The organism is Pseudomonas sp. NY15372 (assembly GCF_048068215.1).
Taxonomy (GTDB): Bacteria; Pseudomonadota; Gammaproteobacteria; order Pseudomonadales; family Pseudomonadaceae; genus Aquipseudomonas; species Aquipseudomonas guariconensis_A.
On record NZ_JBLUPY010000018.1, the window covers coordinates 1 to 87352 of the forward strand.

An 87352-nucleotide genomic window follows, 5' to 3' on the forward strand; every position below is an offset into this window, starting at 1 on the left:
GGGCTTGCGCTTGTGCTGTGGTGTCGGCCCAGACGAACCGTTCGGTCACTCGCGCCTCGCTGTCGCCCACCTGTTCCGTCACGCTCAGCGGTCGGCCAGCCAGCGCCGGGGTCTCGTACTGCCAGGTACGGGTGACCGCCTGGCGCAGGTCGTCGTGGCCGTCTTCGTCGGTAGCAACCTGGGACACCGCCATGAACGGGCGGCCGGCGGCATCGTTGAGAATTATCGAGGTGCCAGCGTCGACGCTGCGGGTGTGCAAGGCCGTACCGGCAAGGTCCGACCGGTAGATGAAGTTTGCCCTGTCAGTCGCGGCCAAACGGGGGTCGGCACTGCATGCCAGGCTGCCCCGGGCATCGAACTGATAAAGGTTAATGCGTTCGTCAGTCACCTCGGGTCTATCTGGCTGACGATAATAGTCGATAGTGCGTACAGCCAGGCCGCGGTTATCGACAACCGTGACGGACGGGGTATTACGAAAAGACAACATGGAAATCAACTCCTGTTAATGACTATTTCCTCTGTCGTTAGTAATTCACAAACAACAAAGCCGGTGCAGCGGGTCAAAAACAGCGAGCCACGTAAGAAATAGGAAAATCGAACAGCGGTAATCACCGCCCTAAAACTTCTCACACCCCAAGTAAAAAGTTCTGCCACATACTTATCAACATGAAGTAATAAATCCCTAAAACCCTGACAATTAAGCCAATTACGCCCCTCATCCAAACGGACGAAGAACCCGAAATCCCAACCGACCACGATGCCTCGTTGAGCCGCACGGCTCCCCTGCGCCATGCCTCGGCGTGGGGCCATCCTACGAGGAGTCATCGATGACAACCGACAAGAACCTGGTTCGCTCCGTCACCGTGGACATCGCCGCCCCCGCCGAGCTGGTCTGGTCGACCCTGATCGACCTGCCCAGCTACCCGCAGTGGAACCCCTACACGGTCAAGGTCGAGTCCACCCTGCGCCTGGGCGATCCAGTGAACCTGTTCCTGCCCAACCCGGCCGCGCCTGGTGAGCTGCTGCATGTGGTCGAATACCTGGTGGACTTCGAGCCACACCACCTGCTCGCCTGGGAGATGCGCTCGAGCGCCAGCAACCCGGACGCCGCCCGCCGTGAACAGTTAATCGAGCGCACCGGCCCGGACAGCTGCCGCTACCACACCACCGACCAATTCCTTGGCCCCACTGCCGATGCCGTCATGGCCAAGCATGGTGCTTGGGTCAAGCAGGGCTTCGATGCCGTGGCCCTGGCCGTGAAGGCCCGCGCCGAGTCGCTGCACGCCGCGGCGGCCTGATGTTCGCGTCACCGGCCCACTTCGTCCGAGCAGACGAAGAGGCGCCGGTGGTGCATTGCCTACCTTGGCGTCAACCGGGCCCGTACCCGGAAGATCACGAGGAGGTATCCGATGTTGACTCATCTGCAATGGCTGGAGGCCGAGAGCATCCAGATCATCCGCGAAGTGGTGGCCGAGTGTGAAAACCCGGTGATGCTCTACTCCATCGGCAAGGACAGCGCGGTGATGCTGCACCTGGCGATGAAGGCCTTCGCTCCGGGCAAGCCGCCCTTCCCCCTGCTGCACGTGGACACCACTTGGAAATTCCGCGAGATGATCGCGTTCCGCGACCAGACCGCCGAGCGCCTGGGCCTGAAGCTGCTGGTCCACATCAACCCCGAAGGCGTGGAAAAAGCCATCGACCCTTTCACCCACAGCTCGGCCCTGCACACCGACGTGTGGAAGACCCAGGGCCTGAAGCAGGCACTGGACAAGTATGGCTTCGACGCCGCCTTCGGCGGTGCTCGCCGCGACGAGGAAAAATCCCGCGCCAAGGAGCGCGTGTTCTCCCTGCGCTCCGAGCAGCACCGCTGGGACCCCAAGCAGCAGCGCCCGGAGCTGTGGCGCCTGTACAACACGCGCAAGCGCAAAGGCGAAAGCCTGCGGGTGTTCCCGCTGTCGAACTGGACCGAGTTAGACATCTGGCAATACATCTACCTGGAGCAGATCCCCATCGTGCCCCTGTACTTCGCCAAGGAGCGCCCGGTGGTGGAGCGCGACGGCACCCTGATCATGGTCGACGACCAGCGCCTGCCGCTGTGTGACGGCGAAACCCCCGAGATGCGTAAGGTGCGCTTCCGTACGCTGGGCTGCTACCCGCTCACCGGCGCCATCGACAGCGACGCCGACGACCTGCCAGCGATCATCAGCGAGATGCTGGTCAGCCGCACCTCGGAACGCCAGGGCCGCCTGATCGACAGCGACTCGGCCGGCTCCATGGAGAAGAAAAAACAAGAGGGGTACTTCTGATGAACGCCATCACCCACGCCCAGCACGACGACCTCACCCCGTACCTGCAGGCACAACAGCACAAGCAACTGCTGCGCTTCATCACCTGCGGCAGCGTCGATGACGGCAAGAGCACCTTGATCGGGCGCCTGCTGTACGAGTCCAAGGTGCTGTTCGAAGACCAGCTCGGCCAGCTTGAAGCCGACTCGAAAAAGCTCGGCACCCAGGGCGAAGACCTGGACTTCGCCCTGCTGGTAGACGGCCTGGCCGCCGAGCGTGAGCAAGGCATCACCATCGATGTGGCGTACCGCTTCTTCGCCACGGAAAAACGCAAGTTCATCGTTGCCGACACCCCCGGCCACGAGCAGTACACCCGCAACATGGTCACCGGCGCCTCCACCGCCGACCTGGCCGTGATCCTGGTGGACGCCCGCCAGGGCCTGCTGACCCAGACCCGTCGCCATAGCTACCTGGTGTCGCTGCTGGGCATCCGCAAGATAGTGCTGGCGATCAACAAGCTCGACCTGATGGATTATTCCGAGGATGTCTTCCAGCGCATCGAGGCCGACTACCGCGCCTTCGCCGCGCAGATCGGCCTGGACGACATCCAGTGCATCCCGCTCTCGGCCCTGCGCGGCGACAACATGCTCACCGCCAGCCCCAACACCCCTTGGTACACAGGCCCAAGCCTGCTCGCCTACCTGGAGGACGTGCCGCTGGAACAGGCCCGCGCCAGCCAGGCCGCCTTCCGCCTGCCCGTGCAATGGGTCAACCGCCCGAACCTGGATTTTCGCGGTTTCTCGGGCAACATTGCCGCCGGCAGCATCAGTGTCGGTGAGCGCATCCGCGTGCTGCCCTCGGGCCAGCAGAGCGAGGTGACCGACATCCTCGGCGCCAGCGGCCCGCAACAGCACGCCGAGTGCGGCCAGGCCGTGACCCTGGTGCTCAAGGACGAGATCGACATCAGCCGCGGCGACCTGATCGCCCTGGCCGACGCCCCGCCTGCGGTGGCAGATCAGTTCGAAGCCACCCTGGTGTGGATGGACGAAGAGCCTATGCTGCCCGGGCGCCCCTACCTGATGAAGATCGGCTGCCGCACCGTGGGCATGAGCTGCGCGACCTTGAAGCACCGGGTGGACGTGAACAGCCTCGAGCAGCTCGCCGCCAAGACCCTCGAACTCAACGGCATCGGCGTGTGCAACCTGAACCTGGACCGCCCAATCGCCTTCGATGCCTATGCCGACAACCGCGACACCGGCGGTTTCATCGTCATCGACCGCCTGAGCAACCGCACCGTCGGTGCCGGCATGCTGCACTTCGCCCTGCGCCGGGCGCAGAACGTGCACTGGCAGGCCATCGACGTCAACCGCGAGGCCCACGCCGCACTCAAGGGCCAGGCGCCGCGCGTGCTGTGGTTCACCGGCCTCTCGGGCGCCGGCAAGTCGACCATCGCCAACCTGGTGGAGCGCAAGCTACATGCGCTGGGCAAGCACACCTACCTGCTCGACGGCGATAACGTGCGTCACGGCCTGAACCGTGACCTGGGCTTCACCGAGGCCGACCGGGTGGAGAACATCCGCCGCGTGGCCGAAGTGGCCAAGCTGATGCTCGATGCCGGCTTGATCACCCTGGTCTCGTTCATCTCGCCGTTCCGCGCCGAGCGCGACATGGCCCGTGGCCTGGCCGGGGAAGGCAACTTCCTGGAGATCTTCATCGACGCGCCGCTGGCCCTGGCCGAGCAGCGCGACCCCAAGGGGCTGTATCAAAAGGCCCGCCGGGGTGAGCTGAAGAACTTCACCGGGATCGATTCGCCGTACGAGCCACCGGTGAACCCGGAGCTGCATATCGATACCCGAACGGAGACGGCAGAGGCGGCGGCCGAGCGGATCGTCGAGGCGTTGCTGCGCCTCTGAGCAAGGCAGGATAGGCCCAATCGCCGGCAAGCCGGCTCCCACTCCAATCGTGCGCGCAGCATCTTGTGGGAGCCGGCTTGCCGGCGATTGGGCCAACGCAGGTTTCATTCTGCTCCGACAAGCTGTCCACTTCGGCTCTTGATAGTCCGAACAGACGATTTACCGCCCCTGCCTCACATCAATACTGCCTCTACCATCCTCCCATGAGGCGCAGCATGACCACCTACCACCTGGCCCCCATCACTACCGAAGCCCTCAGCGCCTTGCTTGCCCTGGTCTACCAGGGCCCGCTGGAACCCACACCCTGGGCCAGCTTCCTGGAACAGCTGCGCCAACGCCTGAACGCGAGCTTCATCACCCTGGTGCTGCGCAACCCCGAACACGAGCGCCCCGGCCTGATCGTCAACGCCTCGGTGCATGGCGCGCTGTTGCCCGGCGAGCCGTCCTACAGCGAGTACTACTACTCGATCTGCCCCTTCCTCGAATGGCCCGCCGACAAGGTGGCCACCGCCGACCAGATGCTCGGCACCGAGCCCTGGCTGGCCCATGACTTCTACCGCAACTACCTGCAACCGCTGGACCTGCGCCATGTGCTGGTGGCCAACATGGTCACCACCGCTGGCATGCACTGCGCCCTGTTCGCCAGCCGCAGCCACGCCAGCGATGACTTCGAAACCGACGAAATCGCCCTGGTCCGCCTGCTGCTGCCGCACCTGCAGCAGGCCGTGGACCTGCATTCGGCGGTCGACCAACTCGACTCCGAACGCCAGCTGTACGCCGCGACCATCGACCGGCTGATGGTCGGCACGGTGATCCTCGACGAGAACGGTCGCACCCTGCGCTGCAACAGCGCGGCAGAGCGTCTGTTCGCCAACGGCGATGGGTTGGTGTGCAAGCAGGAAAAGCTATGCGCCTTCGTCAACCATGAGAACCGCGCATTGCAGCAGGCCATCCAGGCCATCCTGAGGCACCGCCAGCGCGGGCTGGACGAGCTGGAAGTGCTCACCCTGTCCCGCCCGAGCGGGGAGATGCCGCTGAACCTGCTGCTACGCCCCATCCCCCTGAACTACCAGGCCCGCAAAGGCGCACGACGGCCAGCGGTGGCACTGTTCATCCGCGACCCGGCAGACTCGCCCCAGGCCTCGCGGCACCTGCTGCGCAGCCTATTCCAGCTGACCCCCACGGAGACGGAGGTGGCGATGCTGGTGATGGATGGACAAACCCTGGACGAGACGGCCGAAGCGCTGAACGTGTCGCGCAACACCGTGCGGGCGCACTTACGCGGGGTCTTCGCCAAGACCGGCGCGACGCGGCAGGCGCAGTTGGTGAAGACACTGCTCAACAGTGTGGCGTCGTTGGGTTGAGCCTTCTGCGAACAACGCTTCGGCGCTGTCATGCAGGAACAGGTGGATAACGCAGGGCTTGGCTTGTATGGGGGATGTCTAGGGGGCCTTGTGGGAGCGGGCTTGTCCCGCGATTGGGCCGGGCCCGATATCATCGTCGCCTGCCAAGGGCTTCGCCCTTGATCGCGGGACAAGTCGGACCGCCGCAGCGCTAGCCGCTTGTTTTCTGCGCAACAGCGCAGCCCGAGGGCTGGGTGATCTCCCACAGGTTTTCACTGCCAATCAGAGCGCTTTGTCAGACGCGTCCGAAATCCACCCACCTGGGGTGAATCCTTTCTACCTGCCGGGCACAATCAACCCCAACGGCAAATGAATGCCCCTGTTACAAGGTTCAAAAAAGGAAAGGCTATGTCCGAAATACTTCTACTTCTTTCAATGTTCGTGCTCATCCCCGCACTGAAAGGCTACGTGGCCAACGTCCGCCAATCCCCCCGCAAGCGCGTCTGGTACTACCGCAACTATCTGATCATCCTCGGCTGGACGCGCCTGCATTACTCGATGCTGCTGTTCTTCGTCTGCACGTTATTGTTGTACGCCGTCGCCGGACTGAAGATGAGCGGGCTGGCGATCGACCAACCCGTGGGCCTTACGCTGCTGCTGCTCACTGGTGTTTCCGGCTTGTGGTATCTGCGCTGCTATTTCGAACCCAGGATCAAGTGGATGCAGGAGAAGCTTCCGTGGAAGCCCGTGCTGGCGGTAGTCGCAGTGGCCGTGGCTACGCTCTCGAAAGTCTATACCGACCAGCTGATCGCCGAGCTGACCAACCTGCCCGCCCGTGACCTGCCCAACGCACAAGTATTGTTGAGCGCCGCCATGAACCCAGCCCTGTGGTTCGCGGGTCTGACGTTGCTGCTGACGTTCTCGGTGATGTTCCTGTCTGGCTTCCTGATGCTGCGCAGCATGGTGCGCGACTATTTCAGCATGAGGGAAAAACGCAAATACGATGTCAAGCCGGACATGACCGCCATCGTCGCCATGTTCATGTGCGTGTTCATCTTCGGCCCGATGATGGAAGAGCTGTTCACCCGCAAGAACTACGAAACCTGGGCGCGCCAGGCGATCGCTTTTGCCACATTCAACCTGCCGGCGTCCTATTGCGGTCTTTCGGACCTTGAAGACGTTACGGTGGCGCCGCTAGCCAACGACACGGCGGCCCTTGCCATTCCTGATGAGGTGTTAGGGTACCGTTTCGAGACCATTGCCTGTACGCCGCAGAAAAAAAGCCAGGCGGCGGTGATTGCGCAGTTGCGGGAATAATGAAGCGACCGGCCCATCACCGGCGCGTCCAGTCACAGATAATGGCATTAAGATATCACCCCTGATACGCTTTCCACCCACCGACACAAGCATTAAATTGGCAGGGAAACCACATGCGTAAGCTGTTCAGGGGGTTGAGGTCGTACCTCAGCACCTCCTCCGATGATGCTTATTGGAATGAAAAGGCAACCGAGGTCACCTACCTCAGGGCCCTGCAAACAGGCAAAGCCGCCCCGTCGCCTGCCCTTGAGCCACTGACGTTGTCCGAAAGAGCCATCACGGTGGTCAGCCCCATCACTTTCGATGGCCTGCTCGAGCAGCTCGAAATCGACGCTTCCTACCCTGCACTGACGAAAACGCAGATGGGGACCGCTGTTGGGATGGGCATCATCGGTGTCCTCCTCGCCCATGTCACCAACAGCAATAGCGAAGCGCTCGAGACATTCTTCAAGCAGTTGCATGAGCCCTACAAAGCGGGAAGTGGGCCTAGCCCCATCGACTACAGGACCGGTGCCAAGCATCGCTATATCTTCGGGCATGACTTCAACCTGTGGCAGAAGCTACCCGAGGACTACACAATCGGCGGCGCCTCGGTCGGCGGTAAAACGCTCTACAGTTTGATCCTCGAGCAGATGCAACTCGGCTTTCCCAATGCAGGTTTCATTGGCGGGCATGTCAAAGCCATCCTGCACATCCTCACCCATTACCTGAGTGATCTTCCCACCACCGATGGGCTTCCCCTGCCCTTCAGCTCGCTGTTCACCCAATGGGTGAAGGACGAAACCAAGGTTTCGGGCTATAGCGCTGAAAACCCATTGATGGACGCACTGGGTAAAGAGTACGGCACCATCAATGCCGCAGACATTGCCTCGTACGCCATCATCAAGATGCTGTTGAAAGGACATCATGGCATCGCCTTCTACAAGGTTTGCGCCAGTGATGACGAGAAGGCGCTGCACCTTGCACAGATGAGCACCATTGCCTATGGCACTGCCGTGGTCATCCAGATGATGCTGCTGGCTTCCGGCACCGCCGGGCGTACTGGAAAACTCAATTACCTGATTGCCGGCCCGTTTTTGTGGAATGCCGGCAAGGTCGTGTTGATCTGTAACCGCCAGCACCGCCAGGTCATCCAGGACTACGATCGCTCGCTCACGTTGCTTGAAAACGAATCCATTACCTTCGATGACTGGGTGAAATGCCAATGCGCCTGACCGACCATGCACTCGCCCCCGGCGATGAGTACCACTTCGAATCCTCCGACGAATATTGCGCCCCGCCGTTGGTCGAGCGAGCAGCAAAGTCCGTTTTCGCGACCATGAGCCTGGATGCAGCGGGCCAGGCCCAACTGCAGGCAATCGTCGACTTGGAAAAACTGCGCTACGCATTCGCCATGGGCGATGGCGACATTAAAACCCATGGCAAACAGATCCAGGACATCAGGAACACCCTGATCCAGGCACATGGCCGGGAGCCCTTCGATAACGGAGCGGTCGAAAAGGCCTTTTATAAAGCACTGAACCAGGCGTACGGCTATGTCGGCTGACAAGATCATCAAAGCCGTCGCAGTGGCGGCTGGCGCCATCGCCGTTTCACTGGGTGGCATATTCGCAGGCAAGTTCGCTTCCGATCATCAGGAGAAGAAGCGCAGGAAAAAGCTGGACGAGGAGCATGCAATGCTTGAGAAGAAATTGAAGGGGCGAAGTAAATAATGGCGATTCTGATTGGGTTGGTGGTCTTGGCGATTCTCTTTTTCGTGCTGTCGTTCAGCCTTTTTGAAACCCGGCGTGTCGCCAAGCATCGAAAGATGAAGCAAGCCAAGTCGAAGGTGTTCAAAAAAGGTACCTAAGGCACCAGCCGGTGCCGTTGGTGGTATTTGCCCATGTGCAGGGCGGGCGCGCAGGGATGGGCGTCTTTGTTGCGCCCATGCAGATGACTCGGGTTCAGTGCCCGCCAGCGACAGGCTGCACCGACACTGAACCTGGGCATTTACACCATCCCTGTCAGCTTCGCCAATACAGTGACCAGATAGGCAGAAAGAATACCGCACACCCATCTCAAGATGCGTTTCATCCGCGTGTCCGGCTGAACGTCAGGAAGCTGTTGGTTATAGACATTCATTTGGCCAATGTGAGTGGCATTGACCGTGGTGCTTGCACTGGGCTGTGCAGACGCTCTCCACCCGGCCTCCTCTAGCCGTTGAAGTTCCCGCTTGACCCTCAGCCGCAGCGCCCTGGCGGATTTGATCAGATAGCTGGCAAAAATAGCTACAGCCAAAAGGCCCACCAAGCCCAAATTGCCGTAGCTCAACGGGTCAGTGAGACTGACAGGCAACGCGCATTTCCAGATGAGGCCAATGTAGGGCACAGTGGCCCGATACAGCTCCAGGACGGCTTCGCTCAGCATCCAAAAAAGATGCCCTCCGATGGGAGCACCACTGAGCTCCCGCCCCTGCCAGTAAAAGAACGACAAGGCTGAAACCGCATAGAGAAGCAGCGTGCCTATTTTCAATGCATACCCAACGACGTAAAACGCTCGGTATTTAAGAATCGCCTCGTTCAACTTCATTCTCGCCCACCTTCTGGAACACCCCACCTCTCACCATGATGAGCCGGACCTAGTGGTTATTCTGTAGGAGCGGCCTTGTGCCGCGAAAGGGCCGCAAAGCGGCCCACGATGTATACCCACCACAGCCATCCAGCCTGTCTCCATACAAACACCTTCACCACAAAAACAAACGCCCCCAGCATCAGCCGGAGGCGCTTGAAAACCCAAGTGTTCGCCGCTCAACCCCAACCAGGGCAACCAAACCGACCTACGCAACCCTACGCAGATCTCTGCCCGTAGCCTGGCCAGCCCTCATCAGTGAAGAACGACGAACCAGATGGAGCCTAGAAGGCCACTCAGCCCACCTCAACACCCATTCGAGGGGAATGCCGCCTTTCGGAAGCGTCCTACACCATCAGAAGAAATGCCGCACACCACCGATCCCCCTCTTGTAAAGCAGACGGCTCATACAAACCATGGGCTTGACCGTGTCTGGTCTCAGAATGTGATCAATCAGCCTTCACCTGGCGGCGCTCGAGTGGCAGTCGCCACAGCTCAAAACGCTCCTCTCCTGCCCTGACATTGCCGGCGAAATGGTCATTCAGATGACTCGAGGTGAACACCAGATCGCCGTCTGGATGGATGGCTGGCGTGTCGGGCCAATGCACGCCCTCGTCGCTGGCCAATAGCAACATGGCGTTGGTGGCGGGGTCATACCTGACGATACCATTGCCGGTGACATCGGTGATGTAAAGGCGCCCCCTGGCGTCAGTTACCAGGCCGTCGGTGTTGCCTCCTACGGCACCGAGGTCTCGGATTGCCGCAGCGATCTGCGCCTCGCTGGCGCTGGTTTGACGCAGGATTGCAGTAGGCAGCGCATGCAGTCGCGTACCGGTGGTCACCGTCCAATACAGGGTTTCCCCGTTGGGCGACAGGGCGATACCGTTGATACCGATCCGCAGCGGCTTGCCCGGCCACACTTCGGCCCCATAGGCCATGACCGTGACGCTGGGTTCGACCTGCAAGCTCGGGTGCCGATCGAGCACGCGTCGCGCCGTGGCCATCACGAAGTCCACCACGATCAACCCTACTTTGTTGTTGGGCGCGCTGCGTGATCCGCTATCAGAGATGTAAGCGACACGACGCCCTATCCGACACTGCCGATGAAGTTGGCCAACTCGGGCGTTCTCGGCGCATCGAACAATACCTTCGGGTCGCCAACTTCATGCACCTTGCCCTGGTGCATGAACACCAGCTTATCGCCCACCTCACGAGCAAAGCGCATTTCATGGGTGACCATCACCAAGGTCATGCCCTCCTTGGCCAGTCCACGCACTACGCCAAGCACTTCGCTGACCAACTCCGGGTCGAGAGCGGAGGTGATCTCGTCGCATAACAGCACCTTGGGCGACATTGCCAGCGCCCGGGCAATCGCCACGCGCTGCTGCTGGCCACCGGACAACTGATCGGGGTAGGCATCGAACTTGGTCTCTAGCCCTACCCGCTCCAGCATCTTGCGCGCCAAATGTCGTGCCTCGGCCTTGGGAGTCTTCTTCACCAGTTGCGGCGCCAGCATCACGTTCTCGCCCACGCTCAGGTGCGGGAACAAGTTGAACTGCTGGAAGATCATCCCGACCTTCTGGCGCAATGTGCGCAGGTCGGCGCGAGCCGCATCCAGGTACTCGCCGTCGACCTCGATCACGCCGTCGTTGATCGACTCCAGCCCATTCAGTGTGCGCAGCAGCGTGCTCTTGCCCGAGCCGCTGCGGCCGATGATCGCGACCACTTCGCCTTCCTCGATGCTCAGGTCGACTCCCTTGAGCACATGGTTGTCCCCGTAGTACTTGTGCAACGCAGAAACGCTAACGAGCGGCATGCAACCTCCTCTCCAGGTGGCGGGCACCCAGCGACAATGGAAAACACAGGATGAAGTAGCCCAGCGACACCAGGCCGTAGATCAGGAAGGGTTCGAAGGTGGCGTTGGACAGCATGCCGCCGGTCTTGGTCAGCTCGGTGAAGCCGATGATCGAGGTTACCGCCGTACCCTTGACCACCTGCACCGAGAACCCCACGGTCGGCGCCACGGCCAGGCGCAAGGCCTGGGGCAGGACCACATGGCGCAGCTGCTCGCCCCGGGTGAGTGCCAGACTCGCGCTGGCCTCCCACTGCCCGCGCGGGATCGACTCCACGCAGCCACGCCAGATCTCGGCGAGAAAGGCGCTGGTGAACAGCGTCAGCGCCACCGCCGCTGCCGCCCAGGGCGACACATCGACGCCAAACATGGCGATGCCGAAGAACACGATGAACAGTTGCATCAGCAGCGGCGTGCCCTGGAATAGCTCGATATAGCCACGGGCCAACACCGACAAGAAACGGTTGTCGCTGATCCGCGCCAGCAGCATCAATACGCCCATCGCGCCGCCACAAACGAACGCCACGAGCGACAGCAGCACGGTCCATTGCAGCCCGGTCAACAGGTTGCGCACGATATCCCACAAGGTGAAATCCATCAGCGTCTCCCCACGATCACGCGCCGACCAAACAGGTTCAGCAACTGCCGCACGCCGATAGCCATGACCAGGTACAGCAAGGTGGTGAACAGGTAGGTTTCGAAGGCGCGGAAGTTACGCGACTGAATGAAGTTGGCCGCGAACGACAACTCTTCGGTGGCAATCTGCGAGCACACCGCCGAACCCAGCATGACAATGACGATCTGGCTCGACAACGCCGGCCATACCTTGGCCAGCGCCGGCCGCAGGATCACATGGCGAAACGTCTCGAAGCGCGTCATCGCCAGCGCCGAGGCGGCTTCCAGCTGCCCGCGCGGGATGGCCTGGATGCCGGCGCGGATGATCTCGGTGGAATAGGCGCCGAGGTTGATCACCATGGCCAGCACCGCAGCCTGCCATTCCGTCATGCGCACGCCGAGGGCCGGCAAGCCGAAAAAGATGAAGAACAGCTGGACGATGAAGGGAGTATTGCGGATCAGCTCCACATACGCCCCGAACAGCCAGTTGAATGGCCGCAGCCGCCAAGCCCGCACCACCGCGCCGACGATGCCCAAGGCCACGCCTGCCAGTGTGCCGACCAGGGTCAGTTCCAAGGTGAACAGTGCGCCCTTGAGCAGCAGATCACCCTGCTGCAACACAGCGGCGAAATCGAATTGATAGGCCATCGTTCAAGGTCACTCGAAATCGGCGGGCAACGGCTGTTTCAGCCACTTTTCGGCATTACGCCCGAGGCTGCCGTCTGCCTTGGCCTGGGTCAGAATCTCATTGACCTTCGCGCGCAGGGCCGGTTGTTCCTTGGCCATACCCACATACACCGGCGAGTCCTTCAGCTTGAGTTTGAGCACCGGTACCTTGGCCGGGTTCTTGCCCGAAATCGCCGCCATGACCACGCTGCCACTGGCGATCAAGTCGACTTGGCCAGACAGATAGGCCGCGATGGTCGAGTTGTTGTCTTCGAAGCGCTTGATGGTCGCGCCCTTCGGGGCCACCGCACTCAGTTCCATGTCTTCGATGGCACCGCGGGTGACGCTGATGATCTTGCCATTCAGTGCGTCCAGGGCGTCGATATTGCTGCCTTCGGGGCCGAACACGCCGAGGTAGAACGGTGCGTAGGCCTTGGAGAAATCCACCACCTTCTCGCGCTCCAGGTTCTTGCCCAGGCTCGAGATCACCAGGTCGACTTTGCCGGTGGTGAGGAACGGGATGCGGTTGGTGCTGTTGACCGGGGTCAGGGCCAGCTTCACACCGAGTTTGTCGGCCAGCAATTGCGCAGTGTCGATATCCAGACCGCGCGGCTTGAGATCGGGCCCGACCGAGCCGAAGGGCGGGAAGTCCTGGGGAACGGCGACCTTGAGCACGCCGCGCTGGCTGATGTCGCCGAGCGCATCAGCGTGGGCGGCTGGCTGCATCAGAGTACTGCCACACAGCAGTGTGGCCAGCAGGCATTTACGCAGGTTCATCATATTCAAGACCTCGGGTGGCGGTGAGCAAGTGTTGCTGAATCCTTGCAGCCGACGTGCCATGACGGGAACGAAAGCCAGAAAACAGCCTGCAGCCCTTGTGCATGGCGGTATTACTGGTCTGAACAGTTACGCGTTCCAAGGACCCTCGCTGCGCAGTGATTTCACGTTTAGATGGCAGCACTGAAGCCCTTGCACCAGCACAGGGCGAAACTTGCATGCACGGTAAAGAACGTCGTAAAACGGCAGCTTCTTTGACTGGATTGGTCTGCACCGATGCTCGACACTCCCCTTCGCGGCGCTGTTCCCGAACTCGCTTTGCAGACCATCCAGCGCCTGATTGACGAGGGCGAATACCAGCCGGGCGACGCCCTGCCCGCGCAACGCGAACTAGCGCAAAACCTGGGCGTCAGCCGCGCGTCACTGCGTGAGGCCTTGTCGTCGCTGAGTGCCATGGGCGTGGTCAGCGTACAACCGGGCAAAGGGGTATTCGTCAAAGCGCCGAAAGCTGGACAGCCCACCGCCGCCTCTGGGCTTGCCTGGCCGTTCGATGCCCAGGTTTCTGCCGCCGACACCTTCCAGTTGCGCTATGTACTCGAAGGCTTTGCTGCAGGCCAGGCTGCCAATGGCCTGACCACCGAGGCCATCGATGCACTGGCAGAGAATGTCGAAGCCCTGGGTAACGAGTTGAAGGCGCGCAACTTCGAAGCGGCAGCGCGTCTCGATTTCGAGTTTCATCGACGCATTCTCGAGGCCAGTGGAAACCTGGCGATGCTACAGATCGTCATGGCCAGCGAGGCCATATACATAGAAAGCCAGAAGTTGCCGTTCATTCGCCCGGAACGGGCCATGGAAACGTGGAAAGAGCACAAGAAAATCCTTAACGCGCTGGCCAGGCATTCGGCCCCAGCGGCACAGAAAGCGATGCAGGCACATATCCGCAGTGCCGCCTTGCGTACCGGGATCGTGTTTTCAATCTGAGCACCTGCCCTCCCTGTATTGGTTCAAAAACATCAGCCCCCCGTACCACGCTCCGTTTTGGCGCGGGCCTGCCTTGCCGGTTGCAGCCCTACAGAGACTCGCCGTCAGCCCACCCAAGCAAAAACCGTCGCCTTGTTGAATGAATAAAGCGCGTCGATGATTGTTTTTGACAATTATCAGCTTATTTAGGATTTATCTGAATTCCGGCACTTCCATTGCAGTGCTTTTCTCCATCCACGCAACGCATCGCCCATTCGACGCGCGGCCGGAAGTTGTCAACGCACACTGAGGTGCCGATAAAACCAGAATCCGATCATCGCTCGCAGGATCTCGCATCGTGAAATAGTTAAGTAGTAGGAAAATGCCGTCGGTTTGTGCGGCAAGGAGTGCGGTATGTCCCGAGCTTTTTTCAATGAAATGTATGACACCAACGGAGCCTGCCGTTCCCACTACCAGCCATTTGCACGCTGGCTGGCGGATACCCCGACTGAGCTGCTGGCGCAACGCCGGCGCGAAGCGGACCTCTTGTTTCACCGCGCCGGTATCACCTTCACCCTGTACGGCGACGAACAGGGCACCGAGCGCCTGATTCCCTTCGACATCATCCCTCGCACCATCAAGGCCAGTGAATGGCAAAAGATCGAGCGCGGCTGCATCCAGCGGGTGCAAGCGCTGAACCTGTTCCTGGCCGACGTCTACCACGACCAGCGCATTCTCAAGCAAGGCATCATCCCTGCCGAGCAAGTACTGGCCAACGAGGGCTACCAGATCGCCATGCAAGGCCTGGACTTGCACCGCGACCTCTACGCGCACATCGCCGGGGTCGACCTGGTGCGTGACAGCGATGGCAGCTACTACGTGCTCGAAGACAACCTGCGCACACCCAGCGGCGTGAGTTACATGCTCGAAGACCGCAAGATGATGATGCGCCTGTTCCCGGAGCTGTTCGCCAGCCAGCGGGTGGCACCCATCGACCACTACCCCAACCTGCTGCTCGACACCCTCAAGAGCGCCAGCCCGCTGGATAACCCCACCGCGGTCGTGCTAACCCCAGGCCGCTTCAACAGCGCCTACTTCGAACATGCGTTCCTGGCCCGTGAAATGGGGGTGGAGCTGGTGGAAGGCGCTGACCTGTTCGTGCGCGACGACCATGTGTTCATGCGCACCACTGCAGGCCCCAGGCAGGTCGACGTGATCTACCGGCGACTCGACGATGCCTACCTCGACCCGCTGTCGTTCCAGCCCGATTCGATGTTGGGGGTGCCCGGCCTGATCGCCGCCTACCGCTCGGGCAATGTGGTGCTAGCCAACGCCGTCGGCACCGGCCTTGCCGACGACAAGTCGATCTACCCCTATGTCGACAAGATGATCCGCTTCTACCTCGACGAGGAACCGATCCTCAACAACGTGCCCACCTGGCAGTGCCGAAACCCCAAGGAGCTGTCCCATGTGCTGGCCCACCTGCCGGAACTGGTGGTCAAGGAAACCCAGGGCTCCGGCGGCTACGGCATGCTGGTCGGGCCCGCGGCCACGGCGGCGGAAATCGAAGACTTTCGCGCCCGGCTCAAGGCCCGCCCCGAGGCGTACATCGCTCAGCCCACCCTGAGCCTGTCGACCTGCCCGACCTTTGTCGAGAACGGCATCGCCCCGCGTCATATCGACCTGCGGCCGTTCGTGCTATCGGGCAGCGAAACCCGCCTCGTGCCCGGCGGCCTGACCCGCGTGGCACTGCGCGAGGGCTCGCTGGTGGTGAACTCGTCTCAGGGCGGCGGCACCAAGGACACCTGGGTAGTGGAGGACTGACACATGCTTTCAAGAACCGCTTCGGACCTCTACTGGATGTCCCGATACCTGGAGCGCGCGGAGAACCTGGCGCGCATGCTCGAAGTCAGCTATTCGCTGTCGCTGATGCCCCAGGCCGGGCGCAGCGACGGCCGTGCCGAGCTGGCCATGTCGCTGCTGGCGGCCGGTACCCTGGATGACTACAACCAGCGCCACAATGAGCTCGACACCGCGCGCATGCTGCATTTTTTCGCCTTCGACGAGACCAACCCCGGCAGCATCTTCTGCTGCCTGCAGGCCGCGCGCACCAATGCCCACGCGGTACGCGGGCGGATTACCGCCGACATGTGGGAGAACATCAACGCCACCTGGCTGGAAATGCGCAACATCGCCAGCAATGGCCTGGCGCGCTATGGCATGAGCCAGTTCTGCGACTGGGTCAAGGAACGCTCGCACCTGTTCCGGGGTGCCACGGCAGGCACCATCATGCGCAACGACGCCTACTGCTTCATTCGCCTGGGCACGTTCCTCGAGCGGGCTGACAACACCTTGCGCCTGCTGGATGTGCGTTACGAGATGTTCGGCGAGGCGTCGGACGAGGTCAGCGACCACTCAGCCCGCGGCTACTACCAATGGAGCGCCCTGCTGCGTGCATTGTCGTCGTTCGAGGCGTTCAACGAGATCTACCGCAACGCGCCCAGCGCGCGCCAGGTGTCCGAGCTGCTGCTGTTGCGCGCCGATGTGCCACGCTCGCTACATGCTTGCATCGAGGAACTGGACCATATCCTGGCCGGCTTGCCCAGTAACAGTGGACGCGCCTCGCAGCGCATGGCCGCCGAGCTCAATGCTCGGTTGCGCTACACCGGCATCGACGAAATCCTTGAGGCCGGCCTGCACCCGTGGCTGACCGATTTCATCGAGCGTATTCGCCAGCTCAGCCAGACCGTTCACCACTCCTACCTGGAGGTCGTATGAAGCTCTCCATCCATCACGACACCTGCTACACCTACGCCAACCAGGTATGCGCCAGCATCCAGTTCCTGCGCTTGACGCCCCAGAGCAACGCCCGACAGCAGATCCGTGCGTGGCAGGTGCGGATGCCCAGGCAGGTGCGCAGCCAAATCGACCCCTACGGTAACGTACTGCACGTGTTGACCCTGGAAGAGCCACACAGCGCCCTGGCGCTGAGTGCCAGCGGCCAGGTCGAGATCGACCCGACGCAGGAGGTCGAGCACGACAGCCAATCGCCCCTACCCTTCTTGCGCACGAGCCGCCTAACACAGGCCGACGAAGCCCTCGTCGACTTTGCCAAGCATCACTGCGGCAGCCGTCGCGATCGCGCCGCGTTGATCGCACTGATGGACCAGTTGGCCGAGCGCATGCCGTACAGCCCGGGGGCAACCTCGGTCGACAGTACGGCGGCTGAAGCCTTCGCTGCGGGCGTGGGCGTATGCCAGGATCATACTCATGCGTTTCTCGCCTGCGCCCGAAGCCTGGGTATCCCGGCACGCTACGTGTCGGGATACCTGTGCACCGAGGATGCCAGCCACTTGGCCAGCCACGCCTGGGCCGAGGCTTGGCTCGGGGACGGCTGGTACAGCTTCGACGTAACCAACCGCCTGGCCCGGCCTGATCGACACCTGAAACTGGCAGTGGGCCTGGACTACCTGGATGCCTGCCCGGTACGCGGCATGCGCCGGGGTGGCGGGGCCGAGTCGATGCTCGCGCAGGTCCATGTCAGGTTGCTGCAAGGGCAGCAACAGTAAGGCAGCCCACTTCAACCCGCACCGACCTCGCCGTTGCCGGTGGGGTCGCTCAACGCACACAGGGAAACCCACATGACGTACTGCGTGGCCATGCACCTAGCCGATGGGCTGGTGTTTGTATCCGATTCACGCACCAATGCCGGGATCGACCAGATCTCGACGTTTCGCAAGCTGTTCATCTTCAGCACACCCGATGAGCGGCTGATCGTCCTGCAGAGCGCAGGCAATCTGGCCACTTCGCAATCGGTGATCAATCTGCTCAGGCAACGCTGCAACGGTACGGGCGACCACCTGCTGAACGTACGCACGCTTTATGACGCCACCGTGCTGGTGGCCGAAACCGTTCGCGAGGTGGTGACCCGGGATCGCAGCAAATTGGCGAGCAAGGTCGATTTGAGCTGCTCGTTCCTGGTGGGTGGGCAGATAATGGGCGGTCCCATGGGGGTCTACAGTGTCTACCCGCAAGGCAACTTCATCCAGGCCACCGAAGACACGCCGTTCCTGCAACTGGGCGAAAGCAAGTACGGCAAGCCGATCCTCGACCGCAACCTGACCTACCGCACCTCACTGGACGAGGCGCTGCGCTGCGGGCTGATCTCGTTCGACTCGACCATCCGCAGCAACCTGTCGGTGGGGATGCCACTGGATTTACTGGTGTATCGCAAGAATTCGTTCCAGCCGACGCAGAGCTATCGCATCACCCAGGACGACCCCTACTACAGCCAGATCCGCAGCCAGTGGTGCACGGGGCTCAGAGACCTACTGGCCGAACTCCCTGCCCCGCCTAAAGCCTACATGGAATAGAGAGCACATGAGGTCGTTCCGCTCTTTGCGAGCGGGTCGGCGCGGGCTAGGCTGCTTGCGAGCATCGCGCTCGGAGTCGAGCAGCTCGTTCGGCCGGTACATTGATTTACAGCCAGTAAAGTCGGACGCGACCCCGGCCGTCCTCGCCTGTTTTCACCTTGCCTGATCGCCGCTCGGCTACTTCTCGTACAAACCCTAGCCTCGCTCACTGGGAAATACGTCGACTGTGATGCCAGTATAGATAGGCCAAGCCGACTGGAGCGATAAAGATCGCAAATGCCCAGCAAAGCATCATCGTGAATGCCTTGACCCACAACATGAAAAACGCGTTCACGAAGAAGACATTATTGCCCATGATGAAGCCAACTACGCTTTCATAGACAAAGCGAGAGTACGGATACAGCAACGTGCAAGCGACCGTCATTAGCAGAAGGCCAGGCTTGCCTGTGAGGCCGCTGGTGCTATTAGCGGCGAACCATAGTACCAAGGCCGCAAAGAGGGATCCGAAGAAGAGCTGGCGGAGGTAATAGCTCGGTGTCAAACCGCCGAATGTCATTGCAATGATGCGCCGCATAAGATCCCTCTCAGGCTGGTAACAAAGTCGCAGAGTCTACCATTCCACCGGTAGCGGCAACTACAAGCGGCCAGCAGACACAGCCCATGCCATGAGCGTCTGCACCGCCTTCATCGAGCAAGCCAAGGCGGCTTCAACATCACGCCAGCCAGGGGATCAGCTTCGCACGCGCCTCACTGCTCCAGCAGCCATGAGGGCGGCCCGCCGGAATCCAGAGCCCCGGCAGTGAGGTGCTCAAGCCGACAGCAAGTAGAGCGATACCAACAGCAAACATTTCGAAACCAGCGCTGCGGCCAGGAAACCACAACCTGGCCAACATGGTGGCGACCTGCGTGCCCTGCAACGTGAGCAAGCACCGAATGCAGCTGGAAAACTGGCGACGCTGGTTGGCCGGCCACGTCAACAGCCTCAACCAGAAGAACGCCCATAAAAAAATCCAGTCACCGCTAAGTGACTGGATTTCTTGGAGTATTTTGGTCGGGACGGAGTGATTCGAACACTCGACCCCTTGCACCCCATGCAAGTGCGCTACCGGGCTGCGCTACGCCCCGACATCATTCTCGATGTTGCTGAGAACGGTGAAGAATCTACCCTAACCTTTTGAATAATGGAAGCTTTTTTTCAAAAAAATCCACTCATCAGGCTTCAGGTCACTTCTTCAACACCACCAACACATCTTCCAATTCCGCAATCATCTGCCGAATCAGCTGCTTGTACTGGGTGGTGTCATCCTTGGCCTCATCACTGGAGAGGCGCAAGCGCGCCCCGCCGATGGTGAAGCCTTGGTCATACAGCAGCGCGCGGATCTGGCGGATCATCAGCACGTCTTGGCGCTGATAATACCGTCGGTTGCCGCGGCGTTTGACCGGGTTGAGCTGCGGGAATTCCTGTTCCCAATAACGCAGCACGTGCGGTTTTACCGCACAGAGCTCACTGACCTCACCGATGGTGAAGTAGCGCTTGCCCGGAATGGGGGGCAGCTCGTCGTTATGGCTTGGTTCCAGCATAGGCCTCAACCCGGGCTTTCAGTTTCTGCCCTGGACGAAAGGTGACGACGCGGCGAGCAGTGATCGGGATCTCTTCCCCCGTTTTGGGGTTGCGGCCCGGCCGCTGGCGTTTGTCGCGAAGGTCGAAGTTACCGAAACCGGACAACTTGACCTGCTCGTTCTCTTCAAGTGCATGCCGAATTTCTTCGAAAAACAGCTCGACCAGCTCCTTGGCCTCTCGCTTGTTGAGCCCCAGCTCCTCGTACAGCCTTTCGGCCATCTCAGCTTTCGTCAGAGCACCCATACGCTATTTCCTTAACGTGGTGTTCAACCTTTGTTCGAGCGAGGTGAGGATGTTTTGCAGGGTAGTGTTCACCTCATCGTCGTTAAGAGTGCGCGATGGATGCTGCCAGGTCAAGCCGACAGCCAGGCTTTTTCTATCAGGATCAATACCTTTACCCTGGTAGACGTCAAACAGCCTGAGGTCTGTGAGCCATTCGCCCGCATTGTCACGAATTACTTCAAGCACGGAGCTAGAAGCTACATCACGTCCTGCGATCAAAGCCAGGTCACGCCTCACTTCAGGGAACTTGGACAGTTCGCTGAATTTCGGCAGGCGGCCTTCGACCACATCGCCCAGCACCAGCTCGAAGACGAATACCGGGCGCTCCAGGCCCAGAGTCTTGGCCAACTCTGGGTGGATGGCGCCGAGGTAGCCGACTTCCTTGCCGTCGCGCTCGATACGGGCGGTCTGGCCTGGGTGCAGGGCTGGGTGGTTGCCGGCGACGAAGGTGAAGTCACCCAGGGCGCCGGAGTAGCCCAGCAGGGCTTCGACGTCGGCCTTCACATCGAAGAAGTCGATGCTGTCACGGCCGTTGGCCCAGCCTTCCGGCAGGCGGCTGCCGGTGGCGACGCCGGCGATCATCGGCTGCTGCTTGAGGTCGCCCAACTGGCCGACGAAGCGCAGGCCGCTTTCGAACAGGCGTACACGGTCTTGCTGGCGGTTGAGGTTGTGCTGCAGCGCCTTGACCAGGCCCGGCCACAGGGACGCGCGCATGGCGGCCATGTCGCTGGAGATGGGGTTGGCCAGCAGCAGCGGCTCGACGCCAGGGGTGAACAGCTCGAACAGTTTCGGGTCGATGAAGCTGTAGGTGATGGCTTCCTGGTAGCCGCGGGCGACCAGCAGGCGACGCAGGGTCGGCAGCTCGCCACGGGCTTCCGGGCGGGCCTGGGGGGCCAGGCGGGCCTGCGGGTAGCGTACCGGCAGGTTGTTGTAGCCATACAGGCGGGCCAGCTCTTCGATCAGGTCGACTTCGAGGCTGATGTCGAAGCGGTGGCTGGGGACTTCGACGGTCCACTGCGCCGCACCATCAGCCCCCCCACTAGCGCTGGTTTTCAGCTCCAGGGCGTTGAGCAATTGCTCGACCTGGGCGGCGTCCATATCCATGCCGAGCATCTGGTTGATGCGTTCGGCGCGCAGGGTGACCGGCGCGACCTTCGGCAGGTGCTGTTCGCTCACGGCCTCGACGATGGGGCCGGCTTCGCCGCCGACGATCTCCAGTACCAGCGCGGTGGCACGCTCCATGGCTTCACGGGCCAGCTGCGAGTCGACGCCACGCTCGTAGCGGTGCGAGGCATCGGTGTGCAGGCCGTAGGAACGGGCCTTGCCGGCAACGGAAATCGGCTCGAAGAAGGCGCTTTCCAGGAACAGGTCGCGGGTCTTCTCGGTGTTCACGCCGCTGTGCTCGCCACCCATGACGCCGGCGATGGCCAAGGCGCGGGTGTGGTCGGCGATGACCAGGGTGTCGGCACGCAGGGCGACTTCCTGGCCGTCCAGCAGGACGAGCTTCTCGCCCTCCTCGGCCATGCGCACGCGGATGCCGCCGTTGATTTCGGCGAGGTCGAAGGCGTGCATCGGCTGGCCGAGCTCGAGCATCACGTAGTTGGTGATGTCGACGGCGGCGTCGATGCTGCGCACGTCGCTACGGCGCAGGCGTTCGACCATCCACAGCGGGGTCGGCTTGCTCAGGTCGACGTTGCGGATTACGCGGCCCAGGTAGCGCGGGCAGGCAGCCGGAGCCGAGACTTCGACCGGGCGTACTTCGTCGTGGGCCGGGGCGACCGCAGGCACTTCGGGACGGGTGACCGGAACGTCGTACAGGGCGCCGACGTCACGGGCAAGGCCTGCGATGGACAGGCAGTCGCCGCGGTTCGGGGTCAGGCCGATCTCGATGCTGGCGTCGTCCAGGTTCAGGTACACGCGAATGTCTTCGCCGACCGGGGCGTCAGCCGCCAGTTCCAGCAAGCCGTCGTTCTCTTCGCTGATCTGCAGCTCGGCCGCCGAGCACAGCATGCCGAAGGACTCGACGCCGCGCAGCTTGGCCTTCTTGATCTTGAAGTCGCCTGGCAGTTCGGCGCCGATCATGGCGAACGGGATCTTGATGCCGGGGCGTGCGTTGGGGGCGCCGCAGACGACCTGGAAGGTTTCCTGGCCGTTGCTCACCTGGCACACGCGCAGCTTGTCGGCGTCCGGGTGTTGTTCGGTGGTGAGGATCTCGCCCACCACGATGCCGCTGAATTGGCCGGCAGCGGGGGTTACGCTGTCGACTTCGAGGCCGGCCATGGACAGGCGGGCAACCAGTTCGTCACGGGAGACTTGCGGGTTGACCCAACCGCGCAGCCACTGTTCACTGAATTTCATGCTGTTCTCCTAGAAAGTGCGTCGATCGGGCCTAGCGGAATTGGGCGAGGAACCGCAGGTCGTTGTCGAAGAACAGACGCAAATCGTTGACGCCATAGCGCAGCATGGCCAGGCGCTCGGCGCCCATGCCGAAGGCGAAGCCCTGGAATTCTTCAGGGTCGATGCCGGACATGCGCAGCACGTTCGGGTGCACCATGCCGCAGCCCATGACCTCGAGCCAGCCGGTCTGCTTGCACACGCGGCAGCCTTTGCCGGAGCACATCACGCACTCCATGTCGACTTCGGCGGACGGCTCGGTGAAGGGGAAGAACGACGGGCGGAAGCGCACCGCCAGTTCTTTCTCGAAGAATACCCGCAGGAACTCCTCGATAGTGCCCTTGAGGTCGGCGAAGTTGATGCCGCGGTCGACCAGCAGGCCTTCGACCTGGTGGAACATCGGCGAGTGAGTGATATCCGAGTCGCAGCGGTACACACGGCCCGGGCAGACAATGCGGATCGGCGGCTGGCTGGACTCCATGGTCCGCACCTGCACCGGCGAGGTGTGGGTGCGCAGCAGCATGTTGGCATTGAAGTAGAAGGTGTCGTGCATCGCCCGGGCCGGGTGGTGGCCGGGGATGTTGAGCGCTTCGAAGTTGTGGTAGTCGTCTTCGACCTCGGGGCCTTCGGCGATGCCGTAGCCGATATGGGTGAAGAACTGCTCGATGCGCTCGAGGGTACGGGTGATCGGGTGCAGCCCGCCGGTGGTCTGGCCACGGCCTGGCAGGGTCACATCGATGCATTCGGCGGCCAGGCGAGCGTTGAGCTCGGCTTCTTCGAAGGCGGCCTTGCGTGCGTTGAGCACGTCGGTGACGCGTTCCTTGGCGTCGTTGATCAGCGCGCCGACCTTGGGGCGCTCTTCGGCTGGCAGGTTGCCCAGGGTCTTCATCACCTGGGTCAGCTCGCCCTTCTTGCCGAGGAATTGGACCCGGATCTGTTCCAGGGTAGTGATGTCTTCAGCGCGTTCCACGGCCTCGAGGGCTTGGGCAACCAGCGCGTCCAGGTTTTCCATGTACAGACTCCAGATACGAAAATAGGGGAAGAGCTTTTGAAGGCTCTTCCCCTATCGATGACGTTTTACACCCGACGGCGCAGGGCGCCGCCGGATGATTGTCGTGGGTACTTAAGCCAGAACGGCTTTAGCTTTCTCGACAATCGCAGCAAACGCCGCTTTTTCGTTCACTGCCAGGTCGGCCAGAACCTTACGGTCGATTTCGATCGACGCCTTTTTCAGACCAGCAATCAGACGGCTGTAGGACAGGCCGTTGGTGCGGGCACCGGCGTTGATACGAGCGATCCACAGAGCGCGGAACTGACGCTTCTTCTGGCGACGGTCACGGTAGGCGTATTGGCCAGCCTTGATGACCGCTTGCTTGGCAACGCGGAATACGCGCGAACGCGCACCGTAGTAGCCTTTAGCCAGTTTCAGAATTTTCTTGTGACGCTTACGAGCGATGACGCCACGCTTTACACGAGCCATGAGTAACTTCCTCTATCGTTGACCAGAATTAACGTACGCGCAGCATGCGCTCGACTTTTGCCACGTCAGACGGGTGCAGCAGGCTGGCACCGCGCAGTTGACGCTTACGCTTGGTCGACATTTTGGTCAGGATGTGGCTCTTGAAAGCGTGCTTGTGCTTGAAGCCGGAAGCGGTTTTCAGGAAACGCTTCGCAGCACCGCTCTTGGTTTTCATTTTTGGCATGTTGGAACTCCGCATTCGATAAAATTACACATAATCATCAGGCCTGCCGTGCCCGGGAGATTACTTCTTCTTTTTGGGGGCGATGACCATCATAAGCTGGCGTCCTTCCATCTTCGGATGCTGCTCAACGGTGCCGTATTCGGCGAGGTCAGCTTCGACCCGCTTCAACAGCTCCATGCCCAGCTCCTGGTGGGCCATCTCACGGCCGCGGAATCTCAGAGAGATCTTGGCCTTGTCCCCATCGCTAAGGAAACGTACCAGGTTGCGTAGTTTTACCTGGTAATCCCCTTCTTCCGTCCCTGGACGAAACTTGATTTCTTTGATCTGGATCTGCTTCTGGTTCTTCTTGGCCTCGGAAGCCTGCTTCTTCTTCTCGAAGAGGTGCTTGCCGTAGTCCATCACCTTGCAGACAGGCGGTTGCGCGTCTGCAGAGATCTCCACCAGATCCAGCTTCGCTTCATCAGCGATACGCAGCGCTTCATCAATCGAGACGATGCCAATCTGCTCGCCGTCAGCGCCAATTAACCGAACCTCGCGTGCCGAGATATTCTCGTTGATCGGGGCTTTCGGTGCAGTTCGTTTATCGTTTCTCATTTCACGCTTAATAGTCATTACTCCGATTCTAGGCGACCGCGCTGAGCTACGGCTTCAGCGAGCAGTTGAGTGAATTGGGAGACGGGCATGGAGCCCAGGTCTTTGCCATCACGGGTACGTACTGCAACGGTCTGCGTTTCGACTTCGCGGTCCCCTATAACCAGAAGGTATGGGACCTTGAGCAAAGTATGCTCGCGGATTTTAAAGCCGATCTTCTCATTTCTCAAGTCGGACTTGGCACGGAAACCGCTTCCGTTCAGCGTTTTTTCCACCTCAAGGGCGAAATCGGCCTGCTTGTCGGTGATATTCATGATCACCGCCTGGGTTGGCGCCAGCCACGCCGGGAATACACCCGCGTAGTGCTCGATCAGCATGCCGATGAAGCGCTCGAAGGAACCGAGGATAGCACGGTGCAGCATGACCGGGCGCTTGCGGTTGTTGTCTTCGGCAATGTAGCTGGCATCCAGGCGCTCGGGCAGGTTCGGGTCGTACTGCAGGGTACCGCACTGCCAGTTACGGCCCAGGCAGTCACGCAGGGTGAACTCGATCTTCGGGCCGTAGAAGGCACCCTCGCCCGGCTGGTATTCCCATTCCAGGCCCGACTCGTTCAGCGCATCGGCCAGGGCGCCTTCGGCGCGGTCCCACAGCTCTTCGGAACCCACGCGCTTGGCGGGGCGGGTGGAGAGCTTCATGGCGATGTCGGTGAAGCCGAAGTCCTTGTAGACGTCCAGGGTCAGTTTGATGAAGTCGGCGGCTTCCTTCTTCACCTGGTCTTCGGTGCAGAAGATGTGCGCGTCGTCCTGCACGAAGCCACGCACGCGCATGATGCCGTGCAGCGCACCGGACGGCTCGTTGCGGTGGCAGGCACCGAACTCGGCCAGGCGCAGCGGCAGGTCGCGGTAGGACTTGAGGCCTTGGTTGAACACCTGCACGTGGCACGGGCAGTTCATCGGCTTGACCGCGAAATCACGGCTTTCCGACGAGGTGGTGAACATGTTCTCGGCGTAGTTGGACCAGTGGCCGGAGCGCTCCCAGAGAATGCGGTCGACGACCTGCGGGGTCTTGATTTCCTGATAGCCGTTCTCGCGCTGGACCTGGCGCATGTACTGCTCCAGCACCTGGTACACGGTCCAGCCGTTGGCATGCCAGAACACCATGCCCGGGGCTTCTTCCTGCAGGTGGAAGAGGTCGAGCTGCTTGCCGATCTTGCGGTGGTCGCGCTTCTCGGCTTCCTCGATGCGCTGGATGTAGGCCGCCAGCTGCTTCTTGTCGGCCCAGGCAGTGCCGTACACACGCTGCAGCTGCTCGTTCTTGGCGTCGCCGCGCCAGTAGGCGCCGGACAGCTTGGTCAGCTTGAAGGCCTTGAGGAAGCGGGTGTTCGGCACGTGCGGGCCGCGGCACATGTCGACGTACTCTTCGTGGTAGTACAGGCCCATGGCCTGCTCGTCGGGCATGTCCTCGACCAGGCGCAGCTTGTAGTCTTCGCCGCGGCTCTTGAACACATCGATGACTTCGGCGCGCGGGGTCATCTTCTTGACGACGTCGTAGTCCTTGTCGATCAGCTGCTGCATGCGCTGTTCGATGGCGGCCATGTCTTCAGGGGTGAAGGGGCGCTCGTAGGCAATGTCGTAGTAGAAGCCTTCGTCGATCACCGGGCCGATCACCATCTTGGCGGTCGGGTACAGCTGCTTCACCGCGTGGCCGACCAAGTGGGCGCACGAGTGGCGGATGATCTCCAGTCCCTCTTCATCTTTAGGGGTGATGATCTGCAGGGTGGCGTCGTTCTCGATCAGGTCGCAGGCATCGACCAGCTTGCCGTCGACCTTGCCGGCCAGGGTGGCCTTGGCCAGGCCTGCGCCAATGGAGGCGGCGACTTCGGCAACGGTGACGGCCTTGTCGAACGAACGTTGACTGCCATCGGGAAGAGTAATTACGGGCATGGCGCCTCCTCTCCTAGTGGTGACCCCTACCAAAGGTCACATGGGTTGGGATGAGCCAGTACAAGATCCGCCCTGCCTTTCCCGTGGGAAAGCCTGCCTCACAGTGGCAGAGACCTTTCGGCCTGCCAGGGACGAACCAGAGTGACTGGAAAATGATAAATGGGATGCAGGCCGCGTGAGGACGCGCTGCAAGCCGAGCATCCTAGCACGCGGCTTGGGCGCCAGGCAGAAATATTTGGAAATTACACCGCTTCGGTGAACTTGTTCGGAAAATTCCACCTCAGAGTCTCTGAAGCATCCTACTCTTGATGAGACTCAACCCAAGGAGTGTGTGGTTATGCGACTTCAGTCTCTTCTGGCCCTGACGGCTGCCAGCGCCCTGCTGCTGCCGGTGGCGGCCCAGGCAGAATGGCCTGCCGGCAAGAAAGGCGCCTACATGGACCAGTGTGTCCAGGTGGCCACCGCGCAAGGCGTCGATGCCAAGACGGCCGACCAGCATTGCAAATGTGGCGCCGACGCCATCGAGAAAAACTTCACCAAGGCGGAAATCGAAGACCTCGACAGCAAGGACGGCGTCGATGCCAAGCTGATGCAGCGGGCCCAGAGCGCCGTGAAGCAGGCCTGCGCCCCCAAAAGCTGAGGCCTTTTGGCGGTCGATCTACGCATTGTTTGCCGTAGATCAGTATCCTGCGAAGGTAACAGGCGCTAGATGCGCAGAATTAGACTATGATGTCGCCGGTGCTGCGTAGCCTCGGCGACATTGCACCCTCGATAAAAATCATGTTTCTGGAGATTCACCCCATGTCCAATCGCCAAAACGGCACCGTCAAATGGTTCAATGATGAAAAAGGCTACGGCTTCATCACCCCAGCAGGCGGCGGCGACGACCTGTTCGTACACTTCAAGGCCATCGAAACCGACGGCTTCAAGAGCCTGAAAGAAGGCCAGACCGTTTCCTTCGTTGCCGAGCGCGGTCAGAAGGGCATGCAGGCTGCGCAGGTTCGTCCGGAGTAATTCGGATACGAATACAAAAAACCCGCCTTCGTGGCGGGTTTTTTGTGGGCGTCGGTATTACTCAATCGCCGGCAAGCCGGCTCCCACAGGGGCGCGCCGGCTTAAGGGGGGGCGCCGTGCTTAGCCGCAGTTGACGCGGGTGACGACGCCTTTGTCGTCGACGTTCAGGTTCAGCCGCTCGGAGCGGTACTCCAGGGTGATGACGTCGTGGGGCTTGAGGATGCGCGCCAGCTGCGAGCCGCTGGCCTTGCGGGCCTGCTCGAGCAATTCAGGGGTGGCCTGCTTGCCGATGGTGAAGTCGGCCGCGCTGGCTTCGCAGCGCCCGCCGTTGTCGGCCGGGGTGGCTGGGTCCGAAGAACCGCCTGTGCTGCAACCTGCCAGGACTGCAGCCGCCAGCAAGGTCGCCAGGTAGGCACGGGTACGGAACATGAATCCTCCTAATCGATCACGGGAACTGCCTAATGCGACAGCTCCATTCAACATTTGTTGCAAAACCGGACAAGTCTGCCTGAAGCGAGCCCCTCAGGCCAAAAGCCAATCGTGACCGGATTTTGCGACGGATGCCCGGTGCGCCACTGTGCGGCCAGGGCAAAGGCATGATTTACTGCTGCAAGCGGAGCGCACCACGCCTCCCTTCGAATGCCAAGGTCAGGTGTTCGACCCACAGCCCGGGCCCGCCACGAGAGCCTTCCATGAGCAGCCACAGCATCGATGCCGACATCAAGGTCAAATGGGCCGAGGGCCAGAGCGCCTACAGCCCCGGCACCCCCGAGGAATTGCTACTGATCGCCATCGACCTGCTGGTGCGCGACCGCGGCAGCGAGGCGGCGCGTAGCTTCATCGAACAGGTATTCGAGCGCTACGCACCGCACGCGGCTATCGCAATCGAGCCAGGCGCGCGCTGAGCAGGTCGAAGAAGCCCTGGGCGTCGCCTTCGTTCAACCACAAGACGTTGGCAGGCTGCTTGAGCACGCCATACCAGTCCACCACGGTCTGGCCGAAGGTCGGCCCTTCGCGACTGTCGATCACCATGTGCGCACGGCGGCCGCTGAACAACTCGGGCTCGAGCAGGTAGGCGATTACGCTGGCGTCGTGCACCGGGCCACCGGGCATGCCGTACAGGTCCATGTCGTGCTTGACGTAGACGTTGAGGATATCCACCACGCGCCGGCTGGCTTGGTTGTTGACCGCGGCCAGCTGCTTGAAACGGGCCTCGCTGGTGATCACCTTATGGGTGAGATCCAGGGGCACGTAGGTGAGCTTTACGCCGCTGGCCAGTACTACCTCGGCGGCATGGGGGTCGGCGTAGAGGTTGAATTCGGCCACAGAGGTGATGTTGCCGCCATTGAAGTGGGCACCGCCCATCACCACCACTTCCTTGATGCCCTTGGCGATCTCAGGCTTCTGGATCAACGCCAGGGCCAGGTTGGTCTGCGGGCCGAGCATGGCGAGGGTGATGCTGTGGGGCTCGGCGCTGGACAAGGTATCGACCAGGTACTGCACGGCGTTGCCCTGGGCCAGGCCTTGGCGAGGTTCGTGCACCTCGACGCCTTCCAGGCCTTCTTCGCCGTGCACGTCGGCGGCGTAGATCGGCTTGCGTACCAGCGGGCGCCCTGCCCCGGCGTATACCGGGATGTCCTCGCGGCCCGCCCATTCGCGGGCCAGGCGGGCATTGCGCGAGGTCTTGGCCAGGCGCACGTTGCCGGCGACGGTGGTGATGGCGCGGATGTTGAGCTCTTGCGGGGATGCCATGGCCAGGAACAGGGCCACCACGTCGTCGGCGCCGGGGTCGGTGTCGATGATCAGGTCGCGTGGAGCGGCCTGGAGGGTGGTAGCGGCCAGGATGGACATGAGGATGGCTCCTTGTAGCAGGTGCTTTAGCATGAGGCACTCCTTGTTGCCTTGGATGAGAGGTTTGGGGCCGCGTTGCAGCCCATCGCGGGGCAGGCCCGCTCCTACAGGGCCCCGCCTAGGCTCTGCCTGAAAAGCCTTGATACTTGGTCAGGCTGCGTTGAAAACAGCCTCGGAATGCTCATTTACAACCCGTAAACCCCGCTTCCTCGGCTGTTTTCGCCTTGCCTGACCGGCGTCTCAAGACTTTTCAGACAGAGCCTAGAAGGTAACGCCGGCCACCAGGGCGATATTGCTGTAGGGCTTGCACTCCCCGGTGCGCACCACGGCCTTGGCCTGCCGGCAAAGATCCTTGAACGCCAGGTGCGGCAACAGTGCCTGCGAGCCCAGTAACCCGGAGCACTGTTGCACCATCACCAGCGCAGGCGGTGCGACGTCTAGCATCTCTTCGGCCAGCACATGCCGCTCCACCTGCATTTCCCCCAATACTGCTCGCAACACATTGGCGAAATCCGGCACACCTGGCACCACTGCCAGGTCGATCAACTCGACCCCAGGCGGCACCGGCAGCCCGGCATCGCCGATCACCACGATATCGCCATGACCGAGCCCGGCGATCACCCGCGAAAGCGCGATGTTCAGCACCCCGGTCTTCTTCATGGCACCAGCTCCGCCAGGTAGGGAATCGAAGGCTGGGCACCGGCGCGGGTCACCGACAACGCAGCGGCGCGCTGACCGAAGGCGATGGCTTCGCCCTCCTCCAGGCCGCGCACCAGGGCTGCGACGAACCCACCAATAAAGGTGTCGCCCGCCGCCGTGGTGTCCAGCGGCTGCACCACTGGCGCGGGGAAGTGGCGGCTGCCCGCAGGCGTGACGAACAAGGCACCCTGCGCGCCCAGGGTGACGATCACCCTGCCCGCCCCGAGGGCTAGCAGCCGCTCACCGGCACTGCGGGCGCTGTCGAGATCGGTGACCGGCAGCCCGGTCAGGGCCTGGGCTTCGCTTTCGTTGGGGGTGAGGTAGTCGATATGGGCGAACCAGTCCGCCGGCAACGGGCCAGTGGCCGGCGCCGGGTTGAGGATCACCGTCTTGCCCAGCTCGCGCCCGCGGGCCAGGGTCCAGGCCACCGTGGCCATGGGTACTTCCAGCTGGCAGATGATCACCTCGGCCGCCTGCAGCAGCGCGTCGAAACGCTGCACGCTCTCTGGTGCCAGCCGCCCGTTGCTCCCGGCAATGATGACGATGGCGTTCTGGCTCGCGGCATCCACGGTGATCAGCGCCACGCCGCTGGAAACACCTTCGCACACGCCGACCGCCTGGCAGTCGATGCCTTCGTGCTCCAGGGCCTGACGCAGTTGCTCGCCGTAGGCATCATCGCCGACGTTGCCGACCATCGCCACGCTCGCCCCCAGGCGCGCCACGGCCACCGCCTGGTTGGCACCCTTGCCGCCAGGCACGGTGAAGAAGCTGTCGCCGGCCAGGGTCTCACCGGCCCGGGGCAGGCGCTGGGCGCGGGCCACCAGGTCCATGTTGAGGCTGCCGACCACCACGACCTTGGCGCTCATGGCACCTCCTTAACGGTAATCATTGAACAGGTCCGGGCGCGGACCGGTGGACTCGCGCAGCACGATACGCGGGGCGACGATGCGCTGCTCGGCGTCGCCGCTGCGAGGCACAGCGATGCGCGACAGCAGCAACTGTGCGGCGCTCTCGCCCAGCTCGCGGATCGACTGGCCGACGGTGGTCAATGGCGGGTAGACGTAGCGGCTGAGTTCGATGTCGTCGAAGCCGACCACCGACAGCTCGCCGGGCACGCTGATGTTGCGCTCGGCGGCGGCGCGCAGTACGCCGAAGCCGATCATGTCGTTGCCGGCGAAGATTGCCGTCGGGCGCGCGCCATCGAGCAAGTGCCCGGCTGCGGCATGGCCGCCGGGGCTGCTGAAGTCGCAATGCAGTACGCGGCCTTGCGGCACTTGCAGCCCCTGCTCGGCCATGGCACGACGAAAGCCCGCCAGGCGCAGCTGGCTGGCACCGGTGTCCGCCGGGCCGCCGATGCAGGCGATGTCGCGATGGCCCAGGTCCAGCAGATGGCGGGTGGCGAGGTAGCCGCCCTGCTCGTGGTCGATGCGCACCAGGTCGGCATCCACGCCTTCCAGGGCGCGATCGACGATGACCATGGGCGTGCGCACGCCCGCCAGGCTTTCGAGCAGGTCGCGGTCCTCGCCCACCGAGGCGACGATCAGGCCGTCGATGCGTTTTTCCAGCAGTACGCGCAGGTAACTGCGCTGCTTTTGCGGGTTATCGTCGGAGTTGCAGAGGATCACGCAGTAGCCGTTGCGCTCGCAGCCGTCCTCGATGCCCCGGGCCAGCTCAGCAAAGTACGGGTTGACGCTGTTGGGCACCAACAGGCCGATGGTGGCGGTGCTACGCGCCTTGAGCGAGCGAGCCACGGCGCTGGGCACGTAGTCGAGCTCGGCGATAGCCGCCTCGACCTTCAGGCGCACGTGCTCGCTGACCGGGCGGGTCTTGTTCAGTACATGGGACACGGTGGTATAGGAGATACCCGCCAGTGCCGCGACGTCTTTGATGGTTGCCATGGTTTCAGTTCCGCCGGCCCGCGCGCCGGCTACGGTAGGTGTCGAGCACCACGGCGATGACGATGACCGCCCCGGTGATGATGCGTTTGGTCGGCTCCGACGCACCGATCTGCGCCAGCCCCGCGGCCAGCACGGAGATGATCAGTACGCCAAAGAAGGTGCTGATGACCGAGCCGCGCCCGCCCATCAGGCTGGTACCGCCGATCACCACGGCTGCGATCACCTGCAGCTCGAGACCGGCACCGGCGTTGGGGTCGGCGGCCTCCAGGCGAGAGATCTGGAACAGTGCGGCCAGGCCCGCGAGCAGGCCCATCAAGGCGAACACCAGCACCTTGTACGGGCGTGGATCGATGCCGGCCAGGCGCACGGCCTCCTCGTTGGTGCCGATGCCGATCAGGTAGCGGCCGAACACGGTGCGCGTCAGCACCAGCTGAGCGAGGACGATCACCAGCAGGGCGATGATGAAGGCCGGCGAGATACCGAAGGCGATTGGGTTGGAGAACCAGGCGAAGGCATCGCCGATGTAGGCGGTGCGCGAGTCGGTGAACTGGTAGGCCAGGCCCCGAGCCATTTCCAGCACGCCCAGGGAGACGATGAACGAAGGAATGCGCCAGGCCACAGTGATGCCGCCAGTGATGCTGCCGGCCAGCGCCGCCACGGCCATGCCCAGCAGCGCAGCGGGCAGCGGGCTCCAGCCCCAGCCAAGGATCGCTACGCTGACCGCCGAGGCCGCCAGGGCCAACACCGAGCCGACCGACAGGTCGATGCCGCCGATGATCAGCACGAAGGTCATGCCCACGGCCAGCACCATCAGGTCGGGGATCTGGTTGGCCAGGGTGCTGAAGGTGGCGTAGGACAGGAAGTGGCTGCTCAGGAACGAGAACAGCACGATCATCGCCAACAAGGCACCGGCCAGGCCCAGGTAGGTGCCCAGGCCAAAATAGGTGCCGCTGCGGCGCACAGGCGTATTGCCCGGGGTATCGAGGGGTGTGGTTTTCATGGGGCCATCCTGGGCGCTGCCTCGTGCAGCAACGCGTCACGTTTCTGGTAGCCGGCGAAGGCCGCGGCGAGCAATTGGTCTTGGCTCCAGCGCTCGCGATCGAAGGTGTCGACCAGGCGGCCGGCGGACAGCACGGCGATGCGGTCGCAGATCAGCATCAGCTCGCGCAGGTCGCTGGAAACCACCACCAAGGCCTTGCCCTGGCGCGCCAGCTCCGCCAGCAGGCCATAGATGTCGAACTTGGCGCCCACGTCGATGCCGCGGGTGGGCTCGTCGAACAACAGCACCTGGCAGTCGCGCTCCAGCCAACGGCCGATCACCACCTTCTGCTGGTTGCCGCCGGACAGCTCACCCACCGCCTGCGCGGGGCTCGCGCTGCGGATGCGCATGGCGTTGATCTGCCGCTCGGCCAGGGCGCGCTCGGCGTCGGTGTCGAGAATGCCGGCGCGGGACACGGCGCCCAGGTTGCCCAGGGCGATGTTGGCGCTGATCGACTGGCTCAGCAGCAGGCCTTCGCCCTTACGGTCTTCGGTGATCAGGGCAATGCCGGCGCCCACGGCAGCCTTCGGGGAGTCCACCTGCACGCGCCGCAACGGCTGGCCAAGCTCGATATGGCCGCTGTCGGCGCGGTCGGCACCGTAAATCAGCCGCAGCAGTTCGGTGCGCCCGGCACCGATCAGCCCGGAGATGCCGAAGATCTCCCCTGCCCTGACTTGGAACGACACGTCACGCACCTTGTCACCACGGCTCAGGCCCTGGACCTTGAGCAGCGTCTGGCCGATCTGCCGGCGCCCTAGGTCGATGTGCTCGCCCAGTTCGCGCCCGACCATCAGGTTGACCAGCTCGACCGCGGTGTAGCGCTGGATCGGCTCGACGCACACCAGCTTGCCATCGCGCAGCACGGCAATGCGCTGGGCCACGCGCTGCAGCTCCTCCAGGCGATGGGAGATGTACACGATGGCCACGCCGCGCTGGCGCAGGCGCTCGATCTGGGTGAACAGCAGCTCCACCTCGCGAGCGGTGAGCATGGCCGTGGGTTCGTCGAAGATCAGTACACGGCAGTCGCCGATCAGGTTGCGGGCGATCTCGACCATCTGCTGGTGGCCGATGCCCAATTCGCCGACCGGCGTGTCCGGGTCGATGGCATCGAGCCCGACCTGGGCCATAGCCGCCGTGGCCAGCTGGCGCAGGCGCCTGCGGCTGATCCAACCGAAGCGGCTGGGCAGGTTGTCGAGGAACAGATTCTCGGCCACGGTCAGGGTCGGCAGCAGGTTCAGCTCCTGCATGACCATGCGCACCCCCAGGCGCTCGGCCTCGCTGCGGCTGGCGGGGGCATAAGGCTGGCCACGGTAGTGCATGTGCCCGACCGTCGGGGTTTCCAGGCCGCTGATGAGCTTGGACAAGGTACTTTTGCCGGCGCCGTTCTCGCCGGTCAACGCCAGCACTTCGCCCGCGCGCAGCTCCAGGGTCACCTCGCCGAGCACCGGCTGGGTGTAGGTCTTGCCCAGGCCGCTGACGGCGAGGGTGGCTTGATTGGCCGAGGCTGACATGGCCGACGCTCCTGCCCGGTTCAGGGTTGGGTGACCAGTTCGACCGGCGTCTGGATGACGTTGTCGGCATCTACCGCCGGCTTCTCGCCCTTGAGCATCTGCAGAGCCGCCTGGATGCCGAACACGGCCTGGTCGGCGCCATGCTGCTCGAGGGTGGCGAGCACGCGGCCATCCTTGAGCATAGGCTTGATGGCGCGGATGTTGTCGTAGCCCACCACCTGCACCTGGCCGGTCTTGCCGGCGGCGCGCACGGCCGAGACGGCGCCCAGGGCCATGCTGTCGTTACCGGCCAGCAGCGCCTTGAGATCGGGGTATTCGTTGAGCATGGCCGCGGCCACGGCATTGCCTTTGTCGATCTCCCAATTGCCCGACTGCACCGAGACCACCTTCATCTGCGCAGCGTCCATGGCATCCTTGAAGCCGGCGGTGCGCTGCTGGGCGTTGGTGGTGGTGGGCACGCCTTCGATGATGCCGACCTGATCGCCCGCCTTGAGCTTTTGCTGGGCCAGGTAGTCACCGACCAGGCGAGCGCCCTTGCGGTTGTCGGGGCCGACGAAGGGCACGCTGATGCCCTTGCTCTCGAGCACGTCCGGGTCCAGGCGGTTATCGATGTTGACCACGGTGATGCCGGCGTCCATGGCCTTCTTCACCACCGGCACCAAGGCCTTGGAATCGGCCGGGGCGATGACCAGGGCGTTGACGCCGGAGACGATCATCTGCTCGACGATGCGGATCTGGTTACCGGTGTCGGACTCGTCCTTGATGCCATTGGCCACCAGGTCGAAATCGTTGGGGTGTTGCTGCTGGTAGGCCTTGGCGCCGTCTTCCATGGTCCTGAAGAACTCGTTGGCCAGGGACTTCATCACCAAAGCGACCTTCGGCTTGTCTTCGGCATGGGCGGCGGACAAGGGCAGCGCGAGGGAAAGCGTGGAGAGCACAGCCAGGGCCAGGACGCGGCCGGGGAATGGCAGTTTCATGGAGTTGACTCCGAATCTTGTGGTTTTTATCGGATCGCAAACGTTTGCGTTGAATCACTATGGAAACAAGACCTGCTTTTGTCAAACCCACTATGCGGTTCGGCCTGGGCCACGTACGTCGGGATTATCCGGAATATTTCCGAAAAACCGAACACCTTTTCCTACGCTTGTTCGGTATTCCGAATGGAATGCACCTCCCTGTAGGGGCGGCCTTGTGCCGCGATGGCTGCGCCGCAGCCCCACAAGCCGTGTCGAACGCAGGCCCTGGAGTCACTGTACAACCCATTGCGCCACAAGGCCCCGCCTGCACATCAAGCTGGTACGAAACATGCCTGACAACCTGTGCGATACAGCGACCATCTCACTAGGAAGAGAGAGAACAATAACGATGAATGCTGCACTTAAAACCTTCGCCCCCAGCGCACTCGCCCTGCTGCTGATCCTGCCTTCCACCGCGTCTGCCAAGGAAGCCGAAACCCAGCAGAAGCTGGCCAACGTGGTCATCCTCGCCACCGGCGGCACCATTGCCGGCGCCGGCGCCAGCGCTGCCAACAGCGCCACCTATCAGGCCGCCAAGCTGGGCGTCGACAAGCTGATCGCCGGCGTGCCGGAGCTGGCCGACCTGGCCAACGTACGCGGCGAGCAGGTGATGCAGATCGCCTCCGAGAGCATCTCCAACGACGACCTGCTCAAGCTGGGCAAGCGCGTTGCGGAATTGGCCGATAGCAAGGACGTCGATGGCATCGTGATCACCCACGGTACCGACACCCTGGAAGAGACCGCCTACTTCCTCAACCTGGTGGAGAAGACCGACAAGCCGATCGTGGTGGTCGGCTCCATGCGCCCGGGCACTGCCATGTCCGCCGACGGCATGCTCAACCTATACAACGCCGTGGCCGTGGCCAGCGACAAGCAGTCCCGCGGCAAGGGCGTGCTGGTGACCATGAATGACGAGATCCAGTCCGGCCGTGACGTGAGCAAGTCGGTCAACATCAAGACCGAAGCTTTCAAGAGCGCCTGGGGCCCGATGGGCATGGTGGTGGAAGGCAAATCGTACTGGTTCCGCCTGCCGGCCAAGCGCCACACCGTCAACTCCGAGTTCGACATCAAGCAGATCAGCAGCTTGCCGCAGGTGGACATCGCCTATGGCTACGGCAACGTGACCGACACGGCCTACAAGGCGCTGGCGCAGAACGGTGCCAAGGCGCTGATCCATGCCGGTACCGGCAATGGCTCGGTTTCCTCGCGCGTGGTGCCGGCCTTGCAGGAGCTGCGCAAGAACGGCGTGCAGATCATTCGTTCCTCCCACGTGAACCAGGGCGGTTTCGTACTGCGCAATGCCGAGCAGCCTGACGACAAGAACGACTGGGTCGTGGCCCATGACCTGAACCCGCAGAAGGCGCGCATCCTGGCCATGGTCGCGATGACCAAGACCCAGGACAGCAAGGAACTGCAGCGGATCTTCTGGGAATACTGATCCTCGCAAGGCCTGGCCGGTGTGCATGGCATGCCGGCCCATCGCGGGACAAGCCCACTCTCATAACAACTCATAACTATTTGATTTTGCAGGACTTGCTGGAGCGGGCTTGTCCCGCGATTGGGCCGGGCCGATATCACCGTCGCCTGGCAAGGGCTTCGCCCTTGATCGCGGGCAAGCCCGCACACAGGGGGCGGCGCTAGCCGCTTGTTCTCTGCGCGACAGCGCAGCCCGAAGGGCTGGGTAAATCTCCCACGGGCGTAGCGTCACGCTTCTTGTGGGAACCAACCGATCTACCACGGTCATATAGGCTTTTCACCTTACACGCTGTTGCGAAAATGCCTACAGTGAAATACTGTATGCGCATACAGCAAAACAAGGAAAAGCCCCGTGGCCAGTACCTCCGCAGTAACCCTCAGCAGCTATGAACAACTGGGTATCCGTATCCAGAAGATCATCAACAGCCCCATCGCCCAGCGCAGCCGCGCCGCCTTGATCTTCCGCCTGGAGCACGAGTCCCCCGACGATTGGGAAACCTTGCTCGAGGAGATCGCCGAGAACGACAACGTCACCCTCGCCCACCGCGACGACGGCGGCGTGCAGATCTTCTGGACCGTGCCCAAGGAAGACTGACCCCGCATGAGAGTTTCGCTTTTCGCTGTCGCTTGCCTACTGTTCACCGCCATCACCGCCCACGCCGATGCCCCGCGCACCTTCCAGGAAGCCAAGAAGGTCGCGTGGCGGCTGTACGCGCCGCAGTCCACGGAGTTCTATTGCGGCTGCAAGTACAAGGGCAACAAGGTCGACCTGGCCTCCTGCGGCTACACCCCACGCAAGAATGCCCAGCGCGCCTCGCGCATCGAGTGGGAGCACATCGTGCCGGCCTGGCACATCGGCCACCAGCGCCAATGCTGGCAGAACGGCGGGCGCAAGAACTGCTCGCGCCATGACGAGGTGTACAAGCGCGCCGAGGCCGACCTGCACAACCTGGTGCCGAGCATCGGCGAGGTCAATGGCGATCGCAGCAACTACAGCTTCAGCTGGCTGCCCCAGCAGCACGGCCAATACGGCAGTTGCCTGACCCAGGTGGACTTCAAGGCCAAGAAGGTGATGCCGCGCCCGTCGATTCGCGGGATGATCGCGCGCACCTACTTCTACATGAGCAAGACTTACAACCTGCGCCTGTCCAAGCAGGACCGGCAGCTGTTCAACGCCTGGAACAAGACCTACCCGCCACAGCCCTGGGAACTGCAACGCAACCAGCGGGTGGCCTGCGTGATGGGCCACGGCAACGAGTTCGTCGGGCCGGTGAACCTCAACGCCTGCGGTTGAGCCTCAGGCCAGCGTCTGCAGGTAGGCGCTGGCCTGCTGGTAGCGGCTTAGCCGGGCCAGGTCGGCCGGGCCCGGACATGGGATGCGCGACAGGTCGCTGTTGTCGGCAAGGTCGGCCAGCTTGACCTGCCGCGCCAGCGGGTCGACGCCCAGGCGCATGACGAAAGCCTCGTAGCTTTCCCCGTCGCGCCGGCTCAGGGCCAGCACGGCGGCGAGGATCTTCAGGGGGAACCCTTCGCGGGCAAGGTCCGAGAGGGTCACAGGGGTGTCTTCGAGTACGTCGTGCAGCACCGCGACGATCCGCTGTTCCGGTGTGGTGACACGCGCCATCACCCGCAACGGGTGGAGGATATAGGCCACCCCCCCCTTATCGAACTGCCCTTCGTGGGCCTTGGTCGCCACGGCAATGGCCCGTTCCAGCGTAGACATGAGCCCCTCCCCCTCTGCAGCCTGTCTTGCCTACAAGCATAGCTGCACAATCCTGCCTATCCTTGTGCACGCCTCTGCGAGAAATATCCCGCCCCTCGGGCAAATGCCGGTCAGTCAAGCTATTTGAGACATGTCATTGGGGCTGCTATGCAGCCCATCGCGGCACAAGGCCGCTCCTACAGAAATCACGCAAAAATGGCGGTTTTCCCGTAGGAGCGGCCTTGTGCCGCGATGGGGCGCGTAGCGGCCCCAACTGTTTAACTAACCGGCATTACCCCTCGGGCTACCCTGCCGTCGCGGCTGCGGCGCACCCTCCGTTCATCAGCGCTTGGCACCATGCTGGATGACGATCGAGTCGGTGCCCAGCCGCGCCATGACGTCCGCCTTGCGTGCCTCGGCCTCGGCCTTGGTGGGGAACGGCCCCATCAGCACCACCGGCTTGCCGTCACGGTACTCCACCGACGACGGGATACCCTTCTCGATCAGGCGTGCGGTCATGTCGCTCAGCGCCCCCATGTTGGCGCCTTGGATCACCTCCACGTCCCAGCCTTCCGGGGCCGGCTGGTCGGCCAATGCATCGGCGCGACGCTGCAGGTCGGCGCCGCCACATACCTCGCGGATACGCAGGTTATTGCCGGTTTCGTCGACGATGATTTCGTACTGGCCGTCGTGCTTGATCGCGACATAGCTGCGGTAGGCCTCGTATTGCCCGGCGTCGTCCTTGCCACGGACCTGGCCGCAGATGGAGCCTTGGGTGTCGATCCGTACGTTGGTGAACTTGGCCGTCTTGGGGTTTTGCAGGTATTCGGCGACCTGCTTGTGTACACCCTCGACCTCGTTCTCACAGCCGGCCAGGGCCAGCACTGCCATTACCACCGCCAGTTTGCGCACGCGTCTATCTCCTGATTCGAAGGGGCCGATTCTAGCATGACCACCGTCCCCAACCAGGGTGTCGGTGTCGCAGGGCGCACGGGGGGATTCGAATTCCAACTGCGGGCAATGCCGATAATTAATTTCTGACGACGGCGTTCTTTCCCTAGTATGTGCCAGCGCTTCATCGCCCTGAGCTGCCCATGAGTTTCGCCTTGTTCTCCTTCAAACAGACCGCCCTGTCGCCGCCCGGTACAGGGGTACCCAAACCACAACGGCTGGTCGCCGTCATCGCGATCATGCTCAACATCGCCATGGCCAATCTGGAAACGGCGATCGCCAACACCGCCCTGCCGACCATCGCCGCCGACCTGGGCACGACCGATGCGCAGTCGATCTGGGTGGTGAGCATCTATCACCTGGCCATGATCGCGGCCCTGCTGCCCCTGGCCTCGTTGGGCGACATCATCGGCTACCGGCGCATTTCCATGGCCGGGCTGGTGCTGTTCATCCTGGCCTCGCTGCTCTGTGGCCTGGCGCCTTCGTTCGAGTGGCTGCTGGTCGGCCGCCTGGTGCAAGGCCTGAGCGCCGCCGGGATCCTCGGCGTCGGCGTGGCGATGACACGTTTCGTGTTCCCCAACCACATGCTCGGCCGCGGCATGGGCGTCAACGCTCTGGTGGTGGGGGCATCCCTGGCGGCCGGGCCGAGCGTGGCGTCACTGATTCTCAGCGTGGCCAGCTGGCACTGGTTGTTCTTGATCAATGTGCCCCTGGGGCTGGTCGGGGTGTTTCTCGGCCTGCGCTCCCTGCCGCCCACGCCCACCAGCGGGCGATCGTTCGACTGGATAGCTGCCGGGCTGTGCGGGCTGTCTCTCGCTGCCCTGGTATATGCCATCAATGGCTTGGCCCAGGGCGTGTCGTGGAACATGGCGCTGGGCTGTGCGGTAGTGGCCGGGATCGGCCTGTATCTACTGTTCAGGCGCCAATCCGGCAACCCTGCGCCTTTGCTGGCGCTGGACCTGCTGCGCCAGCCGCGCTATGCACTGTCGGCAGCCAGTGCCGGCGCGTCGCTCACGGCCCAAAGCCTGGCGTTCGTCGCCCTGCCCTTTTTGCTGCAGCACCGGCTCGGGTTTTCTCAGGTCGAGACCGGCTTTCTGATCACCCCGTGGCCCGCCATGGCCGCGCTCATGGCGCCCATCGCCGGACGCCTGTCAGACCGCTACGCGACCGGCAGCCTGACTGCGTTGGGCATGGCGATCCTGGGTCTCGGCCTGGTGCTACTGTGCACCTTGCCACCTGAGGCCGAGCGCTGGGACATCGCCCTGCGCATGGCCGTGTGCGGTGCGGGGTTCGGCCTTTTCCAATCGCCCAACATGCGCGACATGATCGCCTCGATCCCGGCCGCGCGCAGCGGCGGCGCGGGCGGCCTGTCGAGTACGATACGCATGCTCGGGCAAGTATTGGGAGCCGCGTTGGTGGCGGGTTTCTTCCAGGTGTATTCAGCCCGAGGCGCCTCCATGGCCCTCTGGACCGGTGTGGCATTCGCCGCCCTGGCCTGCATGGCGAGCCTATGGAAGCTTGCAGGTTCTTGTGAGGGATCACCCAGTGCTGTCGCAAAGAGAGTAAGCGGCTAGCGCTGATCCCCTGTGGAGGCGGCGCAGCGGCAGCGCTGCCAGAAGGCTGAGTGAGTCAGTTACCCGCCAACGCCCGGGTGATGGTCTCCACGTTCAGGCGATACATCCCCAGATAGCTGCTGGCAGGCCCTTCGGCTGCAAGCGCATCGGAGTGCAGCGTGCCGCCGATCCCCGCGCCCGTCTCGTCGGCGATCTGCTGCAACAGACGTGGGTCTTTGATGTTCTCGACGAAAACCGCCTTGATGCCCTCTTTGCGAATCAGCGTGATCAAGTCGGCGACTTCCCGTGCCGAAGCCTCACGCTCGGTGGACAGCCCCTGCGGCGCGACGAAGGTGATGCCATAGGCTTGCCCGAGGTAGCCGAACGCATCGTGGGAGGTGACGATCTTGCGGTTGCCGGGCGGCAGTGCCGCGAAGCGCTGGCCCACTTCGAGCAGCAGCGCATCGATCTGCTTCGTATAGGCCGCCAGGTTCGCGCGGTAGTCCTGCGCATGGCCAGGGTCTACCTGCTCCAGCGCCTTGGCGATGTTGCTGGCGTAGAGCTTGGCATTGGCCAGGCTGTTCCAGGCATGGGGGTCGGCCACCGCATGGCCGTCTTCTTCCAGGGTACGTGGGATGACCCCTTGGCTGGCGCGGATCACCTTGGCCCGGGTGTCGCTGCTGCTGACCAGGCGCTCCAACCACGGCTCGAAATGTAGGCCGTTCTCGATGACCAGGTCGGCAGTTGCGACATGTCTGGCATCGTCGGGAGTCGTTTCGTACACATGCGCATCACTGTCGGGGCCCACGAGGTTGGTGATCAGGACATGCCCTGCTCCCACATGCTGTGTGATGTCGGCAAGGATGCTGAAACTGGTGACGACCTTGACCCGCTCCTCGGCAGACAACACCGGCGAAAGCAGCAGGATGATCAGAAAGAGCGATAGGCGCATACAGGTTCCTCAATGAACGACCGGTGAATAATGGCGACGCAACAGGCCATGCACCGGCCCGCACATCACCGACAACAGGTACGCGCCCCCAGCCATGACCACGATTGCCGGGCCACTGGGCAGCGAAACGTAGAAGGAAAGCAACAGCCCCAGCCACACCGAGGCCGTGCCGATCACCGCCGCGATGGCGATCAACCGAGGCAGGCTCTGGCTCCAGAAGCGTGCGGCGATGGCCGGCAGCATCATCAGGCCCACCACCATCAATGCCCCAATGGCCTGGAAACCGACCACCAGGTTGAGCACCACCAACCCCAGAAACAGCCCATGGGCCAGGGCGCCATGACGGCTGACAGTGCGCAGGAACACCGGGTCGAGGCTATCGAGCAGCAACGGTCGGTAGATCACGGCGAACAGCACGAGGCTGCCGGCCGCCACGCTGTACATGACCTGCAAGGTCGCTTCGTTGACGGCCAGTGCCGAGCCGAACAGCAACCCGAGCAAGTCCAGACGCTTGCCGGCCAAGCCCAGCAGAAGCACGCCCGAAGCCAGAGAGATCGGGTAGACCGCTGCCAGGCTGGCGTCCTCGCGCAGGCCCGTGTGCCGGCTGACCAAAGCCGAAAAGCCCGCCACCGCCAGACCGGCCAGGAGCCCGCCGAGGGTCATCGTCAGCACCGACAAACCGGCCAGCCAGAAGCCCAGCGCCGCGCCCGGCAGGATGCCGTGGGAAATCGCATCGCCAATCAGGCTCATGCGCCGCACCACCAGGAAAACCCCGAGCGGCGCGACGCTCACCGCCAGTGTCAGGCCACCGAGCAATGCGCGGCGCATGAAGGCGAATTCGGCGAAGGGCTGCCACAGTAGATCGATCATTCAACCCACCTGGGCCAGGCCGGGCTGGGCAATCAGCGCACGGCTCGGCCCATGCCGGCAGCCTTGCCGGTCGATCACCAGGCAGTGCTCCACCGACGCCCGCACCCGAGCCAGGTCGTGGCTGACGACGACAAGCGTGCAACCGGCCTTGTGCCAGGCCTCGATGTGCCGCCAGAGCAAGGCCTGGCCGTTGTCGTCGAGCGCCGCATCGGGCTCGTCGAGCAGCACCAGGGAAGGATTGGTCAGGCTCAGCCTGGCCAGCAAGGCACGTTGCAGCTCGCCACCGGAAAGCGCCTGCAAAGGCCGGGACTGAAGCTGGCCGAGGTCCCACGCCTCCAGCACTTGCTCGAGCTGGCGCCTGCGCTGCGACCGGGTGATGCGTTGCCCCCAGAAACCGCCGCTGACCAGCCCGGCCAGGTCGATGGGAAACTGCCGATCGATAGCCGATTGCTGGACGAGGTAGCCGATCCCCCCATCGCCTGCAAGGGAGACGTGTATGCGGCCGGACAATGGCACCTGCAGCCCCGCGATCACTTTCAACAGGCTGCTTTTGCCACTACCGTTCGCGCCCACTACGGCCGTGAGGCTGCCGGCGGGCAGCTTCAGATTGAGTCGCGGGGTCAGCGGCCGGTTGGCGGCGCCCCATTGCAGGTCTTGGCACAGGATCACAGATGAAGTCCCGAGAAAGAACAAGGAATAGCCACGACGGCATGGCCGCCGACAACAATATGTTATGTTATAACACTATTCAATGAGATTTCTTTCACGGTTTGGTCTTGAGGCTGGCAACAGACAATCGAGCCTTTGCGTGCATATCGGCTGCACTGGGGCTGCTACGCAGCCCATCGCCGGCAAGCCGGCTCCCACAAATAACGCGTCAGCCTTGAGGGCAGCGCTGTCCCTGTGGGAGCCGGCTTGCCGGCGATGGAACGGAGGATCAGCTCGCAGCCAGCGCCGAGAGCCAACGGCTATCCCGGGGAGAAGGACGACGATGCAGACGCTGATCCAGCAATGCCCTGGCCTTTTGCGTCTGACCGGCACGCATCAACGAGACCAGCAGTGTGTCCTGGACGATCTCCCGCTGCGCGCCGCTGCCACCAATTCGCACCACGTCATGGGTTACCGGTTCCAGGATGCGTGCACACTGGGCATATCGGCCTTCAGCGAACGCCTGGACGGCGTGACAAAGCGCGGGCACCACCGGTCCTGCCCGCAGTTTCCCGTCGCGTACCAAAGCCGTCAGCGCCGCCGCGCGCTGCTGCAGCGATTGCTGGTCACCCGTGGCTGCAGCGAGCATCGCCATGTGGAAGTCGACGAATGGGACGCCTGGTTGCCTGAAGTGATTCGATGCATACCGCGCGGCGTCCGCCCACAGGTGAGCCGGCACTTCGTGTCCATACGCCTGCAGACGCCAGAGGAAGGAAGAGGTGTCACTGATCACGTTGATCGGCAAGCCGGTCGCGACGCCAGGCGCAACATGTTCGGCATAGATGCCAAGGGCGGTCTCCAGGTCATCCCGCTCCAAGGCAACCAACGCCCCATGCCAGGCGATGTGGTTGTGCAGCGTGCCGCTGCGGTCATAGCCTGGCAGCCAGTCCTCGATCAGTTCGCCTGCCTCGTCGTTGGCACCCGCCTCGTACAGGACGTGCGCGAGCGCATGTACACCATTGACGTTGTTTCGGCGCAGTTCCAGCGAACGTTGGGTGAGAGTACGGCCCAATGCGACATTGCCATTTTCACCATGCGCCCAGCCACGGCAGGTAAGAAACCACCAATCGTTTTCGGGAAAGTGGTGCGCATGGCGCTCGCAGAGATCGACCCGCGCCTGATCATGGCCAGCCATCCCGGAAAATGCGAACAGTCCGAATGCCCCCAAGGGTAACGCCATGATCAGAACGTCGAGAGGCCAGCTGTCCAGGTGCTGCAAGGCACTGGCCAATGCCTTTGCCGGCTCGCCATGGATCACGTACGAAAGCGTCTGTACATGGCTGCGCTCACGTTCGCTGCCATTGACCTGGGCCAGCTCGGCGGCCTTTGCAATCTTGGCCTTGGCCTGCGCCGCTTCGTTACGGATGGCGTGAAAGCGGGCACGAGCCGCATAGGCCAACGCAAAGTCAGGATCGGCCGCGATGGCCTGGTCCAGGGTCTGCCCCACGTCGGTCCACAGTGAAAGCAACAGGTCCACACCCGTCCTATAACGCTCAGCCGCTGCCTCGCAGGTGGTCGAAAGGGGCAGATCGTAACGGTCGGCACAGGCCATGGGGATTGCAACTCCTTGAAGATCGAGGCTCAAGCGCCCGAGTGTATTAGTAGCAACATCGGATCATGAACAGAAATGGAATTAATTCATCAGTACATGAGCGATATACATGCCGGTCAGCTGGCATTGGCCCTCGATCATGGTAGGGGCACAGGGCCCACCGACGCGCATCAGGCACCTCCCCTATTCCGATCGACCTTTGACGTAGCGCACCGTCTTTTCCAAGGCACGCTCCATGTCAGGATGCGTTAATTGATATTTGCGTTCCAATTGCTTGCTATTACTCATGTCGAAGCGCTGCGTCTGGATAAAGTTCAATGACTCAGCGCTGATCGCGAAGCGGCTCGCCAGGCCAGGCATCATCAAAAGCCACCTGAGCACCCGCATCGCTACATGACGGCGGGGCGCCTTGATCTCCAGCGTTCTCGCCATTTGTTCAAGCATCCCCTGTAGGTTCGGTGTGTGCTCATAGAGCGCCAGTACCTGCCGGTTAGCCATCGCAGGGTCGAACGCCACGCAGGTCATCATCGTCACCAGGTAATCGACACTGACCAATGGCAACCAGTGTCTGGCTGAACCGGGGACAGCTTTGAACCGGCCTTGTGCAAGATTTCGAATGAGTTCGGCCAGCGGTTGCCCGTCCATGATGTGCCCGCTCTCGCTGTGGCCACACACCGTAGCAGGATGAACGATCGAGTAGTCCGCGCCCGCTTCTTGCATGTAGTGGATGACTGCGAAATGGGATTCGAGCTTGCTGCCTTCGTAGCCACCTACACGACCATAGACTGCAGGCCAATCCGTATTTTCAGGGCGCTCGTTATCGATCCCGATACTGGCAAGGTGGGCAAGGTTTTGCAGCATAAAGCCGCCCACCATCAGCAATCGGACGCGCTGGCTCGCCGCAAGCCTGGCGACTCTCAGCGCCCCTTGCACATTGATTGCGCGGGCCTGTTCCATTGTAAGCCCCCAGGAAAACTGCGCCGCGAGGTGAAAGACCACAGAGACCGAAGACACGCATCGCCTGTCTGCCTCGCTGAGCCCGAGCCCCTCTCGGCTGATATCGCCCTCGACGGCATGGATAAACGCAGGATTACCGCCCAGCCGGCCTACCTGCTCCTTGAGATGCCCGATATTTTCGGGGTTGCGCATCAGCACCCAGGTCTTGTGCCCTGTCGCAGTAAGACGTGCCAGTAAATGTTGACCCACAAACCCACTGCCGCCTGTGACGAAGCATTCCACGCTCATGACTGAGTCCTTGTTTGGATGATTGGCGCAGGCTAAGGTGTAGAGCCTGCTCTACAGTCAAGGACTTTTTACTGTGAATATCGGTGAGCTGGAGCGCCGCAGCGGAATCGGCCGCCATGCACTGCGTTATTACGAACAGCTCGGGCTGATCGTGGCCCATCGACAGGCCAACAACTACCGCAGCTACAGCGATCACACCGTTGCCGACCTGGCATTCATTCAAAGTGCCCAGAGCGTGGGCTTTTCCCTCGCTGAGATTGGAGACATCCTTGCGGCCAAGCGGGGCAATACGATCAATTGCGCCCAGGGTGCGGCCTTGGTCGCCAGCAAGATGGCGGAAATTCAAGCGAAGATCACCACCCTGCAGGCCACCTATGTTTTCCTGGACGCAGAGCGTGCGAAGCTTGAAGCCAGTGCCATTGCTAATGGACAGACTGTTTCCCAACCTCCTGTGCATGGGCATGTTTCGATGCCATAGTCGTCCAGCAGAAAATCGCTGCCTGTTTCGTAAGGATGCGTTAAATGAAATTTGAAGGGATATACCAGTACCATGCTGGCGACGTAATCATGAGCATCCAGGCTCAGGTGAATGGTGGAATTGGCCCGCAGCGTACTGCCGAATCACTGATCGTCAGGGCTCGATAGGAAGTGCACATGCCCGAAACTACCCAGGCAGTCATCTTCGTTGCGCTGGCTTTTCTATTCGAACGGTTCATGAAACCGTACCTGTTGCGTAAGTGGCTGAACGCTGCCTTGGTCATTGCTGGACTGATTGGTTGCCTTACGCTGAACCGGACCCATTTGCAAGGTTTTGACTTGGGGTTGATGTCTGCCCTTGCGGTACCGGTCGGTATAGGGTTGTTCCTGACTAGACGACGATTTGAGCGGTGAAAGTAGGACGCTTGTGACCGGCTCCGGGTCAGGAGCGGCAGCTCACGGTCGGCCGTTTTAGACCCCAAGCGGACGCTCGCCAGGGGTTGTTTGCGGCCAGAAGCGGACGTCCAAAAGGTTCCCCCCGCTCTCCTTAGGCGTAGGCGCTATGAACTAGCGGCCGGTGATTCCTGCTCGGAGTGAGCTCTTTCTGCCACAAAAATCGCAATAGCCAAACTGTTCAAATACTCCCCGCCTCCATACTGTGATGCTTTACGAACCATCTTCGATTTTGCGATTCTTCGCGATGGCACATCGCCTATCTGAGCTAGGACGCAAATGACTTATATCGCACGCATCTGTGACAACGCATCGAACTGGCAATATCCAACGCGAACGGCTACAGAATCAAAAGACTCTTTCCACTCCATGCATGGGTATGGCCACGAGGAGTGGCTGTTTCGCTTTGAATGGCAGATTAGTGGTTGGCAATACGGATTTATCCAAGGCGTGAACAAGGGTGGGGAAAACCGGATAAATCGAGGTGATCGTGTGGCGGATGTCGTGCTGTACACGCACTCAGCGGCTGGCCGACGTTATGTCGCTCGTATTCGGCATCTCGAATTCCTAGATAGTGCTCAAGCGGCTGCAGCTCTGGAGCACTATAAAAAGCGCGGTTGGTATGATCGGATGCTTAAAGAAATTGAGAATATCGGCGGTGATAGGAGCGGTCTAGGAAACGACGACTGGGCGTCGCAGGTATTGAATGTTCGCTTCCGCCCGGACGATCTTGAGTGGTATTCGCACGACGTATTTGCTAAGCCAGGTAGCACAGTGAGCCGCAACAACCGTTATCAGCTCGTAAAAATTACCGACACCTCGGAGCTCCCTAGCACAGCCACCGCTCGTAGATCAGTACGAAAAGGACAAGTTACTCCGCCTGTTCAAGATAGCTATTTTACATCTGGTGGCCCAGGTCGAGAATGTTCTCCTGAGCATTGGATGCTGGTTACCGCACTCCATGAACGGCTGCTTGAAGAATTTCCTGAGGGCTTAATATCTTTCGAAGAGAATTTCGTAGACGTCATGGTTACAACGCCCACCCAGAAAATTCTTTATGAGGTGAAATCGGATTACTCCACTCGCAGGGTATTGCGACAAGCAATCGGCCAGTTGCTTGAATATGCGTATTACTGGGATCAGCCGGATATGAACCAAGTCAAGCTCGTTGCGGTTGGCCGAACGGAGTTAAGCACCGAAGATGAACGGTACCTCAGATACCTTAAGACTCAACTCAAGCTTCCACTGGAATACCGTCAGATTAAGTTGCCATCTGAGGCATGAGCCCCCTAGGTGAGGATCATTTCCGGTAAGGCGAGCTGCCGAGGGAGCACCGCTGAGCCCCCAGATCGAAGCGGCAATCGTAAGTGAAAGGGTCAGCGTATGGCGACGAGCGTACGCGCTGTTGTTGTACTTCAAGGCACATGATCCTTATGTTTTTATAGTGTGTTGTGCTCCGATCCCGGCAGGAACTACGGCGAGCGGCCCTAGCATCGACGTATATAATATCGTTCGCCGGATGAAGATCTTAATCAGCCCTTGGATGAACCTTCTATATTTTCATTACTGCCGTTAACGGGCATGACGTTGGATCGGTCATGCACCTCTCGGTATCGCAAAAGGAGTTGCTTTGGAGCGGCATGTTACAAGCAATAACGGCATATCCCAGGATCAGCCGCTGCAGGAACAACGCAGGACCACAGCTATCCTTGTGCGCCGAGTGACGCTGGGCGTAATGGCCGCGTGGCTGGCATCTGTGGCGGGCCTGGGCTGGTGGGTGTCGAAGTATCTGATGGCGGAAGAACTCGACAGCCTGACGGCCAGCGCTGAATACGAGGCCACCATAACCAGCCGCGTCGTCGATCGCTTGTTCACTGAAATGTCCAGTGTGGCCAATATGGTGGCTCGTCAAAGCCAGGTGATCCAGCTCGCCACCCTATATCGTCACGACCCGCCCGGCTTCGCGGCGCTCACACGTGAGGAGCGTGCTTCGAAACTTACCCGTGACCCTCAGGTTCGACGGGTAGGAGACTTCATGAACAGATTGTCCAGGGATCTGCAGTATGCCCGCATCTACATGAACAACCTGTCGCACGACACAGTGACAGCCAGCAATTGGGCCGAGTCGTTCAGCATCGTTGGTCAGATCTATTCGGGGCGTGCCTACCTTCTCGATGCGCTGCGCACCGGTCGCGGCGAAATGTTTGGCATCGCCCGTCTGAACAAGACGCCCTCCTATTTCGTCGCCAGTCGCATCGATGATGCTAATGGCATGCCGCTCGGCTCCGTTACGGTAAAGTTCGACGCACCGGACATGGCGCTCTACCTGATGGGGCGTCATATCGCGTTGGTAGTGAACCGCCAGGGCCGTGTGACGACCTCGTCCAGTGCACCTTTCATGCTGCGTAACGTGGTGGCACTGCTTCCACAAGCAGTTCGCAGACCCCAGGAAGACGACGAAGCCCCAGGCGAGCCCATGGATATCCGCGCAATTGACGGCTCGGATCAGGTCGATCAATGGCTGATTGACGGCCGCCCCTATCTGGTTCGCCGCCAGCCGCTCGGCAACGCACAATACCAGTTGTTGACGCTGGCAACGCTTGAGCACCTAGAACCGATGCGCAAGAAACACTACTGGGCGGCGGCATCGGTGGCAATGCTCGGATTGATCTTGATCATGCTTTCCAGCCGTGTGATCGGGCAAATGGTGATGCGGCGCCAGGAAGAACGCTATGCAGCCAACTACGACGCGCTGACTGGCTTGAAGAACCGGCGCGCGATCATGGCCGACTTGCAGATGTATTTCAGCTTGGCGAAACGGCAACGGCAGGGGATCCTGGTGGCCTTCATCGATCTCGACGAATTCAAGACAATCAACGACAGCTTCGGACACGGGATCGGCGACCAATTTCTGATTGAATGCAGCAAACGCCTGCTGAACGGCTTGCGGGCAAGCGATGAATTGGGGCGCTGGGGCGGAGACGAATTCGTCGTGATCGGGATGACCGCATCTACCCATCCGGATGACATGCAAGACGCCACGGCAGCCATGCGCAGACGGTTGGTGCCGCTTCTCATCGATACCTTCATCTTTGATGAGTGCCGTTTCGATTATCCGGGCGCAAGCTTTGGCATCACGAGCGTAGACCCTTCGACAACGTCGCTACAAGCAGCGCTGATGGTAGCGGATCAACTCATGTATGCCGACAAAGAGGCGCGGCGGGGTCAGCGGAAGCTTTTCGAGAAACGTGCGTCCAGTGCCAACGACTACACCAAATGACGCTCGCGCCTTTGCCTCCATTTCGTATATCGGAGGCATTGTTCTCAGAATCTGGATAGAGCATCCAGAATCGACGGGCTGATCGAAGTCTTGTGCTTTTCTATTCTGAGCGCTCCCTTCCATACGAACAGGAGCATGTCTATGGCCAACCACAGTATCCAAGACAAAGTGGTCCTCATCGCCGGCGGTGCCAAGAATCTAGGCGGGCTGATTGCTCGCGACCTCGCAGCGCAAGGCGCGCGCTCGGTGGCCATTCACTACAACAGCGACGCCAGCAAAGCAGCTGCCGACGAAACCCTGCAAGCGATCCGCGCCAGCGGTGCACAGGGCTTGGCGTTTCAGGCGGACCTCAGCAGCGCAGCCGCCGTGGAGCAATTATTCGCCGACGTGGTGGCCGCCTTTGGCAAGCCTGACATTGCCATCAACACGGTTGGCAAGGTGCTGAAGAAACCTTTCACGGAAATCACAGAGGCCGAGTACGACGAGATGGCCGCGGTCAACGCCAAATCGGCCTTCTTCTTCCTTCGCGAAGCCGGACGCCAACTCAACGACAACGGCAAAATCTGCACACTGGTGACGTCATTGCTGGGCGCTTTCACGCCATTCTATGCCGCCTACGCCGGCACCAAGGCGCCGGTGGAGCACTTCACCCGCGCCGCAGCCAAGGAGTTCGGCGCTCGCGGTATTTCGGTCACCGCAGTAGGCCCAGGCCCGATGGACACACCATTTTTCTATCCCGCCGAAAGCGCGGAGGCCGTGGCTTACCACCAGAGCGCCGCAGCTCTATCGGCCTTCTCCAGGAACGGATTGACCGACATCCAAGATGTGGTGCCCTTCATCCGCCACCTGGTCAGCGACGGCTGGTGGATCACTGGGCAGACCCTACTGATCAACGGTGGCTACACCACAAAATGATGATTCTCCCGGGGCGTCTTCGGTCGCCCCGATTTGCGGCCCTAACGGCTTTTGCTGTTAACGGCAGGCGCTATAAGGAAATGTATTGGGATGGACAGGCTCGAACGCTACCGCGTCTTTATAAGGGTTGCGCAGATGGGAAGTTTCATCAAGGCAGCGAATGCCTTAGCCCTGCCCCGGGCATCCGTCTCCGCGGCAGTGCAGCGACTAGAAAGTGAGCTGGGCGCCCGCCTTCTGCACCGTACCACCCGCTGTGTACAACTCACCGCCGATGGCGCGCTCTTGTTCGAACGAGCGTTAGCCCTGCTAGCCAGCGCCGAGGACATCGACCAACTGTTCCAAGAGCAGCAACACTCTGTTCGTGGGCGCCTACACGTCGACCTGCCCAGCCGGATCGCGCGGCGCTTGGTGGCGCCGGCCTTGCCACACCTGCTAGAGCTTCATCCCAATCTGCAATTGCTGCTCGGTTCCAGCGACCGGGCCATCGACCTGGTTCGCGAAGGCGTCGACTGCGTGTTGCGGGTCGGCCCGCTAACCGAGAGCAGCCTGGCCGCACGGCCCCTGGGCAATATTGAGCTGATCAACTGTGCCAGCCCCACCTACTTGCAACGCCACGGTACGCCTCAACAGATCGAGGACCTCGTACAGGGCCACTGGATGGTCGGCTACGCCTCGCCACTCAGCGGTCGCGAACAGCCCTGGGAGTTTCTTGACGCCAGTGGCCGAACGCATAACCTGACCCTTCCTAGCAGGGTGCTGGTCAACAACGCGGAAAATTACATCGCCTGTTGCCAGGCTGGCCTAGGGCTTATCCAAGTACCGCGCTTCGATGTCCAGGACTTGCTCAGTGCCGGAGAATTGCGGGAGGTGATGCCGCAACTGCGCGCCGCGCCTCTGCCGGCTACCCTTCTCTACCCACATCGGCTACAGCGTTCCGGTGTGCTCTCGTTGTTCGCAAACTGGCTCGAAGCCCTGTTGGCCCCTTGGTCAGCACATCGCTTGCAGGCAAGCTGGGCAAGGCCCCTTTGGGGCATTCGCGCAAAAAGAAGGGATTTTCTACAGCTGATTACGCTGCAAATGAAAAGCTAACTCGGCGACTTGGATCACATCACCTGCATCGCCGAGGATGAGCGTCAGCCTTTCAAGCACCACCCCGGAAACACGAAACACCCCAAGCAGTCAGCTTGAATGGCAGATGGTAATGCTGGCGGGTATCGTCCAAGCCGAATTGGTAAATCAGCACATCAAGGAACGGCACTTCAGGCAACGTCATGCCTTGCGCGCGATAGAAGTCTGCGACTTCCAATCTCACTTCATAGCCGCCTTGGGTGAACCGTTCGGCCAGATCACTCAATTCGACCAGCAGGCCATTGGCGGCAATACGACCGGAGCACACCTGCTCGCCATCGGTTCGCCGGACAACGACTCGCAAACCCTCTGCGACTTTACCGCTGGACACATCCACTACGTGGATGGAAACACCGCCCTTCATTTCCAGAAACCGATGTGGGCTTGGGAGGCTTCTGTTTCCAGCATTGGGCCAAATACCGGGATTTGACGCTGGCCACGAGCAAAAACCTCGCGGCAAGGTAGCGAGAACGTAGGATTTTCTGGGTGGTCGCCAGTCAACCCCAACAACGCATGCTCGGACAAGGCATAGACGACTCGACCGATACCGGTCCAATAGATCGCTCCAGCGCACATGCAACAAGGCTCAGCGCTGGTATAAAGCGTACATTTGGCGAGTGCTTCCGGGGGCAATAATTTTGCAGCCTTGGCTGCCGCAACCAACTCGGCATGCTGGGTTGGATCCCCCTCAGGCGGCATAGAATTATTGCCGGCACTGGCAATTATTTTCCCATCCTGGTCAGCGACCAATGCCGCGAATGGATGGCGGCCACGCGCCTTGGATTCTTCGGCAAGCGTGATCGACTGGCGCAACAAATCAAGATCACGTTCGGTGACGCCGGCAGGAATAAGCGTGGAAAAAACAGTCATGATGACATCCTTTTATTATTTATAGATGCCCCCTCCCGCCTGGGAGAGGGGATGAAAGTCAGCGTTCCTCAACCAGTTCAGCGTTAGCTGATACTGGCGACGACTGGGTTTGTCGGTTAAGCAGAATGTTCAGGACGATTGCGGTAATCGCTCCGAGGAAGATGCCGCTTTCCAGTATCAGCTTGAGGGTGCCGCTGGCGTGTTCGAACAACGCCGGGAAGGACATCGGCAACACACCTACGCTGACGGATACCGCGACGATGATGCCATTGCGGGTGCCTTCGAATTTCACGCGCGACAACTCTTGAATCCCAGCAACGGTGGTCATACCGAACATCACGATGGCGCAGCCGCCGAGTACCGGAGTCGGCACAGCAGCGATGAGCGCGCCCAGTTTTGGAAACAGTCCCATCACCACCATGATTGCGCCTGCAGAAGCCACTACATAGCGGCTCTTGACGCTAGAGAGCGCAATCAACCCAGTGTTTTGGGTGAAGGCGTTATAGGGAAAGCTGTTGAACACGCCACCGAGCATGGTCGATAGACCGTCAGCCCGGAAGGCATTGCCCAGCGTCAGTTGGGTGGTCGGTTTGTCGACAAGCTTGCCAATGGCCAAGCAGTTGCCAGTGGTCTCAGCCATGATGACCAGCATCGCCAGCGTCATCACCAGAACGGGCATCAGGGAGAATTCAGGTGCACCCAACGCCATCGGAGGGCTGAGCTCGAACCATGCAGCGGTACCGACCTGGCTGAAGTTCGTCATGCCGCAGGCTGCCGCAATCACGCTTCCGACGATCAGGCCAAGCAATACGCTGAGGTTGCCGATAAAACCGGAAAATCTGGCGTAGATCACCAGTGTCACCGCCACCGTCGCCACCCCCAGCAGCAAGTTGGCAGGAGCACCAAAATCTTCGGAACCTGGGTTACCACCACCGAGCCAAATCGCCGCAGCAGGCATCAGCGAAATGCCGATAATCGTGATCAAGCTACCGATGACCACTGGCGGAAAGAACCGCAGCAGGCGGCTGAAAATGGGCGCCAGGACGATAGTTATCGCGCCAGCCGCGATCACCGCGCCAAATACTTCGCTGAGCCCAAGCTCTTTGCCGATCATGATCATCGGCGCCAAGGCGATGAATGAGCAGCCTTGGATCATTGGCAATCGGGCACCAAACTTCCAGAACCCGAGCGTTTGGATCAGCGTGGCGATCCCGGACGTCAGCAGGTTGGCGTTGATAAGCAGCACGATCTGAGCCGACGTCAGCCCGAGCGCACTGCCCAGAATCAACGGAACGGCCACTGCGCCCGCATACATCACCAGCACATGTTGCAGACCGTAGGTAAACAACTGGCGCAGAGGCAGGACCTCGTCCACCGGGTGTACCCTTTTTATGCTCATGTCGCATGTCTCCTGAAGGTGCAGCGTTATTGTTGTGGGAGCATCCCGGCGGCCGTGAGCGGGGTGCAGGAGCCGGCAGGGACCTACGGGGGTCGAGGGCTATGATTCGGCGCTTCAGACGATAAGACAAATGAGTAGGTATCGATTTCGCCGATGGGTGCTCCACTTGCACAAATCCATGTGTCGCCGCAGGATCAGCCGGCCGGCAAACGCTATCCACCGCCCGAATGATAAAAGGAGCAGGACATTGCGATTTTCTCTGGATCAGCTGCAGATGTTCGTAGAGTCGGTCAAGACGGGTTCATTTTCGGGCGCAGGACGTAAGTTGGGGAAAACTCAATCCACCATCAGCGCCGCAATCGCTAACCTGGAAGCAGATCTCGGCGTAGAGCTTTTCGACCGAACCAGTCGCAACCCAATCCTTACCGTCAGCGGGCAAAAGCTACTGGTTCAAGCCGAATCCGTGCTGGAGCGTTGTTTGACGCTCGAGGCTCATGCCGATTGCCTGTCGGAAACCCTGGGACCCAGTTTGACCTTGGCGATAGAAACACCCTACGGGCCGCTCATACCGGTACTCAAAGCGTTCGAATCGACCTTCCCTTACGTTGACCTGATTATTCGCCACCCCGTCCACGGTGATGTCAGCGAGCTGGTAGCTCAAGGTGAGGCTGCGCTAGGCGTGGCGTTCTCTCAACCTGGATATCGTCAGGAATTGATGTTTCAGCAGTTAGGCAAATTGATCATGCTGCACGTTTGTCACCCCCAACACCCGTTGGCACAGATGGAATCGGTGACATTCGACGATCTGCATGTGCATCGTCGGCTGGCGTTCACCGCACATGCCAGCAAGCTACCCAGCAGCGAGTATTTGCGCTCGACTCAGCTGTGGCAGGCGGAGAGTTATCTGGCTTTATTGGAAATGGTTCGAGCCGGCTTTGGGTGGACGACCTTGCCTCGTCAGTTGATTCAACGTGAGCTGGCGCGGGGTGAATTGGTGGAGCTCCAACTTTCGGCATATCCCCATACAGACTGGCAGATCGGAGTGGATCTGCTGTGGTCCCGTCAACGCCCGCTGGCAAAGGCCGAGCAATGGTTGCGGGCGCGGCTGCAAGCCAACAAAGTGTTCGAGCTCGATCGCAATGGACAAACGACGACATTGTGAGTCATTCCATTCATAGCAGGCGTACAACCCAGGCTGCTTGCACAAAATATATGGAAATACGTATATTCGAACTTCCATATGTACCGGTATAGCCATGATCACCCCACCCGATATCTTCAAGAGCCTGTCCGACGAGACCCGTGCTCGCGCTACCCTGCTGATCGCCAGTCTGGGAGAACTCTGTGTCTGCGAACTGATGTGCGCGTTGCATGACAGCCAACCGAAGATCAGCCGCCACCTGGCGCAACTGCGCAGTAATGGCATGCTGCTGGATCGCCGCCAGGGCCAATGGGTGTACTACCGTCTTAACCCAGCGTTGCCCGCCTGGGTACATGAAATGCTGCAGACCACTCTGCAGGCCAATTCGCAATGGTTGGCCGAAAACATCCTTAGGCTGAAGAACATGGATGGCCGCCCCGTCCGTGACTCCGCCTGCTGCTGATCCTCACCGAGCGAGATTTCATGCTGGCCGCCATCGCTGTCTTCGTATTCACCCTCACTTTGGTCATCTGGCAGCCCAAAGGGCTTGGAGTCGGCTGGAGCGCTGCGTTAGGTGCAGTCATTGCCCTGGCGGTCGGTGCAGTTTCCATGCACGACATTCCTACCGTGTGGGCCATCGTCTGGAACGCCACCGCCACTTTCATTGCCGTCATCATCATCAGCCTACTGCTGGATGAAGCCGGTTTCTTCGAATGGGCCGCGCTGCACGTAGCGCGCTGGGCCAACGGCAGTGGCTACCGCCTGTTCGCCTTCTGCGTGCTGCTCGGGGCCGCCGTCTCGGCGCTGTTCGCCAATGATGGTGCGGCGCTGATTCTTACGCCCATCGTCATGTCGATGTTGCTCGCGCTGCGATTTTCGCCCGCAGCGACGCTGGCATTCGTCATGGCCGCTGGTTTCATCGCCGACACGGCAAGCCTGCCGCTGGTGGTCTCAAACCTGGTGAACATCGTCTCGGCCGACTACTTCGGGTTGGGCTTCGCCGAATACGCCTCGGTGATGGTGCCGGTGAATGTCGCCAGCGTGGCAGCGACCCTGCTGGTGCTGTTCCTGTTTTTCCGCCGTGATATCCCGAAGCAGTACGCGGTCGCTACCTTGAAGACACCGAGCGAGGCGATTCATGACCGCGCCACTTTCAAGGTCGGTGGCTGGGTTCTGCTGGTGTTGCTGATCGGCCTGTTCGCCCTGGAGCCACTCGGTATCCCGATCAGTGCGATAGCCGCCGCCTGCGCGACGGCGCTCTTCGCCGTCGCCGCTCGCGGCCACCGCATCTCGACCCGCCGTGTACTACGGGAAGCCCCCTGGCAAGTGGTGATCTTTTCTCTCGGTATGTACCTGGTGGTGTACGGGCTGAAGAACGCCGGCCTCACCGATCTGCTCACCCAACTGCTCGACCGCCTTGCGCAGCAAGGGCTGTGGAGCGCCGCCATCGGTACCGGATTGGTCTCTGCCCTGCTGTCCTCGGTGATGAACAACATGCCCAGCGTGCTGATCGGCGCCTTGTCGATCCAGGCCAGCGACGCGCAGGGACTGGTGCGCGAAGCGATGATCTACGCCAACGTCATAGGCTGCGACCTCGGCCCGAAGATCACCCCTATCGGCAGCCTCGCCACGCTGCTCTGGCTGCACGTGCTGGAGCGCAAAGGCATGCGCATCACCTGGGGTTACTATTTCAAGGTCGGCATCCTGCTGACGCTGCCGGTTCTGCTGATTACCCTTTCGACCCTGGCACTACGCCTGAGCCTCTGACGTAAGTGCTATCGAATGGAAGACATAGAAACGATCGCCGCCCCTTGCGGCATGTTCGCGGTCAAGGTCACCGCCTGGGAAACAAAAAGGGCGACCCTTCCGGATCGCCCTCTTTTTGCCCGGAAACCGGGACTTTTGTTTGGTAGGCACAATTGGACTCGAACCAACGACCCCCACCATGTCAAGGTGGTGCTCTAACCAACTGAGCTATGTGCCTGTCGTGTGGCGCGCATATTAAGGGGGATACAGGTACCTGTAAAGCGTTTTTTTCAAAAAAATCAAAAACTTTGCACCCACGCCCTCGCCCCGGCTGGACAAGGCTTGAGGCCAGCGCATCACGGCTTTCCAATACATTCGAAAAACCGTATATTCGGAAAACCACATGCATGCACCCCCATCCCGCTCTCGCGTCGCATGAAGACCGAACTTCGAGAACCACCATGGCTGAGCCACTGACGCCGACCAAAGTCTTCAAATGCCTGGCCGATGAAAACCGCGCGCGCATGATGCTGCTGATCGCTCGCGAACAGGAGCTGTGCGTCTGCGAACTAGTCTGTGCCCTGGATGAAAGCCAACCCAAGGTTTCCCGACACCTGGCGCAACTCCGTACCTGCGGCCTGCTGGAAGACCGCCGGCAAGGCCAATGGGTCTACTACCGGCTGCATCCCGAACTGCCCGCCTGGATACGCGAGCTCCTGTCGACGACGCTTGAAGCCAACAGCCAATGGCTAGGAATAAGCGCCAGACGATTGGAGCGGATGGGTGACCGCCCCCAACGCCTTGCCAGCTGCTGCTGACAGCGCCGGCAACCGATCATTTCCCCTTGCCAGGCCATCGCTCGACACCGCCCGGCATGCTCGCCAACCGCCACCTGAGAGCAAGCACATGACAATCAAAGTAGGCATCAACGGATTTGGTCGTATCGGTCGCCTGGCGCTGCGCGCGTCCTGGGAATGGCCGGAATTTGAATTCGTGCAGATCAACGACCCGGCCGGCGATGCCCAGACTCACGCCCACCTGATCAACTTCGACTCGGTCCATGGGCGTTGGCACCGTCAGGCGAGCGCCGAAGGCGATTCGATGGTCATCGATGGCAAGCGCATCAAGGTCACCGCGAACAAGGCGATCGCCGACACCGACTGGTCGGGCTGTGACCTGGTCATCGAGGCCAGCGGCAAGATGAAGTCGGTCGCTGTGCTCCAGGCCTATCTGGATCAGGGCGTCAAACGTGTGGTGGTCTGCGCCCCGGTAAAGGAGAAAGGTGCACTGAACGTAGTGATGGGGGTAAACCAGCACCTGTTCGACCCGGCACAGCACCGTATCGTCACCGCTGCGTCCTGCACCACCAACTGCCTGGCCCCGGTGGTCAAGGTGATCCACGAAGGCCTGGGCATCCGCCATGGCTCGATCACGACCATCCATGACCTGACCAATACTCAAAGCATCCTGGACACACCGCACAAGGACCTGCGCCGCGCTCGTGCTTCGGGCATGAGCCTGATCCCGACCACCACGGGCTCGGCGACTGCGATCGCCGAGATCTTCCCCGAGCTGCGCGGCAAGCTGAACGGTCACGCCGTGCGCGTACCGCTGGCCAACGCCTCGCTGACCGACTGCGTGTTCGAAGTGGAACGCAAGACCACGGCTGAGGAGGTCAACGCGCTGCTGAAAGCGGCTGCCGAAGGGCCGCTGAAGGACATCCTGGGCTACGAAGAACGTCCACTGGTGTCCATCGACTACCGCACCGATCCGCGGTCCTCGATCATCGATGCGCTATCGACCCTGGTGGTTAGCGGCACCCAGGTGAAGATCTACGCCTGGTACGACAACGAGTGGGGTTACGCCAACCGCGCGGCGGAATTGGCCCGGTTGGTCGGTGCAGCGGAGTAACCGGTGATCATGAAGGCATTGTCAGACCTGCCTGCCCCTGTACGCCAGTACCTGCTGGTGACCGGCAACTACTGGGCCTTCACCCTCACCGACGGTGCCTTGCGCATGTTGGTGGTATTGCACTTCCATACGCTGGGCTACACGCCGTTGCAGATCGCAGCGCTGTTCCTGTTCTATGAAGTGTTCGGGGTGATCACCAACTTGGTGGGCGGCTACCTCGGCGCCCGGCTGGGGCTCAACCGCACCATGAACATCGGTTTGGCCATGCAGGTGCTGGCTTTGCTGATGCTCACGGTGCCGGCTGCCTGGCTGACGGTTCCCTGGGTCATGGCAGCCCAGGCGTTGTCCGGCATCGCCAAGGACCTGAACAAGATGAGCGCCAAGAGCACCATCAAACTCCTGGTGCCGGACAGCCAGCAAGGCACCCTCTACAAATGGGTTGCCATCCTGACGGGCTCGAAAAACGCGCTCAAAGGCGTGGGCTTTTTCCTCGGCGGCGCCCTGCTGGCATTGCTCGGCTTCACCGTCGCGGTGCTACTGATGGCAATGGTGTTGGCATTGATCTGGATCGGCAGTGTAGTCCTGCTGAAAAAGGACCTGGGCAAGGCCAAGGCCAAGCCGAAGTTCCGCGACATGCTGTCCAAAAGCCGGGCGATCAATATCCTTTCGGCGGCACGCCTGTTTCTCTTCGGCGCCCGCGATGTGTGGTTCGTCGTCGCGCTGCCGGTGTACCTGAGCACCGTGTTCGGCTGGGACTTCTGGCTGGTCGGCGGCTTTCTGGCAGCCTGGATCATCGGTTACGGTATCGTCCAATCACTTGCCCCCTACGTCACCGGCAAGCAGCGTGGCCATGTGCCCGACGGCCGAGCAGCCTTCATCTGGGCCATCGCCCTGGCCGGATTGCCCGCACTGATTGCGCTGGGACTGGCTGCCGGCTGGTCGGCTCAGATAGTGCTACTCGGCGGGTTGATGCTTTTCGGCGTGCTGTTCGCGGTGAACTCGTCGTTGCACAGTTATCTGATCGTCAGCTATGCCAAGGAAGACGGCGTATCGCTGGACATAGGCTTCTACTACATGTCCAACGCGCTGGGGCGACTGGTGGGTACGCTGCTGTCAGGCTGGATATTCCAAACCCATGGCCTGGAAGCATGCTTGCTGGTTTCCAGCCTCTTCGTGCTGGCTGGGGCGATCATTTCTTTGCGTTTGCCCCAGCACACCCAGGCGGTATAAGCATGCGGTCCGGGGGTGGACAAGCCTGGCAACCCAAGCTGCTGAAGCAGCCTGCGCTGCGATCCGAGCGCGCGCAGCCCCGTGTATGGGCATGCAGCAACAGGCGCGAGGCACCATCGGTGAACGCTAGGGCACGGACCAACGACAAAAAAGGGCGACCCTTTCGGATCGCCCTTCTCGTGCCCGGAAACCCGGGACTTTCGTTTGGTAGGCACAATTGGACTCGAACCAACGACCCCCACCATGTCAAGGTGGTGCTCTAACCAACTGAGCTATGTGCCTGTCGATGTGGGCGCATTCTACGCGTTCCAAAATGGCTGTCAACTGTTTTTTTCGCGCTAACCCACTGAATCCTAAAACTATTTACCAAAAGACGCCTACACGGAGGCGGAGTAAAGGATTTTCAACGGACGACTAGCGGGTGTTTATTATTATTGATAGCATCGGTACATTCGTTAAAAATATAAAACACGAGGTTTCCTTAGCATGGCCAACACCCCCTACCCCCAGTCCTACTACGCCGCCTCGGCCAACCCGGTGCCGCCACGTCCGGCGCTGCAGGGTGAGGTGGAGACCGATATTTGCATCATCGGTGCCGGCTACACTGGTCTGTCCAGCGCCCTGTTCCTGCTGGAGAACGGCTTCAAGGTGAGCATCGTCGAAGCGGCCAAGGTCGGCTTCGGCGCGTCGGGTCGCAACGGCGGCCAGATCGTCAACAGCTACAGCCGTGACATCGATGTCATCGAACGCACCGTCGGCCCCAAGCAGGCACAACTGCTGGGCCAGATGGCCTTCGAAGGCGGCCGTATCATTCGTGAGCGCGTGGCTAAGTACAACATCCAGTGCGACCTGAAGGACGGCGGTGTGTTCGCCGCACTCAGCGCCAAGCAGATGGGCCACCTGGAGTCGCAAAAGCGCCTGTGGGAGCGTTTCGGCCACACTCAGCTGGAGCTGATGGACCAGAAGCGCATCCGTGAAGTGGTGGCCTGCGACAACTATGTCGGCGGCATGCTGGACATGAGCGGCGGCCACATCCACCCCCTGAACCTGGCCCTGGGCGAAGCCGCCGCGGTCGAGTCGCTGGGCGGCGTCATCTATGAACAGACCCCGGCCGTGCGCATCGAGCGTGGCGCCAACCCGGTCGTGCACACCCCGCAGGGCAAGGTACGCGCCAAGTTCATCATCGTCGCCGGCAACGCCTACCTGGGCAACCTGGTGCCGGAACTGGCCGCCAAGTCCATGCCATGCGGCACCCAGGTGATCACCACCGAGCCGCTGGGCGAGGAACTGGCCCGCACCCTGCTGCCCCAGGACTACTGCGTCGAGGACTGCAACTACCTACTCGACTATTACCGCCTGACCAGCGACAAGCGCCTGATCTTCGGCGGTGGCGTAGTCTACGGTGCGCGTGACCCGGCGAACATCGAGGCGATCATCCGTCCGAAGATGCTCAAAGCCTTCCCGCAGCTCAAGAACGTGAAGATAGACTACGCCTGGACTGGCAACTTCCTGCTGACCCTATCGCGCCTGCCGCAGGTTGGCCGTATCGGCGACAACATCTACTACTCCCAGGGCTGCTCCGGCCATGGCGTGACCTACACCCACCTGGCGGGCAAGGTGCTGGCCGAGGCCTTGCGTGGCCAGGCCGAGCGCTTCGATGCCTTCGCCGGCCTGCCGCACTACCCGTTCCCGGGTGGCCAGCTGCTGCGCGTGCCGTTCAGCGCGCTGGGTGCCTGGTACTACAGCTTGCGTGACCGCCTGGGTATCTGATGTCGCCTGCCTAGGCCCGATCGCGGGGCAAGCCCGCTTCCACAGACAATGCAAAATGATTCGATTTTTGCAGGCCCTTGTGGGAGCGGGCTTGTCCCGCGATGGGGGTCAGCATGGCCTACTGCCCTACGCTGCGAACGGCCTGCTTCGCCGCGATCTCCTGGCCCGCCTTGGCCAGTTCATCGGCAGCCTGCAGCCAGCGCTGCCGGTCCACCTGGGCCGGCAGTTGCCGCGGTGGCTGTACCAGCACCGCCCAGCTTCCCTCCTTCGCCCAAGCAGCCTCGAAGTCATCGAACGCCATCAACTGGCGACGCTGCATCCCTGAGCGCAACAGCACCCGCTGTTTGTAGCTGTCATAGCCGATCAGCACCGCATAACGCGGTTCGCTCCACCAGGCCGAGCCCTCTTCGTAGCGCACCAGCACGGGGTTGCCCGCAGCTACCTGGGTGAGCAAGGCTTCCAGGCGTTTGTCCAGGGGATAGACCACCATGCCGTATTCACGGGCCACCCTGGGAATGCCCTGCCCCAGCGCATCGGCGCCCTGCGGCAGGTTCAAGGGCTTGTCCAGCAGGCCGGGCGTAACCACCACGCCTTGTTGCGACAGCAGAGCCGCCAGGGCCATGGCGCCGCTGTGGTTGGCCTTGCCGCGGTAGAACGGCATGCTGCTGATCTCGACCCGTTGCGGCAGGCCCTTGGCGGTCTGCGACGGGCTGCCGGCGCAACCGGCCAGGCTGGTGGCGACCAGGCAAGCAGCCAACAGGCGGCGTGTGGAAGTGAAGGTTCGTTGCAACATGGACACTCGCTTGTTCCTCGCCAGGCAGGCGGCGCCCGGCCCTGGGTTCCGATCATAGGCCTGGCGCGCGCCCGGGTATAGCCCGGGGCCTGCTTGGAACGAAACGGCCCAAGGGAATAGACCTTCGGTCAATGGAACGTCACGGTCTGCGAGCTAGACTAAAGCTGTGTCTGGAAGGCGAGCCCCGCGCCCGCCCGAGAGAAGGAGGCACACATGAGCCTGACCATGGCGATCCTGATGCTGGTGGGGATGTGGCTGAGCGTCGCTGCCGCCATGCTGTGGGGTGTGTTGCGCATCGTGCGCCGCCACGCCCATCACCACCTGCCGCCACAGACCCCGCCCAAGCCACGACCGGCGCGTCATGCGCGGCGTCATGCAGGGGTGCACTAATCAAAAAGCCCGCTCCTACAGGCAGTGATTACCCCTGTTAGGAGCGGGCTTATCCCGCGATAGGGGCGCCAAGCGCCCCTGATCCACACATCAGCCTTCGACAGCCTCACGCTTTAGCCGCGCCCGGCGCGCCATGATGTTGAGCACTTCGATCGCCGTCGAGAATGCCATCGCCGCATACACATAACCTTTCGGTACATGGGCACCGAAGCCTTCGGCGATCAGGGTCATACCGATCATGATCAGGAAGCCCAGGGCCAGCATCACCACGGTCGGGTTGTCGTTGATGAACTTGGCCAACGGGTCGGCCGCCACCAGCATCACGACCACGGCACTGATCACGGCGATGATCATGATCGGCAGGTGCTCGGTCATGCCCACAGCGGTGATGATGCTGTCGATCGAGAAGACGATGTCGAGCATCAGGATCTGGCCGATCGCGGCCGCGAAGCCCAGAGTCACGGTCGAGCCGGCCTTGGCTTCTTCCTTGGCGCCGTGCGGGTCGACGTTTTCATGGATCTCCTTGGTCGCTTTCCACAGCAGGAACAGGCCACCGGCAATGAGGATCATGTCCTTCCACGAGAAGCTGTGGCCGAACACGTCGATCACAGGCTCCGTCAGCTGGACGATCCAGGCCACGGTCGAAAGCAGCGCCAGGCGCATGACCAGCGCCATGCTGATACCGATGCGTCGCGCCTTGGAGCGGTAGGCCTCCGGCAGCTTGTTGGTCAGGATGGAGATGAAGATCAGGTTATCGATGCCCAGTACGATCTCCATGGCCACCAGGGTGGCCAGGGCAACCCAGGCGGCAGGGCTTGCAGCCAGTTCCAGCAAATATTCCATTATCAAATCCTTTCAGCGGGGCTGGGCTCAGATGCCCTGGGTCTTGTCTTGGTCTGCGTCAGCCTTAGGCTGGGCACCCTCGGGGTGGAGGGTATCGCTCAGGGCCTGCTGGGCAGCTTCGTTGGTCTTGTCGATGGCCTGCTTGGCCGACTCGGCGGCCTGGTTGAGCATCTGCTGGGCAGATTTCTCGGCTTGGTCGCAGCCCGCCAGGCTGAACAGGGCCAAGGCCAGCACCAGCGGCGTGCCAATGGATTTGAATTGCAACATGGGGTCCTCGCTTGTCGATATCCCGGCGGCGCACGAAACGCCTGATGGGGTCGCATTCTAAAGACCGCGATACATCAGGAAAATTCGTATTTTCAGCGGTTATACTTCGGTTTTTACGAACCGAGGCCCCTGCGGATGCTCAACTACCGCCAACTCCACTACTTCTGGGTGGTGGCCAAGACCGGCAGCATCGCCCGCGCCAGCGAGCAACTGAACCTCACGCCACAGACCATCAGCGGGCAGATCAGCCTGTTCGAGCAGACCTACGGCCTGGAGCTGTTCCAGCGTGTCGGCCGGCAACTGGAGTTGACCGAGACCGGTCGCCAGGCCCTGGGCTACGCCGAACAGATGTTCCAGATCGGTGGCGAACTCGAAGCCCTGCTGCGGGCCGGCCCCCAAGAGCAGATCCTGTTTCGCGTGGGGGTGGCCGATGTGGTGCCCAAGTCCATCGTCTACCGCTTACTGGCCCCGACCATGGAGCTGGACAATGTACTGCGCATCAACTGCCGCGAAGACAAGCTCGAGCGCCTGCTCGCCGACCTTGCGATCCAGCGCCTGGACCTGGTGATCTCCGACAGCCCCATGCCCAGCCACCTGGATATCAAAGGCTATAGCCAGAAGCTCGGCGAATGCGGCCTGAGCTTCTTCGCCACGCCGGCATTGGCCGACCGGCACGACCAACCCTTCCCCGCCTGTCTGGATGACGCGCCCTTGCTGATTCCCGGCCAGGAAACCGTACTGCGCAGTCGCCTGCTGCGCTGGCTGGCTGAACAGCAAGTACAGCCACGCATCATCGGAGAATTCGACGACAGCGCCCTGATGCAGGCTTTCGGCCAGTCCGGCAGTGGCATCTTCGTCGCCCCCAGCGTGATCGCCGAGGAAGTCTGCCGGCAATACGGCGTACGCCTGATCGGCCAGACCGAAGCGGTGAACGAGTCGTTCTATGCCATTTCGGTGGAACGCAAGGTGACCCACCCCGGAATAGTGGCCATCACCGAGGGGGCGCGGCGGGAGCTGTTTCATTGGTGATTGCAGGCCCCCACAGAGGTCCCGCGGGGCCAGCTTGCCGGCGATGGGGTCGGAACAGGCCTACACAGGTCTGTGCTAAAGTGGCCGGTTTTACAAGAACGAGATTCTGCTGCATGACCCCCGTCCTTCGTTTCATCAACCGTACCAGCCTGGTGACGCAGATCTGCATCGGCTTGGTGGCAGGTATCGCAATCGCCCTGCTGTCACCCGCCACGGCGATCACCCTGGGCTTCCTCGGCAAGCTCTTCGTTTCAGCGCTCAAGGCCGTGGCGCCAATCCTGGTGTTCATCCTGGTAATGGCCTCGATCGCCAACCATAAACATGGCCAGGAAACCCACATCCGCCCCATCCTCGTGCTGTACCTGCTCGGCACCTTCGCCGCCGCCGTGGTGGCCGTGGTCGCCAGCATGGCCTTCCCGTCCCAGCTGGCCCTGCGTGCCAGCGAGGCCGCGCTCACCGCACCAGGCGGCATCAGCGAGGTTCTGCAGAACCTGGTGCTCAGCGCCGTGGATAACCCGGTCAATGCCCTGTTGAACGGCAACTTCATCGGCATCCTGACCTGGGCCGTCGGCCTGGGCGTGGCGCTGCGACATGCCGGCCAGACCACCCGCACCGTGGTGGAAGACCTGTCAAACGGCGTCACCCTGATCGTGCGCATGGTCATCCGCTTCGCGCCGCTGGGGATCTTTGGCCTGGTGGCCGCGACCCTGGCCGAATCGGGCCTGGACGCCCTGCTCGGCTACGCACACCTGCTGGCCGTGCTGATCGGCTGCATGCTGTTCGTGGCCCTGGTGGTCAACCCGCTCATCGTCTTCTGGAAGATCCGCCGCAACCCCTACCCCCTGGTACTGATGTGCCTGCGCGAAAGCGGCATCACCGCCTTCTTCACGCGCAGCTCGGCGGCCAACATCCCGGTCAACCTGGCGCTGTCGGAAAAGCTCGGCCTGCATGAGGACACCTACTCGGTATCGATCCCTCTGGGCGCGACCATCAACATGGCCGGCGCGGCTACTACCATTACCGTCCTGACCCTGGCCGCCGTACATACCCTGGGCATTGCGGTGGACCTTCCTACCGCAGTGCTGCTCAGCGTAGTCGCAGCCGTATGCGCCTGCGGCGCCTCGGGCGTTGCCGGCGGCTCGCTGCTGCTGATCCCGCTGGCGTGCAGCCTGTTCGGCATTCCCAGCGAAGTCGCCATGCAGGTAGTGGCGGTCGGCTTCATCATCGGCGTGTTGCAGGACTCGGCGGAGACTGCGCTCAACTCGTCCACCGACGTGCTGTTCACCGCCGCGGCATGTATCGGCGAGGAACGCCAGCGGGCCTGACGCCCACAAGCGATCCCCCTCAGGCACTGCTTCATGGATGGATGCAGTGCCGCAGACTGCCACCTCAAGGCCAAACCGCCGCATCCTGCGGGACCAATCGGCCATTTCAGATGGATGGACTGCCATCCACCCCGAATTCGGCTGCGCAATTGGATCCCGAGCGTTATCGTTGAAGCGTCACCTCTACTGCCAGGGAGGCAGCCATGACCACCCTTTTCCGTCTGAGCCTGATGCTGCTGATCATCGGCATGATCCTGGGCGACATCGTGCTTGCCTCTGTGGGCCTTTGCGGCGTGTGTGGCCTGGCCGTTTACGACTCCATCGAGCAGGACGCACAGGCAGCGCCTCCAGCCGAGTCGGACTTCATTGCGTAGAGGCCCGCCCTGGGAAAAAGCTGGCCGTCACAGGACCTCCCTCATGGCGGAGCCGGCTTGTACGAGTTGCGTGGCCGACGCCTCGAGCAGTGTGCGGGGAAGCCTGAAGCCCTTGAATGGTTGCTGGGTAATAGGGTTGAACGCCTTCTGCGAACTCAACTGGTAACGCATCAGGCCGCCCCCCATTCTGAAGCTCAGGTCTACGCTGGTCGGGGTGCGCCCATTGAGTGCACCGCGACTGAGCAGGCGGTACATCGACCAGGGGCCACGGTATTCCAGGCTACTGCTGGTGCCGTTGAGCTTGAGCAGCGTAAGGTTGCTACGCACCTGCGGCCCCAGCGTATTGGGCCATATCACGCCCGTCACCTGGCTCGGGCCATGGGTGTAGCTGATCAGTTGCCCATCCAGGTCGAGCAGGCTGGTTCGTTGATTGGGGCTCAGCCCCAAGGGTTCGATGCTGAATTGCACCCCGAGGTTGCCCCGCTGGTCGAAGAACGTTTCGCGGATGCGCTCTGCCGCCTGCAACTGCTCGATCACGTCGCTGCGTATGAGATGGTCGCCACGGATGTCGGCATATAGGGCATCGAAATTGTCTTTGAGAAACACGTTCAGGTATTGATCCTGAAACGCCTGCAGTCGCCCTTTCGGCCCGAAGAAAGCCTCGAAGTCATCCAGGGATGCGTCGGCCCCCTGCGCCACGAAGGGGTACCGCCCGGCCAGGCGTTGCTGGAAGAAGCTGTACACCTCGGCATCCCAGCGCCGATCCAGTTCACGCAACGCTTCGACGACCAGCACGTACGCCGTCTGTTCTGCCACTGCGCTGACCTGCTTGCGAATTGGCTCGGGCAGGCTTGTAGCAACCCGCTGCAATGTCGCAATCGGATCGGGGCCCTTCATCGAAAAGCGCTGGAGCACCGCCTGCAAGGCGGACTTGCCACGGTTCGGGCTTTCCTGCACCGCTCTGGCATAGTCATGGACGGCGCTCATGGCAGCCAATGTCTCATCGTAATAGCTCGGGCGGCCCTCCTTTGCCTCCAGTAACCCGTTCAAGCTGGCGAAGGCCCGTCGGATGTTCGACACCTGTTGTTCGTCACCTCGCCCCAGCCCCTCCAGGCCAACCCTTGCAGTGCGCTCCTGCCCTGGCGGTTCGAGGGTCTCGATGAGGGTATTGTCCCGCACCGTTTCCAACAGTCGACGCAACGGGGCAGCTGGGCCGGTCAGATGTTCCAATACCGAGACGCCATGCCCCAGATCCTGAAAATCGACAATCGCGAACGCATTCAAGGCTCGCCGCCAACTGTCGATGTAATCCATGCTATAGAGGTCTCGGATCTGCTCGGTGAGCACTTCCCGATCAGCATCCGAGTAGTCGAGGCGGTCGCGCTCCCCCAGCGCCCATTGGTCAACCATTGCCATGTCGGTGACTTCTCGGCTACGCGGTACGAAATAGGTCTTGAAGCCTTTGGCCGTCAGCAGCGGCCTGAGGAGCAGGCCTTCGTCCTCTACATCGTTATCGGTGACGGGCTGGTAAACGAGATCGAACACCGGGCCGACCTGATGACGCAAATCCAGGCTACCTGGTAGTTGCTCCTGAGCTCGCCGTTTGAGACCGGCATAGACCCGCTGCGGCAACGGCACTTTGCGCAGCGACTGCTGGACCTCATCGATACGTTGTCGAAGCGCAAGCAGGTCGGTATCGGCATAGGCCAAGGCGTACTGCAAGTGCCGCATCAGGTCGCGCTGTACCTGCCCCTGGCCGGGGTAGGCCGACTGCCACCGGTGCGCCATCCATTCCTCGACCCATTGCCCCTTGCGACTGGAGCGATCTTCGATCATCCGATAGACCCTGAGTGCGGCCATCTGCTGCTCGCTACCGCCAGGCGCAGCAAGCATGGCGTCCACGACGCCACTGGCAATCGCCGGCAAGAAACGTCGTGAAAGCAGGTTGAGGTAGGCAGCATCGACCCTGGGCCCAATCGCACGGCCTTGATACAGGCCGAAGTCAGCCAGCACGGGCCATGCGGATCGATAATCCCCATACACCGAGACGGCATCACGAATCTGCGCCAACGGTGCCAGCAGGTTCCGGCCCGTAGGGTCCAGTTGCTCATCCACTGCCCGGCTTCCGAATGCCGCAGTCTTGGCCAGGACACTGGTCGCCTTGTTCCGGTTGATGTCGAAATAGCGATGCCAAGTGGCTCCCATCATGACGATGGCCAGTAACCCGACCCCTGCACTGACCCAGCGCAGGCGGCGCTTTTCGCGAGCAATTTTCACGTTGTCGCCAGCCAGCCCCGCCTCCTGGTAGACGACCCGTTGGAAGATGTGCTGTGCAAAATAGACCAGCGACCTGCCCTGGGGCTTGGCATCGCTCAGCGGCGCACCCACCTTGTAAGGAAGCCCCGCAGCACGGAGGAATGCGTTGTTCGTCTCCCCACGCTGAAGCACCGAGGAAAAGTACAGGCCGCGCACCAATGCCGGCGTCGTGAAGCGGTCACTCGCAAGCGCCTCGCGCAAGAAGCTCATCAATGCAGGGCGCAAACCAATCAATTGTGCTTGCAATGAGACCAGACGCTGGCACTGCTCTGTATTGCCCAGGGCCCCCAAGCCATCATGCATATGCTCTTGGAGAACCTGGACCAATCGGTCGTAGTGACATGCCAGCTCATCCAGCCAGGCGTCGAAGGTGCTGATCGCGTCCAGTTTGAAGGTGAACCCGAGTGTCTGCTCCCGTTGGGATGCCGTCATGCGCGCGAACAGCTGGTCGAAGCCATCGAGCAGGTCGAATTTGCTCAACACCACATAAAGCGGCAACCGTGAGCCCAGTTCGATACTCAGCTCATGAAGCCGGCTACGCAGCACATCCGCCAGTGCCTTACGCTGCTCGGGCCGGGCTTGCAGCAACGAAGCCAGGTCGACCACAAGCACCAGGCCATTTAGGGCCCGGCGGCTGCGGTTGCGTGCCAACCACCCCAACAGGTGTTTCCAGAGCCTCGCCTGCGTGCCCGCGGGCAGTTCGGGCTCGGTATCGCCCGGTGCGCTGCGCGGGCAGTCGGCAAGGGCCTCCTGGGTGATGAGCTCGCCTGGCGGGTCGATCAGCACGGCGTCGTTGCCGATCCACCACTGCACAGGATAGGCGAGGCTTTCTTCCTGGCAGCTGCGAGCTTGCGCCTTGCTGATGCGCGTCAGGGAAAAACCCTGGTCCGAGCCGGCGATGAAACTACTCTTGCCGGCCCCCTCTGCTCCCAACACCAGGTACCAGGGCAACTGGTACAGGGCACGCTGCCCGCCCGCATTGTCGAGGTAGTTCGCCAGCCCTCGATCGAGCACGCACTCCTGCGCCTGTATGAAAGGCAGGCAGGGGTCAGCCTGGACTTCGGCCTCCTGCCGCCGCTCTGCATATAGCCGTTGAACGCGCAGGCGCAGCACCAGCAGCCAGCACAGCAATGGCAGCAACACCAACACGAGGCTGGCAACACTACGGTGCGCCATGCTTGCCAGCGGATACTGCCCGTGCCAGCGCCAATGTGGCCCCATCCACCAGATGGCAACCAGCGCCAAGAAGATGGCAACCCCTAGCAGCAGCGGCATGGCCGCACCGGCTCGCGTCACCTTCGACAAGCCCCAACGCATGAAATATTTCCAGATCTTGTTCATTGGGGACGTCTACTCCTTGTCCTGATCGATCAATGCGGATGCCGCGCCATAACGCTGCAGCTTCTGGTACACCTCTGGTTCCCACGCGTCAGCCGTCATGGCGCGCATGGCCCCGGCAACGCTGGCGCACAGGTCCTGGGCCAGCCATGACACGCCTCGAGCAGCGAGCAGGTCGGCGGCGATCACCGTCGAGTGACAGCGTTCGCGCGGCGATCGATACGCCGATTGCAGACCTTGCAATCGCAAAAGCACCGGCTCCACCCCCTTGCTCTCCAACTGGCTGAGCATCTCCTCGCGCAGGCTGCGAAACTCTTGCCCAGCCCCCTCCTGCATCGGCTGCGCCTCCTCCCCCCGGAGCCAGGCAAGACATTGCTCGTCGACAAAGGCAGTGCCATCGCTGAAACGCAATTGCTCCAAGGCCGGCAGGCGCCGCACGAACCTGGCAGTGGCACGACGAATCGCTTCGGCGACCTCCTCCATGGCCAGGCTCGCCGCGATGCTCGCTGCCAGAAAGCTGCCCCTGATCCAATACGGCGCAGCCACGACGCTCTTCTCCACACGCAGCAACAAGGCGGTATCGATCACCGAACTGGAAATGGCTTCCTCGTACCTCGCGGCGATGTCCAGCGGCACCGCCATCAGCTCGGTACGCTGTTCCCGCCTGGCAGGAGGGGCTGCCTGGATATGCGCCCACAGCCCAAAACGCCGCAGCTGGTAGCCGGTGGGGTCATACGGATCCTGCTGGTTGATGTATTCGGCCATGCTCATCACGGCACGGCGTGTCTCGCGCTCATTGCCAAGGGAAACACTGACGGCTACCGGACGGAGCGCTTCCGTTGCCGGCGCAGCCCTACTGATCGACGGGGCCACACTGGCAGGAGCGGCATCCGCGGCCCCGCTGGCCAGCTCGGCCTGCTTGAGCAACGCGCGTTCCAGTGCCTCCAGGGCCGCTATATCAAGCTGTGCCGACATCGCTTCTTGCTGCAAGCAGGCGATCGCCTTTCTCGCCCCCTCCACGCTGGCCGGCATGTAGCTGAAGCGGTCCAGATGCGGCAAGGCATCGGCCAGGCGCTTGAGCAACAGGGCGACCAGTTTGCGCTTGCCAGGGAACCCCGTCGGTCCGGGCTTGGGATGAGCGGTTTCCCAGTATCGCTCGACCATACCGGCCAGCAGCTCCAGCGTATGACACCAGTGCTCCCAACAACCGCTACGCAGCCAGGCGACTCCCAAGTGCCCGACGATCCGCAAATGCTTGCACTGGCTCGCCAGGTACTGACGGGACGCCTCCTCGATGAAGGGCCAGTCGATGGCGGCCTCTTGCAAGCCACCCAACTTGACCATTTCCTGGTCGATCGCCTGATAGGTTTCGTCCTCGACATCGAACAAACCCGCCGCTTGCATCGAGTCGACAGGGGCCAGCAACCGGGCGATTTCCTGCATGGTGACCTTGCTTACCAGCGACATGCTTTACGCACCTGATCGATCAAGGGCGCCAGCCCCTGGGCGTCGAAGCTCAGCCCATCGAGGGCTGGATGCTCACTGACGACATGGATTCGGTGCCCTCCGATCAGCGCCTTGATCTGCTCGATGGCAGGTAGGCCACGCCCCGCATCCAGCAACTGACCGTTTTCCAGCACCTGCCAGGGTCGCGTGTCGGTTGCCTGGCGTTCGGTGCGCAACTGCAAGGTCACACGGTTGCCATCGATAGGCCGGGCCGTGAGCAATTGCAGCCTGGAGATATTCTGCACGCAGCTGATGGCCAGGTACGGGCGTGGCTCCAGGGTGGCGATTGCAGGCGCTGAAATCACCAGCCGGCGCTGCCCCGCTGGCCCGTCGTCCTGCAAGCCCAGGCGAAACGCAAGATCGCCCGGCGTACGCTGGGCCTCGTTGGCCATGACCCAAGATACGCTGGGGGCACTGGCCTCTGGTGCCAACCATGCATTCTTCGTCACAGGTACCTGCAGTGGCGTACCGGCAGCCTCATCGAAACAAGCCAGGCGCTTTACGTTGGAAACAATCCGTGTGCAATCAGGCACAGGTTGCGCAAATACACATCCCACACACAAACAAAGACCAAGGCCACAAGCCAACTGACTGAACACCCGAAACTTTACCCCGCGCTCTTTTAAATAGTGGAAAGAGTGAAGCAGCCTTGTTGAAATTTCCCAAGATTACTCACCAAGTACTCCAGCCCAATGAGGCGCGAGCTTAGATCATCCGAGAAACGCCATACAAACAAATATTAACTTACACTTTTTGACTCGACCAAAACTCCGCTTTCGATGCATCGTTTTTTCGCACAAAGAGCGACCAGCAACCGCAAATACAGCATCTTAGGAATATTCCCACAAAAACTTTCCTAACTGCATGAAATATCCTACAAAATACAACAGGAAGTTAGACAAGACATGAGTAGAAGCTCAAGTTCCGTCGCACCTAAAGAGCGCATCAACATCAAGTACGTACCCGCCACTGGGGACCAGCAGGCCGAGATCGAGCTTCCCCACAAGATGCTGGTGCTAGGGGACTTTGGCTTGAACGATCCCCGCCCCCTTGAAGATCGCCAGGTCATGCGTATCGACAAGCACAGCTTCAACGATGTGCTGAACGATGCCGAGGTGAGCCTGAACATGGCTGTCCCTTCCATGCTCGGTGCAGCACCCGACGCTGAGCTGACTGTCGACCTGCAATTCAGGTCGATCAGCGATTTCGGCCCGGATCGGATCGCGCGGCAGGTACCGGAGCTGAACAAGCTGCTTGAGCTGCGCGAAGCGCTGGCTGCCTTGAAAGGCCCGATGGGCAACGTTCCCACGTTCCGCAAACACCTTCAGCACCTGCTCACCGACGAGCAGACGCGCAAGCAGCTCGCCCAGGAGCTGGGCCTGATGCTCGAAGGTCCGGGCCAAGCCTGAGGCAACCACGACACAGGGCTTCACCGAGAAGCCGAGCACGGACAACGGAGCGTCATACATGCCGACTCAGAACAGCACCCCTCTTGTTACAGACCTGGCCGCCGAAACGTCAGGCAACCAGACATTGCTCGACCAAGTCATGGCCGAGACGATGCTTTCGCCAAACCAGGAAGGCTACTTGGTTGCGAAACAAGGCGTCGCAGCATTCATTGCGCAAATACTTGAAAACGATGAACCGGATCAACTGATCAACAAGCACCGCGTAGACCAGATGATCGCTGAACTGGATCGCCTCCTCGGCAAGCAAATGGATGCCATTCTCCACCATCCCGACTTCCAGGCACTCGAGTCGGCATGGCGTGGCCTGAAACTTCTGGTGGACCGGACGGACTTCAGGGAAAACATAAAACTGGAGATACTTCACACCTGCAAAGAAGACTTGCTCGAAGACTTCGACAACGCCGCAGACATTACCTGCAGTGGTTTATACAAGCATGTCTACACGGCAGGCTATGGCCAGTTTGGCGGGGAACCGATCGCCGCCCTGATCGGCAATTACAACTTCGGCCCTTCCTCGCCCGATATCAAATTATTAAGTTACATGGCCTCGGTCGGCGCCATGTCCCACGCACCGTTCATTACCGCCCCTGCCCCCGACTTCTTCAACTTGGGCAGTTTCGAAGGCTTGCCCAATCTCAAAGAAGTCAGGGATATTTTCGAAGGCCCTCGCTTTGCCAAATGGCGTGCGTTTCGCGACAGCGAGGATGCCCGCCATGTCGGCCTGGTGCTGCCGCGCTTCATGCTGCGTTCGGTCTATGACCGCCAGGAACACCCCATCGCCAGCTTCAGCTATGACGAAAACATCGATGGCCGCCATGATAACTACCTGTGGGGCAATGCAGCCCTGCTGATGGCGAGTTGTATCAATGACAGCTTTGCCCGCTATCGCTGGTGCCCAAATATCATCGGTCCGCAATCCGGCGGCGCGGTCGACGATTTGCCTGTTCACTTCTACGAATCCCTGGGGCAGCTTCAGGCCAAGATACCGACCGAAGTATTGATTTCCGACCGCAAGGAATTCGAGCTGGCCGAGGAAGGCTTCATCGCCCTGACCATGCGCAAGGAAAGCGACAACGCCGCTTTCTTCTCCGCGAATTCCGTGCAAAAGCCGAAGACCTTCCCGAAAACGCCGGAAGGCCAGCAAGCACAGACCAATTACAAACTCGGCACACAGTTGCCCTACCTGTTCATCGTCAATCGCCTGGCCCATTACATCAAGGTGCTGCAACGTGAACAGATCGGCAGTTGGAAGGAGCGCAACGACCTGCAGAGCGAGCTCAACAAATGGATCAAGCAGTACATCGCCGACCAGGAAAATCCTTCTGCCGATGTACGTAGTCGCCGTCCGCTGCGGTCTGCCCGAATAGAAGTCTCGGACGTTGCGGGCGATCCAGGCTGGTACCAGGTCTCGCTCGCCGTACGCCCCCATTTCAAGTACATGGGCGCCAATTTCGAGATCTCCCTGGTCGGTCGGCTCGATACCCAATGAGTACGCTTTTCGAACGCTTGGTCGCACAAGCCCCGGCGGGCCAACGGCCCTGGCGGCAATACGAATTCCGGCAGACGTCATCGTTCGATGCGATCAAGCGTCATCTCGAAACGCTGCTCAACACTCGCCAGGGTTGCTCGCAAAGCAGCCCGGACCTGGGTTTGCGCGACTTCAACAGCCACGATTTCAGCGACACGGATGTGCTTCGTGAAGTGAGCGCAGACATTCACCGCACGATCAGCCGCTACGAACCGCGTATCCAGATCCAGTCCTTACACGGCATCCCCAACGCACAGGCACCGCTGGAGCTGCATCTACGGCTGGATTGCCATGTCCAAGTCGATGATTGCGCAAAGCTGTTGCAGATCGATCTGCTCGTTGATGGCCACAGCCGCTACACCCGAGTGAGATGACCCCATGTCGTTGAAAGAATGCTTTGGCGAAGAGCTTCGCTACTTGCGCGAACTGGGTGCGGATTTTGCGAAAGACAACCCTCAGCTTGCTCGCTTTTTGGGAGAAACGAGCAGCGACCCGGACGTGGAGCGACTGCTGGAAGGCTTTGCCTTCCTCACCGCGAAACTGCGGCTGAAGCTCGAAGACGACTTGCCAGAACTGACGCACACCATGCTGCAGATGCTTTGGCCCAATTATCTACGCCCGTTGCCCAGCGCCACGATCATCCAATTCACACCGCTGGAACAATCCCTCAGCCAGCCACACGTCATTCCCAAGGGTTCACGCTTGTTCGCGCACCCGGTGAATGGCATCACCTGCGAATATCGAAGCTGTACCGAGGTGAAGCTCCACCCTTTCGACATTGGCGAAGCGAGTGCGGCTCGGGCCTCCGATGGGTCGATTGTACGCATCGACCTGGTTCCCCTGGTCCAACGTCCGCTGAACGCGTTGGCCTGCGATGACCTGACGTTCTACCTGAGCGGTGAAAAGGCCTGCGCTCAAACGCTCTACCTGTGGTTATCGCAGTACCTCGAATTCATCAGCGTGACCATCAACGGCGAGGTCCAACACCTGCCCGCCAGCAACATCCACTTTCCGGGTTTCAGCCCCGATGAGGCATTGTTGCCCTACCCCCGTAACGTCTTCGATGGCTACCGAATTCTGCAGGAATACTTCGTCTTTCCCCAACGCTTCCATTTCTTTGGCCTGACCGGCCTACGTCGGCTTTGGCCAGAACAGGCGAGCCACAATGTACGCATCGCGTTTCATTTCAACCGCCCCTTACCCGCCACGCTGCGTGTCGGCAAGGGGGATTTCAGCCTGTTCTGCACACCTGCAGTCAACCTGTTCGAACACAGTGCCGAACCCATCGATCTCTCCGGCCAGGTCGAACAGGTGCGGTTGACGCCTTGCGGCAAACGACCCGATGCCTACGAGATCTTCAGCGTCGATCGCGTGGCGAGTTGGCGGCGCTCGACCGATGGCCACCTGGGTGAACAACTACGGGTGTTCCACCCTTTCGAATCGTTTGCCCACGAGATCGAGCATGCCCAGGGGCGCACGGCGTTGTATTACCGTTGCAAGGTCGAGAACTCGTTGCGTGGCGATGGCCTGGCGCACCGGATAGCGTTCGTCCGGGCAGATGAAAGCCTCTATGTGGGCCAGCTGGAAACCGCCTCTATCGACCTGACCTGCACGAACCGGGACCTGCCGCTGGCACTGGGTGTCGGCGATATCTGCGTCAACAGCGAGTTCTCCCCGCCCCTGGCCAGCTACCGCAATATCTGCCAGCCCACTCGGCCGTTCAGGCCGGTACTGGACGGCCAGCTGCAGTGGACGCTGATATCCAACCTGTCCCTGAACTACCTGTCGCTGCTGTCGGCCGAGCCCCTCAAGGCAGTGATCGGTGCCTACGACTTCGCCGCCCTGCATGACATCCAACAGGCACGGGCGACACGCAAGCGCCTCGACGGCATAGGGAGCGCGCAAACCGAACCGCTGGACTGGCTGATCAATGGCCTGCCCATTCGCGGTTTGCGCACGCAATTGAAGCTCGACCAGCACGCATTCCTCTGCGAAGGAGATCTCTACCTGTTCAGTTGTGTGCTTTCTCACTTCTTTGCCCTCTACGCCAGCATCAATGCCTTCCACCAGCTGGAAGTGATCAACACCACCAACAATGAGCATTACACATGGCCTTTGCTGACCGGCAGACAACCATTGATCTAGCCGACACGCTGCTCGCCGAAGCCCACCAGCACAACTTTTTCCAGTTGCTGGAGCGGCTGCACGCCTTGCACGGCGACGATCTCGAGCCACGTTGGCCCAGGCAGGCTGCGCAACCACGACTGCGCCTGGGCAGTGACCCGCGTCTCGCTTTCCCGGTTGCAGACGTCGTGGAGGCTCGACGGCTGCCGGTACGAGCGGGTCATGACGAGCGTTCGCGCTACCGCATATGCACCACGTTCCTGGGGCTACACGGTACTGACTCGCCCCTGCCCAGCTATTACCTGGAACAGCTCGCCTATGAGCATGCCCAGGAGATCGGTCTGCGCCCGGCGTTCTTCGACTTTTTCAATCACTACCTGCTCAGCCTGTTGCACCGCAGCTGGCGCAAGTACCGCTACTACATCCGGTTCCAAGCCCAGGCAAACGACCACTTCTCTCGCTATATCTTCTCGCTGATCGGCCTGAACGATGAGCAACTGCGGGGAGACACGGCGCTCCCATGGAGCCGGTTGCTCAGTTTCGCCGGTGTCATCGCCAGCCGTAGTCGCGCGCCCGGCACGGTCGCCGGGATCATTGCGCATTGCTTCGATCTCTCGGCAGTGCGGGTGCGCGAATTCGAAACCCGATCGGTACCCACCGACCCCAGGCAACGCGTACGGCTTGGATGCCGTAACGGCCAGGCGGGCAGCACCTTCGTGGTCGGTGATCGCACCCGTACCCGCTGCAGCAAGTTCACGCTTCTGGTTGACGACCTGAACCAGACGCAACTGCGCGCCTTCCTGCCCAGCGGGATGAATTTCAGCCGATTGCGCGCACTGATCGATTTCCTGCTCCGCGATGCCCTCGCCTATGACCTGGAGTTGCGCCTCGAACAAAACGCATTGCTGCCCTTGTGCCTGCATCGCTCGAACGGTGCCCACCTCGGCTGGACCAGCTTTCTCGATGACAGCCAAGGCAAGCACAGCCCTGTAGTGCGTATCCGGGGACGCTCATGAAAACCTTGATCTTGACCATCAGCAATCTCGAACAGCTGCAACATGGCGTTACCACGCATCATCCGTTCAACCGCCGCGGCGGCACGATCGGCAGCCAGGATGCCGATTGGAGGCTTGCCGACCGCGACCGGCGTATCGCGCCTGTTCATTGCGAAATCCGTTGGAGCGAGAACAGTTTCTGCGTTCTCGATCGCTGTGGCCGCACCTACCTCAATGACAGCCTGTTAAGCCTCGGCCACCTGGCTCCCGTGCGCCTGCAGGATGGTGACTGCCTGCAAGTCGGCGCCTATCGACTGCTGGTGCACTACCACCAAGGCCAGGAACGCCGCCACATGCAACGGTGCGCCTTGGAACAGCTGTTCGATCCAGGGAAGCATGTGCTCGACGCCCTTGTCGCCGACAGGCCACCCAGGCCGCTGCACCACGCCATCGCGCCGGCCCACGGCCCGGCAACCGATATCTACGAAACGTTCAGCCCGCAGGAAGCGGTCGACCCCTTGGCCCTGCTGGACGCCAGGCCTCGCTCGCCGTTTGCCAGTACACCGGGCCATCGAACCCAACGCATCATCAGGGGAGCGTCTTCATGAACCGTCGTCCGTTCATGGTCGTGCCCTTGCTTCTCGTCCTGACGGGCTGCACTGCGCTGGGCAAGATAGGGCAAGTGCTGATGGATCCTTCCATCCCTGTCGGGGCGCCTGGCGATCAACCTACCGAGGTCGCATTCAGCCTCTATGCCAGCCCTACCCTCAATGGCAACCCGTACAGCCTCGACGCAGCGGTTTCCGATGCACAGGCATCTGGCACCTACACCGTGAGCCTCAGCGCAGATGATCCACACGCCTTGGCTGAAAAAGTAGAAGGCCTGTTGGAACAGTTGCACGAGCAGTATCCGGCCCTCTCACTGCTGACGCAGGTACCTGAAGCATCCCCGGGGAGCGCTGACATCGAGGAAGGCGGCCTTGGCCAGTACCGCACCCCGACAGCAGACCTGTCCCTGCCGGCGCCATCGTCGGTGCCCACAGCCCCCATCGCCACGCCCATCGCCATCAAGATCTTGCAGCTACGGGACGACTCCCTCTTTCGCAACAGCCTCTACCAACTGCTCGATCAGGATCCGGCCAAAGCCCTGCGCAGCACCTACATACGGGACGATGACTACCTGCTGTCACCCGGGCAATTCAAGTTCGTGCGATTCGAACCCCTCGATGCCGACACCCGCTTCATCGCGGTGGTCGCCAACTACAGCAACCACGAGGACGCCATCTGGCGACAGGTCCTGCGAATCGAACCCCGTGGCCGCAAGGTCGTCCTCGGCGTGCAAGTCAATGACGCGCAGATCCTGCTCACGGAGGAAAGCTGATGGCCCTCGTACCGGTCCTGCGTCGTACCTTCCAACTGTCTCGGAATCCCCATGAGCTCACGTAACCCTGTCCTTTGGCACGAAGGCCTGTTCATCAAGCCGCAGCATTTCCAGCAACTGACGAAGGCCAGCGAAGCCGCGTTGCACCAGCGCCTGAGCAGCCTCAACACTGCGTTCTACGGCTTCAGCGAGCTACAGCTGAACCAGGAGTACCTGAGTCTGGGCAAGATTGCGATCACCCGGGCACGGGGCATCATGCCGGACGGCACCGTGTTCGACATCCCCGGGGACCTGCCTCCACCGCCACCGCTGGAAATAGACGACGACGGCACCCAGAGGCGCCATGTCTACCTGTGCCTCCCCCTACGCACCGGGGGTGGCCGCGAGGTGAGCTGGCCGGACAGCCCTGCCAATTATCGCTACGTCGCCCAGGCGCAGGAGATCAAGGACACCCACACCGCCGACGGCGACCAGGTGCGGGTCGAGCTTGCCGTACCGAATTTGCAACTCAAACGCGAAGGCGAAGACTGCAGCGCGTATACCCGCCTCGCCTTGACCCGCATTCTCGAACGCCGCACAGATGGCAGCCTTCTACTGGACGAGGGTTTCTATCCCACCTGCGTATCCGTGCAGGCGGTACCAGCCCTCAAGCGGTTTCTTGACGAGGTGACCAACACCCTGCGCGAACGTGCCCGCAACCTGGCAGCGCGGCTTGGGTCGGCAGGCCAATCGGGTGTGGCCGAGATTACCGACTTCAACTTGCTGCAAACCATGAACCGCTGGTGGCCATGCTTCCAGCACCTGGCACGACACGTCCAGGTCCATCCAGAGCAGCTTTACCTGGCCATGAGTCAGGCCTGCGGCGAATTGATGACCTTCACGGATGAAAGCCGATTGCCCCAGGAGTACCCGGCCTACCAGCACAATGCCCTGTCCACCTCGTTCCAACCGCTGGAGAAAGCGCTGCGCCGGGCCTTGAGCACCGTTTTGCAACCACGTGCCGTCTCGCTGCCCCTCACCTCGGAGCAGTTCGGCGTTCTGGTTGCCCACCTCGACGATCGCCGCCTGCTCGACAACGCCGCGTTCGTCCTGGCCGTCCACGCCGACTTGCCAGCCGACACGCTGCGCCAGCAGTTCCTGCAAAAAGCGAAGGTCACCTCACGGGAGGCATTGAATGACCTCGTCCCCCTGCAGTTGCCCGGCATCCCTCTATTGCCATTGCCCGTCGCCCCTCGGGAGTTGCCCTTCCATTCCGGGTTCAGCTACTTCGAGCTGGACCGTCGCAGCCCGGCCTGGCAGGTGATGAACGAAAGCAGTGGGTTCGGCTTCCATGTCGCCGGTGAGTTCCCTGGCCTGGAGCTGCAGTTCTGGGCGATCAGGAGTGAATGAGATGAATACTCGACACACGCTTGATATGACCGGCCCAGGCATGCAGACCCAACTTGATAGGCCCGATACAGGATCAGGGATCGCCCCCGGTCTCGTATCCACTCCCAGGCACAGCGTGGAAGACATCGCCGACCCGGACTTCCAGCTCCGCGGCGGCTTCAGCAACCCGATGGTCGATGCCGCAATGCCCTTGCTTGGCCTGGCCATACGCCTGCGAACGCTGGACAGGCACGACGACATAGCAGGCTTGCGTAACGATGTGCACAACCAGGTCGCAATCGTGCTGGAGGAAATGAGCCAGCACGCCTACGAGCCTGCTCATCTATTGGCCTATTCCTATGCGCTGTGCCTGTATCTCGATGAGTCCGTGATGGGGACGCCATGGGGCAAGAGCTCCGTCTGGAGCCAGCGGACATTGCTCAGCGACTTCCACCAGGAAACCTGGGGCGGCGAGAAGTTCTTCACCGTGCTGTCACGCATGATGCAGGAGGCCCAACGGTACCAGGATGTCCTGGAATTCATGTACTTGTGCCTGTGCATCGGCCTGAAGGGCAAATACGGCGCCGCCCCCAAGGGCGACCAGGCCCTGCAAGCGCTCATCACCCAATTACACCGACTCATTCGGGAACTGCGCGGCCCCACTCCGGAATCACTCAGCGATCCATTGAGCAACGTCGCCCCGCGCAACTTCCGGATGAAGCGACAGTGGCCATGGTGGAGCCCATTGCTCATCAGCGCGGTGGTGATCGGGATGATGTACGGCTACTACAGCTACCGCTTGCACCTGGTCACCCGCGAGGTACTGGAATCGCTCAACGGCATCCTGCAGTAGCGATGCCCGCGACCGGAACAACCGAACACAACGAATTGGCGGGGCGGGTGCCCTGCCGAACAAGCCCATCGACTCCCGATGGCCATGCCACCACTGGTGCGCATGTCAATCCACATGGACGCAGGAGCCTGCCATGCCAACACCCGCTTACATCAAGATCGAAGGAAAAAAACAAGGCAACATCACCGCTGGGGCTACCACCCACGAATCCGTGGGCAATAGCTATGTCGAGGGTCATGAAGACGAAATCCTCGTGCAGGAAATCAAACACCGCGTGACCGTGCCCACCGACCCGCAAAGCGGCCAACCATCAGGGCAGCGGGTCCATAAACCATTCGTCTTCACCAGCACGCTGAACAAAGCCACGCCCCTGATGTACCAGGCACTGGCCAGCGGAGAAATGCTGCCCTCGGTCGAAGTGAACTGGTATCGCACCTCCGTGGAAGGCACCCAGGAGCATTTCTTCACCACCAAACTCGAAGACGCCATCATCGTGGACATCAATACGGTGCTGCCTCATGCCCAGGCCGAGGAGAACGAGAACTTCACCCAACTGATCGAAGTGTCCATGTCCTATCGCAAGATCACCTGGGCCCATACGGTGGCAGGCACCGAGGGTTCGGACGACTGGCGCAAGCCAATCGTCTGACGTGGCTGCGATGCCCGGGCGGGTTCACCTGCCTGGGCTTTGTCCCTCAGACGGCAGACAAGGACTTCTCATGCCCAGCCAATCCGACCTGCATTTCAGTTTCCAGCCACTGGTGGGTTCGGCCACCTTCGAGGTGGTGTCTTTCACCCTCGACGAAGGCCTGAGCACGCCGTTCGAACTCCACCTCGAACTGGTCAGCACCGAGGACGACGTCGACTTCGGCCAGTTGCTCGACCAACCCGTACTGTTCACCCTCTGGCGCGGCCGCCAAGCGGTGCGCCACGTCCATGGCCTGGTCAGCGCCTTCAGCCAAGGCGACAGCGGTTTTCATCGCACCCGCTACCAGGCCTTGGTCGAGCCGCAACTGGCCCGGGCACGCCTGCGTGCCAATTGGCGCATCTTCCAACAGAAGACCGCCCCGCAGATTCTCGAGCTGATGTTCAAGGCCCAGCGCCTGACCCAAGTCGAATGGGTGACCTGCTTCGACCATCAGGTCCGCGAATTCTGTGTCCAGGCGGGCGAGACCGACCTTGCCTTCATCACCCGCCTGGCGGCCGAGGAAGGCTTCATCTACCGCTTCGATCACACCGCCGAGGCACACAAGCTGATCATCACCGACCGCCTGCTGGCCCTGGGGATGATCGAGCACGACCTCGACAGGCGCCAGGATGATGGGGCCGCCGCCGACGACATTCCCATCACCGTGCAATACCACCCCAACAGCGGCGGTGACCAACCCGAGCCGGCGCTGCGCCGCTTCCGCTACCACGAACAGGTGCGAACGGCCTGCCAGACACAACGCGACTACTGCTTCCGGTACCCAGGCGCACGTCTGGAGCAGTACGCCATCAACGACGACCCGCAACACCAGGCTCAAGACTACGAGTTCTTCGATTACCCAGGGCGCTACAAACGCGAAGCGGCTGGCAAGCCCTTCACCCAGACCCGCCTCAACGCCTTGCGCCACGATGCGCGCATGGCCGAGACCGAGGGTGACGACATGCGCCTGCAGCCAGGGCTGGGCTTCATTCTGGCCGACCACCCGCGCCAGGACCTCAATGCTCATTGGCGAGTGGTCAGCGTGCATCACGAAGGTTCGCAATTCACCAGCCTCCAGGAGGAAGCCGCCCAAGCCCAGCGTGGCACCCGTTACGAACAAACGGCAAAGCTCGTGCCCGGCCAACTCGAATGGAGACCCGCCCCATTGCCCAAGCCACGTATCGATGGCCCGCACATGGCAACCGTCGTGGGCCCGCCCGACGAGCAGATCTACTGCGATGAATGGGGCCGGGTGAAGGTCAGCTTCCCCTGGGACCGCGAAAGCCAGGAAAACGAGTTCAGCTCCTGCTGGATACGGGTATCGCAAGGCTGGGCCGGCGGCAGCTGGGGTTCGATGGCCATCCCGCGGATCGGCCAGGAAGTGATCGTCCAATACGTCAACGCCGACCCTGACCAACCCTTGATCACCGGGCGCACCTACTGCGGAAACCAGCTCCCCCCCTACGAGCTGCCCAAGCACAAGACACGCATGACCATCAAAAGCCAGACCCACAAAGGACAAGGCTTCAACGAGCTCCGTTTCGAAGATGAGCTGGGGCAGGAAGAGGTGTTCATCCATGCGCAAAGGGACCAGAACAATGTGGTCAAGCATGATGAGACCACATTGGTAGGTAATGACCGTCGTGAACAGGTCGATCACGATGAAACCGTCATTATCGGACATGACCGCAGCAAGACTGTCGGTAACGACGAGCGCATGACCATAGGACGCAATTCACATCTGGAGATTGGTTGCAATCAGACGATCAGCATCAACGCAAATCGCGTCGAACAGGTTGGCAATAACAGGACGGATACGACGACCGCCAATCACACGATTGAAGTGGGTGGAAATCTAGAGCAGCAAATCGCCGGACATGCCGAGGTCAAGACGGGTCATGCCATTCGACATTCCACTCAAGCATATGAGATCCATGCCGCAGAGAGTGTGACAATCAGAGCACCAGGCGGAACCCTTCGTATTGATGCGGAGGGCATCACGCTGGATGGAATAAATCTACGACTCAAGGGTTCGATGACCAAAGAAAATGCCGGAGCAGGAAACGCTTTTCCGATTTCCAGCCAGCTCTTGCATGGTCAGGAAACATGTGGCGAGCAGAAACGATGAACGTGGATCAGGTTGTGGAATTCGCGTCACAACGTAATGCCAATGAATACCTCTACCTCGTGCTGGACCCTCTCGCTGATTGCGATCCGGAGCATCCCCTCAGTATTTCGATGTTGTGCCAAGCGTTGGGAAGCGAGGCGATTGAGCTTATCTCGCGACCCGATCTGACCCAGCTTCCTACGGAGTGGCCAGCACTGGTGCAACTGGCTGCTCCAGGCCAGGTAACCACAGGACATCTGTCCCTGAGTGTTGCCCAGGCAATGGCAGAGATCACTTTCGATAAGCGTTACATCTGCGGATGGTTGGTGAGTGAACAACCTCCAGCGATTGTCGCAAAACACCTTGCTGAACAAGGCCGCGCCTTGAAGCCCACAGTCGGCCAGGCAATTGCTCCTTGGTTCGAGCCTGCACGTCTGGAGTTGCTGGCTGCAGCCATGGACAACGTCAGTGGACTGCTCTGGCCGATCCGGGCCTGGTTTTATCCGACCCTCCACGGCGATCTCCAACAAATTGTTGGAAAAGCCTTTATCGGTGAAGTGCAAATACCCGATTTGGCTCGCGACGTTCAAAGCATGGCGCCCCAAGTGAGCCGTCTCCTAGGGGCTTGGCGTGATCTCAATGCAGATAGGCAAGGATCTGCATGCCTGCGCTGGCAAGGCCGCTCAGGTCTTCCTCCGATAGCACCCATTCATGCGTTCAGGTTGATCTGGGAGGCCTGGCAACGTGGGCTCCGCGAGAGCGAAGACATCCATTGCCTATGCCTGCACTTGGTCATGATCCATCCGCTGCTGCTATCCCATCCGACCATTCAGCAGGACGTAGCGCAAGCGGCTGAAGGCAAGCAGAGCTTGGTATCTCGCTTCATCACCTACAACGACACCACTTGGAAACAGCTTGCCATGTCTTTGCCCATGGCCCGGAGCCACTCATGAGCATCAGCAAATCCATCATCACCGCCATGCGCCAGGCGATCCCCAATCCCAACGGGACCTGCAACGCCTGCGAGCGAAGCGGCCTGCCCATCCTCCTGCTGCGTAC

Annotated in this window: 89 protein-coding genes, 3 tRNA genes and 1 pseudogene; 50 read left to right on the forward strand and 43 right to left on the reverse strand. The window is 61.2% G+C overall.

Annotation, left to right across the window (positions count from 1 at the left end; genetic code table 11):
* A pseudogene (locus ACNFG0_RS14155) lies at positions 1–487 on the reverse strand (RHS repeat protein); the annotation flags it as partial.
* A gap of 340 nt (positions 488–827) precedes the next feature.
* Between ACNFG0_RS14155 and ACNFG0_RS14160 the strand changes: the two are divergent.
* The 9 genes from ACNFG0_RS14160 to ACNFG0_RS14200 all read left to right on the forward strand — a co-directional run bounded on the left by ACNFG0_RS14160 (position 828) and on the right by ACNFG0_RS14200 (position 8707).
* Positions 828–1298 carry an SRPBCC domain-containing protein gene (locus ACNFG0_RS14160; RefSeq protein WP_416765292.1) on the forward strand — a complete coding sequence of 157 codons (471 nt, stop codon included), beginning with the start codon at positions 828–830 and terminating at the stop codon, positions 1296–1298.
* A 93-nt stretch (positions 1299–1391) separates the two neighbouring features.
* Complete coding sequence (cysD, locus tag ACNFG0_RS14165; protein ID WP_416765371.1) at positions 1392–2306, forward strand: sulfate adenylyltransferase subunit CysD; 915 nt, start codon at positions 1392–1394, stop codon at positions 2304–2306.
* A complete protein-coding gene (cysN, locus tag ACNFG0_RS14170; RefSeq protein WP_416765293.1) occupies positions 2306–4198 on the forward strand; it encodes a sulfate adenylyltransferase subunit CysN in 1893 nt (630 codons plus the stop codon). Before cysD ends, cysN begins: the two co-directional genes overlap by 1 nt.
* 215 nt (positions 4199–4413) lie before the next feature.
* Positions 4414–5562, forward strand: a complete 1149-nt coding sequence (locus ACNFG0_RS14175; RefSeq protein ID WP_416765295.1) for a helix-turn-helix transcriptional regulator — start codon at positions 4414–4416, stop codon at positions 5560–5562.
* Positions 5563–5949: 387 nt separating this feature from the next.
* Entirely contained in the window at positions 5950–6858 is a 909-nt protein-coding gene (locus ACNFG0_RS14180) for a hypothetical protein (RefSeq protein ID WP_196143507.1), read from the forward strand.
* A gap of 113 nt (positions 6859–6971) precedes the next feature.
* Positions 6972–8072: a hypothetical protein gene (locus ACNFG0_RS14185; protein ID WP_196143506.1), complete on the forward strand. Its 1101-nt coding sequence runs from the start codon at positions 6972–6974 to the stop codon at positions 8070–8072.
* A complete protein-coding gene (locus ACNFG0_RS14190) occupies positions 8063–8404 on the forward strand; it encodes a hypothetical protein (RefSeq protein ID WP_416765297.1) in 342 nt (113 codons plus the stop codon). Before ACNFG0_RS14185 ends, ACNFG0_RS14190 begins: the two co-directional genes overlap by 10 nt.
* On the forward strand, positions 8394–8570 hold the full coding sequence (locus ACNFG0_RS14195; RefSeq protein WP_196143504.1) for a hypothetical protein: 177 nt from the start codon (positions 8394–8396) through the stop codon (positions 8568–8570). Before ACNFG0_RS14190 ends, ACNFG0_RS14195 begins: the two co-directional genes overlap by 11 nt.
* Complete coding sequence (locus tag ACNFG0_RS14200) at positions 8570–8707, forward strand: hypothetical protein (protein ID WP_196166215.1); 138 nt, start codon at positions 8570–8572, stop codon at positions 8705–8707. Before ACNFG0_RS14195 ends, ACNFG0_RS14200 begins: the two co-directional genes overlap by 1 nt.
* A 140-nt stretch (positions 8708–8847) precedes the next feature.
* On the opposite strand, the gene ACNFG0_RS14205 is transcribed toward ACNFG0_RS14200, so the two are convergent.
* The 6 genes from ACNFG0_RS14205 to ACNFG0_RS14230 form a co-directional block, all read right to left on the reverse strand.
* Positions 8848–9426, reverse strand: a complete 579-nt coding sequence (locus ACNFG0_RS14205) for a hypothetical protein (RefSeq protein ID WP_416765298.1) — start codon at positions 9424–9426, stop codon at positions 8848–8850.
* Positions 9427–9914: 488 nt separating this feature from the next.
* Positions 9915–10610 carry an SMP-30/gluconolactonase/LRE family protein gene (locus ACNFG0_RS14210; RefSeq protein ID WP_416765373.1) on the reverse strand — a complete coding sequence of 232 codons (696 nt, stop codon included), beginning with the start codon at positions 10608–10610 and terminating at the stop codon, positions 9915–9917.
* A complete protein-coding gene (locus ACNFG0_RS14215) occupies positions 10553–11281 on the reverse strand; it encodes an amino acid ABC transporter ATP-binding protein (protein ID WP_196154242.1) in 729 nt (242 codons plus the stop codon). Before ACNFG0_RS14215 ends, ACNFG0_RS14210 begins: the two co-directional genes overlap by 58 nt.
* Positions 11268–11918, reverse strand: coding sequence for an amino acid ABC transporter permease (locus tag ACNFG0_RS14220; RefSeq protein WP_416765375.1), 651 nt, complete (start codon positions 11916–11918; stop codon positions 11268–11270). Before ACNFG0_RS14220 ends, ACNFG0_RS14215 begins: the two co-directional genes overlap by 14 nt.
* Entirely contained in the window at positions 11915–12580 is a 666-nt protein-coding gene (locus ACNFG0_RS14225) for an amino acid ABC transporter permease (RefSeq protein ID WP_416765301.1), read from the reverse strand. The genes ACNFG0_RS14220 and ACNFG0_RS14225 overlap by 4 nt, the downstream gene beginning before the upstream one ends.
* 9 nt (positions 12581–12589) lie before the next feature.
* Complete coding sequence (locus ACNFG0_RS14230) at positions 12590–13378, reverse strand: transporter substrate-binding domain-containing protein (RefSeq protein ID WP_416765302.1); 789 nt, start codon at positions 13376–13378, stop codon at positions 12590–12592.
* A gap of 273 nt (positions 13379–13651) precedes the next feature.
* Between ACNFG0_RS14230 and ACNFG0_RS14235 the strand changes: the two genes are divergently transcribed.
* The 5 genes from ACNFG0_RS14235 to ACNFG0_RS14255 all read left to right on the forward strand — a co-directional run bounded on the left by ACNFG0_RS14235 (position 13652) and on the right by ACNFG0_RS14255 (position 18708).
* Entirely contained in the window at positions 13652–14356 is a 705-nt protein-coding gene (locus ACNFG0_RS14235; protein ID WP_416765304.1) for a FadR/GntR family transcriptional regulator, read from the forward strand.
* A 393-nt stretch (positions 14357–14749) separates the two neighbouring features.
* On the forward strand, positions 14750–16159 hold the full coding sequence (locus ACNFG0_RS14240; protein WP_196154246.1) for a circularly permuted type 2 ATP-grasp protein: 1410 nt from the start codon (positions 14750–14752) through the stop codon (positions 16157–16159).
* Positions 16160–16162: 3 nt separating this feature from the next.
* Positions 16163–17113 (forward strand): alpha-E domain-containing protein, encoded by a 951-nt coding sequence (locus ACNFG0_RS14245; protein ID WP_416765306.1) that lies wholly within the window; start codon positions 16163–16165, stop codon positions 17111–17113.
* A complete protein-coding gene (locus ACNFG0_RS14250; protein ID WP_416765308.1) occupies positions 17110–17904 on the forward strand; it encodes a transglutaminase family protein in 795 nt (264 codons plus the stop codon). Before ACNFG0_RS14245 ends, ACNFG0_RS14250 begins: the two co-directional genes overlap by 4 nt.
* A 72-nt stretch (positions 17905–17976) precedes the next feature.
* Positions 17977–18708 (forward strand): proteasome-type protease, encoded by a 732-nt coding sequence (locus tag ACNFG0_RS14255; RefSeq protein ID WP_196154249.1) that lies wholly within the window; start codon positions 17977–17979, stop codon positions 18706–18708.
* 205 nt (positions 18709–18913) lie between these two features.
* On the opposite strand, the gene ACNFG0_RS14260 is transcribed toward ACNFG0_RS14255, so the two are convergent.
* From ACNFG0_RS14260 to thrS, 10 genes are all read right to left on the reverse strand, one after another.
* Positions 18914–19282 (reverse strand): hypothetical protein, encoded by a 369-nt coding sequence (locus tag ACNFG0_RS14260; RefSeq protein WP_196154250.1) that lies wholly within the window; start codon positions 19280–19282, stop codon positions 18914–18916.
* A gap of 474 nt (positions 19283–19756) precedes the next feature.
* Positions 19757–19833, reverse strand: a tRNA-Pro gene (locus ACNFG0_RS14265).
* Between the two features lie 99 nt (positions 19834–19932).
* On the reverse strand, positions 19933–20289 hold the full coding sequence (locus ACNFG0_RS14270) for a MerR family transcriptional regulator (RefSeq protein ID WP_043213594.1): 357 nt from the start codon (positions 20287–20289) through the stop codon (positions 19933–19935).
* The gene (gene ihfA / locus ACNFG0_RS14275; RefSeq protein WP_003250679.1) at positions 20270–20572 is read right to left on the reverse strand and encodes an integration host factor subunit alpha; all 303 of its coding nucleotides are present in this window, start codon (positions 20570–20572) and stop codon (positions 20270–20272) included. The genes ACNFG0_RS14270 and ihfA overlap by 20 nt, the downstream gene beginning before the upstream one ends.
* 3 nt (positions 20573–20575) lie before the next feature.
* Positions 20576–22969: a phenylalanine--tRNA ligase subunit beta gene (gene pheT / locus ACNFG0_RS14280; RefSeq protein ID WP_196166214.1), complete on the reverse strand. Its 2394-nt coding sequence runs from the start codon at positions 22967–22969 to the stop codon at positions 20576–20578.
* A gap of 31 nt (positions 22970–23000) precedes the next feature.
* Positions 23001–24017, reverse strand: coding sequence for a phenylalanine--tRNA ligase subunit alpha (pheS, locus tag ACNFG0_RS14285; RefSeq protein ID WP_196143437.1), 1017 nt, complete (start codon positions 24015–24017; stop codon positions 23001–23003).
* 111 nt (positions 24018–24128) lie between these two features.
* Positions 24129–24485 carry a 50S ribosomal protein L20 gene (rplT, locus tag ACNFG0_RS14290; RefSeq protein ID WP_003250671.1) on the reverse strand — a complete coding sequence of 119 codons (357 nt, stop codon included), beginning with the start codon at positions 24483–24485 and terminating at the stop codon, positions 24129–24131.
* 28 nt (positions 24486–24513) lie between these two features.
* On the reverse strand, positions 24514–24708 hold the full coding sequence (gene rpmI, locus ACNFG0_RS14295) for a 50S ribosomal protein L35 (protein ID WP_003250667.1): 195 nt from the start codon (positions 24706–24708) through the stop codon (positions 24514–24516).
* Positions 24709–24768: 60 nt separating this feature from the next.
* Positions 24769–25320 carry a translation initiation factor IF-3 gene (gene infC / locus ACNFG0_RS14300; protein ID WP_172402975.1) on the reverse strand — a complete coding sequence of 184 codons (552 nt, stop codon included), beginning with the start codon at positions 25318–25320 and terminating at the stop codon, positions 24769–24771.
* Positions 25320–27242 carry a threonine--tRNA ligase gene (gene thrS / locus ACNFG0_RS14305; RefSeq protein ID WP_196143436.1) on the reverse strand — a complete coding sequence of 641 codons (1923 nt, stop codon included), beginning with the start codon at positions 27240–27242 and terminating at the stop codon, positions 25320–25322. Before thrS ends, infC begins: the two co-directional genes overlap by 1 nt.
* 337 nt (positions 27243–27579) lie before the next feature.
* On the opposite strand from thrS, the gene ACNFG0_RS14310 reads away from it, so the two are divergent.
* The gene (locus tag ACNFG0_RS14310) at positions 27580–27882 is read left to right on the forward strand and encodes a hypothetical protein (protein ID WP_196143435.1); all 303 of its coding nucleotides are present in this window, start codon (positions 27580–27582) and stop codon (positions 27880–27882) included.
* A gap of 161 nt (positions 27883–28043) precedes the next feature.
* Entirely contained in the window at positions 28044–28256 is a 213-nt protein-coding gene (locus ACNFG0_RS14315) for a cold-shock protein (protein ID WP_023379795.1), read from the forward strand.
* A gap of 120 nt (positions 28257–28376) precedes the next feature.
* Here ACNFG0_RS14315 and ACNFG0_RS14320 read toward each other — a convergent pair whose 3' ends face one another.
* A complete protein-coding gene (locus ACNFG0_RS14320) occupies positions 28377–28685 on the reverse strand; it encodes an I78 family peptidase inhibitor (RefSeq protein WP_196143434.1) in 309 nt (102 codons plus the stop codon).
* A 263-nt stretch (positions 28686–28948) separates the two neighbouring features.
* Between ACNFG0_RS14320 and ACNFG0_RS14325 the strand changes: the two genes are divergently transcribed.
* Entirely contained in the window at positions 28949–29161 is a 213-nt protein-coding gene (locus ACNFG0_RS14325) for a hypothetical protein (RefSeq protein WP_084855592.1), read from the forward strand.
* On the opposite strand, the gene ACNFG0_RS14330 is transcribed toward ACNFG0_RS14325, so the two are convergent.
* The 7 genes from ACNFG0_RS14330 to ACNFG0_RS14360 form a co-directional block, all read right to left on the reverse strand.
* Positions 29133–30140, reverse strand: a complete 1008-nt coding sequence (locus tag ACNFG0_RS14330; protein WP_416765313.1) for a nucleoside hydrolase — start codon at positions 30138–30140, stop codon at positions 29133–29135. The two genes, ACNFG0_RS14325 and ACNFG0_RS14330, sit on opposite strands and share 29 nt — an antisense overlap.
* A gap of 228 nt (positions 30141–30368) precedes the next feature.
* Positions 30369–30767 carry a D-ribose pyranase gene (gene rbsD / locus ACNFG0_RS14335; protein WP_196143432.1) on the reverse strand — a complete coding sequence of 133 codons (399 nt, stop codon included), beginning with the start codon at positions 30765–30767 and terminating at the stop codon, positions 30369–30371.
* Positions 30764–31672 (reverse strand): ribokinase, encoded by a 909-nt coding sequence (gene rbsK / locus ACNFG0_RS14340; protein ID WP_416765314.1) that lies wholly within the window; start codon positions 31670–31672, stop codon positions 30764–30766. Before rbsK ends, rbsD begins: the two co-directional genes overlap by 4 nt.
* A 9-nt stretch (positions 31673–31681) precedes the next feature.
* Positions 31682–32704 carry a LacI family DNA-binding transcriptional regulator gene (locus ACNFG0_RS14345; RefSeq protein WP_196143430.1) on the reverse strand — a complete coding sequence of 341 codons (1023 nt, stop codon included), beginning with the start codon at positions 32702–32704 and terminating at the stop codon, positions 31682–31684.
* A gap of 4 nt (positions 32705–32708) precedes the next feature.
* On the reverse strand, positions 32709–33704 hold the full coding sequence (locus tag ACNFG0_RS14350) for an ABC transporter permease (RefSeq protein ID WP_196143429.1): 996 nt from the start codon (positions 33702–33704) through the stop codon (positions 32709–32711).
* Positions 33701–35254: a sugar ABC transporter ATP-binding protein gene (locus ACNFG0_RS14355; protein WP_416765317.1), complete on the reverse strand. Its 1554-nt coding sequence runs from the start codon at positions 35252–35254 to the stop codon at positions 33701–33703. The genes ACNFG0_RS14350 and ACNFG0_RS14355 overlap by 4 nt, the downstream gene beginning before the upstream one ends.
* A 20-nt stretch (positions 35255–35274) precedes the next feature.
* Positions 35275–36231: a sugar ABC transporter substrate-binding protein gene (locus ACNFG0_RS14360; RefSeq protein ID WP_196143427.1), complete on the reverse strand. Its 957-nt coding sequence runs from the start codon at positions 36229–36231 to the stop codon at positions 35275–35277.
* 388 nt (positions 36232–36619) lie between these two features.
* Between ACNFG0_RS14360 and ACNFG0_RS14365 the strand changes: the two genes are divergently transcribed.
* The 3 genes from ACNFG0_RS14365 (at position 36620) to ACNFG0_RS14375 (ending at position 39040) form a co-directional block, all read left to right on the forward strand.
* The gene (locus ACNFG0_RS14365) at positions 36620–37708 is read left to right on the forward strand and encodes an asparaginase (protein WP_416765319.1); all 1089 of its coding nucleotides are present in this window, start codon (positions 36620–36622) and stop codon (positions 37706–37708) included.
* Between the two features lie 390 nt (positions 37709–38098).
* Complete coding sequence (locus ACNFG0_RS14370; RefSeq protein ID WP_416765321.1) at positions 38099–38341, forward strand: DUF1654 domain-containing protein; 243 nt, start codon at positions 38099–38101, stop codon at positions 38339–38341.
* A gap of 6 nt (positions 38342–38347) precedes the next feature.
* A complete protein-coding gene (locus ACNFG0_RS14375) occupies positions 38348–39040 on the forward strand; it encodes an endonuclease (protein ID WP_416765322.1) in 693 nt (230 codons plus the stop codon).
* A gap of 3 nt (positions 39041–39043) precedes the next feature.
* Here ACNFG0_RS14375 and ACNFG0_RS14380 read toward each other — a convergent pair whose 3' ends face one another.
* Positions 39044–39469 (reverse strand): GTP pyrophosphokinase, encoded by a 426-nt coding sequence (locus ACNFG0_RS14380; RefSeq protein ID WP_196143423.1) that lies wholly within the window; start codon positions 39467–39469, stop codon positions 39044–39046.
* 321 nt (positions 39470–39790) lie between these two features.
* Positions 39791–40360, reverse strand: a complete 570-nt coding sequence (locus tag ACNFG0_RS14385) for an SPOR domain-containing protein (protein WP_416765323.1) — start codon at positions 40358–40360, stop codon at positions 39791–39793.
* 182 nt (positions 40361–40542) lie between these two features.
* Between ACNFG0_RS14385 and ACNFG0_RS14390 the strand changes: the two genes are divergently transcribed.
* A complete protein-coding gene (locus ACNFG0_RS14390; protein ID WP_416765325.1) occupies positions 40543–41973 on the forward strand; it encodes an MFS transporter in 1431 nt (476 codons plus the stop codon).
* A 55-nt stretch (positions 41974–42028) separates the two neighbouring features.
* Here ACNFG0_RS14390 and ACNFG0_RS14395 read toward each other — a convergent pair whose 3' ends face one another.
* From ACNFG0_RS14395 to ACNFG0_RS14415, 5 genes are all read right to left on the reverse strand, one after another.
* Positions 42029–42904, reverse strand: coding sequence for a metal ABC transporter substrate-binding protein (locus ACNFG0_RS14395; RefSeq protein ID WP_416765327.1), 876 nt, complete (start codon positions 42902–42904; stop codon positions 42029–42031).
* 9 nt (positions 42905–42913) lie between these two features.
* Positions 42914–43774, reverse strand: coding sequence for a metal ABC transporter permease (locus ACNFG0_RS14400; RefSeq protein ID WP_416765329.1), 861 nt, complete (start codon positions 43772–43774; stop codon positions 42914–42916).
* Complete coding sequence (locus ACNFG0_RS14405; RefSeq protein WP_196143418.1) at positions 43775–44443, reverse strand: metal ABC transporter ATP-binding protein; 669 nt, start codon at positions 44441–44443, stop codon at positions 43775–43777.
* Positions 44444–44711: 268 nt separating this feature from the next.
* Complete coding sequence (locus tag ACNFG0_RS14410; protein ID WP_416765331.1) at positions 44712–46034, reverse strand: tetratricopeptide repeat protein; 1323 nt, start codon at positions 46032–46034, stop codon at positions 44712–44714.
* A gap of 183 nt (positions 46035–46217) precedes the next feature.
* Positions 46218–47279, reverse strand: a complete 1062-nt coding sequence (locus ACNFG0_RS14415; protein ID WP_416765333.1) for an SDR family oxidoreductase — start codon at positions 47277–47279, stop codon at positions 46218–46220.
* Between the two features lie 73 nt (positions 47280–47352).
* Here ACNFG0_RS14415 and ACNFG0_RS14420 point away from each other — a divergent pair, with 73 nt between their 5' ends.
* From ACNFG0_RS14420 to ACNFG0_RS14445, 6 genes are all read left to right on the forward strand, one after another.
* A complete protein-coding gene (locus ACNFG0_RS14420) occupies positions 47353–47757 on the forward strand; it encodes a MerR family transcriptional regulator (protein ID WP_196154264.1) in 405 nt (134 codons plus the stop codon).
* 176 nt (positions 47758–47933) lie between these two features.
* Positions 47934–48170: a hypothetical protein gene (locus ACNFG0_RS14425; RefSeq protein WP_416765334.1), complete on the forward strand. Its 237-nt coding sequence runs from the start codon at positions 47934–47936 to the stop codon at positions 48168–48170.
* 318 nt (positions 48171–48488) lie between these two features.
* Positions 48489–49493: a hypothetical protein gene (locus ACNFG0_RS14430; RefSeq protein WP_416765335.1), complete on the forward strand. Its 1005-nt coding sequence runs from the start codon at positions 48489–48491 to the stop codon at positions 49491–49493.
* Between the two features lie 346 nt (positions 49494–49839).
* The gene (locus ACNFG0_RS14435; RefSeq protein ID WP_416765336.1) at positions 49840–51489 is read left to right on the forward strand and encodes a GGDEF domain-containing protein; all 1650 of its coding nucleotides are present in this window, start codon (positions 49840–49842) and stop codon (positions 51487–51489) included.
* Between the two features lie 141 nt (positions 51490–51630).
* Positions 51631–52404 carry an SDR family oxidoreductase gene (locus ACNFG0_RS14440; protein WP_416765338.1) on the forward strand — a complete coding sequence of 258 codons (774 nt, stop codon included), beginning with the start codon at positions 51631–51633 and terminating at the stop codon, positions 52402–52404.
* Between the two features lie 90 nt (positions 52405–52494).
* Positions 52495–53493, forward strand: a complete 999-nt coding sequence (locus ACNFG0_RS14445) for a LysR family transcriptional regulator (protein ID WP_416765339.1) — start codon at positions 52495–52497, stop codon at positions 53491–53493.
* A 52-nt stretch (positions 53494–53545) separates the two neighbouring features.
* On the opposite strand, the gene ACNFG0_RS14450 is transcribed toward ACNFG0_RS14445, so the two are convergent.
* Genes ACNFG0_RS14450 through ACNFG0_RS14460 form a run of 3 tightly spaced genes read right to left on the reverse strand, consistent with a single transcriptional unit; the run spans position 53546 to position 55801 of the window.
* Positions 53546–53896, reverse strand: a complete 351-nt coding sequence (locus ACNFG0_RS14450; protein ID WP_416765341.1) for a hydroxyisourate hydrolase — start codon at positions 53894–53896, stop codon at positions 53546–53548.
* Positions 53893–54402 (reverse strand): nucleoside deaminase, encoded by a 510-nt coding sequence (locus ACNFG0_RS14455; protein ID WP_416765342.1) that lies wholly within the window; start codon positions 54400–54402, stop codon positions 53893–53895. Before ACNFG0_RS14455 ends, ACNFG0_RS14450 begins: the two co-directional genes overlap by 4 nt.
* Positions 54403–54460: 58 nt before the next feature.
* The gene (locus ACNFG0_RS14460) at positions 54461–55801 is read right to left on the reverse strand and encodes a nucleobase:cation symporter-2 family protein (protein WP_196154275.1); all 1341 of its coding nucleotides are present in this window, start codon (positions 55799–55801) and stop codon (positions 54461–54463) included.
* A gap of 247 nt (positions 55802–56048) precedes the next feature.
* On the opposite strand from ACNFG0_RS14460, the gene ACNFG0_RS14465 reads away from it, so the two are divergent.
* From ACNFG0_RS14465 to ACNFG0_RS14475, 3 genes are all read left to right on the forward strand, one after another.
* Positions 56049–56963: a LysR family transcriptional regulator gene (locus tag ACNFG0_RS14465; protein WP_196154276.1), complete on the forward strand. Its 915-nt coding sequence runs from the start codon at positions 56049–56051 to the stop codon at positions 56961–56963.
* A gap of 94 nt (positions 56964–57057) precedes the next feature.
* On the forward strand, positions 57058–57405 hold the full coding sequence (locus tag ACNFG0_RS14470) for a metalloregulator ArsR/SmtB family transcription factor (protein WP_196154277.1): 348 nt from the start codon (positions 57058–57060) through the stop codon (positions 57403–57405).
* Between the two features lie 20 nt (positions 57406–57425).
* Entirely contained in the window at positions 57426–58709 is a 1284-nt protein-coding gene (locus ACNFG0_RS14475) for an arsenic transporter (protein ID WP_416765345.1), read from the forward strand.
* A 140-nt stretch (positions 58710–58849) separates the two neighbouring features.
* On the opposite strand, the gene ACNFG0_RS14480 is transcribed toward ACNFG0_RS14475, so the two are convergent.
* Positions 58850–58926, reverse strand: a tRNA-Val gene (locus ACNFG0_RS14480).
* A gap of 223 nt (positions 58927–59149) precedes the next feature.
* On the opposite strand from ACNFG0_RS14480, the gene ACNFG0_RS14485 reads away from it, so the two are divergent.
* The 3 genes from ACNFG0_RS14485 (at position 59150) to arsJ (ending at position 61829) form a co-directional block, all read left to right on the forward strand.
* A complete protein-coding gene (locus ACNFG0_RS14485) occupies positions 59150–59506 on the forward strand; it encodes a metalloregulator ArsR/SmtB family transcription factor (protein WP_196143401.1) in 357 nt (118 codons plus the stop codon).
* An 88-nt stretch (positions 59507–59594) separates the two neighbouring features.
* Entirely contained in the window at positions 59595–60599 is a 1005-nt protein-coding gene (locus ACNFG0_RS14490; protein ID WP_196154279.1) for an ArsJ-associated glyceraldehyde-3-phosphate dehydrogenase, read from the forward strand.
* Between the two features lie 9 nt (positions 60600–60608).
* On the forward strand, positions 60609–61829 hold the full coding sequence (gene arsJ, locus ACNFG0_RS14495) for an organoarsenical effux MFS transporter ArsJ (RefSeq protein ID WP_416765347.1): 1221 nt from the start codon (positions 60609–60611) through the stop codon (positions 61827–61829).
* Positions 61830–62034: 205 nt separating this feature from the next.
* Here the strand turns inward: arsJ and ACNFG0_RS14500 are convergent.
* Positions 62035–62111: transfer RNA gene (locus ACNFG0_RS14500), tRNA-Val, on the reverse strand.
* Between the two features lie 204 nt (positions 62112–62315).
* Here ACNFG0_RS14500 and ACNFG0_RS14505 point away from each other — a divergent pair.
* Positions 62316–63599, forward strand: a complete 1284-nt coding sequence (locus ACNFG0_RS14505) for an NAD(P)/FAD-dependent oxidoreductase (protein WP_196143398.1) — start codon at positions 62316–62318, stop codon at positions 63597–63599.
* Between the two features lie 118 nt (positions 63600–63717).
* Here ACNFG0_RS14505 and ACNFG0_RS14510 read toward each other — a convergent pair whose 3' ends face one another.
* Positions 63718–64392 carry a peptidase C39 family protein gene (locus tag ACNFG0_RS14510; protein ID WP_416765349.1) on the reverse strand — a complete coding sequence of 225 codons (675 nt, stop codon included), beginning with the start codon at positions 64390–64392 and terminating at the stop codon, positions 63718–63720.
* Between the two features lie 213 nt (positions 64393–64605).
* On the opposite strand from ACNFG0_RS14510, the gene ACNFG0_RS14515 reads away from it, so the two are divergent.
* Positions 64606–64782 (forward strand): hypothetical protein, encoded by a 177-nt coding sequence (locus ACNFG0_RS14515; RefSeq protein ID WP_196143396.1) that lies wholly within the window; start codon positions 64606–64608, stop codon positions 64780–64782.
* A gap of 90 nt (positions 64783–64872) precedes the next feature.
* Here the strand turns inward: ACNFG0_RS14515 and ACNFG0_RS14520 are convergent, their stop codons facing one another.
* Positions 64873–65625, reverse strand: a complete 753-nt coding sequence (locus ACNFG0_RS14520) for a TerC family protein (RefSeq protein ID WP_196143395.1) — start codon at positions 65623–65625, stop codon at positions 64873–64875.
* 27 nt (positions 65626–65652) lie between these two features.
* Positions 65653–65892 carry a hypothetical protein gene (locus ACNFG0_RS14525; protein ID WP_196143394.1) on the reverse strand — a complete coding sequence of 80 codons (240 nt, stop codon included), beginning with the start codon at positions 65890–65892 and terminating at the stop codon, positions 65653–65655.
* Between the two features lie 135 nt (positions 65893–66027).
* Here ACNFG0_RS14525 and nhaR point away from each other — a divergent pair, with 135 nt between their 5' ends.
* The 3 genes from nhaR to ACNFG0_RS14540 all read left to right on the forward strand — a co-directional run bounded on the left by nhaR (position 66028) and on the right by ACNFG0_RS14540 (position 68620).
* Entirely contained in the window at positions 66028–66921 is an 894-nt protein-coding gene (gene nhaR / locus ACNFG0_RS14530; RefSeq protein WP_196154298.1) for a transcriptional activator NhaR, read from the forward strand.
* 113 nt (positions 66922–67034) lie between these two features.
* Positions 67035–68246: a serine/threonine transporter SstT gene (sstT, locus tag ACNFG0_RS14535; RefSeq protein ID WP_416765353.1), complete on the forward strand. Its 1212-nt coding sequence runs from the start codon at positions 67035–67037 to the stop codon at positions 68244–68246.
* Positions 68247–68449: 203 nt separating this feature from the next.
* A complete protein-coding gene (locus ACNFG0_RS14540) occupies positions 68450–68620 on the forward strand; it encodes a hypothetical protein (protein ID WP_196143391.1) in 171 nt (56 codons plus the stop codon).
* A gap of 27 nt (positions 68621–68647) precedes the next feature.
* On the opposite strand, the gene tssM is transcribed toward ACNFG0_RS14540, so the two are convergent.
* Genes tssM through vasI form a run of 3 tightly spaced genes read right to left on the reverse strand, consistent with a single transcriptional unit; the run spans position 68648 to position 74337 of the window.
* The gene (gene tssM / locus ACNFG0_RS14545) at positions 68648–72277 is read right to left on the reverse strand and encodes a type VI secretion system membrane subunit TssM (RefSeq protein WP_416765355.1); all 3630 of its coding nucleotides are present in this window, start codon (positions 72275–72277) and stop codon (positions 68648–68650) included.
* Between the two features lie 9 nt (positions 72278–72286).
* On the reverse strand, positions 72287–73741 hold the full coding sequence (gene tssA, locus ACNFG0_RS14550) for a type VI secretion system protein TssA (protein ID WP_196154301.1): 1455 nt from the start codon (positions 73739–73741) through the stop codon (positions 72287–72289).
* Entirely contained in the window at positions 73729–74337 is a 609-nt protein-coding gene (gene vasI / locus ACNFG0_RS14555; protein ID WP_328304972.1) for a type VI secretion system-associated protein VasI, read from the reverse strand. Before vasI ends, tssA begins: the two co-directional genes overlap by 13 nt.
* A gap of 348 nt (positions 74338–74685) precedes the next feature.
* On the opposite strand from vasI, the gene tssB reads away from it, so the two are divergent.
* The 12 genes from tssB to ACNFG0_RS14615 all read left to right on the forward strand — a co-directional run bounded on the left by tssB (position 74686) and on the right by ACNFG0_RS14615 (position 87246).
* Positions 74686–75189 carry a type VI secretion system contractile sheath small subunit gene (gene tssB, locus ACNFG0_RS14560; RefSeq protein ID WP_196143387.1) on the forward strand — a complete coding sequence of 168 codons (504 nt, stop codon included), beginning with the start codon at positions 74686–74688 and terminating at the stop codon, positions 75187–75189.
* Positions 75190–75247: 58 nt separating this feature from the next.
* A complete protein-coding gene (gene tssC, locus ACNFG0_RS14565) occupies positions 75248–76738 on the forward strand; it encodes a type VI secretion system contractile sheath large subunit (RefSeq protein WP_416765358.1) in 1491 nt (496 codons plus the stop codon).
* Positions 76735–77151, forward strand: coding sequence for a type VI secretion system baseplate subunit TssE (gene tssE, locus ACNFG0_RS14570; RefSeq protein WP_196154303.1), 417 nt, complete (start codon positions 76735–76737; stop codon positions 77149–77151). The genes tssC and tssE overlap by 4 nt, the downstream gene beginning before the upstream one ends.
* Before the next feature lie 4 nt (positions 77152–77155).
* A complete protein-coding gene (gene tssF / locus ACNFG0_RS14575; RefSeq protein ID WP_196154304.1) occupies positions 77156–78922 on the forward strand; it encodes a type VI secretion system baseplate subunit TssF in 1767 nt (588 codons plus the stop codon).
* The gene (gene tssG / locus ACNFG0_RS14580) at positions 78886–79917 is read left to right on the forward strand and encodes a type VI secretion system baseplate subunit TssG (RefSeq protein WP_416765361.1); all 1032 of its coding nucleotides are present in this window, start codon (positions 78886–78888) and stop codon (positions 79915–79917) included. The genes tssF and tssG overlap by 37 nt, the downstream gene beginning before the upstream one ends.
* Entirely contained in the window at positions 79914–80504 is a 591-nt protein-coding gene (locus ACNFG0_RS14585) for an FHA domain-containing protein (protein ID WP_416765363.1), read from the forward strand. The genes tssG and ACNFG0_RS14585 overlap by 4 nt, the downstream gene beginning before the upstream one ends.
* Complete coding sequence (gene tssJ, locus ACNFG0_RS14590; RefSeq protein ID WP_416765365.1) at positions 80501–81277, forward strand: type VI secretion system lipoprotein TssJ; 777 nt, start codon at positions 80501–80503, stop codon at positions 81275–81277. The genes ACNFG0_RS14585 and tssJ overlap by 4 nt, the downstream gene beginning before the upstream one ends.
* 51 nt (positions 81278–81328) lie before the next feature.
* Positions 81329–82666 (forward strand): type VI secretion system baseplate subunit TssK, encoded by a 1338-nt coding sequence (gene tssK, locus ACNFG0_RS14595; protein ID WP_416765367.1) that lies wholly within the window; start codon positions 81329–81331, stop codon positions 82664–82666.
* Positions 82667–82706: 40 nt separating this feature from the next.
* Complete coding sequence (gene icmH / locus ACNFG0_RS14600) at positions 82707–83498, forward strand: type IVB secretion system protein IcmH/DotU (protein WP_416765377.1); 792 nt, start codon at positions 82707–82709, stop codon at positions 83496–83498.
* A gap of 133 nt (positions 83499–83631) precedes the next feature.
* A complete protein-coding gene (locus ACNFG0_RS14605) occupies positions 83632–84147 on the forward strand; it encodes an Hcp family type VI secretion system effector (RefSeq protein WP_196143378.1) in 516 nt (171 codons plus the stop codon).
* 70 nt (positions 84148–84217) lie between these two features.
* Positions 84218–86314: a type VI secretion system Vgr family protein gene (locus ACNFG0_RS14610; protein ID WP_416765369.1), complete on the forward strand. Its 2097-nt coding sequence runs from the start codon at positions 84218–84220 to the stop codon at positions 86312–86314.
* Entirely contained in the window at positions 86311–87246 is a 936-nt protein-coding gene (locus ACNFG0_RS14615) for a hypothetical protein (RefSeq protein ID WP_196143376.1), read from the forward strand. The genes ACNFG0_RS14610 and ACNFG0_RS14615 overlap by 4 nt, the downstream gene beginning before the upstream one ends.
* Positions 87247–87352: the final 106 nt, after the last annotated feature.

Coding starts and splice junctions, on each gene's coding strand:
- tssE (WP_196154303.1), top strand. CDS start 76,735: ATGAGTACGCTTTTCGAACGCTTGGTCGCACAAGCCCCGGCGGGCCAA.
- ACNFG0_RS14470 (WP_196154277.1), top strand. CDS start 57,058: ATGATCACCCCACCCGATATCTTCAAGAGCCTGTCCGACGAGACCCGT.
- ACNFG0_RS14215 (WP_196154242.1), bottom strand. CDS start 11,281: ATGCCGCTCGTTAGCGTTTCTGCGTTGCACAAGTACTACGGGGACAAC.
- ACNFG0_RS14205 (WP_416765298.1), bottom strand. CDS start 9,426: ATGAAGTTGAACGAGGCGATTCTTAAATACCGAGCGTTTTACGTCGTT.
- tssB (WP_196143387.1), top strand. CDS start 74,686: ATGAGTAGAAGCTCAAGTTCCGTCGCACCTAAAGAGCGCATCAACATC.
- tssF (WP_196154304.1), top strand. CDS start 77,156: ATGTCGTTGAAAGAATGCTTTGGCGAAGAGCTTCGCTACTTGCGCGAA.
- ACNFG0_RS14315 (WP_023379795.1), top strand. CDS start 28,044: ATGTCCAATCGCCAAAACGGCACCGTCAAATGGTTCAATGATGAAAAA.
- rpmI (WP_003250667.1), bottom strand. CDS start 24,708: ATGCCAAAAATGAAAACCAAGAGCGGTGCTGCGAAGCGTTTCCTGAAA.
- ACNFG0_RS14400 (WP_416765329.1), bottom strand. CDS start 43,774: ATGATCGATCTACTGTGGCAGCCCTTCGCCGAATTCGCCTTCATGCGC.
- ACNFG0_RS14380 (WP_196143423.1), bottom strand. CDS start 39,469: ATGTCTACGCTGGAACGGGCCATTGCCGTGGCGACCAAGGCCCACGAA.
- ACNFG0_RS14515 (WP_196143396.1), top strand. CDS start 64,606: ATGAGCCTGACCATGGCGATCCTGATGCTGGTGGGGATGTGGCTGAGC.
- ACNFG0_RS14230 (WP_416765302.1), bottom strand. CDS start 13,378: ATGATGAACCTGCGTAAATGCCTGCTGGCCACACTGCTGTGTGGCAGT.
- cysN (WP_416765293.1), top strand. CDS start 2,306: ATGAACGCCATCACCCACGCCCAGCACGACGACCTCACCCCGTACCTG.
- ACNFG0_RS14460 (WP_196154275.1), bottom strand. CDS start 55,801: ATGAGCATAAAAAGGGTACACCCGGTGGACGAGGTCCTGCCTCTGCGC.
- pheS (WP_196143437.1), bottom strand. CDS start 24,017: ATGGAAAACCTGGACGCGCTGGTTGCCCAAGCCCTCGAGGCCGTGGAA.
- ACNFG0_RS14485 (WP_196143401.1), top strand. CDS start 59,150: ATGGCTGAGCCACTGACGCCGACCAAAGTCTTCAAATGCCTGGCCGAT.
- ACNFG0_RS14540 (WP_196143391.1), top strand. CDS start 68,450: ATGACCACCCTTTTCCGTCTGAGCCTGATGCTGCTGATCATCGGCATG.
- sstT (WP_416765353.1), top strand. CDS start 67,035: ATGACCCCCGTCCTTCGTTTCATCAACCGTACCAGCCTGGTGACGCAG.
- ACNFG0_RS14430 (WP_416765335.1), top strand. CDS start 48,489: ATGACTTATATCGCACGCATCTGTGACAACGCATCGAACTGGCAATAT.
- ACNFG0_RS14585 (WP_416765363.1), top strand. CDS start 79,914: ATGAAAACCTTGATCTTGACCATCAGCAATCTCGAACAGCTGCAACAT.
- ACNFG0_RS14510 (WP_416765349.1), bottom strand. CDS start 64,392: ATGTTGCAACGAACCTTCACTTCCACACGCCGCCTGTTGGCTGCTTGC.
- icmH (WP_416765377.1), top strand. CDS start 82,707: ATGCAGACCCAACTTGATAGGCCCGATACAGGATCAGGGATCGCCCCC.
- tssG (WP_416765361.1), top strand. CDS start 78,886: ATGGCCTTTGCTGACCGGCAGACAACCATTGATCTAGCCGACACGCTG.
- ACNFG0_RS14605 (WP_196143378.1), top strand. CDS start 83,632: ATGCCAACACCCGCTTACATCAAGATCGAAGGAAAAAAACAAGGCAAC.
- ACNFG0_RS14365 (WP_416765319.1), top strand. CDS start 36,620: ATGAATGCTGCACTTAAAACCTTCGCCCCCAGCGCACTCGCCCTGCTG.
- infC (WP_172402975.1), bottom strand. CDS start 25,320: ATGACTATTAAGCGTGAAATGAGAAACGATAAACGAACTGCACCGAAA.
- ACNFG0_RS14355 (WP_416765317.1), bottom strand. CDS start 35,254: ATGTCAGCCTCGGCCAATCAAGCCACCCTCGCCGTCAGCGGCCTGGGC.
- ACNFG0_RS14180 (WP_196143507.1), top strand. CDS start 5,950: ATGTCCGAAATACTTCTACTTCTTTCAATGTTCGTGCTCATCCCCGCA.
- ACNFG0_RS14415 (WP_416765333.1), bottom strand. CDS start 47,279: ATGAGCGTGGAATGCTTCGTCACAGGCGGCAGTGGGTTTGTGGGTCAA.
- ACNFG0_RS14475 (WP_416765345.1), top strand. CDS start 57,426: ATGCTGGCCGCCATCGCTGTCTTCGTATTCACCCTCACTTTGGTCATC.
- ACNFG0_RS14520 (WP_196143395.1), bottom strand. CDS start 65,625: ATGGAATATTTGCTGGAACTGGCTGCAAGCCCTGCCGCCTGGGTTGCC.
- ACNFG0_RS14320 (WP_196143434.1), bottom strand. CDS start 28,685: ATGTTCCGTACCCGTGCCTACCTGGCGACCTTGCTGGCGGCTGCAGTC.
- ACNFG0_RS14450 (WP_416765341.1), bottom strand. CDS start 53,896: ATGAAGGGCGGTGTTTCCATCCACGTAGTGGATGTGTCCAGCGGTAAA.
- ACNFG0_RS14445 (WP_416765339.1), top strand. CDS start 52,495: ATGGACAGGCTCGAACGCTACCGCGTCTTTATAAGGGTTGCGCAGATG.
- tssJ (WP_416765365.1), top strand. CDS start 80,501: ATGAACCGTCGTCCGTTCATGGTCGTGCCCTTGCTTCTCGTCCTGACG.
- ACNFG0_RS14490 (WP_196154279.1), top strand. CDS start 59,595: ATGACAATCAAAGTAGGCATCAACGGATTTGGTCGTATCGGTCGCCTG.
- tssA (WP_196154301.1), bottom strand. CDS start 73,741: ATGTCGCTGGTAAGCAAGGTCACCATGCAGGAAATCGCCCGGTTGCTG.
- ACNFG0_RS14200 (WP_196166215.1), top strand. CDS start 8,570: ATGGCGATTCTGATTGGGTTGGTGGTCTTGGCGATTCTCTTTTTCGTG.
- ACNFG0_RS14195 (WP_196143504.1), top strand. CDS start 8,394: ATGTCGGCTGACAAGATCATCAAAGCCGTCGCAGTGGCGGCTGGCGCC.
- tssK (WP_416765367.1), top strand. CDS start 81,329: ATGAGCTCACGTAACCCTGTCCTTTGGCACGAAGGCCTGTTCATCAAG.
- ACNFG0_RS14190 (WP_416765297.1), top strand. CDS start 8,063: ATGCGCCTGACCGACCATGCACTCGCCCCCGGCGATGAGTACCACTTC.
- ACNFG0_RS14410 (WP_416765331.1), bottom strand. CDS start 46,034: ATGGCCTGTGCCGACCGTTACGATCTGCCCCTTTCGACCACCTGCGAG.
- ACNFG0_RS14245 (WP_416765306.1), top strand. CDS start 16,163: ATGCTTTCAAGAACCGCTTCGGACCTCTACTGGATGTCCCGATACCTG.
- ACNFG0_RS14240 (WP_196154246.1), top strand. CDS start 14,750: ATGTCCCGAGCTTTTTTCAATGAAATGTATGACACCAACGGAGCCTGC.
- ACNFG0_RS14525 (WP_196143394.1), bottom strand. CDS start 65,892: ATGTTGCAATTCAAATCCATTGGCACGCCGCTGGTGCTGGCCTTGGCC.
- ihfA (WP_003250679.1), bottom strand. CDS start 20,572: ATGGGTGCTCTGACGAAAGCTGAGATGGCCGAAAGGCTGTACGAGGAG.
- ACNFG0_RS14440 (WP_416765338.1), top strand. CDS start 51,631: ATGGCCAACCACAGTATCCAAGACAAAGTGGTCCTCATCGCCGGCGGT.
- thrS (WP_196143436.1), bottom strand. CDS start 27,242: ATGCCCGTAATTACTCTTCCCGATGGCAGTCAACGTTCGTTCGACAAG.
- tssC (WP_416765358.1), top strand. CDS start 75,248: ATGCCGACTCAGAACAGCACCCCTCTTGTTACAGACCTGGCCGCCGAA.
- ACNFG0_RS14175 (WP_416765295.1), top strand. CDS start 4,414: ATGACCACCTACCACCTGGCCCCCATCACTACCGAAGCCCTCAGCGCC.
- ACNFG0_RS14395 (WP_416765327.1), bottom strand. CDS start 42,904: ATGCGCCTATCGCTCTTTCTGATCATCCTGCTGCTTTCGCCGGTGTTG.
- nhaR (WP_196154298.1), top strand. CDS start 66,028: ATGCTCAACTACCGCCAACTCCACTACTTCTGGGTGGTGGCCAAGACC.
- ACNFG0_RS14375 (WP_416765322.1), top strand. CDS start 38,348: ATGAGAGTTTCGCTTTTCGCTGTCGCTTGCCTACTGTTCACCGCCATC.
- rbsK (WP_416765314.1), bottom strand. CDS start 31,672: ATGAGCGCCAAGGTCGTGGTGGTCGGCAGCCTCAACATGGACCTGGTG.
- ACNFG0_RS14235 (WP_416765304.1), top strand. CDS start 13,652: ATGCTCGACACTCCCCTTCGCGGCGCTGTTCCCGAACTCGCTTTGCAG.
- ACNFG0_RS14455 (WP_416765342.1), bottom strand. CDS start 54,402: ATGACTGTTTTTTCCACGCTTATTCCTGCCGGCGTCACCGAACGTGAT.
- pheT (WP_196166214.1), bottom strand. CDS start 22,969: ATGAAATTCAGTGAACAGTGGCTGCGCGGTTGGGTCAACCCGCAAGTC.
- ACNFG0_RS14260 (WP_196154250.1), bottom strand. CDS start 19,282: ATGCGGCGCATCATTGCAATGACATTCGGCGGTTTGACACCGAGCTAT.
- arsJ (WP_416765347.1), top strand. CDS start 60,609: ATGAAGGCATTGTCAGACCTGCCTGCCCCTGTACGCCAGTACCTGCTG.
- ACNFG0_RS14185 (WP_196143506.1), top strand. CDS start 6,972: ATGCGTAAGCTGTTCAGGGGGTTGAGGTCGTACCTCAGCACCTCCTCC.
- ACNFG0_RS14250 (WP_416765308.1), top strand. CDS start 17,110: ATGAAGCTCTCCATCCATCACGACACCTGCTACACCTACGCCAACCAG.
- ACNFG0_RS14360 (WP_196143427.1), bottom strand. CDS start 36,231: ATGAAACTGCCATTCCCCGGCCGCGTCCTGGCCCTGGCTGTGCTCTCC.
- ACNFG0_RS14325 (WP_084855592.1), top strand. CDS start 28,949: ATGAGCAGCCACAGCATCGATGCCGACATCAAGGTCAAATGGGCCGAG.
- ACNFG0_RS14615 (WP_196143376.1), top strand. CDS start 86,311: ATGAACGTGGATCAGGTTGTGGAATTCGCGTCACAACGTAATGCCAAT.
- ACNFG0_RS14350 (WP_196143429.1), bottom strand. CDS start 33,704: ATGAAAACCACACCCCTCGATACCCCGGGCAATACGCCTGTGCGCCGC.
- ACNFG0_RS14225 (WP_416765301.1), bottom strand. CDS start 12,580: ATGGCCTATCAATTCGATTTCGCCGCTGTGTTGCAGCAGGGTGATCTG.
- ACNFG0_RS14425 (WP_416765334.1), top strand. CDS start 47,934: ATGCCCGAAACTACCCAGGCAGTCATCTTCGTTGCGCTGGCTTTTCTA.
- ACNFG0_RS14390 (WP_416765325.1), top strand. CDS start 40,543: ATGAGTTTCGCCTTGTTCTCCTTCAAACAGACCGCCCTGTCGCCGCCC.
- ACNFG0_RS14610 (WP_416765369.1), top strand. CDS start 84,218: ATGCCCAGCCAATCCGACCTGCATTTCAGTTTCCAGCCACTGGTGGGT.
- ACNFG0_RS14255 (WP_196154249.1), top strand. CDS start 17,977: ATGACGTACTGCGTGGCCATGCACCTAGCCGATGGGCTGGTGTTTGTA.
- rplT (WP_003250671.1), bottom strand. CDS start 24,485: ATGGCTCGTGTAAAGCGTGGCGTCATCGCTCGTAAGCGTCACAAGAAA.
- ACNFG0_RS14310 (WP_196143435.1), top strand. CDS start 27,580: ATGCGACTTCAGTCTCTTCTGGCCCTGACGGCTGCCAGCGCCCTGCTG.
- ACNFG0_RS14330 (WP_416765313.1), bottom strand. CDS start 30,140: ATGCTAAAGCACCTGCTACAAGGAGCCATCCTCATGTCCATCCTGGCC.
- tssM (WP_416765355.1), bottom strand. CDS start 72,277: ATGAACAAGATCTGGAAATATTTCATGCGTTGGGGCTTGTCGAAGGTG.
- ACNFG0_RS14270 (WP_043213594.1), bottom strand. CDS start 20,289: ATGCTGGAACCAAGCCATAACGACGAGCTGCCCCCCATTCCGGGCAAG.
- rbsD (WP_196143432.1), bottom strand. CDS start 30,767: ATGAAGAAGACCGGGGTGCTGAACATCGCGCTTTCGCGGGTGATCGCC.
- ACNFG0_RS14160 (WP_416765292.1), top strand. CDS start 828: ATGACAACCGACAAGAACCTGGTTCGCTCCGTCACCGTGGACATCGCC.
- ACNFG0_RS14505 (WP_196143398.1), top strand. CDS start 62,316: ATGGCCAACACCCCCTACCCCCAGTCCTACTACGCCGCCTCGGCCAAC.
- ACNFG0_RS14345 (WP_196143430.1), bottom strand. CDS start 32,704: ATGGCAACCATCAAAGACGTCGCGGCACTGGCGGGTATCTCCTATACC.